The sequence below is a fragment of the Peribacillus sp. SRI_006 genome, assembly GCF_057586375.1.
The window spans coordinates 1-115343 of sequence record NZ_JBYCZT010000013.1 but is presented as its reverse complement, the minus strand read 5'-3'; the positions used below and the strand labels follow the sequence as shown (position 1 = coordinate 115343).

Below are 115343 nucleotides of genomic sequence, written 5' to 3'. Positions count from 1 at the left end.
GCAGAGACAGTTAAACCAATAAGTAGGCCTAAGTATGCATTTGCCGCCCCGAATACGATTGCAAGAATGATCCCTAGAATGATTGCAGTTGCAGTCAATTCCGGTAGAGATTTAGATGCAGAAACGTACGGGACGAATTTACTCTCTTTTGAATTGTTCGACAATTTAGCCACTTCCTATGTTAAACTTTAAAATCACAGAGAACATTATATCACTGTAATTTAAAGTCACGCAATGGGGAAATTCTGCTTATTAAAAGTTTGATTTTATCCAATAATCAGATTAGTAGTTTCGGTTATAAAATATATAAAATAATATTGATATAATAACCATGACTAATACGTTACCCGAAGTCACTGTCTATCATTCATTCAATGAAAGTATCATCAGCAACCCTTATCACCTCGATAGGCACATAACCACTGGTTAAGTGCACATTAGAATGAGATTTAACATATCCTGAAAAATCAAGTCTTAAAAAAGGAATGATAAATTCATGGTCTCCTATATGGACTATACTTCACCATCCACACAATTCTTTTTCGATGTCAATAAAAGCAATTTCATGAAAAAAGACAATCAAAACTATATTAACTCATTAGGTGTTAAACAATTAAATACCCTCGAAAATGTTTCATTATTAGATATTTACCTTAGTACAGACAATGTCGTAGAACCGCATTATCACCAAAATGCAGCGGAGCTAGTGTATTGCATTTCTGGAGCGGCAACCGTTTCCTTACTGAATCCATTTACAAAGCAAATTCAAAATTACCCCATTAAACCCGGTCAAGTAGCCAACGTCCCACAAGGTTGGTGGCATTATGAAGTGGCTAATGCTGATAAAACCCACTTGCTCGCCATCTTTAATGCACCAACACCTGAGGTGATCCTCGGTTCAGATATCTTGAAATTGACACCTGCAAATATTATGGCTCATACTTATTGCATGGATGAAAAACAATGGAAAAAAGCAATTGCACCAGTTCAGCCATCAACATTCATCGGTCCGCCAGCCAACTGCCATCGAGCGGCCGAAGAAGACATGCAGCAATATCCTCAATATATTAATCACCATGATAACCAAATGTATCCTGCCCCGAATTACAACTATCAATATCAGCCCAATCCCCCGTATTATTATTATTGAAGATAGATATTGGGAGCATGATTCCCCCTGTTCGAGGGCCTATACAACTAATAAATCGGAATCGAAAAAGCAATGGAGAACCCTATTACATAAGGGTTCTCCATTGCTTTTAATTACATGATCCGTTTTTCACGCCACATCTTATATTATGTTGGTAACCTAATGTGGTTTATGGGCATTAAAAATCCAGGGTACGCTTGGATACAATCAGTTATACTTCTCTTTATATTCTACCGAGTTTCTTCTTATAATATAAGAGGTTCTGCCCCCCATCTATAACAACAGATGATTCATTTCAATTTTGCTGTTGGCTCAGCGCTTTTCTTCTCTAAAGGTACCTACAGATATCAAAGTGTTCAATCCAATTCCATAAAATTGCAACTATAATGTTGGAGATCAGAGAAAATGCTAAAGTGGTATCAGAAAGATTAGCACATTCAAAATCAGGACTCTTCAGCAGAAAACTTTACAAAGGCTACCTTTTTACAAAGTGACAGCTTCCCTGTTTTAAGTTCAGACTTTAAGAAGGAAGCTGACTGGACTGCAGCCATTGCAGCCTACTATTGGATTAAACAAATTAAAAGTAGCTGCACAGCTAGTGAAGATTCCCGAATAGATCAAGTGATTTATAATGATGATGTTGATATTACTGAGTTAGTTAAGAACGTTAGGACTAAATTTTATTTACTATTAAAAAAAACAGCCAAGTTATGCGAACATGCTGTTATTTTAAAATAGTAAAGGCTTCTTATAACGATAATAATTTTTGTTTTTGAATCTGAAACTCTTCATCTGTTAGAAATCCTTGTTCTTTTAATTTTGCTAGTTTTTCTAACTTTTCAACAATATCAACCTCTTTTATTGAAGGAATTGAATTAAGCAGTATTAATACTTGATTTTGCCCAGTACGTTTCATTACCCTGAAACCTTGATCTGCAGCTGTAGCAATACCTTCTTTAAAAGGACGACAGTAACCGCCTGCCTTACATGTACCGTCATCGCGAACGAGAAGCTTCCCGACTAGACCTACCGCCACCCATTCAGGTTTTTCTAACCTTGAACCGCATTGGTTGGATGGATCCCACAAAGGATTTAGTTTCTTTCTTGATAGCTCGTGCTCTTCTATTAGAATGTTTCCTTCATTATCAGTTACGTCTGGAATTATGACTTCTTCGTAGACAGGCCGGTTCCATTCATCCAGTAAATATTTACTACATTCAGGGTCTTGAATATCAGCAAGTACAGCAGGATTCGAACTAGTAATTCCTACGATAAAATCATCGAATGAATTCGCCATACGAATTTTTTCAGTTTCCCCGTCAAACGTGACAAAATAACCAACATCAATCGGTTTACCGTTGGACGTTTCAAACATTTCAGCAAAGTCACAGGCCACGGGTGCAACGATGTTGGCAGATACATCTCCTTCAAAACAGGCCGATCCATCGTTTAGTATTTTGGCAACGACTCCACCCAACGCACCGTTTACTAGATACCATGAAAAAGGTAAGTCTCCTACAGCTGGTCCACCATTTTGCCCCATTACGTGAACTCCATTCAGACCACTTGCTGTAGTATTCAACCCTTCAGTATGTGAGAAGTCAGCATTTGCAATCGTTCCTAGTCCTTCCGCATGAGATGCTTGCCCACTGGCAGTTGTATCTGCCCCTTCAGAATGAGAGTAAATCCCATTAGCGGTTGTACCTATACCTTCTGCATGGGAGAAGGCCCCGCTGGCAATTGTATTTGCCCCTTCGGCATGGGCGGAAGGTCCAACGGCGTTAGTCTGAAAACCCTCAGCATGGGAAGCTGATCCACTAGCGATTGTTCGTTGCCCCTCGGCATGAGCACCAAAGTTTCCAGTTGCAATTGTATTCATTCCTTCTGCATGAGAGAAATCCCCCAAAGCTTGCGGACCAGATTGGGACGTAATATCTTGGGTTCCCCCTTCCGCATGAGCAGCAAAACCACTTGCAGTTGTACCGATGCCTTCCGCATGGGAACTATCTCCACTCGCCAAGTTAGGAGCTGGATTACCCAATGGATCTAAGCCGCCGCCTTCCACATGGGAGGCTCTTCCACTAGCTGTATTACCTTCTCCTTCAGCATGCGCGTTAACACCGCTGATCGTTGTTTGCGTACTCAATCCTTCGGTGTGCGAATTAGCTCCGGCTGCTGTTGTATTGTTCCCTTCAGCATGGGACGCATCTCCATTGGCAGTTGTAAACAAACCTTCGCTATGAGAAAATGCTCCGTTGGCAATCGAAGCGCCTTCCGCATGAGAAGTCAATCCAAAAGCTCTTGACTGGCCTTCGGCATGGGACGCAAATCCATTGGCAATTGTATTGACACCTTCCGCATGAGAAACATCTCCGCTTGCAGTTGTACTAATTCCTTCGGCATGGGAAACTATTCCGCTTGCTATTGTAGAGGATCCTTCCGCATGAGCACTATCACCTTGTGCCAAAGTTGTATTGCCTTCGGCATGGGACGCAAATCCACTGGACGTAGTCTGAAATCCTTCGGCATGGGAATCTGTTGCAGTAGCGTTTGTAAGTTGGCCTTCTGCGTGAGAATTAATCCCAATAGCGTTTGTATTGCTACCCTCAGTATGAGAAGCTTCCCCACTTGCGGTTGTACTTTGCCCTTCCGCGTGGGAACGTGGCCCACTGGAGACAGAACCCTCCCCTTCGGCATGGGAGGAATCCCCACCCGCATTTGTCCCTAACCCTTCCGCGTGGGCAGCAAATCCACTCGCATTTGTATTGACACCTTCGGCATGGGAAGCAAGTCCATTGGAGATTGTACTAATTCCTTCCGCATGGGCAGCAGGATTACCGGCAGATGTATCGAAGCCCTCGGCATGAGATGCAGGTCCACTCGCGGTTGTCCCTACGCCTTCTGCGTGAGCACCATCTCCGCTTGCTAAGGTAGGTAATGGATTACCCATTTGATCTACTCCACCCCCTTCCGCATGGGAAGCCCTGCCACTTGCTGTATTCCCTTCTCCTTCCGCATGCGCGTTAACACCGCTGATCGTTGTTTGCGTATTCATTCCTTCTGTGTGCGAATTAGCTCCGGCTGCTGTTGTGTTGTTCCCCTCTGCATGCGATTGAGCTCCAATTGCATTAGTTTCAAAACCTTCCGCATGGGAAGCCATCCCGCTTGCTGTGGTAGAAGATCCCTCTGCATGTGCTGTACCTGCTGTCGCCGCTGTCCGAAACCCTTCCGCATGGGAGGAGTTTCCCGTAGCAGTTGTTTCACTTCCTTCCGCATGGGAAGTATTTGCAATAGCGTTAGTTAGATATCCCTCCGCGTGGGAGGCAACCCCGCTTGCCATCGTAGTAGATCCCTCTGCATGTGCCGTATCAGCTGTTGTTTCGGTATCATACCCTTCCGTGTGTGTAGCGTTACCACCTGCAATGGTGGAACTTCCTTCCGCATGAGAAGCAGTCCCATTGGCAATTGTATTTATTCCTTCGGCATGGGAGGCTGTCCCATTAGCAGTAGTATTGATTCCTTCCGCTTCAGAACACGCCCCTATTGGATTTTGGTTACATCCATTAGCCATCAACATTCTCCATTCTTATTAAATTTGTTCATATAAAAAACCCTATTATTACGTTATGCATATTTTTTAAAATGGTATAGACAATCTACATTAATTAGTTAGACTATTTAGGATTCTGACTGGATAAATGCGTTGTTAAAATAAGTGGCCTATCACGGAGATCATATTTCGGCATGTTTAGGTTTGGTCTGGCATTTATGCGATTGCGATTATACATTCGTTCTTCACAATCCTTTTATCTTTCTTTACATATAATTCGGATTGGCTGATGCTTCCAAACATATTGATACGCTTTATGTGAAATTTCTGGAAGTATCTTCGATTAATTCAAAATCAAACACGATGGTTCTTACCTAATTTAAAAAGGAGATAAGGAAAGTGGTATTAATAAAAATAAAGATCTTAAAGTATCAGATTCCTTAAGCAAATCTAAAAATGAACCTTTAAGAAAGAAGAATATCCATCATTGAAATAACCGAAATGTGTTGATCGTGCCTTTCGTATTCGCATATTTCTAAGTACAACAAATACGTTAAATCCAATTCAACTACAGTTTCAAAACCAACTTATTTTGGAGATTGGAAACGCATTGCTCTTTCCAGGTACATTGCCTGTAAGTGAACAATACCGGAAACCATTTTAACAAGCATTCGCCGCTTGGTTTCAACAAGCTATGGAATATTAGCAATCAACTTTCATCGCTTCCTCGTTGAGATTGCTGATACTAAAGTAGGACAACCTCCATCATCCACTCCTTTCTTTGAAGGCTCCGTTTTTTTACAAATTGAACCCTCAATGTCTTTTCAATTTGGACTACCCATATTATTAGTAAGGGAAGCTAATACTGACACAAATACTGTAATTTGGGCAGGAGGAACTGCCCAACTCAACACATTCAAAAGCTCTAGGAATAAAGAGCAAGGACCAATAAATGTGGTCATTTAACTAAAAAAGCAATGGAGAACCCCATTACATAAGGGTTCTCCATTGCTTTTAATTACATGATCCGTTTGAACATTTTTTCCATTTCATATATGGAATATGAGATGATGATAGGTCTTCCATGAGGGCATGTGAAGGGATCTGTTGTCCGCCTCAGTTCATCCAGTAGTGCTTGGATTTCATCATTGCGCAGATGACGGTTTGCCTTTATGGAAGCTTTACAGCTCATCATGATGGCTGCTTCTTCGCGCAATTTTTTGATGTCGACCTTTTTCATCGATAGCAATTGTTCTATCATTTCCTCAAGGATTTCCTGTTCAATTCCTTTAGGGAACCATTGTGGATGCGATCGGACAATATAGGCATTATAGCCAAACTCCTCTAAAAAGACGCCGACTTTTTCCAACTCATTCCGATATTCATTTATCCGGATACATTGGTCCGTTGAAAATTCAAGGGTGATGGGGACCAGCATATCCTGTAGCTCGTTTTCAACCCGACCGACTTTTTCTTTAAAGTATTCGTATTTGATCCGTTCCTGGGCAGCATGCTGGTCTATGATATACAAGCCCTTTTCGTTTTGGGCGAAAATATATGTTCCATGCATTTGCCCAATCGGGTACATCGGAGGGATGCGGCTTTCCGGTTCATTCGCCTCGATTTCCTCCTCTTGTTCGACTGTGTAGGTTGTAAACTTTTCAGCTGACTCGAAATATGATGATTTGCTTTCATCATCTAGTAAGACCGGTACATAGACATCTTCCATTTGCTGCTGTTCAGTGCTATAGATTATTTCCTTTATTGGTTCAAGATTGAAATCTTCATTATGATCCACGTAATTCTTTTGTTCCTGCTTTTCCCGTATCAAGGTATCCTTCAAGAGGGAAGCTTCTTTCTTGGCTTCTTCCAGGACCCGCTTGCCGCTTTCCACAACATGATCCAATTCCAGAGTGGTTTGCTCACTTTTCACCTGTTCCGGCTTTGCTGCTGGTGTATATCCACTTGGTATTAGAGACATCTTTTTAAACGAAGATTTAATCGTTTCCGATACAAGACTGTACAATTCCTGTTCCTTGCTGAGCCTTACCTCCATTTTGGACGGATGTACATTGACATCGACAAGAATCGGATCCATTTCGATATTCAGCAAAGCGATTGGAAAACGTCCAATTGGAAGAAGTGTATGATACCCATCCAGGATTGCTTTCACGAGCGCATAATTTTTAATGAAGCGCCCGTTTATCATGGTTGAAATGTAATTCCTTGATGCCCGGGTGATTTCGGGCATGACGATATATCCGGATAATTTGAAATCCAAGGAGCTTGCCTGAACCGGAATCATCTTTTTGGCAATATTCGTACCATAGATTGCCGCTAGCACCTGCCTGACATCACCGTTACCATTCGTATGGAGGATACGCTTCTCATTGTGTGTTAACCGTATAGAAACATCCGGATGTGAAAGTGCGAGCCTGTTAGCGACATCCGTAATATTTCCTAGCTCGGTATGAATGGTTTTCATATATTTTAACCGTGCAGGGGTATTAAAAAACAAGTCGGAAACCAGGATATCCGTTCCTTTACGGCTGGATGAAGCCTCAAGTTCCTTAACCAAGCCTCCTTCAAGAAGTATGCGCGTTCCTACCCCTTCGCCAGTGCTGCTTTTCATTTCAAAACGGGAAACTGAAGCAATACTGGGCATGGCTTCACCGCGGAAGCCAAGTGTTCGGATTCGGAAGAGATCATTTTCGTCTTTAATTTTACTAGTGGCGTGACGTTTAAATGCCGCTTCTATGTCATCAGGTAAAATCCCATCGCCATTATCCACGATCCGAATGGAACCAAGTCCAGCCTCCACCAATTCAATCTCTATAATGGTACTGTTTGCATCTATTGCGTTTTCCACAAGTTCCTTAACGACTGAGGCTGGGCGTTCAACAACTTCGCCAGCTGCGATTTTATTAGATAAAGCCTCATCAAGCTGTATGATTTTTCCCATTTTTATCGCCTCGCTTTAATTCTCATTTAAGTTTCTTTTGTAATTTATAAAGGGTATTCATTGCCTCAAGCGGCGTCATTTCAAGGATATCCAGTGATTTTATGTCATCCAGCACCTTTTTTTCCTTTGGTGAAGAATTCACCCTTCCTTTAGGAGCTTCTTCTCCAAAGAAGGAAAGCTGTGCCTCATTGACGGATGTAACAGGGGCAGCTTCGGCAATAGATGCTTTTTCAGCAGCAGGCTGTTCAGGAATCGCCTTTGCCTGTCCATTTTCATTCTCTAGCTGGGCTAAAATAGCAGCCGCCCGATCTATTAACTGCTCCGGTAAATCAGCAAGCTTAGCCACATGAATTCCATAGCTTTTATCTGCTGGCCCTTCTTTAATTTTATGAAGGAAAACGACATTTCCATTTTGCTCAATGGCACTTACATGGATATTTTTCAATTTTGGGAGTTCCGTTGCCAATACAGTCAATTCGTGATAATGAGTCGAAAAGAGTGTCTTTGCCCCAATTTCCTCATGAATATATTCAATGATGGCCTGAGCAAGCGCCATCCCATCATAAGTTGATGTTCCCCGGCCTATTTCATCAAATAATATCAAACTGTTTTCTGTCGCATTCATCATGGCATTTCTTGCTTCAAGCATCTCGACCATGAATGTACTTTGACCGGAAATCAAATCATCTGCCGCGCCAATCCTGGTAAATACCTTATCAAAAATAGGTAATTCAGCTATACTTGCGGATACGAAGCATCCAATTTGCGCTAAAATCGATGTTAGCGCTATTTGACGCATATACGTACTTTTACCCGACATATTGGGCCCTGTGATCAAGAGTAACTCCCGATCTCTATCCATAAAGCAGTCATTGGGGACATATTCCTGTGATTGAAGGACTTTCTCGACCACTGGATGCCTGCCTTCCTTCAGTACGATTCTTCGATCATCGGAAAAGACAGGCTTCACATAATGGCGTTCTTCACTAATCGTCGCAAAGCACTGCAGGACATCCAGTTCACTGACGCCTTTCGCCAAATCCTGTAAGCGAGGGATATAGCTTTTGACCTCTTCACGAAGATTGAGGAATAAGTCATACTCCAAACTGATGCTTTTTTCTTCTGCTTGTAAAATCAAAGCTTCCTTTTCTTTCAATTCAGGTGTGATATAACGTTCGGCATTCGTTAAAGTCTGCTTCCGTTCATAACGGCCTTCTTCAAGCAGATGCAAATTTGCTCGTGTGACTTCAATGTAATAGCCAAATACACGATTATATCCGATTTTCAAGGATTTGATTCCGGTGCGTTCCCGCTCTTCGCGTTCAAGCTGTGCAATCCAAGTTTTTCCGTTTCTGCTGGCATCCCTGTATGTATCCAGCTCCTTATGGAAACCATCCTGAATGATATTCCCTTCCTTCACGGACAATGGAGGGTTTTCTACAAGCGCCGTTTCAAGTAAATCCGTCACTTCTTCACAAGGATCCAATTTTTCGGCCAGGATTGAAATATCCTGATTGGAAGCCATTGACTTCACGATTTCACGAATGACCGGCACCTGTTGCAAGGAACGTTTCAGTTGAATCAAGTCCCGAGCGTTTACATTCCCGAAGGCCACCCTTCCGGCAAGCCGCTCCAAGTCGTACACTTCCTTCAGGCGTTCACGTAAGTCTTGTCGTTCGAAGTATTGATTTTTCAGGGTTTCAACAAGGCTTTGTCTCCGCTCGATCTGTTTTTTATTAATGAGCGGTCTATCAATCCATTGCTTCAACATCCTTCCGCCCATGGCTGTTTTTGTTTCATCAAGCAGCCATAGTAATGAGCCTTTTTTACCTTTGGAACGAATGGTTTCAGTTAATTCCAAATTACGTTTGCTATAATAATCAATTTTCATATATTGTGATGTTTCATATGCAAGCACTGGCTGTAAATGATCCAGGCTGCGTTTTTGGGTACGGTATAGATAATTCAATAAACGTGAGGTCGTTGTCGCCAGTTTCTGGTCTTTTAACAAATGCAGCAATGGAGCGAATGACTCGCTCTGGACCAAATTACTCTCTAGGGATAGAGCGGCTGCGCCCCGTTCTTGAAGCATTTTTTTCCATTCTTCATTGAAATCCTCGGCAATGACCACTTCACTCGCACCAAGGATGGCAAATTCATTCAGAACTTCCTCGAAACTCTCAATCAATGTAACCTTATTTTCCCCTGTCGATAAATCATTGTATCCAAAGCCAAACTGACCATCCGTAAAATAAGTGATGGTGGCAATATAATTATTTTCCTTTTCACGAAGACCCTTACTATCCATTTTCGTTCCCGGGGTAATCAGCTGGACAACTTCCCTGCGTACCACACCTTTGGCTTGCTTCGGATCTTCGGTTTGTTCACAAATAGCTACTTTAAAACCTTTTTCTATCAATATATCAATATAATTAGCAGCCGAGTGATACGGAATGCCGCACATCGGAATTCGCTCTTCACTACCGCCTTCTCGGCTCGTTAATGTGATTTCGAGCTCTTGTGATGCCTTCAGTGCATCATCAAAAAACATTTCATAAAAATCGCCTAAACGAAAAAATAAAAAGGCATCCTGATACTCTGCCTTAATTTTTAAATATTGCTGTATCATCGGAGTATATCCAGCCATTCCTTCAAAACCTTTCCAAACTAAAATCTATTACACATTTATGTCCTTCATTATAACATACGAAAATGCAACATGGCCTGTATTCGAAATTGCATGGTAAATCAATTATCCTTTACATTGTAAGCTAGCTGTATCTGTAAAGCCATAGGGACTTGTCCCGCTTCAAATTAAATAAAACCGGATGAAGGGAATGTCATCCGGTATTAATTTCTATATTCTATTCGTCTTCGAATTCATCAAGGAAATCCGGATCTAAATCTTCGAAATCCTCATCATCGAAATCAGAGCCCCAGTCATCCTCACAGCGGCCATCTGGACTTACAGCGACACAAATTTTCGTTTCGCCGACGACTTCCACAAAGAATTCCCTTTCCACATGGACAATGATTTTTTGTCCACATGGGGAGATGCATGCTTCTAAACAATTCGGCTGTTGGACAGCTTTTGCAGCGATTTCATGGTCATCAAGATAATCGGGATCACGGTATTTCAGCGAAATAACGTCGGTATATTGCACTTTTTCAGTTACAACTTCCGTCTTCGAATTATGGTTATAAGAATACCAGACGTTGATTTCGTAGCTGCCGTGAATTTCTACCTTTTTGCCGACTTTCTTTGCATCGTATTTATGGTTGATGATCCAACAACCTAGAATGCTAGAAGGATGATGAGCCGGGCAAATGGTGTGAGAGGACTTTGTGAATTTACGTCCTTTTGCCACCACCGCTTTAGTAATTATCTCTCTATATTGTGACATGCTAGCGAACCCTCCTCATACAGTTTCCATTCATCCTATGCGTGGTAAAAGTCTATTGTGCGTAGAATTTTAATTGTTTGAAAACTGCTGTAATGTTTTAAACCTAGGTTATTTTATGCGCATGTTTTGGGATATGTGTCACGAATGGGCACTGTATAAGGATTTCCGCATATTAAAAAAGCCCTTCTGAAACCAGAAGGGCTTTTTTAATATTCATGAACAGCTTCCGCCGCCTGCTTGTACCTGTGAACCTGTCTCACCGCGAAGGACATCGCCTTCGGTCGATTCAATAATCAGGTCCGTCACCTTATTCGATACCTGTGATGAGACCATTTGTAAAAGATCATTTACATCCACTTGGGATTGTTTGAATTCTTGCACGATCGGAAGTTCATCCAATTGTTTTTCCAGTGCATCAATTTTGGCCTGCACTTGACTGTATGCTTTCTCTTTGCCGTAATGTTGGAAGTTTACAGCCTGTTTTTGCAAACTCTTGATGCTGGCGATCATTTCACGGATTTTCTGATTTTCATTGATGTGAGCTTCTGCCCGTTTAAAGAAATCGACTTCTTCCGTGCTGGCGATCATTTCAGCAAGCTCGGCCGCTTTATTCAGAATGTCATCTTTAGTATATTTAGTCATATTACTCCACCTCAATCGCCGTTGCTTCTTCAACCATATCCCCATTTAATGACCATGTTTTCGTTCCGGTGATTTTCACTTTTACGATTTTGCCAATAGCGGATTTTGGTCCTTTGAAGTTCACGAGCTTATTTTTCGTTGTATAACCTGCTAATACTTCCGCATTCTTCTTGCTTTCGCCTTCAACGAGCACTTCAACAATCTGTCCATCATACTCTTTCATTTTCAATGCGCACGTTTCATTTACAAGGGCATTCAAGCGTTGCAGACGTTCCTTTTTCACTTCCATCGGTACATTATCCTGCATTTTCGCAGCCGGTGTTCCCTCACGTGGTGAATAGATGTAAGTATATGCTGCATCGAAACCAACTTCACGGTATAATGACATCGTTTCTTCAAAGTGCTCTTCCGTTTCATTCGGATAACCTACAATGATGTCCGTAGTTAGCGATGCACTTGGGATAGCTTCCTTTATTTTTTTAACTAGCTCTAAATATTGTTCGCGTGTATACTTACGGGCCATGATTTTAAGTGTTTCCGTACTTCCCGATTGAACTGGAAGATGGATATGGTCAACGAGATTTCCGCCTTTAGCCAGTACTTCAATCAAATGATCATCAAAATCACGGGGATGGCTTGTCGTAAAACGAATACGCGGAATGTCGATTTTGCGGATTTCATCCATCAAATCGCCGAAACGATAATCGATATCCGTAAAATCTTTACCGTAAGCATTCACATTCTGTCCAAGCAGGGTTATTTCCTTGTAACCCTGTGCCGCTAAATGACGGACTTCCTGGATGATATCTCCAGGCCTTCGGCTTCTTTCTTTCCCTCTCGTATACGGTACGATGCAGTATGTACAAAACTTATCGCAGCCATACATGATATTGACCCATGCCTTGGTTTTTCCTTTACGCACTTTCGGAAGGTTCTCGATTACATCACCTTCTTTAGACCAAACCTCAATGACCATTTCCTTGGAAAGATAAGCTTCATTAAGAATTTGCGGCAGGCGGTGGATGTTATGCGTTCCGAAAATCATATCTACAAAATGGTGCTTCTCTAGAATCCGCTTTACAACTGTCTCCTCTTGTGACATACAGCCGCAAACCCCAAGCAGTAGATCCGGCTTTTCCAATTTCAATGATTTCAAATGCCCCAATTCACCGAACACTTTATTCTCTGCGCCTTCCCGAATCGCACAAGTGTTAAGTAAAATGACGTTAGCATCATCCACCGAGTCTGTCGCCTGATAACCAAGTGCCATAAAGATGCCCGCCATGACTTCTGTATCATGTTCGTTCATTTGACAGCCAAAAGTGCGAATGTAAAACTTTTTACCTTCTCCCATTCCGCGGAAACCTTCAGGAATGGCAAAGTCATCATGATATTCTACTTCTTCTTTTCCCCGCTTTTTCGCATCCTTTAAGGAAGGCGGAATATAAACGGCTTGAAAGTACTTACTGAAGTCCTTTTCGGATTTTTTGTCCGCTGGATTCTCAGCCTGTACTTGTTGTGATTCTAATCGTTGTTTCTCGTTCATAGTTAATCTCCTTTCAAAATAGTTAGTTTATTTCTTTCACCAACTATTCCAAGACCTATAAATCAAATGGATTTATACGGATTCCTTCTTAAGAATTTCCAGTAAATATTAGCTATTAAGTGTGATATATCCACATTATCATAGTATAAAGCTTTTAACAGCAAGAAACAATCATTCTGTCGTGGCTTCTTCAATTGTAAGAAATTTTTCACAAATATTGAAAATAAGAACATGAAAGAAGAGGCTATGACGAATTTAGCCTCTTCTTATCATTTTTGGATGACGCTTTCCCCTTTCATTATTTTTCAAATGCAGAGCATGCAATTTCCACCTTTTTAGGTGTTCAAGGTATAAGGAGAACCTTACCACACTGGCCTTTGATCATCAGTTCAAATCCCTTTTCAAAATCACTGAGTGAGAACCGATGGGTAATCATTGGTTTTACATCAACCTTGCCACTTTCAAGCAGACTTGAAACCTGTTGCCAGGTTGAAAACATCTTCCTTCCCGTTATCCCTTGGACAGTAAGACCCTTGAATACGATATCCTCTGTTATATTAATCGTGACGGGCTTAGAAGGCAGACTTAGAATGGATATTCTTCCACCATTGGTCGCCATCTTGAACCCTTGTTGGATAGCTGCTGGATTCCCGCTCATTTCACAAACAACATCCACCCCGTCCCCACTTGTAATGCTTTTCGTGATTTCCACTGGATCCTGATTCATTGAATGAATGAGGTGTGTGGCACCCATCTTTTTGGCTAACTGAAGTCGATAATCATTAATATCAAGAGCGATTACTTTATCAGCACCCGCGGCCTTTGCTACAGCAATCGCCATAAGCCCAATTGGACCACAACCGATTATTGCCACCGTTTTACCCAGCACCTCGCCAGCTAGCACTGAATGGACGGCATTCCCCATCGGTTCTTGGATGGTAGCTATATCGAGTGGCAAATCGCTTGGATTTTTCCATAAATTCTTGGCTGGCAGAGCTATGTACTCTGCAAAGCACCCTTGTTTATCCACACCGATAATGTTTGTTTTTTTACAGATATGGAATTGTCCGGTTAAGCATTGCCTGCATGTACCGCAAACAATATGTGTTTCGGCAGATACACAATCACCAACTGAAACATTACTGACACTTGCTCCTAACTCGATTACTTCCCCTGCAAATTCGTGCCCAAATACGTATGGCGGGCTCACCCTTCCTTGTGACCATTCATCCCAGGTGAAAATATGAATATCCGTTCCGCAGATCGAGGTCATCTTCACTCGAATCAAGACCTCGTCATCACGAATGTCCGGTATATCGACAACTTGTAATTGGGCCCCATAACCTCGGTGATGTTTGACGATCGCTTTCATTTTACCTCTCAACATGTACATTCCCCCTGAAATAGGGCTGTGCTTTTTCATCTACCTTAATATGTAAAGATATGAAAAATCAATCACAAAAATACCATAATCACTTTTGTACCGGCCTTTTCACATTAATAATGATGATTTTTAGGCATTCGTACATTTTTGTTAAATGGGTCATGTTTCTATAGCATCTTGTCCGCTCTCGAATAAGATATCTTGTACAACAAAAAACAAAAACAATGAAGGAGTGACTTATATGTCATGTGGATGCAATAATCATGATCGGGATCGAGATCGGGATCGGGACAGAGATCGGGACAGAGATAACAAGAGAATCGCAGACGATTTTTGTCGTGCTGTGAGGGGCTGCAATAGGCGCGACCGCGACCGGGATCGGGACCACGATCGAGACCGCGATCGGGACAGAGACCGGGACAGAGACCGGGACCACAACCGCAATAACAATTGTTGCAGAAGAAGGAATCGTTGCAATTTCTTCTGTGGATGCAATAACGGTTGGTGGTAAGCTAATCCAGGGAGGCTAGTGATTCTCTCTACTGAGCTTTCCAGTTAATCACAAAAAAGGTTCACCCCATCTTAAGGGGTGAACCTTTTAACTTTTACATAAATTCAGCAACAAGCTTATCAAAGTGCGCTTGATCCAGTGTCAAATCTGATTTGTTTAGCGCCTTTTCAGCATACCCTGGCACTAATTCCTGGTACGAAGGGCGTGAAGAGTCTTGATAAATGATCCCCGTCACAAGACTGTCATGCTGCATCAAAGTCTGCATCGCCTGTTCTTTATTTGAAGAATCATAGCCTTCAATTGTGCTCAATTTAGTTAAGTTTTGTTTAAACCAATCATACGTATTGATCTTATTGTATGTTACGCAAGGAGAGAAAACATTGATAAAGGAGAATCCTTTATGGTTTATCCCTGCTTCAATGATCGCCGTCAGGTCTTTCAAGTCAGTGGAAAAGCTTTGGGCCACAAACGTAGCGCCAGCTGACAATGCTAATTCCATAGGTGAAACAGCCTGTTCTATTGATCCTTCTGGAGTGGATTTCGTTTTAAATCCAGCAGCTGATCTAGGAGAAGTCTGGCCTTTAGTCAATCCATAAATTTGGTTATCCATGACAATATACGTAATGTCGATATTACGGCGGATCGCATGGATGGTGTGTCCCATCCCGATTGCAAAACCATCTCCGTCACCGCCTGAAGCTATAACGGTCAATTCACGGTTGGCCATTTTTACTCCTTGGGCAATTGGCAGTGAGCGGCCATGGATGCCGTGGAAACCATATGACTTGATGTAACCGGATATACGCCCTGAACAGCCGATACCGGAAACAACGGCCAAATTCTCCGGCTCCAATCCCACATTGGCTGCCGCACGCTGCATGGCAGCCTGAACGGAGAAATCTCCGCAGCCAGGACACCAGTTAGGTTTTACATCATTCCGAAACTCTTTAAACGTTGCCATATTCGAACATCTCCTTGCATTGTGTGTGAATTTCATGCGGGAGGAATGGGTTGCCATCATATTTTAGGATGCTTTTAATTTTATTAACATGTCCGACATTCATCTTGATAATATTAGCCAATTGTCCAGTCGCATTATTTTCAATAACTACTACTTTCTTAGCACTTTGCACCAATGAAAGGACTTCATCAGCTGGGAAAGGATGAATCAAGCGGATTTGCGCATGATTCACTTTCACTCCATCCGTTTCTAAACGGCCGATCGCTTCATCAATCGTCCCGCGTGTTGAGTTAAAACCAAGAATTAATAAATCCGCTTCTTCATGCGGTGTGTTTTTGTATACTGGTGTTTGGAATGTGTTAGTTAAATTATTCAGCTTACGCATCCGTTTATCCATTTGCAATTTGCGATTCAAGGCCGTCTCGGAAGGTCTGCCCGTTTCATCATGTTCAACACCCGTAACATGGTGAATTCCATTTTTCATACCAGGCACTACCCGCGGTGAGACTCCGTCTTCCGTTACTTCATAACGCTTGAAGTAAGATTTGTTTTCTGGCTCTTCAATATCAAAGTCAACCAATTTTCCGCGTCTTATCTCCACTTTGCCGTAATCAAGCGGCTGAACCGTCTGTTTACCTAATGATAGCTGTAAGTCGGATAAAACGATAACCGGACATTGATATTCCTCTGCAAGGTTGAATGCTTCTGCCGTATCATAAAAAGCTTCCTCAACAGTACTCGGAGCCATGACGATTTTAGGTATTTCACCATGTGTACCATAAATCATGGCCATTAAATCGGATTGCTCCTGTTTTGTAGGAAGTCCCGTAGATGGACCGCCACGTTGAGTATCGACGATGACAATTGGCGTTTCGGTAATGCCCGCTAAACCTATCGCCTCCATTTTCAAGGAAAGCCCAGGTCCAGCTGAAGCTGTGATGGCACGTACACCGCCATAATTCGCACCGATAGCCATTGTAGCTGCCGCGATTTCATCTTCAGTCTGTATGACCGTCCCGCCAAATTGAGGAAGTTTCTTAATTAAGTATTCCATGATTTCCGAAGCCGGAGTAATCGGGTAAGCTGCCATGAAGCGGCAACCTCCTGCAACTGCGCCTAAAGCGATAGCATCGTTTCCGATCATGAACATTCGTTTCTGGCCGTCTGCCTTTTCCAGCTCCATGGCGCCCAGTTTTTCTCCAAGCAACACTTCCATTGCCTTATAGCCGGCAGTAATGGCATCCATATTCTTCTTAACGATTTCTTCACCTTTACGGCCGAATATTTCATCAACCACATCGTTGAATACGGAGATTTCCATTCCGAGAACAGCACATGTTGCACCGATGGCAACCATATTTTTCATTAATGATGTTCCTAATTCGGCTGCTATTTCCGTAAAAGGAACAATATATAATTCTGCCTTTGTATCTTCTGGGCAGACAGGTTTGAATTTTGCATCTGCAATTATGATGCCACCCTCATGTAATTCTTTATAATTGACGTCAATTGTTTCTTGGTCAAAAGCAACTAAGATGTCTAAATCATCAGAGATAGCACGAGTTTCCGTAGTACTTACACGAATTTTGTTATTCGTGTGTCCACCCTTGATTCGGGATGAGAAATGACGGTAGCCATACAAGTAATAACCTAAGCGATTGAGGGCAATACAGAATATTTCTCCTGTACTTTCAATACCTTCACCTTGTTGTCCGCCAACTTTCCATGAAAGTTGATTGATCATGTCTTACACTCCTTTAGGACGTTCGTATATAAATGCATTTAACCGCACCTCTCTTAGAACATTCAACTATGTATAATATCGTTCTAATTTAGGAAAGGTGTACTAAACGCTTTCAATTCTATCGGTTAAATCATCAAATTGCAACCTTTTTGCTTTTATTTTTTATATTTTCAGAATATTTATTCATATCTATATAGTAAGAATTTAAAATCACTTAAGATATTTCCTTTTCAAGCGGAAAATTACGAGTGAAATTATCAAAAAGGAGACCTTTTACAAACTCACTGGAATAAAGCCTGTTCAATTCATTTATTAAGTTATGATAATCCTTATATGACGTTAACTTCTCTACCATATGATCGATTCCATCGAAGTCGGACCCTAATCCAATTTGTCTTTCCCCGCCCAAACTGCATATATGCTCTATATGTTTCAAGATATCCTTTATCGTAACCGGGCCATTTGCTAGAAATTGCGGGACAAAGGTTACTCCGATCATCCCATTTTTCTGTAAAAGGGCTTTTATCTGCCCGTCCTTTAAATTTCGCGGATGCGGACAAAGCTGATAAGCATTCGAATGGGAGGCGATCGGGAATTTCGCCAACTTTAGGGTGTCCCAAAATCCAGCTTCAGATAAATGGGATAAATCACACCAAATTGACTTCTCATTCAGTAGCGCGACCACTTCCGTTCCAAACCCGGTCAAGCCTCCCCCTCTTGTTTCCAATGCCCCATCCGCTACCAAGTTAGCGTGATTCCAAGTCAAACCTACGGAGGATACTCCAAGATGAATAAGGGTTTTCAGTTTCAACAAATCATTCCCAATGCAATCGCACCCCTCCAAAGTTAGCATTGCACCGATTTCCTTTTCTTTTAAAGATTCGATATCTGCCTTGGTCTTTATAAATTTCATTTCCGGCTCCGACAAAATCTTTTCATGAAAAATATCCACCATCGCCAAAGCCGCTTGAAATCTCATATCAGGGTGGACTTTTTCAGGTATATATATGGCAAAACATTGGACTTTTCCCCCTTCGTCCAATAAACCCCGCTTTGTTATATGTAATTTATCACTATTTGTAAAAGAAATATCCGGATCGATGAACATCTTCATCAGCACATCACAATGTGCATCAAAAATCTCCAATGTAATCCCCCTTCCTGTACTTTTTTATGATTATATATACCATTATAAGGCGACACGGGCCTTTCGTCATTTGGAAGTCACGACAAAAAAGTGCCTGCTCGCCATCCGACAAACAGGACACCCAAACTTGCAATTATCTTGGTTCAATGATTAGTTTTATTGCCGTTCTCTCTTCGCCATCAATAAGTATATCTGTAAAGGCAGGAATACAAATCAAGTCAACTCCACTAGGTGCGACAAACCCTCTTGCGATTGCTACTGCCTTGACGGCTTGATTTAACGCACCTGCACCGATTGCTTGAATTTCGGCTGCTCCTCTTTCCCTGAGCACTCCCGCTAGTGCGCCTGCTACAGAATTAGGATTAGATTTTGCTGAAACTTTTAATATTTCCATTCCTAGTCCTCCTTGTTTTCCCTGCCGATTCTAACTTGGCTAAATAGTTATAACACTTTCCACTGCTACTATATTCATCAAGTAAAACTTGTATGACAAAGAAAACCGGGATTGTACACCATTTATTAAAGAATGGAAAAACGGATGGCAGTTTGACTGTCCATCCGTTCGAATCAATGGTAAAAGGGATGATCTTCGTTAATCAGAATCCTTTCTATCTTCTTTGCCTTGCCAGTTTTCTCATCAATTTCAAGGAGAACCCCGCTTAATAGGGTACGTCCCTCTTTTGGGACTTCGAAACGAACTGGAAGGCTGGTCAGGAACCGATGGATGACTGCCTCTCTTTCCATACCAAGGATGGCATCATATGGTCCTGTCATGCCTACATCTGATATGTAAGCGGTGCCTGCAGGTAATATACGGTTATCTGCTGTCTGGACGTGTGTGTGTGTACCAACGACTGCTGTAACCTTACCATCCAGGAACCAACCCATGGCTTGCTTTTCACTTGTCGCTTCACCATGAAAATCGACAAAGATGATCGGTGTCTTTTTTCGAGCCTCCGCCACTAGTTCTTCCGCCTTTTTGAACGGACAATCCAAATCCGGCATGAACGTTCTCGCTTGCAAATTGATGACCGCTATTTCATGCTGGTTAAATTTTAAAAATTTCATACCTTCTCCGGGTACCCCGTCTGGAAAGTTTGCTGGACGGACAAGATATTTCGCTTCATCAATAAAGTTGAAAATATCACGATTATCCCATGTATGGTTTCCCATGGTCACTGCCTGCGCTCCCCACTCTAAAAAACTGCGGTAAATCTTTTCTGTAATCCCCCGGCCACTTGCTGCATTCTCGCCATTGATGACCGTGATATGCGGACGATACTTTTCTTTTAACTTAGGAAGGTATTCTTGGATCATGTCACGACCTGGAGATCCCACTACATCCCCTATAAATAGCAATTTCATTGTAAAACCCTTTCTGGATTCACCTGATTATATGAATTATTCAAGTATGTATTGTAACATAATTGGGGGTAATTATAAGAATTATGCTTAACGATTCATATCGGAAAAAGAAAAAACGAAGTGGTTTGCACCACTTCGTCTTTCACTAACAATTATTTGGCATATTCGACTGCTCTTGTTTCACGGATGACCGTGACTTTTATATGACCTGGGTAATCGAGCTCTTCTTCAATCCTTTTCCGGATATCACGTGCGAGTCGATGTGCCGAAAGGTCATCGATTTGTTCTGGTTTCACTAGAATCCGCACTTCTCGTCCGGCTTGAATCGCAAAAGATTTCTCCACTCCATCATAGGACTCGGAAATTTCCTCAAGTTTTTCAAGTCTTCTAATGTAATTTTCAAGCGTTTCACTTCTTGCTCCCGGTCTTGCAGCTGATAATGCATCAGCGGCAGCCACAAGCACTGAAATGATGGAAGTTGGTTCCGTATCGCCATGATGTGAAGCGATGCTGTTAATGACAGTTGGATGCTCTTTATATTTGGTGGCTAATTCAACGCCAATTTCAACGTGACTGCCTTCCACTTCATGATCTATCGCTTTCCCAATATCATGCAATAAACCTGCACGGCGGGCAAGAACTTCATCCTCACCGAGCTCAGCGGCCAGTAAACCTGAAAGCTGGGCCACTTCAATTGAATGTTTAAGTACGTTTTGCCCATAACTGGTACGGAATTTCAAACGTCCTAGTATTTTGATGAGATCTGGATGGAGACCGTGAACTCCAACTTCAAAAGTAGTCTGTTCACCAATTTCACGAATATGTTCATCTACCTCACGTCTTGCTTTGTCAACCATTTCTTCAATACGAGCCGGATGGATCCGTCCGTCCTGAACAAGTTTCTCAAGAGCCAAGCGTGCCGTTTCCCGTCTAATTGGATCGAATCCAGATAAAATGACAGCTTCAGGAGTATCATCAATAATAAGGTCAATACCTGTTAGCGTTTCTAACGTCCGGATATTTCGTCCTTCACGTCCGATTATCCGTCCTTTCATTTCATCGTTTGGAAGATTTACTACAGAAACGGTGGTCTCTGCAACATGATCAGCCGCACAACGCTGAATGGCAAGAGAAAGGACTTCTTTTGCTTTTTTATCAGCTTCTTCTTTGGCACGGGTATCACTTTCTTTAATCATAAGCGCTACATCGTGAGCAAGCTCGTTTTCCATTCGGTCTATAATGATTGCTTTAGCCTCTTCACGAGTTAAACCGGAAACACGTTCAAGCTCTGTTTGCTGCTTACGAACCATCTCTTCCACTTTGCTTTCCATCTCTTCAATATGCTGTTGTCTTTGGTTTAGAGAATCTTCTTTTTTCTCCAAAAGGCTCTCACGTTTGTCTAACGTTTCATCCTTACGGTCCAGATTCTCTTCTCTTTGCAATAACCGATTTTCTTGTTTTTGTAATTCGTTCCTTCTTTCACGGGCTTCCCGATCCGAATCGGCACGAACTTTATGAATTTCATCTTTTGCTTCCAACAAGGCTTCTTTCTTAAGTGCTTCCGCTTCACGTTTTGCATCCTCAAGGATGTGTTCTGCAGAGCCCTTTGCCCCTGCTATTCTACTCTCAAATTTTGATTTGTGAATAAAATAACCAACAACTGCACCGACGATTAGGCCAAGCAAAGTGAAGATGATTGTCATGGGTTCCATCGTTTCACCTCCCCTTGCTATGAACTTTTTACATAAAATGTTGAACTGTCGGCAAGTACATTGCACATAAATTCAATATACAGCACTTAATTTTCAAAATTTTAGTTTGAAAAATTGTAAAATATACATATTAATTGTATAGTTGAGAATTTTTATTGTCAAGCGTTTGTCCCTTATGTATCAATGTTTATTCAAGTTTTCTTAATATCAACCATCATAATGTACAGCATTCATTGTGGAAGCAGTCTGTAAATCTGATTATAATGCCATTTAATCCACTGAAAATTTCGCATTTTTCTTAAAATATACATAAAAGGCCTAAGCGAATAAGCTTAGGCCTTTTCAAATATCATTAATCAAGCAATTCAAAATGCTCTTCTGTTTCATTTTCTTCTGGTGGTAATTCATGCTCCCCATCAAGATTATAGTGATCTCTAATTTTCTGAGAAATTTCCTGAGCGATGTCCTGATTTTCTTTCAGGAAAAGCTTCGCATTTTCACGGCCTTGTCCGACACGCTCTTCATTGTATGAATACCATGAGCCGCTTTTAAGGACGATATCAAGGTCTGCACCCATATCGATGATTTCACCTTCCTGTGAAATCCCTTGACCATACATGATGTCAACTTCTGCTTGGCGGAATGGTGGAGCAACTTTGTTTTTTACAACTTTGATTTTCGTTTTATTACCCACGATTTCATTACCTTGTTTTAATTGCTCCGCACGGCGCACTTCCAGACGAACAGTTGAATAGAACTTCAATGCCCGGCCTCCCGGAGTCGTTTCTGGATTCCCAAACATAACACCGATTTTTTCACGGACTTGGTTAATGAAAATGGCAATGGTATTTGATTTATTAATGGAACCAGACAGTTTTCTAAGTGCCTGAGACATCATCCGGGCTTGGAGACCCATATGGGAATCTCCCATTTCGCCTTCGATTTCAGCTTTTGGTACAAGTGCCGCCACCGAGTCAATGACAATGATATCTACCGCTCCGCTTCGAACTAACGCTTCAGCGATCTCTAGGGCTTGTTCACCCGTATCAGGCTGTGAAAGCAGTAACTCATCGATATTCACACCAAGTTTTTCTGAATATGCTGGATCTAAAGCATGCTCGGCATCAATGAATGCAGCCGTCCCGCCAGTCTTTTGTACCTCTGCAATGGCATGTAATGCTACAGTCGTTTTACCGGAGCTTTCAGGTCCATATATCTCAATGACCCGGCCTCTTGGATATCCGCCTACTCCCAACGCTACGTCCAATGCTAAAGAACCGCTTGAGATCGTTGAAATCCTACGATCAGTCTGTTCCCCAAGTTTCATAATCGAACCTTTACCAAATTGTTTCTCAATTTGTTTTAACGCCATATCTAAAGCCGCTTGACGATCACTCACTTAATTTCCTCCTCTATATTCAACTAATCGGCTGTCCGATTAAAGGTGTACTTACGTTAGCAATTATTCGAGTTCAAGGTTTGTACCCTGTCTCAAAACCTATCTTTACTATATACTCTTTTTACTATTTTGCCAAGCAAAAAGTCGAACATTCATTCGTTTTTTTCTTTCGGGATATTCTTTGTAAAAAAGCGTTTTAGCTTAAGGAAATTTCCATTTCGCTTCACTTACTCCCTAAAAAATACATTTTTATTGAATTAACTTTTTTCTTTTTTCCCTATTTTTCAAGAAACAAACTTCTAAAACCAAATAAAAAGCAGAGCTGTATTAAAGCTCTGCTTATGGCGTTTATAAATCCCTTAATAGGTAATGACAGCCGTATTTCACACTCCGAATACGGTTTTGCGCCCTGCTACCGGAAAGATTCAACTCCTTGAAATGAGTGTTTCCATCGCGATAGGAAATGCCAATAAATACTGTACCAACAGGCTTGCCTTCTTGTTCATCCGGCCCTGCAACACCCGTAAAACTTATGCCTACATCCGCATCGAGCTTACTCCGGACATTAGAGGCCATTTCCATTGCACACTCACCGCTGACCACCCCATACTCAGATATGGTATCATCACTGACGCCGAGGACATTGGACTTCGCATCATTCGTATAGCAGACCATTCCGCCCTTAAAGACTTTACCGGCGCCCGGGATGGTTGTCAGCTGTTCTTGGAACATCCCCCCGGTCAAGCTTTCAGCTGCCGCGATTGAAAGCTTGCGGACCGTTAATTCTTTTACAAGTTCCTTTATTAGCGAAGTATTATCACTTCCATAATGGAACTTGCCGACCCTGCCAAGAATTTCTTTTTCCGTTTCTAAAATAAGTTCTTCGCATTTTTCTTTGGAAGGGCCTTTGGCGGTGATCCTTAACGTCACTTCCCCTTCGGCTGCCAGCGGAGCGATTGTCGGATTCGTTTGATTGACAAGGAGATCTTCAATCACCGTTTCCAGTTCGGCTTCACCTATACCGTAGAACCGTAAAACCTTGGAATCAATCCGTTCATGCTTTTCCAATTTATTCATGATCTTTTCATAACCATAACTTAAAAACATCGGCTCCATTTCACTTGGTGGACCAGGCAGAAGCATATATGTAATCCCGGATTTGGACAAAACCATTCCTGGGGCCATGCCATGATCGTTTGCCAACACTTCACTGCCTTCTAAGACAAGGGCCTGCTTTTTGTTGTTTTCCGTCATCGGCCGTTCCCGTTTTTGGAAGTAAGCTTCAATGGATTGCAAAGCTTCATCATTAAAAACGAGCTTTTTCCCGATATGGCGAGCAATCGTTTCTTTCGTTAAGTCATCTTTGGTAGGACCAAGCCCACCGGTAAAAACAATCAAGTTCGCCCTCGATTCAGCGACTTCTATAGCTTGATGTAATCGACGGTCGTTATCCCCGACCACAGTATGGTAAAAAACGTTGATCCCCATTTCCGCAAACTGCTGCGATAAGAATCTTCCATTAGTGTTATTGATTTGACCTAAAAGAAGCTCTGAGCCCACTGCAATGATTTCTGCATCCATCTTTTCAAAACCACCATTCGTTTTTACTTTGAATTAACAAACACTTCTTTGTTTTTTATAAAATAATCCAAACCTGACCAGATTGTAAAGATTAATGCAATCCATAATGCGATATTGGCAAATGGAAGTGAAATGAGGGCAAATGGAAGGTTATGCAGCAATAAAGCCGAAATAGAAACAATTTGTGCCCATGTTTTAATTTTACCTAGCTGGTTCGCTGCAACCACTTCCCCTGTACCCGCTAACACCAAACGCAATCCAGTGACTGCAAACTCGCGACTTATGATCACGATGGCAATCCAAGATTGACCGTACATTAAATCCAGATCAACCAAAACGATTAAGGCAGCCGAAACAAGAAGTTTATCTGCCAATGGATCTAAAAATTTCCCTAAATCAGTAATCATATTATATTTTCTGGCAAAATGGCCATCGATCCAATCCGTAGTGGAAGCGATTATAAAGAGGATGGCTCCAGCCAGGTGTGCCACTGGCAAACTGTATTCTCCCCAAGTCAGAGTCCCCCATGAAAAAGGAACGAGCATGATGATTAAAAATACTGGTATTAAACAGATTCTTGCTACTGTAATCTTATTAGGCAGATTCAAAACTTTTACCTCCAAAATTTACGCCTGCCATTCGGGCCTGCGTCTTAGATCTAAAATAATGCTTATATGTATAATTTAACTCAAAATCCAATCTTATATGCCGAGTGGACCATTCCCCGCCGCCTTACCATTAAATAGAGCAAAAATAGTCATCTATAAGATGACTATTCGGCTTTCGTAAATTGTATCGTAACCAATTGCGTATTCACTTCAGTCGGTGAAATGGAATACTCCAGCTTCTCATCATTCACATAAATCTCTGTTTCATATGCCCTGCCTATATTGATGACAGCTTCTTTTTCATTGGTGAAATCAATTTCTTGGCTTTTATCCTTTTCGATAGTGCCTTGGAAAAGTAATTTACCTTCACCATTTTTTATGCCGACCCATGGTGAGCCTTTGGAGGTCACCTTTAATTTAAAAGTATCGGTATTTTTTAATTCATACGTACTATTTTTACCGCTGGAACTTGTGACGGCAAGATTTTGCTCTTTCTCTTCATCTTTGACTGCTGTATCATCTTCATTCTTCTTTTCAGATGAATCTGATTTTTCTTCATTCTGTTTTTGGTCTGCATTCTCTTCTTCTTTGTTAAACTCTTCACTTTTATTGTAACCCACGGCATCGCTTTGTTTCGCGTCCTTTTTGTCCTCGTTATCCGGATTACTCATATAGTTCAATACCAGAACCCAAATCAATACGGCCGCACCAATGACTAAAACCGCAGCCAAGATCTTCGGTAACAATTCCACTACCTTTGAATCTCCTGCCGGAATGGTTTTCCGGGATTGGACCCGTGAAAGCTGTTCTGGCAATTCCTCACTATAGACCGATGGTATTTCACTCTTATATTGTTCGAAAATCTCTTCTGAATCCAGTCCGACCGCTTCACAATATTGCTTTATGAATGCCCGTACATAGAACTTTCCTGGCATCATACTGTAATTTCCCTCTTCAATGCCAATGAGGTAACGCTTTTGGATCTTCGTTAATTCCTGCAAATCTTCTAGGCTAAGACCTTTGGCTTCCCTAGCTTCCTTTAATCGATTACCCAACTCAGTCAAATAAAACACCTGCCATTTTAAAAGTCAAAGGAACCAAAATCGGACCCTGAAAACTGGTCTTTTTGGTCGACAACTTCATATGTTATTTCTTCTTCAGGATTGTTTCGCAATTCAATAATATAATCAAAGTCTTCGAGGGTATACTCCGTATTTTGGACGAAAACATCCGGATGTTCGATTACTTTGACAGCATCAAGCCTCATTATTTCACGAATCAACTGCCAATGACGCTCATTTGCACGGCGAGTGGAAACAATTCCATCTAAAATGAACAAATTATCATTATTATATTCATCCTCAATAAGCTGGCTGCGGATAGTCTGCTTTAAAAGGGTCGAGGACACAAACAACCATCTCTTATTAGCACAAACACTCGATGCCACGATAGATTCAGTTTTTCCGACACGGGGCATCCCTCGGATCCCGATCAATTTATGACCTTCCTGTTTAAATAGCTCGGCCAGGAAATCGACAAGCAAGCCTAGTTCATCACGAACAAACCTAAAAGTGTTTTTCTCATCGGCATCGCGCTGAATATAGCGTCCATGCCTGACTGCGAGGCGATCACGTAATTTAGGTTCCCTAAGCTTAATGACCTTTATCGTATCCATCGTACGGAGAATTGACTCGAATCTTTCTATATTACGGCTGTCTTTGGCCAACAAAAGTAACCCACGCCTTCCTTCATCGACCCCGTTAATGGTGATGATATTAATGGAAAGCATACCCAGAAGGGATGAAATATCCCCTAATAAACCAGGACGGTTGACTTGAATTTCATATTCAAAATACCATTCTTTATTATCCACGATAACACTCCTTAAGCCTAAAAGCTTTTACCCTAATCATGGGCAAAAAACTTATCCATCGTAAATTTCAAGGTCTGAACACTTTAATATTAATTGTCTAGCTTCTATAATATAGCATTTCGTGATAAGTTAAAAGGAAAAACCCTATAAAAGTATTCATTTTTATATAAGAGGACAAATAGTCATCCCCCTCGAATCCAAAAGGCCCTGTTAATTAATAACAGGGCCTTTTGGATTGATATTTTACTTCGTTCCATTGTTCTCGACTAACTTGACCATGACACTTGCCATGGCATGTTTTTCTTGATCGCTTGCCACTGACCAAAGATCAGCAAGCACTTTCTCTTGGTCATTCTGGGGCTCAACCTGATTAGCTAGGTAATCACCGATTTCGTAAGCCAAGTTGGTAACAGCGCCTTCTGACAAGCCTTGTTGTTCACCTTGATGTAATCTGTCGCCTAAGAAGTTTTTCCATTGATCCCAATTGTCCAGTACAGACATGAATGGTCACCCTTTCCTTCAAAATAGTACAAAGATATTTTGTGAAGAAATTGAGGAAATTATTCATGTCTTTTTAAAAAAATCATGTGTACCATCCGCCATTTACGCCTAAAATTTGCCCGGTTATATAGGACGACTTGTCGGAAAGCAAATAGTATACGGCCTCCGCGACTTCTTTGGAATGCCCCATCCTGCCCATCGGGATATCGCCTTTGATGATTTCCAGATCTTCTGCACTGAAAGATTCGAGCATGGAAGTGGAAATCGCACCGGGGGCAACGGCATTCACCCGGATTCCATTAAGCGATACTTCTTTGCTAAGCGCCTTGATAAAAGCATTTTGACTGCCTTTGACCATTGAATATAATACTTCACAAGATGCACCTGTCTGCCCCCAAATTGATGTGACGGCAACGATGGCAGCCTGTTCTTGGTACATAAGCTTTGGAAGCAGTTCCTTTGTTAATTGGAAAGGGCTCGTTACATGCAGCTGAACCATTTCAGTAACGATAGTCTCATCCATATCAGATATAAGCCCATAATAGCTATTGCCACTATTAAGGACGATTGCATGAAGGGCAAAAATATTTTCCGCCAATTTCTTATAGCCGTCCGGTGCAGCCAAATCCGCTTGTATCGGAATAAGTTCGACTTGATGAGGCTTCAGTTCTTCAATCAGGGCAAGTATCGCTTCTTCATTGCTGTTATAATGTAAATAAAGTGAGTAATTCTCCTCGGCGAGCTTTATAGCGATTTCCCTGCCGATTCCTCCACTGGCTCCTGTAATAAGGGCAAAACGTTTCCCCACTTTCACGCCCCCTTTTATATTATTTCGGAAGTACCTGACAGACTGTCATCCGTTCATCGGATATTAAGTCCTTGGCGACCTCCCTGATATCTTCGATAGTTAGTTTTTCCAATACCGATACAACATCGAACAAGTTCATATCATTGAATGCATATCTGGTGAATTGATTCGCTATATATTCCGGCGAATTCAAGGAACGAAGGAAAGAACCGATTTTTTTCTTGATAGTCCTTTGCAGGCTTTCTTCATTCAGGCCGGTTCCGGCTTTTGATTTTTGCAGGATACCGAATAAAGACTCCATCAACTCATCAGGTTTGGCACTGTCCCCGCCAATTAACGCAAACCCAAAACCTTGTTCCTGTGTGTAATCATATGAGAAGCTTTGATCGATCAACCCTTCCTCATACAGCTCCTCATGCAAAGGCGAACTTTTGCCAAACAGCATTTCCAAATAAATATTGGTCGCCAATTCCCTTTTCAAAAGCTGTAAACCGGATTGGTTTACATTGATGGCCTTGATGCCCAGCATCACTTTTGGTGTCTGGACATTCATCCTTAAGACTTCCTTATCCTTGGCAACGATTTCCGGCTCTTCGTCAAATTTACGTTCCACTGCTGGTTGTTCGTTGTACCCTTTATCATTTTGGTTATCCCGAATCAGTTTCATGGTACTTTCGACATCTACCGGTCCTACAACAAATAGGAGCATGTTGCTAGGATGGTAAAACGTATTATAACATTCATAAAGCATATCTTTCGTAATACCTGCAATCGATTCCACAGTACCGGCAATATCGATTTTCACTGGATGCTGATGATACATATTGGCAATCGTCCCAAAATATAACCGCCAGTCTGAATTATCATCATACATGTTGATTTCCTGCCCAATGATTCCTTTTTCCTTTTCTACCGTCTTTTCCGAAAAGTAAGGGTCCTGGACAAAGTCAATTAAGGTAGTAAGATTCCTCTCGAAATCAGACGTGCTGGAAAATAAATAAGCTGTACGGGTGAAAGAGGTAAAGGCATTTGCAGATGCTCCCTGCTTTGAAAATTGCTGAAAAACATCACCATCTTCCTTTTCAAATAGCTTATGTTCAAGAAAATGGGCAATCCCATCTGGTACTTTAGAAAATTCCGTTTCATTCAATGGTTTGAAATGGTTGTCGATTGAACCATAATTCGTCGTGAAAGTCGCAAATGATTTATTGAACCCGCTTTTCGGAAGAATATATACTTCGAGACCATTATCCATTTTTTCATGGAAAAGCTCTTCTTTCAATTGAGTGAATGCTATTTTTTCCATTACCCTTGCACCTCCGCTTCCGTTAGGAAATAAATCGTATCAAGCTGGATCTTTTGACCAACTGCAATGATTTCTTCCTTTGTCGTCCGCTCTGTTTTTGTAAACCACTCGTCGAGTGATATATCCTGCCCGGAAATCACATTATGATATAAAATTTCCACAAGCCCTCTCGAAACGTCAATGGTTTCAAGGAGCTGGTTCTTAACGACCGCCTTTGTCTGTGCAAGTTCTTCATCGGAAAAGTTACCTTGCTTCATTTCCTTCATTTGTGCATGAATGATATCCAATGCCTGCTTGTAGTTGGCATTTTCAATGCCGGCCATGACCATCAATAGTCCTTTATGACTTTCAAGCCTTGAAGCTGCATAATAAGCAAGGCTGGCTTTCTCCCTGACATTAATGAAAAGTTTTGAATGTGAAAAGCCACCAAAAATCCCATTGAAAAGCTGAAGAGCATAATAATCCGGATCACCGTATGCAACTTGGGTTCGATAACCGATATTCAATTTCCCTTGTTTCACATCCGAATTCTCGATGATTTCTTTTTCCTTCTCCACTGCCTTGCCCGTATCCCTCGGCAGTCTAACAGGCTCACGTTCTTGCAACGACACATACTTGTCAGCCAGTGCCTCCACTTCCGATCCATCGATGTCGCCGATTACATATAAATCGATTTCATCTTCCGACAGCATTTTTTTATAGTAGGCGAATAGGGACTCTGGAGTTATCGTTTCCAAGTCTTGAAGATTACCGCTCGCTTCTAAAGCATATGGTTCGTTTTTGCACATTTCCTCTACTAGACGTGTAGCTGAATATCGCATTTTGTCATCGGAAATGGATTGAATCCGCTGTTTTAAGGAACGGATTTCATTGGAAACCGTTTTAGAGTCAAAGGCTTCGCCGTTTTTCTTCGGATTGAAGATCACCTCTGATAACAACCCAAAAGCCTTTTCGAGAAGCGGGGTTGAATCACTAAGGAATTTTTCATTGACGATATCAATCGTAAAACTTATGATTTGATATTCTCCTTTTTTAGCTACATCGACATAAAACCCTGCTCCATATAAATCATCAAGATAAGATCGAAGCTCGGGTGTTGTAGGATATTTACTTGTATTGCTTTGTAACACATATGGCAGCAGTGCACGATATGTAACGTCCTCTTTTGTCAAAGCGGCCTTCATCTTCAGCACGAGAGTATTTGTTTTATATTTATCCGTCCGGACCACATGAAGCTTGTAGCCGCTTTTTTCCGTAATTGTATCGGAAGCAATAGACATGAATAATCCTCCTCATTATATAAATCACCTTTATTAGCTTATTGTTTGTAGTTTGGAACCCTTTTAAACATCTACTTAAAATATACATGTGAAAGGAAAAATCATGCAAGTTACAGCTACTTTTTTTGTTTTTTCACCAGCTCACCATCATTTATGGCTCAATCTCTAAAGAAAAAACCGGCCAGCACAGTTTGCTGACCGGTTAGACACTTATCTTTTCCCTTTGATGTATGGCTGTCCGGATGCTTTTGGAGCATCAGCACGTCCAATGAAACCAGTTAGCGCAATGATCGTCAGAACATATGGAGCGATCAAGAGGTAAACTGATGGAATATCCTTGAAGAAAGGAAGGCTCGAGCCAACGATACTTAAACTTTGAGCCAAACCAAAGAATAAAGCTGCTCCCATTGCCCCAATCGGGTGCCACTTACCAAAAATCATGGCGGCAATGGCCATGAAACCTTGACCATTAATTGTCGCATGATTGAATTCATTTGAAAAGATGGTAGCATAAATCGCTCCGCCGATCCCTCCAAAAGCACCTGATAATAAAACGGCGGCATATCGGATTTTCGTAACATTGACACCCATCGTATCAGCAGCCATGGGATGTTCTCCCACTGCACGAATCCTTAACCCGAATGGTGTTTTATAAAGAACATACCAAACGACAAAAGATATGAGAATCGCTATATATACGATGTAATAACCATTTGCGAAAAAGATGGGCCCAATAAATGGAATATCACTTAATAATGGAACATCAATCCTTGGGAATGTTTCTGTGATTCTATCAGTTTGACCTTTGTCAAAAATCAGCTTCACCAAAAACATGGTCAGACCTACTGCCAACAAGTTGATGGCAACCCCACTAACCGTTTGGTCCGCCCTGAACGTAATGCATGCCACAGCGTGCAGAATGGAAAACAGCAAGCCGGCAATCATTGCCGCTAAGACTGCGAGCCAAGGAGTCCATTCCCCAAATACATCAGCAAACATTAAGTTAAAAACAATCCCTGTAAAGGCACCAATGACCATCAAACCTTCTAAACCGATGTTTATGACACCAGCCCGTTCAGAAAACACTCCTCCGAGTGAAGTAAAAATAAGTGGAGCAGCTAGAGCTATCATAGATGGAATAATAATTTGTAATACTTGGAAGAAATCCACTTATTTCACCCCTTTCTTAAATCGAGCGGCAATCCAACGAATAAAATAACTGGATGCTACGAAGAAAATGATCAATGCTATGACAATATCCACAATTTCACTAGGTATTCCGGTTTCTAGCGGCATATTTAAGGCCCCGGCTTTCAGTCCCCCAAACAATAAGGCTGCAAGCACAACACCAATAGCCGTATTCGCCCCTAATAAGGCTACTGCAATCCCATCAAAGCCCATACCTGTGAACCCGCCCTTGACCGCGGCATAACCGAAAGTTCCAAGGCCTTCCATCGCACCCGCAAGTCCTGCAAAAGCACCTGAAATAACCATGGAAAGTATGATGTTCTTATTGACACTCATCCCTGCATACTCGGACGCGTGCTGATTGAAACCTACCGCTTTCAGTTCAAAGCCGGTTTTGGTCCTTTCAAGCAGGAACCACATGATGATTACGCAAATAATCGCTACGACTATTCCCCAATGCATCCGGGAAAAATCCGTAATGCTTTCAAAAAAAGGAGACCGCAGTGATGCTGTATCAGCAATTCTTTCTGTTTTATCCAGCTTGTCAGTCATTACATTCCTAATTAAATAATTCGTCACATATAAAGCTGTATAATTCAACATGATGGAAACGATTACTTCATGTACACGGAACTTAGCTTTTAAATAACCAGGGATAAAAGCCCATAATGCCCCAGCAGCTGCACCAGCTAATATGGCCAATGGCAAATGGATGATCCTTGGAAGATCAAAAGCGATTCCGACCCAAACTGCAGCCAGCCAGCCTACAATTAATTGCCCTTCTACACCGATATTGAAAAGGCCCGTGCGAAAAGCAAAAGCCACTGCCAAACCGGCAAGGATATAAGGGATGATTGTCCTGACGGATTCCCCTACATAATAAGAATCCCCAATAATTCCATTTACCATGGAGCCATAGCCGGCAACTGGGTCATAGCCGCTTACCAACATGATTATGGCCCCAACGACTAAGCCGAGGATAACTGCTATTAACGGACTCGTTAATTTAGATAAATACTTAGACATTTTGTTTTCCACCTGCTTCCGTCCGTTTACTGCCGGCCATTAGAAGGCCAAGCTCCTGTTCAGTCGTTTCTTTCGGATCGACAATTGCGACGATTTCCCCTTCGTATATAACGGCAATCCTATCGCTCACATTCATGATTTCTTCCAATTCAAATGAAATGAGAAGTACTGCTTTTCCTGCATCACGCTGTTCAATGAGCCGTTTATGGATAAACTCGATCGCTCCTACATCAAGCCCGCGTGTTGGCTGTGCGGCAATCAATAAATCCGGGTTCCTATCAACTTCCCGGCCGATGATCGCTTTTTGTTGATTCCCGCCAGAAAGAGCCCTTGCCGGGGTATATTCACTCGGAGTCCGAACATCATAGCTTTTGATCAATGAACGGGCTTTTTCAAATATTTTCTTTGAGTTCAAGATACCGGCTTTTGAAAAAGGCCTTTGATAGTAGGTTTGCAAGACAATATTTTCCCCAATGCTGTAATCGAGAACCAATCCATGCTTATGCCTGTCTTCTGGAATATGGCCGACACCTGCTTCAGTGATTTTACGCGGCTTCAGATTCCTGATTTCTTTTCCATTTAGCATGATCGAACCAGCTGTTGTCTTCCTTAGGCCAGCCAATGCCTCAATCAGTTCGGATTGACCGTTTCCATCTACACCGGCAATACCGACAATTTCTCCTGCACGGACTGTTAAATCCAAGTTCCGAACAGCTGAAACGCCCCGGGAATCCTTGACTTCCAGTTCCTGAACCTCGAGAACTACATCCGAAGGAGTAGCGGCCGTTTTTTCCGTCTTGAATAGAACTTCCCTACCGACCATCAAGCTCGCCAATTCGTTAGGATTCGTTTCGTTGACGTTCACTGTACCAATTCCTTGCCCTTTGCGGATAACCGTTACCCGGTCACAAACCTCCATGATTTCCTTAAGTTTGTGTGTGATTAAAATGATAGATTTACCCTCTTTGATAAGGGCTTTCATAATATAAATCAATTCCTTGATTTCTTGAGGAGTCAATACAGCGGTCGGTTCATCAAAAATCAATATTTCCGCACCACGGTAAAGCGTCTTAAGAATCTCGACACGCTGCTGCATCCCTATTGAAATATCGGCAATTTTTGCATAGGGGTCAACACGAAGCTGATATTGTTCTGATAGTTTCCTAACTTCCTCGCTCGCTTCTTTTAAATCGATCTTACCCGCTTTGGATGGTTCTTTTCCTAAAATGATATTTTCCGTTACTGTAAAAGGGTCAACGAGCATAAAATGCTGATGGACCATCCCAATTCCTAAATCATTGGCAATGTTGGGACTGGTAATCTTGACTGGCTTGCCATTCACACGGATTTCTCCCTGCTCAGGCTGGTATAAGCCGAATAAAACATTCATCAAAGTGGATTTACCCGCGCCATTTTCACCTAATAATGCGTGAATCTCCCCTTTTTTAACCTGAAGTGTAACGTTATCATTTGCGACGATGCCGGGGAATTCCTTACGGATATTAAGCATCTCAATTACATATTCCACGTATTATCAACTCCTAAAATGAGTGTAAATATTCTTAAATCATTTAATTGCTTTTACTAGCTTATTGATTTTTTTAAAAAAACCAAATGAAAAACTACGATTCTTTCATAGTTTTTCATTCGATATTTTTTCAGTTTCAAAGCGTGATTGGGAAAAGAAAGAATAGAGGGCAATTCTGCCTCCCTATTCTTTCTGGCATTACAGCTTATAAATCAAGTTTTTCGAATTCTTCATCCGTACCCGGAACGACGAATTCACCTGATTTAATTTTTTCTGTCCATTCTTCGACCGCTTTTAAAGATTCTTCTGTTACGTTATCTTTTGTTTCGGAAATGCCTACACCATTTTCTTCGATACCGTACTCAATTACTTTTCCGCCTGGGAAGTTTCCTTCTTTCGCTTTCTCGGAAAGGTCTTTAACTGCCACGTCAACTCGTTTTAGCATGGAAGTCAGAGTGATGTTGTCGTCTGTTCCAGGAACTGCTCCCAATTTAGCTTGGTCGCTATCTACACCGATAACATAGATTTCTCTCTTAGGATCTTTTTGCTTTTGCTCTACTGCTTCAGTGAATACACCTTTTCCAGTTCCGCCAGCAGCATGATAAATGATATCGATACCTGAAGAATACATGGAGCCTGCAGTTGATTTACCGATGTCAGCTTTATTGAAATCCCCGGCATATTTAACTTCAACTTTTGCATCCGGATTTACTGATAAAACCCCAGCCTTAAAGCCAACTTCGAATTTCTTGATTAACTCAGATTCAACTCCGCCGATAAAACCGACTTTGTTTGTTTTCGTTTGCATTCCGGCAATTACACCTACTAGGAAAGAACCTTGCTGCTCTTTAAAATTAATGCTGGCTACATTCTTTTTGTCTACAACTGTATCCACGATGGCAAAGTGTGAATCCGGACGTTGGTCAGCCACTTCACCAACAGCTTCCGCTAAAAGAAAACCGATACCATAGATTAGTTGGTAATCTTCACGTACAAGCGTATTCAGGTTCTTAGCGTAATCGGCATCAGATTTAGATTGCAGGTAGTTGTAGCCATCTTTACCTTTTTCCAGACCATTATCCTTACCGAATTCCTGAATGCCCTTCCAAGCGGATTGGTTGAACGACTCGTCATCCACGCCGCCAGTATCAGTTACCATCGCAACAGTGAAGTTATCTTTGTTTTTCCCATTTGAAGATTCTTTATCATCATTCTCTGAATTACCACATGCTCCCAGTAGCGTACCGGCTGCAAGAACAAGTGAAAGAGCTAGTCCTAATTTGCGCTTTTTCAATTTTTATCCCCCTAATTTACATAGTTTTTTGAGCAGGAATGTTCTGAAAAGTCATTCATGTTTGCGTTTTCACTTCTCGTTAATTTTTTTTGCATACGTTTTGATCGACTTTTTTTGGAATCGAAACAATCGCTTGCATTCATCCGTTTGCAGAGTCAAGGCCTACACACGTTTACGAAGAACATGAAAGCTGAACATATTGGCTTTAAAGTAGTTAACAGAATACAGGATAGGCTGGTCCCAATCATCCAGATGCATCTGCTTTAAAACGAGTAGCGCGGCTTCTGGCGAGCATTTAAGGATAGGAGAAACTTTCTCATGATATCCAATGGGCTCAATCTCCGCTACGGCATGCGTAATTTTCCGATGCGCATCTCTTTCCAAAATATCAAAAAGAGACTCATCATTACGGTCAAAATTTTCTGAAAGTATAGATTCAGGAATTTTGTCAATACAGTAGACGACTGGCTCCCCATTCGCTGTCCTTACTCGTTCGATGCTGACGATGCGTTCGTCTGTTGAACAAGAAAACCTGCGTATATCCTCTTCTGTAGGTTCTTGGGCCGTCGAGCTTAAGAAAATCGTACCCGGCTTCATCCCTGCCTCTTCAATCATGTTCGTGACACTTTTTAATTGCTCGATACCTGAAGTGAACCGAGGTTTCGGATTGACGAAAGTCCCAACTCCATGGCGGCGAATGATAATGTTTTCTTCTTCCAAAATTCGCAGCGCTTCTCGAAGTGTCGCCCTACTAACTCCCAATTTTTTCGCAAGATCGAATTCTGAAGGGAATTTTTCATTTTCCTGATAGACTCCAGCTTCAATATCCTGCTTCAGGTAATCAATGACCTGCAAATATAAATGTCGACTATCTGATTTTATTGACATACAGTTTCCCCCAGCTAATTTCTTAAGACATCAGACCTCTGATGTTGAATCATTCCTACTAATCGAAAATAATATAACATTTTTTTTAATATAAATAAATAGTGTTTTACTATTTACTTTAAAAGAATTTAGGAGAAATTACCCTTCCCTGTGTCTTTCAATCTAGATGTGGCCACGGAATTTGTACGATTATTCTCCTAAATCAGATAAATTTATAAAAAAATGCAAGATGCATGCAGCTATGTTCAAGATGCTTTTTTCCTGTATAATAGGATTTATCTTCTTTGAAGGGATGTACACAAGATGTTAAAGATTACAGAATACACAATCGAAAAATTGAATGATCCATTTGGTATTTTGTCCGGGGAACGTTACGAGTTGTTCTTGGATATTGAAGTGCCTGAAGAGGATGAGCTCTTTTCAGAAAATGGTTTATATATCCGGGTGCTTTTTGCTGTAGAAGAACAAAAAGGCAAATTGATTAAATATGATATTTTTGAAAAAGGGAACGAAGGCGCACTCGAATTCGATTTAGAAGAAGATGAAGAAGCGATGATTACCGACTTCTGCCTTCAACATTTAGACGAGGCGATGAATATTTAAAAAACCGGGCAGCTGCCCGGTTTTTTCTTTACCTATGATGAATGCGCTTCATCTTGTTCATCTTTTGTAACCAATACATTTCGTGGTTTACTGCCTTCATATGGACCGACAATTCCCCTAGCCTCCATTTCATCAATCAATCTGGCTGCCCGGGTATAGCCAATCCGGAAACGGCGCTGCAACATGGAAACGGATGCAGTCTGCATTTCTACGATCAAGGATACCGCATCCCCATATAAATCATCTTCGACTTCACCATTTGAGGTTTCTGCAATTTCATCGGGTATCATTTCTTCGTTGTATTGTGCTTTTTGCTGTGAGATGACATATGTGACAACTTCCTCGACTTCATTGTCGGATAAAAAGGCCCCTTGGACGCGGACCGGTTTTGAAGCTCCTGAAGGCAGGAAGAGCATGTCACCCCGGCCTAACAGTTTTTCGGCCCCGCCCATGTCGAGGATCGTTCTCGAATCGGTCATTGATGAGACACTAAAGGCAATCCTAGATGGGATGTTCGCTTTAATGACCCCTGTAATTACATCTACGGATGGCCGCTGAGTGGCAATTATCAAGTGGATGCCAGCAGCACGTGCCATTTGTGCAAGCCTTGTGATGGCATCCTCTACATCGTTAGAAGCGACCATCATCAAATCTGCCAGCTCATCGACAATGACCACGATATAAGGCAAGAGCGGTTGTTTGGCGTCTTCTTCAATGTTATACCGGTTAATGTAATCATTGTAGCCTTCAATATTTCGCGTACCGGAATGAGAAAATAGCTCATAGCGCCTTTCCATTTCACTGACCACTTTTTGCAGAGCCTGTGCAGCTTTCTTCGGATTGGTCACTACAGGTGCGAGTAAGTGGGGAATTCCATTATAGACATTCAACTCGACCATTTTTGGATCGATCATCATCATTTTCACTTCATGCGGTTTTGCCCGCATCAGAATACTCGTAATAATCCCATTGATACAAACGGATTTCCCGCTGCCCGTAGCACCAGCCACTAGTAAATGCGGCATTTTATTGAGCTCCGCCTTAACCGCTTCACCGGAAATATTCCGCCCTAAGCCTATTTGCAGTTTTGCGTCAGGCTTGTCAACTTCTTTGGCCTCCAAAACTTCCCTTAATGACACCATCGCCACTTCGGAGTTAGGCACTTCTATTCCGATTGCCGATTTTCCGGGAATCGGCGCTTCGATCCTAATATCCTTTGCGGCAAGTGCAAGGGCCAAGTCATCGGATAGGCTGACAATTTTACTTACCTTCACCCCTACATCCGGATGTACTTCGTATTTGGTTACGGCAGGACCTAAATGAACTTGAGTGACCCTCGCTTTCACTCCAAAGCTATGAAAGGTGCGCTCAAGTTTTGCCGCATTTTCATGAATCAATTGGTACTCTCCGCTTTGGTCGGTTTTTTTAGGCTGCAATAACAAAGAAAGAGGCGGTAAAAGATATTCTTTATTCTCCACCTCCGTAAAATTCATAGGCGGAACGGCATCATCCTGGTCCCCTGCATTTTCAGCTGCAGTTTCCGGAACAGCGGGAATTATTTCGTTTTCGTCATTATAGGCTTTATCAGCAAAGCTGGAAATGATCCGTTCCGTCGCCATTTCCTGTGTTTCCTCTTCTAGAGGGGCCTGATCCGTATCTTCCACCGGTTCGTTTTGCCGTTTCTTCTTTTTCACGGGATTCTTTTTCTTTTCTTTTTTGTCTTCATTCCACGTTTTCACATCATCTCTGAATGCGGACCATTGCTTTATGAAAAAGCCTCCAAGACCCCTGAAAAACTTCCCGAGGGTTTCACCTAACGTTTTCCCGGTCAATAGGACGGCACCTACAATGATAAAGAGGAATGAAACGATTTTCGATCCAGCTTCGTCGAATAAAAAGTATGAAGCGGCAAATAATATCGCTCCAATCATACCGCCCCCAAGGTCCTTTGAGCTGGCCTTGCCGGTCACTTCCATCCAGAATAGTTCCCATGTATTCGAAATGACGCTGGGCTTCGTAAATGGTCCCCCATCTGCAAGCATGTTAAACAGGGTAACATGACTTAGCAGGAGCATGCTCGCAACAAGGAAGTACATCCCGACCAATTGCCGTTTCAACAGGTACGGGACCTCTCTCTTTATCATCAAATAGAAACCAGCTGCAATTGCTCCCAACAAAAAGAGGATATACCATTCCCCCATGAAGAAGCGGATTAAAAAGACCGTCCCGTTTCCCACTGCTCCAAGCTTGGCAATGGCAATGATGGCCAAACCTATTATGGTGAGGCCAATCAATTCATATTTAAGCGTTAGTTTTAACTTCTCTGTACTATTCTTTTTTCTGCGTTTCTTCTTTGCCATAATATCACCTGATTCTTCATGAAACTATTCTAACTTTCCTATTCAACATCACTACTTGATTTCCCTTCACGAAACAAACGTTCGCTACTGATTATACCAAATAAATATGACCCTGTCCTTGATATATATACCATTCATTCTTTAGGCGGACATTTTTCCCATATAATGAATAAAGCAGCCAAGCGGCTGCTGATTTTCATTCCAGTATATCATAATTTACCTCAGTTAGTCGTATTTACTAATGGTTCATATGTTCGAACACATTTATGACAGCTCCCGGCTGAATGTGTACATTCATATAATCTTCAGGATCGGTGCTGACGATTCGATCAATGCGAAACGTACGGCCACCGTCATGTTCAACCATCACATGTACACCATTGTAGATCATTTCTATTAAATTTGCCGTCTTCTCATGGTGATGAGGGAAAATTATATCTTCAGGAACGATCGTATAAAGCGTCATTGCAGAAGCCCCTCCTCTTCCCCGGCAATTTTTGGCCTTCTTTCTTCCATGAAGCTATTTAGTTTTCTCATGGCCTGGCCCACTCCTCCTACATCATCGATCATACCGATTTCAACTGCCTCGGCCCCGATAACATTCGTACCGATATCACGTGTCAAGTTTCCTTTGGCAAACATTAAATCCTTAAAACTTTCTTCCGTAACGTTGGAGTGGCGCGTAACAAATTTAATCACTCTTTCCTGCATTTTATCCAAGTATTCAAAGGTTTGAGGCACGCCAATGACTAGCCCCGTCAAACGAATGGGATGAATCGTCATCGTTGCTGTTTCTGCTATAAAGCTATGGTCACACGAAACCGCAATCGGCACACCGATCGAGTGCCCTCCCCCAAGTACAATCGAGACGGATGGCTTTGATAGGGAAGCCAGCATTTCTGCGATTGCCAGTCCCGCTTCGACATCTCCTCCGACTGTATTTAATATGACAAGCAGCCCCTCTATATTGGGATTTTGTTCAATTGCCACAATTTGCGGAATAACATGTTCATATTTGGTCGTTTTATTTTGAGGCGGCAGCTGCATATGTCCTTCAATTTGTCCAATGATCGTCAAACAATGGATTTTTGAGTCTTGAGATAGTTGCGGAACATTAGTAGCCCCCAGCTGCTGGATCTTTTCGATTAAAGTTGAATTCTTACCTTCCTGCTTGCCTTCATTTTCATTTGGTAATGGTGCATTATCCACTATGCCAACCCCTTTCTCTTTTAGCCTATAGCTTTATTATGTCTCGAGCCTCGGACTTCATTCTTCAAGATATAAGAGTCAGAAAAAAGAACCCCTGACTGTTCAAATCAGGGGTTCCTTACTTAATATTCCATTATGATCGGTAAAATCATTGGGCGGCGTTTCGTTTTTTCATAGAAGAATTGGTTTAACGCATCACGCATTTCCTGCTTTAGCGTGGACCAATCAAAAGGCTGGCGCGACCCATTTTTCTTTACGATTTCACTTACTATTTCAGTTGCTTCCGCAATCATTTTTTCTGATTCGCGAACATATACGAAGCCCCTTGAAATGATTTCAGGGCCTGCTGCAATGCTTTTATCCTGACGGTTCAACGTGACAACTACAATCAAAATGCCATCTTGTGATAACAAGCGCCGATCACGAAGAACGATATTACCCACATCTCCAACACCGCTGCCATCTATCAAGATATTTCCTGCAGAGACTTTGCCGGAAAGCCCCATTTTATTGCCCTTAAGTTCGATGACATCCCCTTTTTCGGCAATTATGATGTTTTCACGCTTAATTCCCGCAGCAACCCCAACTTTTTGATGGGCATATAAATGGCGATATTCCCCATGTACAGGGATTAAGAATTTAGGATTCATCAAATTGATCATCATTTTTAGCTCTTCCTGGCTGCCATGCCCTGTTACATGCACTTTATATTTATTGGCAGATACCACTTCAGCACCTACCCTGTATAGCAAATCGACGGTTTTGGATAAAATAAGTTCACCGCCCTGCAGGGGTGATGCACTGATCAAAACGGTGTCTCCCTTTTTGATCGTTACCTGCTTGTGGGTCTGCTTTGCCATTTTTTGAAGTGCTGCAATGGGTTCGCCCTGATGACCTGTCGATAACACGACGATTTCACGGTCGTCATACTGGCCAATTTCATTAATCGGGATTATCAGCTCTTCTTCGACCTTTAAGTAGCCAAGATTCAAGGCTGTTTCATAAACGCGTTGAAGGCTTTTTCCTACAACTGCCACTTTTCTGCGACTTGCTGCCGCTGCATTGAAAACATGTTGAATCCGGTTGATGTTCGAAGCGAAGCACGCAACGATGATCCTTCCGGAGGCAGCATGGAAAGCCTCTGTAATATCTTTGGCCACAACTGCTTCTGAAGTCGTATAACCTGGCCTCTCGGCACCGGTGCTATCCGAAAGCAGGCATAGGACACCTTCTTCACCGATACTGGCCATCTTACCGATTTCCGGTTTATATAGATCGGTTGCTGCCTGGTCGAATTTGAAATCCCCTGTATAAACGATTGCACCTTCACGAGTGTGGATCACGACTCCGACAGAATCGGGAATGCTATGGTTAGTCCGGAAAAAGGACACGGCTGCTTGAGGGAAACTTAAAAGGGAATCCGAATCGATTTCAGTGAAAGTTGCCCTGCCGTTAAAGCCATCTTCCTTTAATTTCGTTTTGATTAAAGCAAGTGTAAGCTTAGTTCCATAAACAGGAGCCGGTAAATATTTCAAGACATAAGCAAGCGCTCCCATATGGTCTTCATGACCATGGGTAATGAATATCCCCTGCACCCGTTCCTTATTATCCATCAAATAAGAAATATCTGGGATGACCGCATCGATTCCGAGCATTTCGTCTTCCGGCAGCATTAATCCTGCATCAAGAAGATAGATGTCCTCGTTCACCTCAACGACGTACATATTTTTACCAAGCTCCCCTTGTCCTCCAAGAGAAATCACTTTTATTCCATTATTTTTATCTTTACCCAATCGAATATCCTCCTTAAAAAATCCCGTTCATAATTTCCCAATGATTTCATTATAACCGATGTTCAAAAAACATGACAACACTTACCATTTTCAGAGGTACTTTTTCATATAATTCAAAAAAACAACCTATTATGTAAGAGATGTTTCAATTGATCATAAAAAATTCCAATACTATCATCCCGAAATCGGAAAGTATATCCCGTTCATATACATCATTATGTAAAAACAAGCCAATCTTCAACGATCAGCTTGTTCCGTGTCTTTTTATTTTTTTAATACCTTGGTTAATGCCAGGCGTTCCTGCTCCGTCAATGGTACGATTGGGAGTCTCACCGATCCAACGTCAATTCCATATAACTGAAGAGCTGTTTTGACAGGTGCAGGGCTTGGCGCTGCAAACAAACCTTTTATAAGCGGTAACAGTTCCTGATGCAGCCGGGCTGCCTCTTTCAAGTTCCCACTGATGAAGGCCTCCACTATTTTCTGCAGCTCCTTGCCAGCAATATGTGAAGCAACAGATACTACACCCACACCACCAATCGCCAACACCGGTAGTGTTAAAGCATCGTCCCCGCTATATAATGCAAAATCTTCATCCGTGCCGGCTATGATTTGGGTCATAGCGTTTAAATCCCCGCTCGCTTCCTTAACGGCTACGATATTAGGAATTTCCGAAAGGCGGATGATCGTTTCCGGTTCAATGTTAACTGAAGCCCTCCCAGGGATATTATATACCATAACAGGGAGCTTCGTACTGGCTGCAATAGCCTTAAAATGCTGGTACAGCCCTTCTTGATTCGTTTTACTATAATATGGGGCAACCAGCATTATCGCATCGGCGCCATTTTGTTCCGCCTTTTTTGTCAACTCGATGGAAGCATACGTATTGTTGCTTCCTGTACCCATGATGATGGGCACACGTTTTTCAACAACCTTAGAAACATGACGCAATAACGCGATTTTCTCCTCCGAAGATAAAGTTGGAGATTCCCCTGTCGTTCCCGACAGCACAAGCGAATCGGTTCCATTCGTTAATAAGTAATTAACCAATGAAGTCGTCTTTTGAAAATCAATATTTCCCTTGCTATCGAAAGGGGTGACCATCGCGGTTGATACTCTACCAAATATCATCATCTAACACCTCTTTAATTTTTAAAACATTACTTAATAAAAAACCTGATTATTGGACTTCCCCTTCATGCAATTGAAATGCATAGTGCAGGGAATTAACGGCTTCTATTAAATCTTCTTCTTTTACGAGTACCCAAATTGTCGTATGGCTGTCCGCTGACTGGAGAATGGCAATTTCCTTTTCGGAAAGCGCTGTGACAATCTTCGCTGCCACGCCAGGTACTCCATTGATGCCTGCACCGACTACCGATACCTTGGCACAATTCCTTTCAATGACCGGTTCATGACCAAGCTCGGCCAAAATCGAGAGGGCAAGTTCTGTCATCTCTTCCGATACGGTATAAACTACACCACTTGGATATATATTTATAAAGTCAACTGAAATGGAGGCATTTGCCATCGCTTTGAAAACTTCAGCCTGTAGATTATATTGATCTTTTTTCGCACGGACCTTGATTTGAGTGATCTTTGGTACATGGGCAATCCCGGTCACAAGCCTTTCACGTATGTCACTGCCCTGGCTTCCCTTGTTCACGCCTGTAACAAGGGTTCCCAAACCTTCGCTGTATGTTGACCTTATCCGAATCGGGACTTTCGCCTGCATCGCAATTTCAACAGCTCTCGGATGAATGACCTTCGCCCCTTGATATGCCATGTTGCAAACTTCCGTATATGAAACGATTGATAATGGACGAGCTTGATCGGCAATCCGCGGATCTGCTGTCATGATTCCTTCCACATCCGTAAAAATATCGACCCGTTCAGCTTGCAATGCGGCACCTAATGCAGCTGCTGAAGTATCACTTCCACCACGGCCGATGGTCGTGATGTCACCATTTTTAGCAGCTCCCTGGAAACCTGCTACAACGACAACATCCTTCACCTCAAGTTCTTTCATGAGGCGATCGCATTTCATTTCGATTATTTTCGCACTGGAATAGTCGGTATTCGTCATGAATCCTGCTTGAGCTCCAGTATAAGCAACCGCATCAATACCATGTTCCAAGAGCATGTTAGTAAATACTACAGATGATATCGTTTCTCCGACAGACATAAGTAAATCCTGTTCTCGCTTTGAAAGGCTGGCTTTGGCTCCATTTACAAGGGAAAGTAAGGTATCCGTTGCATAAGGATCCCCTTTTCTTCCCATTGCTGATACCACAACCACTACTTTATATCCTTCTTTAATCGCTTTTTCGATATGCCCCTTGGCAAATGAACGGCTTTCCTCATCACGAACGGATGTCCCACCGTATTTCTGGACGATAATTTTCATAATATGCACCCCAAATATAAGCCAGCTCCCCGATCCGGGAAGCTGACAAAAACTCTCTATCCTATTGGAATTTATTTTTCTGTCGAGTTCATTAAGAATAAATTATTACTTAACCGTAACCAAACCTAATTTCAAAAGGCTTTCAGCAATTTGAACGGAATTCCAAGCTGCACCTTTTAATAGATTATCGGAAACCACCCATAAATGGAAGCCTTTATCTTCATCCAAATCTTTGCGAATTCGACCGACGAATACATCATTCTTGCCGACGGATGAAGCAGGTGTTGGGTAAACTTGTTGTTCCGGTTCGTCTTCCAACACTATTCCAGGTGCCGTTCTCATTAAATCCTTGATTTGAGAAGCCGCTATGCCTTCTTTTTCAACTTCAATGTATACAGATTCCGAATGACCTGTTACAACAGGAAGCCTCACGCAAGTTGCAGCCACTGGCAGGTCTTGCATATGCATGATTTTCTTTGTTTCATTAATCATTTTCATCTCTTCGAATGTGTACCCATTATCTTGGAATTTATCGATTTGGGGAATGACGTTAAATGCGATTTGATAATGCTTTTCGTCCCCTTTTACCGGTAATATTTTCGGATCGATCTCTTTTTCATCAAGCAAGTCGCGAGCCTGTTCCTTTAATTCATTTATCGCTGCTGCACCTGCACCAGAAACAGCCTGGTAGGTAGAAACGACAATTTTTGATAAGCCATATGTCTGGCGGATAGGCTCTAATGCCACAACCATTTGGATAGTTGAACAATTCGGGTTTGCAATGATCCCATTATGCTGCTTCAAGTCTTCTTCATTTACTTCAGGAACGACTAGCGGCACATTTTCATCCATGCGGAAAGCGCTCGTATTATCCACCACTATCGCACCGCGTTTCACTGCTTCTGGAGCCAATTCCTTAGACACGCTTCCTCCAGCACTGAATAAAGCGATATCGATGCCTTCAAAGCTTTCAGGTTTTGCTTCCTGCACTTCGATTTCTTCGCCCTTAAACGTAAGTTTGATGCCTGCGGAACGAGCCGATGATAAAAAGATGATTTTCTTAATCGGTAAGTCCCTTTGTTCGAGTGTTGAAATCATTTGTTGTCCTACTGCTCCAGTTGCTCCCACAACTGCAATACGCAATCCCTGTGTCTCAGTCATTTATACATACTCCTTTTCTATCTCTTAAATTAGTTATTTGTTGGATTCATTACTTCTTGTTCAGAATATCATTTATTTTATCACATTAACATTCCAAAGGGTCGGACTTTAACAAAATATTCTGGTAGTGGAGTGGTTTTTTATAACTTCAACCCACAAATTTATGCATATATGTCAGTCGTTGAAAGCAGATCCGTGGCAAAAACTTGTTCAGGCTAAATCATCCTTGAACCTTTCGACTATGACAGGTTGAATCTGTTCCCTCTCCAGTGCCGATATGATCGTATCCCTTATCATGCTCATCCTTGCAACCATGGAACTTGGTTTGCCTGTGGGATTATCCTGGCCATATGGAACAAAATAAATATCTTTTGCTGCCATCAGCCTCATTAGATTGACACCATTTAACCCAAGTGCATCATTTGTTGATATCGCGACCACGACTGGACGGTGATTCCTCATCGTCGCTTTTGCAGCCATAAGTACAGGCGAATCGGTAAGTGCATTTGCCATTTTACTCATTGAGTTACCCGTTAAAGGAGCGATCACCATACAATCGAGTGGCAATTTAGGTCCTAAAGGCTCCGCTTTGACGATTGTATCAACGACGTGATTCCCCGTCAATTTTTCTATTCTTTCGACCCAGTCTTCGCCCTTTCCAAAACGGGTTTCCGTGTTTTGAACAGTCGATGTTACGATTGGGATGACTTCCGCCCCTTCATTTACAAGTTTTTCTATTTCCGGAAACACTTCATCATATGTGCAATGTGATCCTGTTAATCCGAAACCAATCCGTTTACCTTTGAGACTCATATCATTTTCCCCTTCCTTTTCAAGAACTCGCCTTGAATCAATAGTCCCAGTGCATTCGCTAATATCTGACCAGCTGTTTTCGGAGCGACTATCCCCGGCAGGCTCGGTGCCAACAGCGCCTTAATTCCCCTTTTTTCAGCGTAACGAAAATCCGTTCCCCCCGGTTTTGAAGCAAGGTCGATGATTAATGTATGAACGGGCATATTAGCGATGACTTTTGCGGTAATTATAGGAAAAGGGATCGTATTGATACATATATCAACATTTTTCATTTCTGCAGCAAGATCATTTAAATGAAAAGGGGCTAATGCCATTTCACTGATCCTTGCTATATCTTCGCTTTTTCTTGCCCCCACCTTTACTTTTGCTCCAAGTGCCTGGAATGACCGGGCTACACTCATACCGACCCTTCCCAGTCCTAGAACGGCTACATTTGATCCATGGATAGTAAAATCCGTATGTTGAATGGCCATCATGATCGCACCCTCGACAGTGGGAATCGAATTATAAATAGCGACATCATCACGTTCGAACAATAGAACAAGTTTGCGATCCACCTTCTTGAATATCTCATCGAGGTAATCGTTACTGATTCCTGCATAAAAAGTGCAATGTTCCGGGGTATTTTTTATCATTTCTTCAGTCAAAACAACCTCTTCACTGGAAAAGATCGTTTCTACTTTCCCATCTGAATCCGTACCCCGGACAGGTAAAATAACTGAATCTAATTCCTTGAAGTTTATATCTTCCATTTTTTCCTTAACAGCTCCGGTAAAAGCATGGTCGAGCTGTTCAAAACCTACCAATAATAGCTTTGCATCAAGCTCTGTCAGTTTACGGACAACTTCAAGCTGACGCGCATCTCCACCAATTACAGCGATTTGCATGCCTGTAAGCATTAAAACCGTCACCTTCTTTATATAAAAGATCCTAAACATTCCTTGCCCCATGATACAATTCCTTCAGGAAGCAATTCGGTTTTTGCTACATTCTCTAGTTACCCTGCCATCTTATGTTTTTACTTAAAAAACGGTGATAAGAAAAGAAAAAACGCCATAGCTATTGCCAGCTAAGGCGTTTTCGAGAGTGCATTTCGAAAAGTTCCAAGGAGTATGAAGCGAGCGTCATTATCCGTCCATATGCTCTCCGTCTTTAAGCGAAAGTCCTTCCTGAAAATCAATGATGACCATATCCGCACCGATTTTTTTTATATGTTCCCATGGCACTCTTATTTCACTGCCATTCCTTAAAAGGCCGAACCATTTGACAGATGGAATGATCAACGAGGTAATTTGTCCAGTTTCATCTATTTCCAAATCCGTCTGACCAAGGATTCCTAATCTTTCCGCCCTATTCACATCGACTATTTCCTTACCGCTCAGTTCGCTTAACCTCAATTTTGGTTCCCCCTTTTTCGTCTTCTATTCAATCTATATCCGAAAAAGGTAAACTTAGAAGGCATTTAACCAAATATTGTCCATAACACTGGACACTCCCGCATTCAAAGAAAAAAAGCCTGACCTCCCATTAAAGAAGGTTCAGACTTGTTCGATATTATTTGTCCCAATTTTCCAGCGGGCTCACTAATGACAAGGAATGTTCCGTAAAGATTTGATTTGCCAATTCATTGACAGTATCCTCAGTCACTTCGTCAATCTTGATGATGATATCATCAAGGGAACGGTGCTCACCCAACATAAGCTCATTTTTTCCGTTCCGGCTCATGCGGCTATTCGTGCTTTCAAGGCTGAGCATCAAGCTTCCTTTAAGTTGCTCTTTGCTATTCCGTAATTCCTTTTCCGTAATGCCATCCCTTTTTAAAGTATCCAATGTTTCCTGAATGGTTTCATACAGGCTGTCAAGCTGATTTGTGCCTGTCCCCCCATATACTGTCACCATACCGCTATCTTGATAGCTGGAATGATAAGAGTAAACGGAATAGGCAAGGCCGCGCTGCTCCCTGACGTCCTGGAATAGACGGCTGCTCATGCTTCCCCCAAGGATATTATTCAAGGTAATCAGGCTGTATGTTTTATCATTGCCGATTTCCAATCCGTTGTAACCAAGGCATAAGTGGGCTTGTTCCGTATCTTTTTTACGGGTGATCCTATTTTCGTGGAAGGAAGGTTTGACCAATTCAAGACGGTCATCCCCTCCTTGATAAGAGCCAAAGTAGCTTTCGACTTCCTTGATCAATTTTTCATCCACATTCCCAGCAATGGACACGACTACCTTATCGGGTGTATACATGTCATGGACGTATTTTTTTAATGTATCACTATTGAAGGTTTCAAGCGTATTTTCCGTCCCTAGTATTGGATAACCAAGGGGGTGATTTTCATATACAGCCTTGCTTAAGAGGTCATGGACAATATCATCTGGTGTGTCTTCGTACATTTTTATTTCTTCATAGACGACATTTTTTTCTTTTTTCAATTCTTCCCCATCAAATGTTGAGTTGAAGAACATATCAGCCAGGATTTCAAGCGCATAGCTTGCATGGTTATCCATTACTTTAGCATAATAGCATGTATATTCTTTTGAAGTGAATGCATTCACCTGTCCACCGATACTGTCGAACGATTCGGCAATTTCACGCGCATTTCTCTTAGTTGTCCCTTTAAAGAACATATGCTCCAGAAAATGTGAAACCCCATTCAATTCTGGCGTTTCATTTCTTGAACCTGTTTTGATCCATACTCCAATTGCCGCTGAACGTACAGTTGGAATATTTTCCAATACAATCCTAACTCCATTTTGACACGTGTATTTCTTAATCAACTAACATTCCTCCCAATCATTCTATGCTGATATCGTTACCAATACATTATGGATTCGATCGCTCTTCATCTACTGCTTCCGAAACGGTAACAACATCTAAATCTTTCTTTTTTATTTCAATTATTAACGTTTCCAATGATTTTGCAGTAGATTCAGTCGGATGCATCAATATAAATGCTCCAGGGTGTACCTTAGAAAGCACTCTTTGTTGAAGGACTTCAGGGCTTGGCTTTTGCCAGTCGATCGTATCCACACTCCACATGGCGGTCTCCATACCGAAAGAATCCGCGATTTTCACCGTTTCATCCCGGTAGCTTCCACTTGGCGGTGCGAACCATTTCATTTTCAAACCTGTCACAGCTTCAATGACTTCATTCGTTTTTCGAATTTCCTCACGTGTAGCTTGTGCGGATATGTTTTTCATATCTGGATGTGAATAAGAATGATTTCCAATTTCGTGCCCGCCACCCTTAATCATCTTGGCCAATTCTGGATTTTTCTTGGTCCAATTACCTTCAAGGAAAAACGTGGCCTTAACATTATTCTTTTTTAACACGGCCAACATATCTTGTAGGTATTCATTCCCCCAGGCCACATTGATTAAAAATGATACCACTGGCTTTTCGGGATGGGCCCGGTAAATGGGCGCCGGCTCCAGATCCTCCATATGTATCTTTGCAGGGACCTGCTGAAATACCAGCTTATTCTTATCGAACACGCCCTCCTTCTTCATGGCTTTATACGAATCATCAATATTTACCTTCAGGCCGTTATATGCAGGAACGGTTTTCCAAACAGAATCTATTCGTGCATCCTGTGGTGCAATCTCATATTTTTTTGTTGATTCTTTTATTTGTAAAAGAAGCTCGTCTTCTTGCTTCATAGAAGCAACTGAATCATCGGTTAATTGGGTCAAATAAATTTGTGTATATGGATTTTGCACTAATAACCATGATATACCTGCAATGGCACTTATCGCAACTATCTGCTTCCATTTATTATTCATTTTTTACGCCCCCTTCATACCAAAATGTATGAAGAAAACGGACAAGGTAGAACATGACATCCTTTTGACGCCATTCTCCCAATGGATATTCCAATACCTTTAAACAAAAAAAGCATGCAGATTCACAAGGAATCGCATGCCGGATTTCTATTTTTCATTACGATTGAGAAGGGTTGGCTGCCTCTTTTTGCTCTTTCAAGACTGCTTTACGGGAAAGGTTAACCCTTCCTTGCTTATCGATCTCAGTGACTTTGACCAATAATTCATCGCCAAGTGAAACGACATCTTCCACTTTTCCGACTCTTTCTTCAGCCAGTTCAGAAATATGTACCAAACCGTCTTTACCATTGAAGATTTCAACGAAGGCACCGAACTTTTCGATACGTTTAACTTTACCTAAGTATAGTTCGCCCACTACGACTTCACGTACGATATCTTCAATGATTTTCTTCGCTTTTTGAATCATTGGTTCATCAGTGGAAGATATGAATACCGTTCCATCTTGTTCGATGTCGATTTTCACGCCAGTTTCTTCAATGATTTTGTTGATATGTTTTCCGCTCGGTCCAATGACATCACGGATCTTATCCGGATTTATGGACATTGTAACGATTTTTGGAGCATATTTAGATAACTGCTCACGCGGTTGATTGATCGTTGACATCATTGATTCCAAAATGTGCATCCGGCCATGTTTGGCTTGAAGTAAAGCTTCTTCAAGAATCTCTCTTGAAAGTCCTTCAATCTTAATATCCATTTGTAGGGCAGTAACACCTTTTGAAGTCCCTGCGACTTTAAAGTCCATGTCTCCCAGATGATCTTCCATACCTTGAATATCCGTTAAGATTGTATAGTGCTCACCTGATTTGACTAGGCCCATGGCAATACCGGCAACTGGAGCTTTCAATGGAACTCCGGCATCCATCATTGCCAAAGTGCTTGCACAGATACTTGCTTGTGATGTTGATCCGTTCGATTCAAGGACTTCAGATACAAGTCTGATTGTATATGGGAAGTCTTTATCGTTTGGAATGACAGGCTCCAATGCTCTTTCACCAAGTGCACCGTGACCGATTTCACGGCGTCCTGCCCCACGGATAGGACCAGTTTCACCTACACTGAAATGCGGGAAATTATAGTGATGCATAAAACGTTTTGACTCTTCGGTCCCAAGTCCGTCCAGAATCTGCACATCACCAAGTGCACCTAATGTACAGATGGATAGTGCTTGGGTTTGTCCGCGTGTGAACAATCCGGAACCATGTGTACGGGGCAGAATGGTGACTTCAGATGATAATGGTCTGATTTCGTCAGGATTACGGCCATCCGGGCGCACTTTTTCTTCCGTGATCAAACGGCGGACTTCGGATTTAACCAATTTATTAAGGATTTCTTTAATTTGCTTTAATTTTTCTTCATCAGTTTCTTCTTCATAATGAACCAATACACGATCTTTTACTGCTTTGATCGCGTCTTCACGAGCATGTTTTTCCTGAACTTGTACAGCTTTGTTCAAGTCTGCTTCACATAGGCCTTTCACTTCTACTTCCAGTTCAGCATCCACTTGGTATAAAGTGACCTGCATTTTTTCCTTGCCGATTTCAGCAACGATTTTCTCTTGGAATGCAATGATCTTCTTGATTTCATCATGTCCGAACATGATTGCTTCAAGCATTGTTTCCTCTGGTACTTCATTCGCTCCGGCTTCAACCATGTTGATGGCATCTTTAGTGCCGGCAACCGTCAGATTGATGTCACTTTTAGCTAATTGGTCAACAGTAGGGTTAATAATGAATTCATTATTGATTCTCCCCACTACAACTCCAGCAATCGGACCTTCGAACGGAATATCGGAAACTGAAAGTGCAAGGGAAGAACCTAGCATGGCTGCCATTTCCGTAGAGCAATCTTGATCGACACTCATGACCATGCTGATGATCTGAACATCGTTCCTGAAGCCATCGGCGAAAAGCGGACGGATCGGACGATCGATTAAACGGCTTGCAAGAATTGCCCTTTCACTCGGTCGTCCTTCACGTTTGATGAAGCCTCCCGGAATTTTACCGACTGCATAAAGTCTTTCTTCGTAGTTGACTGTCAAAGGGAAGAAGTCAACATTTCTAGGTTCCTTCGAAGCTGTCGCAGTACTTAATACAGCAGTTTCTCCATAACGGACTAAAACTGCCCCGTTCGCTTGTTTGGCTAATTGCCCTATCTCTACCGTTACATTACGGCCGGCCCAGTCAAATGAATACGTATGTTTTTCCTGTCCCATTTATTAAACCCCTCTCTGAATCTTCACTTAGAGGCTTAGTTTACCTAAACCTGTATTGGATTAAATCATTTATATGTGAAAGTAACTAAACTCGAGTTAAAACCAAACTATTCCTATTATGCACGAAAAAAACAAGCATTAACAGTAAAATGAATAAAAATTTCATTCATTTGATTATGTATATCCTGATCATTTATAAATGGAAAAGGACCCGGCTCCTGCCGAGTCCCAAGGACGAAGGCCCAGCCTTAAGTAGAACACGTCCAAATCATTTGATTAACACCAAAAAAGCGGGAAATTTCCCGCCTTCCTGAAAAAATTATCTACGTAGACCTAATTTGTTAATTAGTGTACGGTAACGAGTAACGTCTTTGTTACGTAGGTAAGTTAAAAGATTACGACGTTTACCTACCATTTTTAGAAGACCGCGACGTGAATGGTGGTCTTTTTTGTGTGTGCGTAAGTGATCGTTCAAGTTGTTGATTTCTTCTGTTAATACTGCGATTTGAACTTCTGGAGATCCAGTGTCAGTATCGTGAGTTCTGAATTCTGCGATAAGTTCGTTTTTGCGTACTTGTGTAATTGCCATGTTATTATTCCTCCTAAAATTCTGTAAAATCACCAATTACCGAGCCAGCGTCGGAGTCTCGACTAGCCAAGCAATGGTTATTCTCATACATACAATAGAATACATGTTTTTCGTCAAAATTGCAAGTCTTGTCTTTTATGCTTCAAGCTTTGCAAAATAGGCTATTGCATTTTGCTTATCCGTTTCGATCTGTGCGACCAATGCTTCAAGTCCGGAAAATTTCTGCTCACTACGAAGTCTTGTATGCCATTCAACCGAAACCTGGTTGCCATAAATATCTCCCGAGAACTCCAAGGCATGGACCTCTACAGTGGGATATTTAGGTTTTTCCTCGTGGAACGTAGGTTTGTATCCGACATTGCAAACCCCGTTATACCATTTACCGCTTATTTTGATCCTGACGGCATACACGCCTGCAGCAGGGAAGATATAATCGTCACTTACTTCAATATTAGCGGTGGGGAAACCCAACTTCCTGCCCCGCTTTTCACCGTGAACGACATGACCTTTCGTTAAATAGCGTCGTCCAGCCAAATGATAAAAGTCGGAGAAGTTGCCATTACCGAGAGTTTCCCTGATTCTCGTCGAGCTGACCTTTTCATCTTCAAGTGTCTGTTTTGCAACGACTGTCTGCGAAAATCTGCCCTGTGCGTAAACAGGCAAATCTTCCATCGACCCTTGACCATAGCGACCGTATGAATAATCAAAGCCTGCAACTACATGACGGACATTCAGCCCGGCAATGTATTCGTCAACGAACCGTTCCGGCAGTACCGAAGCAAATTCCTTGCTGAAATGGACAATGAATAAATAATCGATCCCCATCGACTCTATGATATCCACCTTATCTTCAAGTGGAGTGATATAGCGGATATTTTCCGTTTTCCTACCCAGTACTGCAGAAGGATGCGGGTCAAATGTCATGACTGCTGACTTAAGATTCATTTCATCGGCTTTTTGCTTGGCGGTTTGAATGACAATTTGATGGCCTTTATGTATGCCATCAAAAAATCCAAGCGCCATTACAAGCTCGGGAAAATCATCCGTATTAAATTGATGAGGATGCTCTATTGCGATCACTTTCACCTTTCAATCTCCTCTTTCCGGCGGTAAAACGGTCTATATTTCTTGTGCCAATACTTTTACAGGTTTAATTAATCCCTCTTTTGTCGGATGTATTTGATAAATGGCAATGGCCTTATCTGCTGGATCGACCATCACAAATGGCATTCCTTTTTCAACAACAACATCCTTTGTTTGTTCCAATACCGCGCCGTTAAGTACTTTCTTTGCTACTTTATCACTAATCTGAAATTTGGGCAAATGAAATAATCCCCGCTCCAAAGGCAACAGAAATTCATCCGTTTGACCATTTTCCATGAACTCTTCCACTTCAGAAAATGTGAAACAGTCCTCCTGCTTAAAACCTGCTGATTCAATACGCGTCAAGTCTGACATATGAGCAGGAAAACCCAGTTCTTCCCCCATCATGACTGCAAGTGTCCGAATATACGTTCCTTTGCTGCAATTTACGCGAAAACGAAAAGATATGGTTTCCCCTTTAAATTCAGAACGATCATCGAGAAGGGTAATATCATAGATGGTGACCTCCCTTGTCGGCCTCTCCACATCTATCCCTGCACGGGCATATTCATATAATTTCTTCCCGTTCACCTTTACCGCTGAAAACATCGGCGGCGTCTGTTCAATTTTTCCAGTCAATGATTCAAGCACTTCCAGAATCCGTTTACGCTGAATCACTTGATCAATCTTTTTCTCTTCGACTTTTTCTCCGCTTGCGTCTTCAGTTGTCGTTGAAAAACCAAGGGTCACTTCTCCTTCATAAGCTTTACCGGCTTCTGTCAGATATTCGGCTATTTTTGTTGCCCTGCCAATACAAATAGGTAAAACCCCTGTTACATCAGGATCTAAAGTACCTGTGTGACCAACCTTTTTTGTCTTTAAAATCTTTCTTAATTTAAAAACACAATCATGGGATGTCAATCCCTTGGGTTTCCATAATGGAAGAATACCGTTCACGCTTTCACCTCATCTTTTATAAAACACCTTAAACGATTATGAACCCCGTCCCGAAAGGTGTCTTTCCTTTTTTCATATTCGGTTTCAAAAAAAAGAGACCGACTTCAAGAAGTGCAAAGCACTTATTGAGTCGGCCTCCTTTTACTGCTTGCTTATTCCTCGTCTTTTTCAGCCGGTTTATCCTCTGAATTGATTTGGGAAATCAACGACTCGATACGATTACCATAATCGACCGATTCATCAAATTCAAAAAACAGCTCAGGGGTTTTGCGCAGGCGGATTCGCTGCCCAATTTCTGAACGCATGAATCCTTTTGCCTTAGCTAGACCTTGCAGGGTTTTCTCCCTTTGTTCCTGGTCACCCAAAACGGAAATATAAACTGTTGCCTGTTGTAAATCGCCTGTAACCGCGACATCCGTCACTGTAACAAATCCGATTCTTGGATCTTTAATTTTTCGGCCGATAATTTCACTCAGCTCTTTTTTCATTTGTTCGCCAACACGATTTGAACGAAGGCTCATAATATCACCTCGATAGCCTAAAGCCAGTCTATATCTGTTATTGTTCGCTCTAGTTCCGGAAAAGAATCTAGAAATTTAAGGGCATTTTGAAGTTCCCGTTCAGTAGCCTTCCTTGAGGATGTTACGGTTACGATTGAAATCTTTGTCCGCTGCCATAAATCCTGAAAATCGGTCTCTGCTACAGAAATATTGAACTTCTGCTTAAGCCGTGTCATGACACGCTGAAGCACGGCCCTTTTTTCTTTTAAAGAATGGGTGTCATGGATGATGCATTCACATTGGACGGAGCCAACGATCATTTACGTTCGATCTCTTCCATTACATACGCTTCAATTACATCGCCTTCTTTAAGGTCGTTGTAATTTTTAATCGTAATACCGCACTCATAGTTCGTTGCCACTTCTTTAACATCATCTTTAAAACGTTTCAATGCATCAATTTCACCTTCGTAAATGACGACACCTTCACGAATTAAGCGAATTCCGCTATCACGTGTAATTTTTCCTTCTGTAACGTAAGAACCGGCAATCGTACCAACCTTAGATACTTTGAAAGTCGTACGAACCTCAGCCTGACCGATAATTTTTTCTTCGAATTCAGGGTCAAGCATCCCTTTCATAGCCGACTCGATCTCTTCGATCGCTTTATAGATGATGCGGTGTAGACGGACATCAACATTTTCTGATTCAGCTGCACGCTTCGCATTCACGTCAGGACGGACGTTAAATCCGATGACGATCGCATTCGAAGCTGTAGCAAGGATGATGTCAGACTCTGTAATGGCACCAACGCCTATGTGAATGATTTTAACTTTAGCGCCTTCCACTTCTATTTTATTCAGGGAAGCGGCTACTGCTTCTGCAGAACCTTGAACATCAGCTTTTAGAATGATGTTCAATTCTTTTATTTCCCCTTCTTTCATTTGTTCGAACAAAGTATCCAGGGTTACACGGGATTTCTCATTACGTTGTGAAGCAAGTTGTCTCTGTGCACGCACTTCCCCAACTTGACGGGCCGTTTTCTCATCTTCAAAGACGATGAAACGATCGCCGGCTTGCGGCACTTCGTTCAATCCAGTGATTTCAACCGGTGTTGAAGGACCTGCATCCTTAACACGGCGTCCAAGATCGTTGACCATCGCACGAACACGTCCGAATGTATTACCGATAACAATCGGATCCCCAATTTTCAACGTTCCGTTTTGAACAAGCAATGTGGCAACCGATCCGCGCCCTTTATCCAAACGTGCTTCGATAACCGTTCCATTTGCTTTACGAGATGGATTCGCTTTATACTCCTCCACTTCACTGACAAGAAGAATCATTTCAAGCAAGCTATCGATACCCTCACCGTTCTTAGCTGAAATTGGTACGAAAATTGTGTCTCCGCCCCATGCTTCAGAAACTAAACCATGTTCTGTCAATTCTTGCATGACACGGTCCGGATTGGCAGCTTCTTTATCCATCTTATTTACAGCGACGATAATTGGAACTTCTGCCGCTTTAGCATGGTTGATCGCTTCAATCGTTTGAGGCATGACGCCATCATCCGCAGCGACGACAAGAATGGTGATATCGGTAACTTGTGCACCGCGGGCACGCATTGTTGTAAACGCAGCATGACCTGGTGTATCAAGGAATGTTATTTTCTTATCGTTAACTTTAACTTGATAAGCACCGATATGCTGAGTAATTCCGCCCGCTTCGCCTTCAGTGACTTTTGTATGGCGTATAGAATCAAGCAATGTCGTTTTACCATGGTCAACGTGACCCATGATCGTCACGACAGCCGGACGTTCAATCAAATCTTCAGAAGCATCCTCAGTGACAAGTGATTCAAGGTCTGTTAGATCGACACGAATCTCTTCTTCGGCCACTACACCGTATTCCGCACAAATCAATTCAATTGCATCTTTATCCAAAGTTTGGTTGATAGTTGCCATAACACCAAGCATAAAGAGCTTTTTAATGATTTCAGAAGGTTCACGGTGAAGTTTTTTTCCAAGTTCCATAACCGTCAAAGACTCATAAAACGTAATTTTCTCTGGAAGTTCTCTTTCTTTACGTTTTGTAACAGGTGCCTGAGGCGCTTGTTGTCTTTGTTTATTATTTTTATTCTTGTTATTGCGACCTTTGTTGAACTGGCCGCCAGTTGGTTTTTTCGTCCCTACAGGTTTAACTGGTGGTTTCTTCTTCAGTTTTTCTTTATTGACAGTGCTCTTTTCATCCGCTTCGGCTTCGTACTTCGCAACCGTAGCGTTAGCTTTTGGCTCTTGGCTTTTATCTTCGTTTTTAGGTTTGATTGAATCGTTTAATTTATTTACAGTTGAATCGTCTAATGCTGTCATATGGTTTGTTACCTCTATATTCATTTCTTTAAGTTTATTTATTACATCCTTGCTTGAAACGTTCTTTTGTTTTGCATATTCATATACACGCAATTTTGTCATACGTTCACCCCCGTAAAATTTAATCGAGCAGCGTTCGGAGTTTTTGTGCAAAACCTTCATCCAGAACTGCGACGGCAACTCTAGCATCCTTACCTATCGCATGGCCGAGCAATGACCTGCTTTCGACTCTTTTTAAAGGAACCTGATAAAATGCGCACTTATCAGATATTTTTTTTTCAGTGTTTTTTGAAGCGTCCGCGGATAAAATAACAACTTTGGCATTACCGCTTCTAATCTCTTTAACCACTAATTCTTCACCCGAAATTAGCTTGCGTGCTCGATTGGCCAAACCTAATAGAGACATCCATTGTTGTTGTTGGGTCATGGTGTTAGTTTTTCTCCTTATTCACTAATTCGAGCAATTGTTCATAAAGGGAAGAATCGATTTGGGTACTAAGGTGATTAGCCAGCACATTTTTCTTTTTGGCCAGCTCGATAACATCCCGATCAAGAGTCAAATAAGCTCCCCTTCCAGATTTCTTACCGGTCGGATCCAGGCTGACTTCCCCTTCTTTAGATCGAACGATGCGAATGAGTTCTTTCTTCGGCTTCATTTCGCCTGTCGCCACACATTTACGCATCGGGATTTTTTTTCGGTTATTCATCTTTTTTCACCTCGAATTACTCGTTATCCTCTTCGAAATCTGTTTCCTCTTCAGTAACATAACTATCTCTGCTCAAAAGGAATTCCTGTTCTTCCACAGGATATATACCAGCTTCGCGGGCTTCCGTTTCACTCTTGATATCAATTTTCCAGCCTGTAAGCTTGGCAGCTAAACGGGCATTTTGTCCACGCTTACCAATTGCCAGGGAGAGTTGATAATCCGGTACGATTACAGTCGTCGCCTTTTCCTCTTCTTTAACAATGACCTCAAGTACTTTTGAAGGGCTTAAAGCATTCGCAACGAAAATGACCGGATTCTCCGACCATTTGACGATATCGATCTTTTCACCTTTCAATTCGTTGACGATGGCCTGAACACGCTGGCCTTTTTGGCCTACACAGGAACCGACAGGATCGACTTCTTCGTTATCGGAGTGCACGGAGATTTTTGAACGGTCGCCTGCTTCGCGGGCAACTGACTTGATCTCGACTGTTCCATCGAAAATTTCAGGCACTTCGATTTCGAATAAACGTTTTAAAAGGCCAGGATGTGAACGGGATACAAAAATTTGCGGACCCTTGGAAGTCTTTTCAACTTTAGTGATGAAAACTTTAATGCGGTCATGCGGTTTATATTGTTCATTCGGCATTTGCTCATTCACCGGGAGCAAAGCCTCGATTTTACCTAAGCTCACATAAATGAATCGGGAATCCTGGCGTTGAACGATACCAGTCATGATATCCTCTTCACGATCGATGAATTCGGCATAAATGATGCCCCGTTCCGCTTCACGCACCCTTTGAGTGACGACTTGTTTTGCTGTTTGTGCAGCAATACGGCCGAAATCCTTAGGTGTTACTTCCATTTCGACAACATCATCTAACTGATAGTTGGGATCAATTGCTCTTGCTTCTTCAACAGAAATTTCCAGACGCGAATCGAACACTTCGTCAACAACGTCTTTTCTGGCAAATACACGCATTGTTCCTTTACCAAGATTCAAGTCGATACGTACATTTTGTGCTTGGTTAAAGTTACGGCGATATGCCGATATTAGGGCAGATTCAATCGCGTCGATCAAAACCTCCCTGGAAATTCCTTTTTCGTTTTCTAAAATATAGAGAGCATCCAATAACTCATTGCCCATGGTGATCCCCCTTACGGATATTTAAATTAATGATTTGCTTGACTTAAGCGAAGGTAATCGCCAATCTTGCTTTGGCTACCTTTTCGAATGGTATGACGATCGTTTTCTTTCTTGTCTTGATTCTGACTTCGATTGTCACTTCTTCACCATCGAAACTGGTTAAGATTCCTTCGAATTCTTTTTCATCTAAAATGGGCTCGTATGTTTTTATGTAAACATTTTTACCGATAGCATTAAGGAAATCCTTCTCTTTTTTCAGAGGCCTTTCAGCTCCGGGTGATGAAACTTCGAGAAAATAATTTTGTGGAATCGGATCAACCTCATCAAGCTTTTCACTGAGTTTTTCACTCACATTTCCGCAATCATCAATATCTACGCCTGTTTCTTTATCAATGTACACTCGAAGGAACCAGCTTTTACCTTCCTTCACATACTCCACTTCGACTAATTCAAGCTGCAATTCTTCAAGAATTGGTAATGCTAATTCCTCTACGACTTCCGTTACCTTTTTACTCATTTGTTTCCTCCATACGTGCGTTGTATGCGCTTGGTTTCGGATTCAAAATAAATGGTCATTACAACACGAAAGAGTGGGTTTCCCCACTCTTGCCATTGGTTCCTCTTAGTATTTCCAATAAAAATATACCATAATCAAGATATTTATGCAAATATCATGTCTGTTTCTTCCTTTTTGAAATCCGTTTCCTCTTTTAAAATAAAGATAACTGATTTTGTTCAGGCAATGACTCCAGACAGCCTTGTTTATCAAGGTATTCAAGGATGGTCTTCGAAACCTTACCCCGCTGTTGAAGGTCTTCTTTAGAGAGGAATTCACCATTTCCCCGTGCGTTGACAATATTGATCGCCGCATTCGTTCCAAGACCAGGTATCGAATTGAAAGGCGGAATCAAAGTATTTCCTTCAATTAGGAATTGATCTGCACTGGATTTGTACAAGTCCACTTTAGCGAATGAATATCCTCGTTCACACATTTCCAAAGCTAGTTCAAGAACCGTCAATGTATTCTTTTCCTTTGTGGATGCATCCAATCCCTTTACCATGATTTCTTCCATTTTTGCTTTGATCGCTTGCGATCCCCGTGTCATGGCGTCGATTTCAAAATCATCGGCACGTACTGTGAAATAGGCCGCATAGTATAATAAGGGCAGATGCACTTTAAAATAGGCAATCCGGACAGCCATTAAGACGTAAGCTGCAGCATGGGCTTTCGGGAACATGTATTTAATCTTCTTACATGAATCGATATACCATTCCGGCACCTCATTTTTCCTCATTTCCTCTTCGAATTCCTCTGAGAGCCCTTTCCCTTTACGTACAGATTCCATGATTTTAAACGCCAGGGAAGGATCGAGACCTTGATAGATCAGATAGACCATAATATCATCCCGGCAGCCTATAACCTCACTTAGTGTGCAGATCCGGTTGTGGATCAGTTCCTGTGCATTGCTCAGCCATACATCCGTACCGTGGGAAAGGCCTGAAATCTGAACAAGCTCGGAAAAAGTCGTAGGTTTCGTATCTTCAAGCATCTGCCGGACAAAACGCGTACCAAATTCCGGGATGCCAAGCGTACCCGTTTTACACATGATCTGTTCTTCGGTAACTCCTAAAGATTCAGTACTGCTGAATATTTTCATTACTTCCGGATCATCGGTTGGAACGGTCTTTGGATCGATGCCACTTAAATCTTGAAGCATCCGGATTACTGTCGGATCATCGTGTCCAAGTATATCAAGTTTCAAAATATTATCGTGAATGGAATGGAAATCAAAGTGAGTTGTTTTCCACTCTGAATTCCGGTCATCGGCAGGGAACTGAATTGGTGTGAAATCATAGATATCCATATAATCCGGAACGACGATGATTCCGCCCGGGTGCTGTCCAGTCGTCCTTTTCACACCAGTGCAACCGGCTACAAGGCGATCGGTCTCGGCTCCGCGCATATGGATGTTATTATCAGAGGAATACCCTTTAACATATCCATAAGCCGTTTTTTCAGCGACCGTACCAATCGTTCCGGCACGATATACATATTCTTCACCGAATAAGACCTTCGTATAGTTATGGGCCTTCGGCTGATATTCACCGGAGAAGTTCAAGTCGATATCCGGAACCTTATCCCCTTTAAATCCAAGGAAAGTTTCAAACGGGATATCATGCCCGTCTTTTGTATAAGCGATGCCACAATCGGGACAGTCTTTATCGGGCAAGTCAAACCCTGAACCTACAGAACCGTCATTGAAGAATTCGGATTTCTTGCACTCAGGACATACATAATGCGGCGGAAGAGGGTTCACCTCTGTAATTTCAGTCATGGTGGCAACGAAAGATGATCCAACCGATCCCCTTGAGCCAACTAGATAACCATCATTCAATGATTTTTTAACAAGCTTGTGGGAAATTAAATAAATAACGGCAAAACCGTGTCCGATGATGCTTTTCAATTCTTTCTCAAGACGGGCCTCCACGATTTCCGGCAGGTTTTCCCCATAAATCTTCCTTGCCATGCCATAACTCATTTCACGCATCTCTTCATCTGCACCTTCAATTTTAGGTGTGTATAACTCATCCTTGATTGGCTTGATTTCTTCAATCATATCAGCGATTTTATTCGTGTTGGTTACCACGACCTCTTTGGCTTTCTCGGAACCGAGGAAGGAGAATTCCCGCAGCATTTCATCTGTTGTCCGAAAATGTACGTCAGGAAGCTTATGACGATTCAGCGGGTTCGCGCCGCCTTGTGAATTCACAAGGATTTTACGGTAAATTTTATCATTCGGATCCAAATAATGCACATTTCCCGTGGCTACGACTGGCTTGTCCAGCTTTTCACCAAGCTTGACGATATTGGAGATGATCGTTTCTAATGATTTATCATCCCGTACATATTCAAGCTCAATCAAATGCTGATACACTTCCTTCGGATGGATTTCAAGATAATCGTAGAATTCGGCGATATCGACGACTTCCTCAAAACCCTTCTGCATCATCCCTTCAAAAACTTCCCCTTTATCACATCCCGATCCGACCAGGATTCCTTCACGATACTTTTTAAGTTGTGAGCGCGGTAATCGGGGCACACGATAGAAATAATCGATGTGTGATATTGAAATTAATTTAAAAAGGTTTTTTAACCCCGCCTGTGTTTGCGCGATCAACGTACAATGGGACGGCCGGGAACGCTGGTAAGCATTTCCTTTACCCATATTGTCATTAAGTTGATCATGATGGGTAATCTCCTTTTCCATTGCATCCTTCAGCATCTTCAGCATAAGGTAACCTGTAGCTTCGGCGTCATAAATGGCCCTATGATGCTGGGTCAAATCAATATCGAACTTTTTACATAGTGTATTTAACCGGTGATTTTTAAACTCCGGATATAAGAAACGGGCAAGTTCCAAAGTATCAAGCACAGGATTGGAAGCTTTAGGATAACCCAAGTTTTTATAACCTATATTCAAAAACCCCATATCGAAGGCTGCGTTGTGGGCAACCAGGATCGCATCGCCCGCCCATTCCTTGAACTTTTCCAGCACTTCCGAGACTTCTGGAGCATTTTCTACAAGATCATCAGTGATTCCAGTCAATTCTATCGTCGTATTGGATAGTGGGTGATGCGGATTAGCAAATGACTCGAAGCGATCAATGATGTCCCCGTCACGGATTTTGACTGCAGCAAATTCAATGATCGTATCATAAACAGCTGACAGACCCGTCGTCTCTACGTCAAACACAACATAGGTTGCATCTGCCAAAGCGATATGCGCCTCATTATAAACGATGGGTACACCATCATTTACAAGATTCACTTCGACGCCATAAAGGATTTTGATACCATTCTTTTTCCCGGCACTATAAGCTTCAGGGAATGATTGTGCTCCCGCATGATCTGTAATGGCAACGGCCTTATGCCCCCACTTTGCAGCTTGGGCAACAAGCGCTGAAGTAGGTGTCACTGCATCCATCGAGCTCATTGGGGTATGCATATGCAGTTCTACACGCTTTTCTCCTTCAGGGGCCTTATCCTGCCGTCCTTGTTTAGAAATTTCATTTATATCATTTGCGATCATTACAAGGTCACGTACGAATGTATCATTTTGGATGCTGCCTTGGGCACGTACCCACATCCCTTTTTTCACTCGGGCAAGTATGGCAGCATCTTCTTTATCACGCGAAAACATTTTGACCAATATCGAGCTCGTATAATCCGTGACTTTAAATGTCAACAGGCTTCGTCCGCTTCGCAACTCACGCACTTCTGCATCAAATACGAATCCTTCGATAGCAATCCTGCGCTCTTCATCGATAATTTGTTCGATTCTGCGGAAATCCGCATCTTCTTTAATCGTGTAGCCAATTTTAACCGGTCCTTCGTATACGCCATCGTCGCCGCCTTTTTCCGATTCTTTCTTCTGCATTTCCACTAGTGCAGCAAGTCCCTTTTCCGCGTCTTCCTTTTGTTTCTCTTCCAAAAACTTTTGGTAATCAGGATTCGACACCGTTTCCTTCACTTCCGCTTCAAGTGTCAACGGAGGAAAACCGAATGTTTGGTAGATATTCGAAATGATGCCGGAGTATTTTCGTTTCAGCTGACCAGCTTCCGTATCATTTCGGGCGCTTACGATAAGCTTATATCCATTTACCGTTGGCACTTGTTCATTCAGGAGCGATAACAGTGCTGGAGACATGCCTTCAAGCTCCCCAATGCAGTTTTTCCAATACTCTTTTACCAATTGTTCGGTCACTTGCGGATTGGCCACATTCAAGTTGAATGTGACCTTTGCAATATGGGAAAACGTACTTGCTAGATGAGTAGCAAGTCTTGTATGAACACTGCAAGGAATCAATGCAGGTATATTAAAGGCAAAATGCCATGTTTTGGACTCCCTCTCGATTGAGAGTTTATCAATTTCGGCACCTATGAAATAATTCACAAAGGCATCCTCGGTCAAGTCCATTTGCTGGAGCAAGAGTTGAAATCTCTCTCTACCGCTATTTGGATTTTGATCCATTCCCTCTCTCCCCTATCTACTATCTCTTTAGATATTATTCACTAGCATTTTCGTTTTGATATCAGAGGCTATTATAACATATCATGAATGTTTCACTAGTATCCAAATCCATGAAAAGGAAAGGCATCATCCAATTGAATGATGCCTAGTTCCCCCATTTTTAAATTATCCCAGTATTTCGTGAAGCTTTTGAGTTAGTTCAGCTCTTTCAAGTTCAAGAACCTCACCCGTTTTGCGAATTTTCACTTCGACAATTCCGTCGGATGCCTTTTTACCAACAGTCACCCTGACAGGGAGACCGATCAAGTCGGAGTCTGCGAATTTTACGCCTGCACGTTCTTGACGATCATCCATTAGAACTTCCATGCCTTGTGCCTTTAAATCTTTATATAAATCTTCTGCCAGGGCAGCCTGAGCCTCATCCTTCATATTGATTGGAATCAAATGGACTTGGTATGGCGCTAAATTCTTTGGCCAGACCAATCCCTTTTCATCGTTGAATTGTTCAGCGACAGCTGCAAGTGTACGGGAAACCCCAATACCATAACATCCCATGATCATTGGCTGCGTCCGTCCATTCTCATCCAGGAATGTCGCATTCATAGCTTCGGAATATTTTGTTCCCAGCTTGAATACGTGGCCTACCTCAATTCCTTTGGCAAATTTAATTTTTCCGTTTCCGTCGGGCGATGGGTCGCCCTCTTGGATGAAACGAAGATCTATATAATTGGCCACGTTAAAATCACGAGCGGGATTGACGTTCACATAATGGTGGTCTTCCTCATTTGCACCACAAACTCCATTAACCATGGCTTCGACGGCAAGATCCGCAACCACTTCCACATCAGAAGTGACATTTATAGGTCCAAGAGATCCAATTGCACATCCCAAGACTTCCTTCGTCTCATTTGGATCGACCAAATCAACGATTGAAGCGTTATAGAAGTTCTTCAGCTTGATATCATTGACTTCATGATCTCCTCGTACCAAAACTAGCACATACTTTTCATCCACTTTAAACAATAATGATTTTATTAGTTTCGCTGCATCGGTATTCAGGAATGCAGCAACTTCTTCTATCGATTTTTGACCCGGTGTATGAATTTTTTCAAGTGCAATTTGTTCTTCGCTGCTTTTTTCATATTTTACATTCACAGGTGCCATTTCAATATTGGCTGCATAATCGGAAGTATCCGAATATGCGATGGTATCCTCCCCTATTTCAGACAGGACCATGAATTCATGTGTATCCTTACCACCCATTGCCCCAGAATCGGCAATGACCGCACGGAAGTTCAACCCACAACGGCTAAATATATTCGAATATGCCGCAAATAAATTTTTATATACAGCATCCAGGCTTTCTTGATTAGCATGGAAAGAATAAGCATCCTTCATGATGAACTCACGTCCACGCAACAATCCGAAACGCGGTCTTTTTTCATCACGGAATTTGGTTTGGATTTGGTAAACCGTCAATGGAAGACGCTTATAGGATTTCACCTCATCGCGAACTAAACTGGTTATCACTTCTTCATGCGTGGCACCAAGCGCAAATTCACGGTTGTTGCGATCCTTAAGCCGCATCAACTCTGGACCATAAGTATACCAGCGTCCAGATTCCTGCCAGAATTCAGCTTGTTGTAAAGCCGGCATCAACAGTTCCACTGCGCCTGCATTTTCCAGTTCTTCCCTAACGATCGCCTCAACCTTTTGAAGCACCTTTTTTCCAAGCGGCATAAAACTATAAACCCCGCTGGAATTTTGTCTCATAAATCCTGCACGCAATAGCAGCTGATGACTTTTGATTTCAGCATCTGCAGGCACTTCCCTCAATGTAGGGATCAACGTCATACTTTGTTTCATATTTGCACCTCTTCAATATTTCCTTTAAATTACTTGCAGCTTCGGTAAATTTGATACCGCAACATTTTAATACGGTCATTTCATACAAAAAAGACTTTCCGGTCATTCAGAAAAGCTAATTTAATATACTCATTCTCGATTATACTTACGATTTCCCTAGAAAACAAACAATTTCCCCAAAACGATTAAAAAACTAGGAAATGCCTTCAGATAAGAAAACGGCCAACAGATAATTCTGCTGGCCAGTTTTTGCATTATCCAAACATGTCTTACAGGAAGAATCGCTGGATGTCATTCCAGGTAACGACAATCATCAATAACATCAGCAAAGCAAAGCCGATGAAGTGGACCATCCCTTCTTTTTGACGGTCAATTGGTTTCCCTCTTAAGAATTCGACCACAAAGAACAACAGCCTTCCTCCATCCAATGCCGGCAGCGGAAGCAGGTTCATGATTCCCAGGTTAATGCTGAGCAGCCCTGCCCATTTCATTAACGTGAATAAACCTTGTTTCGCCACTTCCTCAGTTGATTTATATATGCCTACAGGACCAGATAAACTGTCGATCGTAAATCCTCCCGTTACAAGATCACCAAGGATAATGAAGATTTGTTTTGTCCAAAAATACGTTTCTGTAAAACCATATTGTATAGCTTTAATCGGTGCTTTTTCAACCGGAGGGTAAACACCGATAATCCCGATTTTCTTCCCTTCCCTTTCCACTTCTTGTGGAACAACCGGCACTTCTAGTGTTTTCCCGTCCCTGTCAACGACAAACTCGATCTCTTGCCCAGGGTTCTTTTGAATGCTTTCCTGAACATCTCCCCAAGTGGAGACTTCCGTACCTTCTATGGATTGAATGACATCTCCCGATTTTAAACCGGCATTTACAGCCGAACCATCCGGAGTCAACTCACCTAGTTTTGCTTCATCCACCACAACACCTTGAAACAGGCCGATCAGCACAAAAATGACAAAAGCCAAAACGAAGTTCATTGCCGGACCAGCTACAATCGTCAGAAAACGATGCCCAAGCGACTTTGAGGCAAATTGCCGGTCAAAAGGAGCAATCTGGTTCTCTACACCATTTTCAACGATCACAGCCTCTTTATGGATGGCAAACGTTTTTAGTGTATCTTCCTCTCCCTCTTCATAACCAGTAAGGATCAGTTTATGATCAAGGTCGATCACTTCAACTTCCACAAGTCGAATATCAGGATATTTATCTTTATTGTTCAAAATGATCTTTGTAACATTCTCATCATTATCGAACATTAACCCAACCCGATAGCCGGGTTTCAATTCTATATTTTCTGCGTCTTCACCGGCCATACGCACGTAACCGCCAAGAGGAAGCAATCGGATGGTATAAACGGTTTCCTTCTTTTTATATGTGAATACTTTTGGCCCGAAACCGATTGCGAACTCACGGCATAAGATTCCTGCTCGCTTTGCAAACACTAAGTGCCCAAGCTCATGGAAAAAAACTAGAGCTCCAAAAATGATGATGAACGCTATAATCGTTTCTAAAGTCTGCATGTTCCGGTCACCTATCTTTCACTAAAGATTCTATATACTGCCTTGTCATATTATCGACTTCCTGAATCGTTTCTAAATCTGGAAGGGCTATGACGGAATGCTGATTCAGCGCTTTTTCAATTAACTTCTCAATTTCAAGGAAGGTTACCTTTCCAGATAAGAATGCAGAGACTGCGGCTTCATTGGCGGCATTCAACACAGTAGTCATCGTTCCGCCCATTTTACCTGCTTTATAAGCGAATTGCAAACAAGGATATCTGGTGAAATCCATATCCCTGAAATGCAGTTTGCCTGCTTCAGCAAGGTTCAATCGTTTGCGGCCTGCCAGCGGAATACGGTCTGGATAAGTAAGTGCATATTGTATCGGCACCCGCATATCCGGTGTCCCCAGTTGTGCTATCACGCTGGAGTCATGAAACTCAACCATGGAATGGATGATGCTCTCCTTATGTAGCAATACATCAATTTTATCGTAGGGAAGATCGAATAGCCAATGGGCCTCGATCACTTCCAACCCTTTATTCATCATTGATGCTGAATCGATCGTGATTTTAGCTCCCATTGACCAGTTCGGATGGTTCAGTGCCTCTTCCACCGTTACATCCTTCAATTCTTCCCTGGTCCGATCTCGAAAACTGCCTCCTGAAGCAGTAATGACAAGACGTTCTATATTTTTTTCCTTTTCACCTTGCAGTGCCTGAAAAATAGCTGAATGCTCACTGTCAACCGGCAGCAATCTGACCCCCGCTTTTTTTGCTTCACTCATGACCAAATGACCCGCCGTCACCAACGTCTCCTTGTTGGCGATAGCAATATCCTTTTTTGCCTTTATTGCTTGAAGTGTCGGATAAAGACCCACGCTTCCGATGACGGCATTGACCAATATCGTCGCCTGATCATAAACAGCAACAGCAGTCAATCCCTCATCCCCATACATGAACTCGATATCTTTGCGGTTGGAGAATTCACTTTTCAAAACATGATAATCTTCTTCCGTCTGGACTGAAACCAGTTTCGGTTCAAACTCTTGTATATAAGTCCTGACCAATTCTATATTCTTTCCAGCAGAAAGCGCCACGATCTTGAATTGATCCGGATGGGACCTGACTACATCCGCCGTTTGTTGACCAATCGATCCTGTCGCGCCCAAAAGGCTGATATTTTTCAAATTGTTCATCTCCTAATTCATATAACGCTTGCCTATATTTATATTATAAAACATGCAATAAATGCAAAATCGGTAAAATGAAGATCACACTATCTAGCCTGTCCAAAATTCCACCATGTCCCGGGAGGAGATTCCCTGAATCCTTAACGCCATAATGACGTTTATACGCGGATTGGACGAGATCACCCAATTGGCCGAATACCCCAATGATTAATGAAATCAATAATAATTGTAATAACGTGTAATCAAGGCTGGAGAAGGCGTAAAATAAAACACCCACCACCATCGCGGATATTAACCCGCCGATAAATCCTTCCACCGTCTTGTTTGGACTTATTTCTGGCCATAGCTTTCTTTTACCAAGCGATTTACCAATGAAGTAGGCTCCGGAATCAGTTGCCCAGATCGTAAATAGGGTAAGCAGGATATAGATCAGCCCCAACCCCAAAGAGTCACGTGTTTCAAATAGGAAGTAGAAACCTATCCCCAAGTATAGGATTGAAATCACTAGAAAGCCTGCGTCATCAAAGGTAAAACGGTTTTTTGAAACGACTGTATAAAGTAACAGCAGCAAAACCCCGATCAAGAATACTTGAACTTTATCATAATTAATTTCTGCCAAAAAAGCGGTATGCTCATTAGGCAATAAAAGCACCCACAATAATATGTGAGAAAGAAATGCTTCAAAAGAAAGTACACGTAACTTTTTCATTTTCATCAGTTCGTACAAACCAATCGAGCCTAACAGATAAACCGTCAGTAAAAAGGGAGTGCCCCCTAAAATGACTAGTGGAATGAAGATAGCGGCAACTACGACCGCCGTAATAATTCGTTGTTTCATTATTCCATTTTCCTCGCCTTCTACATTAAACGCCACCGAATCTTCGTGAACGCTTTTGATACTCCTCAACTGCCTGCAATAAATGCTCTTCACTAAAATCCGGCCACAGCACTTCAGTAAACCAAAGCTCCGTATAAGCAGACTGCCAAAGCATGAAATTACTTAAACGGATTTCACCGCTAGTACGGATCAGTAAATCGGGATCCGACAAATGTTTGGTCATCAGGTAACTGGATACCATTTCCTCCGTTACATTTTCCTTTATTATACCATTCTTAGCATCTTGAATGATGCTATTCACTGCAGATACAATCTCCCCACGGCTTCCATAGTTCAGGGCAAAATTCAGAATCATCCCATCATTGTCTTTCGTGTCTTCCATTGCCCGTTTAACGGCACTTTGAGTATGTGACGGAATGAGCGACAAGTCCCCAATCGTTTCAACTCTAACATTTTCCGAAATGAGCTCGGGCAAAAAAGTCCCAAGAAATTCCTGGGGCAGCTTCATCAAAAAGTCGACTTCACTTTTCGGGCGTTTCCAATTTTCAGTGGAAAACGCATAGACCGTCAAAGTTTTGACCCCTAATTTATTGGCAACTTTCGTAATTCTACGAACGGTTTTCATTCCTTCATGATGACCCGCCACACGTGGCAATGCACGCTTTTTGGCCCAACGGCCGTTCCCATCCATAATGATGGCGATATGCTGAGGAACATCAAACTGTTTAATATGCTGAATCCTATTTGTTACATCGGAAGAAGCATCTTTTTTAACGAAACGCTTCCAAAGTGAATACATATGTTAGTCCCCCATCAGGTTGTACTTATCTCTCTACAAAGGCAAAGTTTTTCGTGCACTATGTATATCAAGCTTTCTGCCGCTTAAAAAGAATCTATATTATAATATCAAAAAAAAACTGGTTCTCATATTATTATTATGAAAATTATTTCTTCATTAGAAGCTTGAAAGGGAGAAATCATTCCTTCTTTTTTCTGAAACCGATTATGACTGACATGAAAAATGCAAAAAAAAGGCCACCTCCAACGTTTGCATGCAACATACTAACTCAAGGAGTAATCATTATCGGAGAAACCTTATTATAACAGTTTTCTCCTTTAAGCACACCTATATGTTAGCACCAAGACATGACCCAGTATGGATTCGGCCCTCTTTATTTAATCAATTCTTCAATGGAAATTATACTTCCAAAATTTCTTTTTCTTTATCTTTTGTAATTTCATCGATTTTCGTGATATTGCCATCTGTCATCTTTTGGATGTCATCAGCATAGCCACGCAAATCATCTTCAGTGATTTCACCACTTTTTTCAAGCTTTTTCAAATCATCATTAGCATCGCGACGCACATTACGGACAGCTATTTTTGCCTCTTCCGCTTCTTTTTTCACAACTTTCACAAGCTCTTTTCTGCGCTCTTCAGTTAACGCCGGGATGGCTATCCTGATGATCGATCCGTCATTAGAAGGATTTAAGCCTAAGTCTGATTTCAAAATCGCCTTTTCGATTTCACCCAATACCGTTTTATCATATGGTTGAATGACTAATAGTCTAGCTTCCGGGACAGAAATACCAGCCACCTGATTAACAGGTGTCGGCGAACCATAATAATCAATCGAGATTCTATCAAGCAATGAGGCATTTGCCCTTCCGGCACGGATGCTTGCTAATTCACGTGTGTACGCTCCAATGGCTTTTTCCATTTTCGTTTTCGCATTCGAAATAACTTGTTTCGGCATCTTTTATTTCCCCCTTACAATAGTTCCAAGCGTTTCGCCTAAAACGGCCCGTTTAATATTACCTTTTTCCATGATCGAGAAGACGATCAATGGAATATCATTGTCCATGCATAGTGAGGACGCAGTTGAATCCATTACTTCTAACCCTTCTTTAATCACATCAAGATAGGAAAGTTCATCATACTTCACTGCATTTTTGTCTTTAACCGGATCTGCATTGTATACGCCATCCACATTATTCTTCGCCATCAAGATGACATCAGCTTCAATTTCTGCAGCACGCAGGGCGGCAGTGGTATCCGTTGAGAAGTATGGATTACCTGTACCAGCTGCAAAAATCACCACTCTCTTTTTCTCTAGATGCCTGATTGCACGGCGTCTAATGTATGGTTCTGCTACTTGTCTCATCTCAATGGAAGTTTGCACGCGTGTTTCAATTCCAAGCTGATCAAGGCTGTCTTGTAATGCCAATGAGTTCATGACTGTAGCCAACATCCCCATATAATCGGCATTAGCACGATCCATGCCCATTTCACTGCCTATTTTCCCGCGCCAGATGTTTCCGCCACCGACAACAACAGCCACTTCCACATCAAGCTCAGCCACTTCCTTGACTTGTTCAGCAATGGATTTAATTACTGCAGGGTTAATTCCAAATCCTTCTTCACCGGCTAATGCTTCACCACTTAGTTTTAGAACGACACGTTTATATTTAGCGTTACTCATGAGAACCTCCAACTATGTAATCTTTTCATTCGTTCATCATGCTTTCTTGCAATACTGCCAAAAAATCATGACATTTCAAAAAATAGGGAACACAAGAGTGTTCCCCATTATTAATTATCTGACAATTAGTCTTTTTTAACTTGATTCATTACTTCTTCAGCAAAGTTTTCTTGACGTTTTTCAAGACCTTCCCCTACTTCATAACGAACGAATGATTGGATTTTTCCGCCTTTTGATTCAACGAATTGTCCCACTTTTTGATCAGGGTTCTTAACGAAAGCTTGTTCGTTAACACAGATTTCTTCGTAGAATTTATTGATACGTCCTTCAACCATTTTCGCAACGATTTTTTCAGGTTTTCCTTCATTAAGAGCTTGCTGCGTAAGAACTTCGCGTTCGCGTTCTAATTCGCTAGCATCCACTTGGTCGCGAGAGATATATTTAGGGTTAATTGCAGCAATATGCATTGAAACGCTTTTAGCTGCCTCTTCGTCAGTTGTACCTTCAAGAACTGATAGTACGCTGATGCGTCCACCCATGTGAAGGTATGCACCAAATGCGTCGTTATCTGTTTTAGAAACGACTTGGAAACGGCGAAGAGTTAATTTTTCCCCAATTTTAGCAACAGCAGCATTGATATGATCTGCAACTTTTGCTCCATTTTCCATTGTTTGCTCAAGAGCAGCTTCAACGCTTTCAGGTTTGTTCGCAAGAAGGAACCCAGCCAATTCCTTAACAAGAATTTGGAAGCCTTCGTTTTTAGCAACGAAATCAGTTTCAGAGTTCACTTCAAGAATAACCGCTTGGTTTCCTTCAACAACGATTGAAGTTAAACCTTCAGCAGCGATACGGTCGCCTTTATTAGCAGCTTTTGCAATTCCTTTTTCACGTAGGAAATCGATTGCCTTTTCCATATCGCCTTCTGTTTGTACAAGTGCCTTTTTACAGTCCATCATACCGGCACCAGTTTTTTCACGCAATTCTTTAACTAATTGTGCAGTGATTGCCATAATATATATCCTCCTCAAATTAAATGCAGTTTATTCAATCTTTACCCATTATTGCCAAAAAATACTTGTTATCATCAAAGAAAATAACGAGCTTTGACAATATTTCGAAAAACATCCACTTTTTCAGTCAATATGACGGAACTAAACCAGCTGATGATTTTCATCCCTTAAAAATCGCCCATACCTTTAAGAAAAGACATTCCGTACAGTGATTTTATGTATGTTTATTTAGTGCAAAAAAAAGGGATAAAAGGCATTATCCTCTTATCACCTTTTTTCTTACTGAATAAGCAACCTTTTTTACTTATTAAGCAGTAGTTGTTTCAGTTGCTGTTTCTTCGCCTTGTTTAGCTTCTAAGATAGCATCTGCCATTTTACCTGTTAATAATTTAACAGCACGGATTGCATCGTCATTCGCAGGAATAACTACATCGATTTCATCCGGATCACAGTTTGTATCAACGATACCAACAAGTGGAATGTGTAATTTGTGTGCTTCCGCAACAGCAATACGCTCTTTGCGAGGGTCGATAACGAAGATCGCATCTGGAAGAGTCTTCATATCTTTAATACCGCCTAAGAATTTTTCTAAGCGATCCCATTCTTTTTTAAGTTGGATAACTTCTTTTTTAGGAAGAACTTCGAAAGTTCCGTTTTCTTCCATTTTTTCGATATTTTTAAGACGAGTGATACGTTTTTGGATTGTTTCAAAGTTTGTTAAAGTTCCACCTAACCAACGTTGGTTTACATAGTACATACCAGAACGGATAGCTTCTTCTTTAACAGATTCTTGAGCTTGTTTTTTAGTTCCGACGAAAAGAACAGTACCACCGTTAGCAGCTAGTTCTTTCACGAAGTTATAAGCTTCTTCAACCTTTTTAACTGTTTTTTGAAGGTCGATGATGTAGATGCCGTTACGCTCAGTGAAGATATATTTCTTCATTTTCGGGTTCCAGCGACGTGTTTGGTGTCCGAAATGCACACCAGCTTCAAGCAATTGTTTCATAGAAATGACTGACATTTTAGTTCCTCCTAAATGGTTTTGTTTTTCCTCCGCACCGATCATTTTCATACAGAAACTGTCGTAACAGCACCATCTGCAAGAATCACGGGGCGTGTGTATTAACACCATTTCATAATATATCATAATGGCTCTGTATAATCAAGAGATAACTTTATCTATTCTTGCGAAACTTTAGTAATAGCTCAATCTCCGTTTGACCGCGACCTAACTTTTTGGCGATTCCCTCTACTGAATTCCCTTGATCCGCTTAACATATCCACTTTTTCATTCAATGACCTTTCATTTAACGAAGCCTGCAGCATGTCCGAAAATTCCATGCCAGCCGGCTTCCACTCGTTTTGAGGGGAAGTGGCTGCCGATGAAAGCTCCAATTTGTCCTCGACTTTTACGGGTAAAGCATTTGGCTACATTTTTTTCAGGCACTATTTTATAAGCGTTAATTGCCTGCATTTTAGCTGCGGCACGACTTCCCTCTTCATACTCTAGCAGAATGTTTTGTTCTTGTTTTTCTTTCTTTGTTTCTTTGATTGAACTATGTTCTTGTCCTTTTTGTCCATGCTCAGGATTCATTGCCACCGAATTGTTGATTGCCTTTACCAGTGTCTCGTTATCCTCTTTCATCTCCATTAAATAACCAGACAAAAGTTGTTCCATTTCTCCAATGACGGCTTTTTGGTCTTTTTCCAACATGCTTAAACGATTTTGGCGAAGATATAAAACGATGATGGCAAAAATGGTGAATATGTTCAATACAAACAACAGAAATATAAAAAATGCTGACATACTGCCTCCTAATTAACCGGAATAGTCAATCCTGTTACCATTAAACGGATGGGGATCTTTTTTCACTGTTGTTTTTTCTTGATTACTTTCCCTATTCTCTTCTTGACAAAGTACAGTTCGAACATTCTGTGATTTCGAAACATTTATTGATGCAAGTATCCGTAAAAATTCTATCAATTTGATTTACAGGGCTTTCTTCGTTCAATAGGAATCCCTTATGCCTTCCAGACTCCATAGCCCTCTTCAATGAAAGTATCTTCATTAAATCTTTTGATCTTGCATCGTGTTTCTTAATTTATAAATCGCTTTTGAGTGAATTTGGGATATCCGGGACGTAGATAGGCCCATCACTTGTCCGATTTCGGTTAATGTTAGTTCTTCCTTATAAAAAAGCTGTAAAACCAACTGTTCTTTTTCATTAAGCGTTTCTATGAATTTGGTTAATTCCACATACAGTTCGTCCCTTAACACATGTTCCTCAGGTAAATCCGCCTTTTCATCTTTAATATGAAAATTCGCGCTTTCTTTATCGTCCTCTTGGGGATTCTCATCAATAGATAGTACATTGGCAAAGAAATTCTCATTTAATGCAGCATATACTTCATCTTCCGGGATATTCAATTCAGCGGCAATCTCATCTGGCGAAAGGTTCCTCAAGTATTGCTGCTCCAGCTTTTCTATTGCAGATTCAATTTTCTTGGCTTTATCTCTTGCATTCCGTGGAAGCCAATCCTCTTTCCTTAATCCATCTAAAATAGCACCACGGATTCTAAAAGATGCATATGTGTCAAACTTCAGGTCACGCTTCGTATCAAAGCGTTCCAGGGCATCGAATAACCCCATCATCCCTAAACTCCATATATCATCCCGGCTCACATTTTTAGGAAGACTTACTGAAATACGTTGAACATGATACGATACGAGAGGTATGTATTTCTTTACCAAAATGTCCCCGGCTAGCGAATCTCTGCAATCCACCCAATTTTTCCAACATAACTGCTCTTCTTCGATGGTCAGATGAGACATTCGACATCCTCCTAACATTGTTATATACGATTTGTGATCAAAACGGCCCCTAAAGCCATACATGCAATAATAATTCAGTAGCAAGTGTACCTGTCATATTTTTGGCTTTTCAAAAGCCAAATCCGATCCTATATGTTTTTGGTCCCTTTTGTAACGGTCCGTATATTTAGCAGACAATCATTTAAATTGAATTCAATCGTTCTTCCGCTATTCCCGCCAACATCTTCGGCAACGATTCTAATCCGCAAGTCAGATAACTCTTTCCGGACAGCTTCCACATTCCGGGGTCCGATTCTCATTAAATCCCCTCCGGAGGCAAATTGAAACATTTGTGCTCCTCCAGCCAGCTTCGCTTTGAGGAATGGCATTCTTGTGCCTTCTTTGACTAATACCTGCACTAATTCCTTTATCGCCGTATCTGCAAATTTGGCAACGTTGATCTGTCCCGATTTAGCGAGTGAAGAGTCTGGAAGCATGATATGGGCCAAACCTGCAATTTCTTTTTTTTCATCATAAATCACAACACCGACACACGACAGTTGTTACCATAGTTATCATAAATTGCTGATCGAATTGCTCTCCTTCCAAAAGTTCGACGGGTGGGCGTAGCTTGATTACTTCACCTAACTTTTCAAGCACTTCGAAAACCATAAACACCCTGGCCGCTTTTAAAAGACAGTCCTCACGCAATCCTATCGAAATTTCGAAGCTGTTGAAACCTTGATCTTTGGACTGTTGAATTACTGTTCATTCAAATTCATCGTACTCTCCCGCAATCATTTCCTTCTTTTCTAGGACGGCAGAAGCTGCTGCAATCTCTGCAATGGTGGAAGAATAGGGCGACTCCCTTTTTTCAATCATTTCCAGCTGATGGACAACATCCTTCACATTTCTTTTTCCATCTCCACCTTCAGCAATGGACATGACCATTGCTTCTAAATCATCAACCGCTAAAAATATCACATCAAACAATTCAGGAGAAAGGGCGATATGACTGTTTCGGATCGCATCCAGCACATTCTCCATTTTATGAGTTAAATTGGCTAGATCCTCATATCCCATAGTTGCTGACATCCCTTTTAAGGTATGGGCGGAACGAAAGATTTCGTTTACGATCGAGAGGTCTTCCGGGTGCTTTTCGAGTACCAGCAACTGTTCGCTGCACGTTTGAAGATGTTCTTTACTTCCTTCTATAAATACCTCTAAATATTGATTCATTTCATACAATCTCACACCTCCACGTGTTAACAATAGCGTATTATCGCTTTAGCTATTTTTTCTACATCCTCTACGCTATCTATTAACTCGGTATTGATTGCCGCCTAAGGCATACCAAAAACGATTGATGTCTCCTGTGATTCGGCTATCGCTTTTAAAGGACCCTTTTGTTTAAGATTGGTAAGTCCACTCGACCGTCCATCCCCATCCCGGTCATGATAACGGCTATTTTCGCAGAATCATTCATTTCACTTACCCGATTCAAATAGCACATCAACCGACGGGCGATGTCCATGACGCACTTCGGATTAATCCAAAAGGATTGCCCAACTCATCCCGACCTTCCTCATCTTCAAGTGAAAACCTCCAGGTGCGATGTAAGCGAAACTTTTTGAATCAGTTCTCCCACTTCAGCTTCCTTCACTTTAATCTTGCATAATGAATTCAGGCGTGTTGCCAAAGATTTCGTGAAACCGGGGGCATATGCTGGACAATGTATGGGAGCATCAATTTCTGAGAGTCCTGTCAAGACAGTCTGCAGAGCTCTCGGGCCTCCTATTGATGTACCGATGACTAATAACCTCTTGTATCTATAGGACCATTTTCTTTGGTTTTTTTCACTTTTTGACAATTCAGTTGAATCTATTTTACTACATTTTCCCCAAACGGATGGGCTTTTTTCAATATTTTTCGCATTTTTTTCTAGTTTGTGAACATTTGCCTTCTGGCAGCCATAACTTTTTCATGGAGTTCTTTCTTGATTTTAAGTAAATCCAATGAAACGGCTCCCGAAGGTTTAGTTACAAAGTCAAAGGCTCCGCTGTTCATGTGCTTGATAACATGACTACAGCGGTTGGACATTCATTCATTATCCGGTTTAATGCTTCCAATACGTCCATAATTGGCATTTCCACATCCAAAGTCACGACATCGGGTTTTAAAGCCTTTATTTTGTTAATGACATCTCTTCCATTCCTGGCAGTCCCGCTGACTTCCCCCCTGCTATCTTCTACTAAAAACACTGAAATTAACTTTCTCATAAATGCAGAAACGTCCACTATCAGCACTTTTACTTTACCCATAAAAAGGAGGCCTACTTTCCCAAAAAATATCTCTTCATATTTTGGAGGAAATGGCTTTTTTGCAAAGTCAATTCTACCCCAAATGAATGATTTGCATATCTCGAAGTAATGTCCACAATGGCTTTGGATACATCGGCTTCAGAATCGAAAAGGAGAAAGGGCATTTGGCATTTTCTAGTGATTGAAAAGTATTCGAAAATAATTCCACATCGATCACCTCTTTCTATAATTAACAGATAATCACTTTACCAATAAATTAACCCAGCGGATTTACGTTTTAATTTTAAAGAAGCATTATAACTATGTCCATAAATAATACATAGACTTTAGACCTATTATCGTCGAAAATTGTCACAAATTGCTCAAATTTGTCTTTTTTCTTAGTATTATTATAGGATTATATTACGTAATCTTACATTATAATATGATATTCTACATTTTAACCAAATTTTACTTCTGTTAACTTTTATATCATATCGAAAAATCAACCTATATACCTGATACTTTAGAACTAATTTTCGCATTTACTTGCAAATAATTATTTTATTTTAGTTGATTTCACCCTTTTAAATAAAGGATTTATAAGAAAGAAACAGATTACAGCATTTTTTCTTTTTTGAAAAAAATTCTTTTTATCAAGGTGTTGAACCATTCGACAAATTTCCCTAATGACTGAAAACCGTTATCGATAGTCTTTTAAGAATCAAAAAGTTATCCCATCGTTCATTTACACCATTTCGACAGTTATAATAATATAATTACCCTTTATAAGAAATACTTAACTATATTTTGCTTCTAATAGAAAACATGCCCATATTCACATTTCCATTTTACCTGAATTACCTCTTTTCCCTTCCTCCCCCTGCCCTTCACCGCATTTGCCTGTTTATCCGGGACAGTAACACATCCGAATACAAAAAAAGGCAGCCCTTTTTCAAGGACTGCCTTTCTATATGTTAATTATTTTTAAGCTTCTCTAATTCAAGAAGGAATTTATCGTTCAATACCTTGATATAAGTACCTTTCATTCCAAGAGAGCGTGATTCAATGACCCCTGCACTTTCCAGTTTCCTTAGGGCATTTACGATAACGGAACGGGTGATGCCGACACGGTCCGCAATTTTTGATGCTACAAGCAGACCTTCATTACCTTTAAGTTCCTCAAAGATGTGCTCTATTGCTTCCAATTCACTGTAAGATAACGAGGAAATCGCCATTTGAACGACAGCTTTACTACGAGCTTCCTCTTCTATCTCTTCTGATTTTTCACGAAGGATTTCCATGCCGACTACAGTCGCACCATATTCAGCTAAAATTAAATCATCATCGTGAAATTTTTCTTGTAAACGGGCAAGAACCAATGTTCCTAAACGTTCTCCACCACCCATAATCGGTACGATCGTTGTTAATCCAGTTGCGAAAAGTTCCTTGTTTTCGACTGGGAAAGCAGTATATTCGCTTTCGATATCAAGGTTCGAAGAGGTTTCAGGAATATTGAACAGGTTTTTTGTGTACTCTTCAGGGAATTGTTTATCTTCCAACATTTTGTACATGCGTTCGTTTTCAATTTGCTGACTTACCGCGATGCCAAGTAATTTCCCGCGGCGGCTGACGACGAATACATTTGCTTCGATAACTTCACTTAAACTCTCAGCCATTTCCTTGAAGTTAACTGCTTTACCTGCTGCTTTTTGGAGCATTGCATTGATTTTTCTTGTTTTTGCTAATAAATTCATTTGATTTGTTCCTCCTAAAAATACCATGGTTCACAATAACTATGAAGTTGTATTTCCGTAATTTTATGTTCATTGCGTAGGCAAATCATTGCCAAAATTGTTTCTAATTAAAGGATAAACTGGCTTAAATCTTTGTTCCGGGCGATAGAACCAAGCTTACCTTCGACATATTGGGGTGTAATTGTAATCTTCTCCATCGTTATTTCCGGAGCTTCAAACGATAAGTCTTCAAGCAACCGTTCCAAAATGGTATGAAGTCTTCTTGCACCAATATTGTCTGTGTTTTGATTTACTTCGAAGGCCACTTCTGCTATCTTACGAACAGCATCGTCAGAAAATTCAATTTCTATACCTTCAGTTTCCAATAAAGCAACATATTGTTTTAACAAGGCATTATCCGGTTCATGCAGAATCCGTACAAAGTCGTCTACAGTCAGTTTGTTCAATTCTACACGAATTGGGAATCTACCTTGTAATTCCGGGATTAGGTCGGATGGCTTAGCCATATGAAAGGCCCCTGCAGCAATGAATAGGACATGATCCGTTTTAACGGAACCATATTTAGTCACTACTGTTGAACCTTCAACTATTGGCAGGATATCCCTTTGGACACCCTCTCTTGATACATCCGCTGATGAACTTCCAGATTGCTTACTCGCAATTTTGTCTATTTCATCTATGAAGATGATCCCATTTTGCTCAGCCCCGTATACTGCATCTGAAGTGACTTCATCCATATCAATCAATTTTGCCGCTTCTTCATTCGTTAAAACGGTTCTCGCTTCACTTACTTTCAATTTGCGCTTCTTGCTTTTTTTCGGCATCAAGCTTCCTAAAGCATCCTGCATGTTCATCCCCATTTGTTCCATTCCCGAACCTTGGAGCATATCAAACATCGAAGCAGCCTGTTCTTCCACTTCGACCGTTATCATTTCACTTTCCAGCTCACCATTAGCCAGCTTTTCAGCGACGATTTTTCTTTTTTCCTGCAAACTTAAATCTTCGGAATTTTCTTCCGGATCCTGTTCGTCTTGATTGTTATTGCCTCCAAAAAAGACTTCAAGAGGATTCTTGAAATTACTCTGTTTTTTTGTTGATGGCACTAATAACTCTATTAGGCGGCGATTTGCATTTTCTTCTGCCCGTTCCTTTACGCTGGCCATCTTTTCTTCCTTCACGAGGCGGACGGAAGTCTCAACCAAATCACGAACCATGGACTCTACATCACGGCCGACATACCCGACTTCCGTAAATTTTGTTGCTTCAACTTTTACAAAAGGAGCACCTACCAATTTAGCCATTCTCCGAGCTATTTCTGTTTTCCCAACACCTGTCGGTCCAATCATTAATATATTCTTCGGAACGACTTCATCACGAAGTTGATCCGAGAGAAGGGAACGTCGGTAGCGATTCCGAAGAGCCACTGCCACTGCCCGTTTTGCCTCACGCTGCCCAACGATATACTGATCCAGTTTTTCAACGATTTGCCTCGGTGTTAAATTAGCTTTTTTTGACATTTGCGCTCCTCCTTACAACTCTTCCACGATTATATTCGTATTCGTAAATACACAAATTTCCGCTGCAATTTGTAAAGATGATTGAGCGATTTCCTTTGCCGATAAGTGGTCGCTGGAAAACCGCATCAATGCCCTGCCGGCAGCCAATGCATAATTCCCTCCCGATCCTATAGCGAGAATCCCGTCATCCGGTTCAATTACTTCCCCGGTGCCAGAAACGAGCAGTAAATGGTTCTTATCCATCACGACTAGCATGGCTTCAAGCTTCCTCAATACATTGTCACTTCTCCATTGCTTTGCCATTTCAACGGCAGCGCGCTGAAGATTGCCATTATACTCTTCAAGTTTGGCTTCGAACATCTCAAATAAAGTGAAAGCATCTGCAACGGATCCTGCAAAACCTGCAAGGACATTACCATTAAAGATTTTTCTTACTTTCCTCGCTGTATGCTTCATCACTACTGAATTTCCTAAAGTAACCTGCCCATCACCGGACATGGCACATTCACCTTTATGATGCACTGCAAATATCGTTGTCATAAAGTGTCCCCTTTCAACATTTAAGGCCGCGGATGTGATGCATTATAGACTTTTTTCAATTGGTCTTTTGTAACATGCGTATACACTTGCGTTGATGAAATTTTAGAATGACCAAGCAATTCCTGAACCGTGCGAATGTCCGCCCCATTATTCAATAGGTGTGTAGCAAACGAATGCCTTAGCATGTGGGGATGAAGACTTCCATCTGCGGCTGACTTTTTAATCAATTCATTCAATATATAGCGAACTCCCCTAGGTGTCAGAGGGTCTCCACGAAAATTAACAAATAAATAAACATGCGCCTTGGCGTCAGACGAAGTCAATTCCATCCTGGCTGTACGTATGTATAAATCTATCGCTTCCTGTGCATATCTACCAACCGGAACGTAGCGATCCTTTTTTCCTTTTCCATGGATCAGTACCGTCCCCAAGGAAAGATCGATATCCTGCAGTTTAATATCACAACATTCACTTACGCGAATGCCTGTAGCATACAATAATTCCAGTAAGGCATTGTTCCTTATTCCTATCGGTGAATCTTTCTTTAAAGAAGAAAACAACTGATCCATTTCCTTCTCATAAAGAAACCGTGGCAGTCTTTGATCCTTTTTAGGTAAAGAAGCAAGGGAAAAAGGGTTATCTTTCACATCACCTTCACGCAGTAAAAATTTATAAAGGCTCCGCAAGCAAGAAGTTTTTCTTGCAACAGTGCGCTTAGAAAGTTTTTTCTCATATAAATTCGTTAAATATAACCGGACATCAAGATATTCAACGGACGTGATGTCCTCAATCCCCTGTTCATTAAGGAACAGAAAAAATTCCTGAATATCACGTTTGTAATTTTCAATGGTGTAATGTGAACTGTTCTTTTCAATTTGTAAATATTCGATGAAGGATGATAATGCCTTTTTTTGATTAATCATGGAAACACCTCGCAAAGGCTAATAAATAGTATCATACTTTAAAACAGCAGGCAAATATTTTACAAATTTTTCACAAAGTTCTGAATTGTGTCCAAAGCGCGTTTAGCATGTGTTTCGTTCCGCTCTTTTTTGGATTTGATTCTCACTTCAAGGTCTGGAAGCAATCCAAAGTTGGCATTCATCGGCTGGAAGCTCTTACCATTAGTCGACGTTATGTACCTTGCCATGCTGCCCATCGTCGTCTCCGCAGGGAAAATGATAGGCTCCAAACCTTCGACGATCCTTGCAGCATTGATACCCGCTACAAGTCCCGACGCAGCCGATTCAACATACCCTTCAACTCCAGTCATCTGACCGGCAAAGAATAAATCATCGCGATTCTTGAATTGGTACGTTGGCTTCAAAACATTAGGTGAGTTTATGAAAGTGTTTCTATGCATGACCCCATAACGTACAATTTCCGCATTTTCCAATCCAGGTATGAGCTGCAATACTTCTTTTTGCGGCCCCCATTTCAAATGTGTCTGAAAACCAACAATATTGTAAAGTGTTCCTGCCGCATCATCCTGACGCAATTGAACTACAGCAAAAGGGCGTTTTCCCGTTTTTGGATCTTCTAAGCCAACAGGCTTCAATGGACCAAATAACATCGTTTTCTTCCCACGTGATGCCATCACTTCAATCGGCATGCAGCCTTCAAAAAAGATTTCTTTTTCGAATTCTTTAAGCGGGACTGTTTCAGCAGCAATCAATGCATCATAAAAGCGGTCAAACTCTTCTTCCGTCATCGGACAGTTCAAATAAGCCGCTTCCCCTTTATCATAACGGGATTTCAAATATACTTTATCCATATTGATGCTGTCTTTTTCAAGAATTGGTGCGGCTGCATCATAAAAGTACAAGTATTCTTCATCCATGATTTGCTTTAAGCTATCAGATAGTGACTGACTTGTAAGCGGACCGGTTGCAATGACGGTAGGACCTTCCGGAATTTCCGTCACTTCTTCATTAATGACCGTCACATTTGGATGATTTTTGACCCTTTCCGTAACAAGACCGGCAAATTCATGACGATCAACAGCTAATGCACCGCCAGCCGGTACAGCACAAGCATCCGCTGCGGACATGATGACCGAATCCAGTATACGCATTTCTTCTTTTAATACACCAACTGCATTTGTTAACGTATTTGCCCGAAGTGAATTGGAACAAACAAGTTCAGCGAATTTATCGGTATGATGGGCTGGCGTTTGTTTTACAGGGCGCATTTCGTATAGATCGACTTTAATTCCTCTTTTAGCTAACTGCCACGCCGCTTCACTTCCAGCAAGCCCAGCACCGATTACACTTACTTTTGTTTCTTTCATTTTTCGAACCTCCATGTATAGATATGATAAGACAGGATCATTTATCATTAAAACTGCTTTCCAGAAGTTTCATTTTTAACGATATCTATGTATTTATACCCGAAATACTCATTCCTGCTAACGATTATTTTAAAGATATGCCATCCTTATTCACTAAAAGGGTAACGGACGCAAATAGGAATTATATCTTTAAAAGAATGTACTTGTCCACTGAATTTTACATCACATGGCCTAAATAAAAAAGTTTCAAGTGTTATCCATTTTCTTCTTGGAAGTAAATCCACATATCACCATGATATCATACTTCCCTGAACATAAAGAAACCCGGCAAATGCCGAGTCCATTTATATTTAGGGTTTTTCGATAGTTCACAAGGAAAGTAAACGATTTCACGGCCTTTTCTATGCTTGGGGCATTTCTTTAAAATCACAATCCATGCACTGGACCTGGACTCCTTTTTTGAGTTTTTTCTCAACAAGTGTGCCTTCACATTTTGGACAACTCCGCGGCAGCGGTTTATCCCAAGATATGAAGTCACATCCAGGGTAGGTATCACACCCGTAAAATATGCGTCGTTTTTTACTCTTCCTTTCAATGATATTTCCTTCTTTACATTTTGGGCATTTGACCCCGATTTCCTTGACGATTGGTTTGGTGTTACGGCAATCCGGGAAATTACTGCATGCCATGAACTTTCCATAACGTCCCATCTTAAAGACCATCCCATGTCCGCACTCCACGCAATCTTCACCTGCAGGTTCATCTTTGATTTCAATTTTCTCCATCTCGACTTCGGCCTTGGCCAAATGAACGGCAAATTCTTTATAAAATTCATCGATGACCTTAATCCATTCAATATTGCCTTCCTCAACGCTGTCAAATTCCTGTTCCATCTTGGCAGTGAACTCTGCATCGAGAATATCCGGGAAGAATTCGCGTATCAATTCGAGAACAATCTCACCAAGCTCTGTCGGGATGAACCGTTTATTATCCAAGGTAACATAGCCCCGTTTTTGGATCGTATCCAAGGTAGGCGCATATGTAGAAGGACGGCCTATTCCCAGTTCCTCTAGGGTCTTGACCAGACGGGCTTCAGTATATCGGGGCGGTGGCTGTGTAAAATGCTGCTTCGGCTCGATATCTTTTGAAAAGAATTGATCTCCTTTTTTCACATCCGGAAGTGCATTTTCCTTTTCTTCCACCGAGTCATCGGATCCTTCAACATATACCTTCATGAAACCCGGAAATTTAATTTTTGAACCATTTGCCCTGAAGATGACATCCCCGTTATGCAGGTCGATGCTCATCGTATCCATGACCGCCGAAGACATTTGACTGGAAACGAATCGTTCCCAAATCAATTTATAAAGACGGAATTGATCTCTGGATAAGAACTCCTTGACTACACCCGGTTCACGTAATGTACTTGTTGGCCTGACCGCTTCATGCGCGTCCTGGGCATTAGTTTGTTTTTTCTCCTTGCGCTGCTCGACCTGAACATATTCTTTACCATAATTATTTTGAATGAACGTATGGACTTCCTCTTTGGCACTATCTGAAATACGGGTCGAATCGGTTCTCATATAAGTGATTAACCCGACTGTACCTTCCTTGCCAAGCTCGATTCCTTCATAAAGCTGCTGAGCAAGCATCATGGTTTTCTTCGCACGGAAATTCAATTTACGTGCCGCTTCCTGTTGCAGGGAAGAAGTTGTAAAAGGTGCTGCTGGATTGCGCCTTCTTTCCTTTTTAGCCACGGCTCCTATCGTAAATTCGCCGCCATTTAAAGAAGCGAGCACTTTTTTGACGTCCTCTTCGGTATTTAATTCCTTCTTCTCGCCGCCAAGGCTGAAGAAAGAACCTTCAAACTGTTCTTTCCCTTTTACAAAATCAGCCTTGATTGTCCAATACTCTTCCGGAATAAAATCTTTGATCTCCTTCTCCCGGTCAATGATCATCCGTACAGCAACCGATTGGACCCGTCCAGCGCTTAAGCCTTTTTTCACCTTTTTCCACAATAACGGGCTTATATTGTATCCGACCAAACGGTCCAAGACCCTTCTTGCCTGCTGAGCATCAACCAATTTCATATTTATTGGCCTAGGCGATTTAAATGATTCCTTGATAGCCTCTTTCGTGATCTCGTTGAATACCACGCGGCAATCCGAGTTAACGTCAACATCAAGACTGTGAGCCAAATGCCAGGCAATCGCTTCCCCTTCCCTGTCGGGGTCAGCCGCGAGATAGATTTTTTTCGCTTTTTTTGCAGCGGTTTTCAATTCTTTTAAAACCGGGCCTTTGCCGCGGATAGTTATATATTTAGGTTCATATTCATGTTCAACATCGACACCCATTTGACTTTTAGGCAAATCGCGTACATGCCCCATGGAAGCCTTTACTTTATATTTTTTTCCCAAGTAACGTTCTATTGTTTTCGCCTTTGCGGGCGATTCCACAATCACTAAGTATTCTGACATCCAATAAATCCTCCTCAAAGAGGTAATATAAATCTTCACTATTATTAATCATTCAAAAATCATTTGTCAACACCTCTTTATTTTTCAAAGCATGCTGATTCATTTATTTCTAGTTTTTTGACAAGAGGTGCCATTTGCAAAACTTATAACAGTTTTACAATATTTTCAACCTTTTTGTCTAATAATTCAACCCACCCTTCAAAAAAAGCACCTATTTTTTCAATTTTCCCGTTTGATTCTCCGTCTATCTTCTATATTATATTGTTCAAAACTCTTCCTCGATCTGCCTGGAGCTAAAAACAAGTTTGGCACCATCATAAATTAATTGATTGGTACCCAGTGATTCAGGGCTCGTAACATTACCAGGAAGCGCAAATACTTCCCTGCCGTGTTCCAAAGCAGCTTGTGCCGTAATAAGGGAACCGCTTCTTTCTTTTGCTTCCACCACGAATACGCCCTGTGATAATCCGCTGATGATTCGATTCCTAAGTGGAAACATCCATGGTTCCGCCTTCACTTCCGGCGGAGTCTCAGATATAAGCAGGCCTTTATTCATGATTTCTTCAGCAAGGGTAATATTGGATTTCGGATATATTTGCTTAAGCCCTCCGCCTAAAACCCCGATCGTATCTCCGCCTTCCCTTAATGTGATCTAATGTGACTCTGCATCGATTCCAGCAGCCATTCCGCTTATGATCACGAACTTTTTCTTTACAAGCGGTAATAGAATCGTTTTTAAGGCCTCCAGCCCATACGAGGTTGGCTTGCGTGTTCCAACAACACCTAGGGTATTCTTCTTCGTTAAAAGCTTCTTATCACCTTTAAAATAAAGAACCCACGGAGGATCGAATATTTGCTTTAGCAAAAAAGGATACTCATCATCGAAGATCGTCAAACAATGGATTTGGCTATCTTCGTATTTTTTAAGTTTTTCAATGGAATGGAGTGAATGTAAATCTTTGAGAAAGAGGTTAAGCTTATTTGAAGGGATAGGGAGCATTTTTGCCCATTCAACGTAATTCGTCGTGAACAGGGAAGATAATGATGGGTCTTTGGACATGATTGCTTGGATTGTTTTCCATCCTGCTCCGCGGCAATGATGGAGATGGATTAACTTTTCTTTTTTATTCAATCGGAAACGCCCCTAATCGGATATTTTTAAAGGTAGGTTGATAGTGATGTACTTGGTCTCTCCCGAGGAAATTCGAGGAAATAAAGACCGACCCACAAAAAGGTCGGCCCAGCTTAAATCAATGTGTTTTACAAGGTTCGTAAATATCTTTTTCTTTTAAAACGGAAATCAATGTTTCTCCCATTACGGATGGAGTTTCGGCAACTTTAATTCCACATTCGTTCATGACGCGGATTTTCTCGTCAGCCGTCCCTTTTCCTCCTGAGATAATGGCACCAGCATGTCCCATGCGTTTACCGGCAGGAGCCGTACGGCCACCAATGAAACCAACAACTGGCTTAGTCATGTTTTCCTTCACCCAGATTGCCGCTTCTTCTTCTGCCGTTCCGCCGATTTCCCCGATCATGATCACCGCATGTGTTTCCGGATCTTCATTGAACGCTTTTAAAACATCAATGAAATCCGTTCCGTTAACGGGATCTCCACCGATACCGACAGCCGAAGATTGCCCGATGCCTGCTTGCGATAATTGGTGAACAGCTTCATATGTCAAAGTTCCAGAACGGGAAACTACGCCTACATGGCCTTTTTTGTGGATATACCCTGGCATGATACCAATCTTACACTCTTCAGGAGTAATGACACCCGGGCAGTTCGGTCCGATCAAGCGAGTTTTTTTGCCTTCCATGTAGCGCTTCACCTTGACCATATCCAGTACAGGAATATGTTCCGTTATACAAATGGCAAGATCAAGTTCCGCGTCTACGGCTTCAAGAATTGCATCGGCAGCAAATGGTGCCGGTACATAGATAACAGATGCACTAGCGCCGGTTTCAGTGACAGCTTCGGAAACTGTATTGTATACAGGTACCCCTTCCACTTCTGTTCCACCTTTACCCGGAGTGACTCCCCCTACGATTTTCGTGCCGTATTCCAACATTTGTTTTGTATGAAATAATGCTGTTGAACCAGTGATTCCCTGAACGATCACTTTCGTATCTTTATTAATATAAACGCTCATTATGTTCCCCCCTGCCTATTATCCTACAAGTGATACTATTTTTTGTGCTCCATCTGCCATTGATTCAGCAGCCGTAATATTTAAACCTGACTCTTTTAGAATCTTTTTGCCAAGGTCCACATTCGTTCCTTCAAGACGAACAACAAGAGGGACATCCAGTCCAAGCTCTTTGGCAGCAGCCACGACGCCTGTAGCGATGATGTCACATTTCATGATTCCTCCGAAGATATTAACGAAGATGCCTTTAACATTTTGATCGGAAAGGATGATTTTGAAAGCCTCTTTTACTTTTTCCTCAGTGGCGCCGCCACCAACATCAAGGAAGTTAGCCGGATCTCCCATATAATGTTTAATGATGTCCATCGTCGCCATAGCAAGCCCGGCACCATTAACCATGCATCCGATATTTCCGTCAAGCGATATGTAACTTAGGCCATGTTTTGATGCTTCAATTTCTTTCGCATCCTCTTCATCCAAATCACGGTACTCCGCGATGTCCTTATGGCGGTAAATCGCATTATCATCGAAATTCAATTTAGCATCAAGCGCCATTACATCGCCGTCGCCCGTTACCACTAATGGGTTGATTTCTGCGATTGAGCAATCCTTATCAACGAAAGCTGTATATAGGTTAATCATCAGTTTAGAAGCTTTATTTATAAGTGAAGCCGGAATATTGATATTGAATGCAATCCTCCGTGCTTGGAAACCAGTCAGGCCGACAACCGGATCGATTACTTCTTTGAATATTTTCTCTGGTGTCTTTTCGGCCACTTCCTCAATTTCCGTACCGCCTTCTTCAGAAGCCATCAATACGACACTGTCTGTAGCACGGTCAAGGACAAGCCCGATATAATACTCTTTAGTAATGTCGCAGCCTTCTTCAATAAGTAAACGCTTAACTTCCTTGCCTTCAGGTCCCGTTTGATGGGTCACCAGTGTCTTGCCAAGAATCTCTTCTGCATATGTACGTGCTTCATCAAGATTCTTCGCTACCTTGACTCCGCCGGCTTTACCGCGGCCGCCCGCATGAATTTGAGCTTTGACGACAACAACTTCCGTACCTAACTCCTTCGCTGCTTCAACTGCTTCATCAACAGTAAAGGCAACCCGGCCATTTGGAACGGATACCCCGTATTGTCGCAATATCTCTTTCCCCTGATACTCATGGATATTCATTTCCCATCCTCCTTATCTACTAAAAAACAACTTTGAAATTTAATGCGTGTTTTCTCTATCATATTACAACAAAATTCTCCCTCGTGCATAATATTCTTTCACATAATTTTTGAAATATTATTATAATATACTTCCTTACCCTTTAATGAAATAGAAAAAACCTTCTGCGCCGTTGTGTTTTTTTCTTATTAATACCATTTATTTCGGATCTGCAATTCTAGTACAAATAGAGTCATATTTCTATCAAAAAACACTTCCATGAAAGCCTTTTCAATCTTTTGATCCAAAGATATCCTCTTGAAAAACTACTGTTAAAACCTGGTCTTGATTCAAAGGAAAAGCAAAAGGACAAAGCCATGGCCTTGTCCTTTAACAAATAGTTTAGTATTTTTTTAATATAATGAAAAATCGTCAGTGATTTCCCTAATATTCTACATAAACCAACAGAAACCCATTGGTGAAACCAAATGGTTGTCTCCTACCGATTCATGCCCTTGTCAACTTTATAAATGAATGCAAATACCTCTGCAACAGCTCCATACAATTCTTCCGGAATCGTTTGATTTATATCCAATTGACCTAAAAGTGCAGCAAGCGATTCGTCCCTTTGGACCGGTATATCGTGTTTCATGGCCTTTTCCATAATAGTTTCAGCCGTTTTCCCCTTCCCCTTGGCCAATATGACGGGCGCTTTGGATGTCTTTTGATCATATTTTAAAGCAATGGCTTCTTTTCGTTTATCTTTTATCATATTCGAATATCCACTCCACTATATGAACCCGCTTCTGAAAAAGGAATCGGTTTCCCCCTAAGGTCCCGCTCTTTTTCATATACGGGATTTACAAACGAAACTCCTGATAATCTGTAATCCATTTTCCCAAGATTCTCTCTCAGGATGCCAAGATATTGACCGGCCGCCTCTTCAAGGGTTGCACCATACCCATTGATGACCGTCACCTTTATGATTCGGTTTTGAACCTGCATGTCGATGACCGTCTCTTCAAGGCCCTCCAATTCTAAATAAAATATGACTCGGCAGTAATCCGGGTCTATTTTGCCTTCTTTTGTCTTCCTTCCGCTCCATTGTAACGTCAGATCCGTTTGAGTAGACCCCAGATTGAGTGGAAGTGTAAGGAGTAAATTCTGAATCGGCCCGTTTTCCTGTGAAAGGATCTGTTGCGCTGTAATCCGATTCAGGATTTGTTCTGCCATCTCCTTGATAGCTGCCGGAATTTGCTCATTCAGCAATTTAAGCAGCAGCGGTTTAAGTGTCTCTAAATCATTGGGGAAATCCGCCATATCATCTCCTGGAAGATTAATGAGTGCATGTTCCAGCTGGAGTCCAAGGATCTTGGTCATTTCTTTCAGTTGGTGTGCGACAGAAGGTCCATTGGTAAAATCGATTGATTGAAAGTCAGCTGCCAATACATGTGAAAGGACCAGCTTCTCATAAATCCTAGCATATTGGGCCTCAGGAGGCTCATTAAGCGACTTAAACAGTAACTCAGCCACTTTACCCTTCGACTCAGCTACTTGCTCTGTGTCCATATTCAAGTAGCCTATAAGGTCATTCACTTCTATTTTTCCGCCTACTGCCTTTGTTGCTATCGCTTCGGCAAAAGCATGCTGGAGTAAATGAAAGGCAAGAGGGGTGAGTTTTTCTTCAGAAATGTTTTTTCTCTGCATCGAGTGGATATCGATCGGCAGTTTTGCCTTCTCGTGATCATGACTATTCAATATGCGGTTAATAGCCATTTCGATTTCTTCAACATGTGCAAATGCTCCGCCTTTAGCCTCGGAAAGCAGCTGCAATCCTTGGTGTAATTTATCAATCGCTGAATTTTTAGGAATACCGGACCTAACCTCAGCTCCATCCACTAAACTTTCCAGAAAGACGGATTCAGTCATTCCCTTTGGAACGAAACCCGTCTTTTGAAGCAGGGAAAATGCCCCGGATTTCATTACTGGCGTTGAATCGGAATTCAGCCAAGTGGTCACAAGTTTTTGTAAACCGATTTGTTGAAGCTGGTTCTGTTTGGCAACATGTAAAGAGTCCAATACCTCCTTTAGTTTGGAGGCAGTCCCCGTTACTGCCCCACCATCCTGCAGCTGCTGCCTGAAGCCACTGAGGAGTTTGTGAAAAGGTTCACCTTTGGACTGCGTAAATAATGCATCAAATACACTTTTACAAAAGGCAGTTGCTGAATGAACATTGTTTTTATTACAGGCAGACCAACTTCTGCAGCATCAGCAGCTTTTAACCATTGCAAAGCGGATCGAAAAGTCTCCTTGGTTATCGGAAGGCGGTTTGCCAGCAGGTATTCGGCAAGCTTGGTAGCGGCCGGTTCAGGTTTTATGCCGAGGTGAGCGATCAATTGTGCAACTGTTCCCTTTAAGTCAGAAACGTTCAAATTGGGGGCATCTAAAGCTTTTAACACGACAGACCCCTCAATTGGTTGCTGTACTTGAAACCAATCCTGTACGAAGCGGGATATCAAGAGTGGCAACCATTTTTTGATGGCCAAACTGTACCTCGGCCGTTTGGTTAAGAAAAACCTTATTTACCTTCCCGAAAAGGATTTGCCCGTTTTTCAAACTCGCAGTTCCTTTTATTTCAATGGCTGAAGCTACAGGTTGACTGCTTGCTATGGATTGCACCACTCATCCCCCCCCCTTATTCCTTCGTTCGTGCAGCGATTTCCTTAACTGGCGCAAAACTTCTTCTATGCCAAGGTGTAAGCCCGTGTATGTCGAGCGCTTCTAAATGTTGGCTTGTCCCGTAACCCATGTGCTTTTCAAAACCATATTCCGGATATTTTTCACCATATTCCTTCATCATCCTATCACGAGTCACCTTGGCTATTATGGATGCCGCAGAGATGCTAATGCTTCTTGCGTCACCCTTGATGAGCGAAAGCTGGGGAATCGGCACATCCAGTTCCATCGCATCGATCAACAAATGATCCGGAAATTCTGACAGATCGTTCACTGCAGCCACCATTGCCTTTTTCGTAGCTTGATATATATTGATTTCATCAATCACTTCGCTATGTACAACACCTACACCTACGGATATCGCTTCCTTAAAAATCATCTCATAAAACTGTTCCCTTTTTGACTCCGGAATCTTTTTAGAATCATTAAGCCCTGGCAAATAAAAAGAATCAGGCAAGATGACTGCACTTGTCACAACCGGTCCTGCCAGAGGTCCTCTTCCCACTTCATCGATGCCAGCGAGAATGGAAAACCCCTGTTTCCTCAATTGCCTTTCAAACTCTGTCATTTCCGTGAAAGCATCCCTTACCTGTTGTTCTTTTTCATAAGTTCTATGCCATTTGTTTACTAAGTCGGTTACTCCCTTCCGACCGTCCTCCCGGCATTTCTGTAAAAATAAATCTTCAGGCTCTCTTATCGTCTTTAACTTTAAGGAGATTTCCTTAATGCTCATTGCAGTTATCATCTTTTATCACCCATCATTTTAATTATCGGCAGTCTTGCTTCCTTTCTACAGTTCAAACAAAAATACGGAGCGGAAAAGAGACATCAAAAAGAAAAAATCTTTTCGACATCCAACTCCAGCTCCGTATTACAACACTCAAGTCAATGTTAATCTTATTCGGGGATATCATCCTTTTCATAATCCGAAGGAACCTCGAACGTAAGCGGGCCCATCTTTTCTGAACGGATTTCACGTACGACCAACTCTGCGGTTTTGTCATAATCGATGAAGCCCCCAGATGCTAAACAGCCCCTGAACTTTCCGACAGCATCAAACAATTCGAGCGTTTCCTGTGGAATTACATCCAGGTTATAACGGGATTTCAGTCTTTCCGGGTATTCTTTTTCCAAAAAGCGAAGGCCGTATAATGAGACTTCGTGCAAGTTTAAAATCGTATCCTTGATCGCACCTGTCAACGCAAGCTTCAAACCTACTTCTTGATCCTCGAATTTCGGCCAGAGAATCCCCGGCGTGTCGAGCAATTCCAATTCCTTACCCACTTTTATCCATTGCTGCGCTTTAGTGACTCCAGGTGTATTTCCTGTTTTGGCAATGTTCTTTTTGGCAAGTCGATTGATTAAAGTCGATTTCCCCACGTTCGGAATGCCGACTATCATGGCACGGATCGCTCTCGGCTTTATTCCTCTTGATTCCATCCGCTCATACTTTTCTTTTAAAAGATTTTTGGATGCAGCTGTAATCTGGTTTAAACCGTTTCCTGCCTGTGAGTTAATGGCAATCGCCGTTTTCCCCTGCGATTTGTAATGTTCCAGCCACATATTCGTTTTTGCCGGATCGGCCATATCAGCTTTATTCAAAAGGATGACCCTCGGTTTATGCTGAATGATTTCGTCGATCATCGGATTTCGTGAAGATGCCGGAATCCGGGCATCCACAAGTTCAAAGATAATGTCGATCAGTTTTAATTTCTCTGTTACTTCCCGTCTTGCTTTGGCCATATGGCCAGGGAACCACTGTATTGTCAATGGAATCCACCTTCCTACTATTCCGCCAATCGAAAGTCCTCGATCGGCCAATAAACTAATTTAGTTTTTCCTAACACTTTATCGTAAGGAACGACACCTACACCAATATGGCGGCTATCCTTGCTGAAACGGCGATTATCCCCCAGGACAAATAGGTGATCTTCAGGCACCGTTCCTTGTTCTATGACATCACTTAATGTAAAAGGTTCCGTCAAAGCCCCGCCATCAATCAATTGTTCTTTATATTCATCCAAGTATGGCTCATCATAAGCTTTTCCATTCACGTAAAGAGTATCATTTCTATATTCAACTTTTTCCCCTGGCAATCCGATGACCCGCTTTATGTAATCTTTGCCTTCTGGAGCTTCGAAAACGATAATGTCGAATCTTTTGGGTTCGCCAATCGAATAGGAGATTTTATTAACGAGCATGCGGTCCGCATCCTTTAATGTCGGCATCATGGAATTGCCGTCCACAACAATAGGAGCCAGGAGGAAATAACGAATCAGCGTCGCCGCTATAACCGCGATTATGACCGCCTTTGTCCATTCCCACAATTCATTTTTCTTTTTCGCCATCCTTATCCACCCTTTTTGAAGCATATCAACAATTATTTTAACATGTTGCAGACGCTATAGCGAGCAGGATTCTATATAGCTTTCACCCTATGTGCATTCATCGTTTCTTAAAGTGCAAAAAGGGAGCCTGATAAACAAGCTCCCTTTTTTTGCATGATACTGTTTGGTTATTCACCTTATGTGGATCATGGTAAACCCGCATGAAGATATTCGAAGAATTAACGACGAATTTCTTTAATACGTGCTTTTTTACCACGAAGTTCGCGTAGGTAATAAAGTTTCGCACGACGTACTTTACCGTGACGGATAACTTCTAGTTTCGCAATTTTTGGTGTGTGAACAGGGAAAGCACGTTCAACTCCAACGCCGTAAGAGATCTTACGTACTGTGAAAGTTTCACTAACTCCGCCGCCACGACGTTTGATTACAACGCCTTCAAACAACTGGATACGTTCGCGAGTTCCTTCAATAACCTTTACGTGTACACGTACTGTGTCACCAGGTCTGAATGATGGAAGATCTGAGCGAAGTTGTTCTTTTGTGATTTCGTTAATAAGATTTTGCATCGATTTCAACTCCTCCTGGACGCTCTTGCAAATACTTATTGTTTGCAGCGGAACATCGTTATAAGACTGAGCATTTTGCCCAAGTCACAAGGTATATCCTATCATACTCTAAACGTCGATGCAATAGACATCAGTCTTCTTTTTTAATCTCAGACAATAATTTTTTTTCAACTTCCGATAGTTCATAACTATCGAGTAAATCCGGACGTCGAATCCAAGTTCTGCGCAGAGATTCCTTCATCCGCCATTCATCGATTTTTTTATGATTCCCGGATATTAGCGGATCGGGAACTTTCATCCCCCGGAAATCTGCAGGTCTAGTATAATGGGGATGCTCTAACAAACCAGAAGAATAGGAATCAAGGATCGGGGAGTCAACATTCCCCAAAACGCCCGGCAGCAAGCGAACAACGCTGTCAATAATGACCATTGCGCCCAATTCCCCGCCTGTAAGCACAAAGTCACCTATAGATATTTCATCCGTTACGACATGCTCCCGGATGCGCTCATCATACCCTTCATAATGCCCGCAAATGAAAATGAGATGTTCTTCTTCAGCAAGCTCTTCGGCTTTTTTCTGCGTATAACGCTCTCCCTGGGGACAAAGGAGGACTACCCTTGGGGTTAGCTCAGCTTGCCCTTTAAGAGCTTCCACAGCATCAAAGATCGGCTGTGCCTTTAATACCATTCCGGCACCGCCTCCATAAGGATAATCGTCTACCGTCGAATGCTTATTATCTGCATAATCTCGAAAATTGGTCACCTTATAGCTAACAGCCTGCTTTTCCGCAGCCTTTTTTAAGATTGACGAACCAAATACCCCTTCGAACATTTCTGGAAAAAGCGAAAGCACATCGATTTTCATCAGTCTAAAAGTCCTTCCATCGGCGTAATGATGACCTTTTTAGCGGAAATATCCACTTCTTTAACAATTTGTTCAATATACGGGATCAGGATGTCCTTACTGCCAGCTTTCTTAATGACCCAAACATCATTGGCACCAGGCGTAAGAACCTCAACGATTTCCCCAACTTCCATTCCTTCATCCGTAAATACCGAACAGCCGATGATTTCATGGAAGTAGAACTCACCTTCGTCCAATTTACCAAGCTGTGCTTCCTTCACTTTCAGGACCCCGTTTTTAAATGCCTCGACCTGTCCGACGTTATAATAGTTCTCGAACGTCAATAGGTTAAAGTTTTTATGGGTGCGATGCGACCTGATGATGAGGGGCAAGGGTTTTTTCTCCGTGTCCCTAAACAGATACAGAGTATTTCCCACTTTGTATCGTTTTTCTGGAAAGTCTGTTGAAGAAATTACACGGACTTCTCCTAAAAGACCATGTGTGTTGACAATTTTACCTACATTAAACCATTTTTCCATTCTTTCACCTCTAACGAATTTCCGAGACGATCCCATCTTTTATGACAATGGTCTTCGTTGCCATGATTTCGTCCCAATCTGCCCCAATTTCCACATCAATGATACTTTGAACTTCCCGTTCCTTCAATTCACTACCTGCGGGAAGGATCTCCAACTGCTCCATTTGAAATTCAAGCAGTTTAATTTTTTCTTGCCTCTGGTTTATTTCTTTTTCAAAATGAGCACGGAGACTAGCAGGTTGGAGAGTTCTTGTTTTTTCAAGTTTTTTCAGTTCAAAGCGAAGCTGTTCACTCTCTTTTTGAAGCTGAAGGCGTTTTGACTTGTATTTCTCGAGGAGCTGATTCTTGCTGGATTCCGTTAATACTTGGTTAACGATTACATTTTGGAGAATTTTCATTCCAGCACCTCCTATTATCTATGATTTCTTATTTCCTTCAAAAAATATGTATGATGGGGTAATCTTTTTGAAATGGGGGTCATTCTCTTAAGTATAACGTAAATCGATAAAAGATGCGTCTTAAAAAGGCGTAAAGTTTAAAGTCCGGGTCTATTCAATTAGGATCCAAGTCGAAATTTCACTATCTTGAAGTACAAAAAAAGGAGGGGTATTAACCCTCCTTATTCGGAAATCTCCAAATAGATTTTCTTCTGCTGTGAAGATCCTGCTGCATATACCACAGTCCGAATCGCCTTAGCAACACGCCCTTGTTTACCGATAACCTTGCCCATATCCTCTTTATGAACGGAGAGGATATAAACAATCCGGTCGGATTCTTCCTTGGAGGTCACAATGACCTCTTCCGGATAATCCACAAGTGCTGAAACAATCGTTTCAATAAGTGCTTTCATCAACTACCGTCGATTACTTGCTGTTTTTTGCAACATGGAATTTTTCCATGATGCCTTGTGTAGAGAATAAGTTACGAACTGTATCAGATGGTTTAGCTCCATCTTGTAACCATTTAAGAGCAAGCTCTTCGTTGATTTCAACTTTAGCTGGTTGAGTAACCGGGTTATAAGTTCCTACCACTTCAATGTAACGTCCGTCACGTGGTGAACGAGAATCTGCAACTACAATACGATAGAAAGGAGATTTTTTAGCTCCCATACGTTTTAAGCGAATTTTTACTGCCATTTTAAATAAGCACCTCCGAATAGTTTCACACAAGATAGTATAATATCAAATGTCTTGCATGTTTGTAAAGGTTTTTTTCTTAACAGGTAAAAAAAGTGTTGAAATACATGGCTTCGACCCGTATTCGCCTCAGTTTTAACCTGAAATAAACCTTACATGAACGGGAATTTGAATCCCTTTTTCTTTCCTTTTTGCATGTTCGTAACCTGTTTCATCATCTTTTTCATTTCTTCGAATTGCTTCAGTAGACGGTTCACTTCTTGAATCGATCTGCCGCTTCCTTTTGCAATCCGTTTCTTGCGGGATGCATTCATGGTTTCCGGATGTTCCTTTTCATGCGTTGTCATTGAACGGATGATAGCTTCAACATGACCGATCTGTTTCTCATCGATCTGAAGGTTGTCCATCCCTTTCATTTTATTCGCACCGGGAATCATTTTCAGAATATCATCAAGCGGTCCCATATTCCGCACCTGACCAAGCTGATCAAGGAAATCATCAAAGGTAAAAGTGGCGGTACGCATCTTTTTCTCTAATTCTTTCGCTTTTTCTTCATCTACATTGGCCTGTGCTTTTTCGATAAGGGTCAATACATCACCCATGCCGAGGATCCTTGACGCCATCCGTTCTGGATGGAACGCTTCAAGTGCATCCAATTTTTCACCCATACCGACGAATTTGATCGGCGTGTCGGTGACTGAACGAATTGAAAGTGCCGCACCACCACGTGTATCCCCATCAAGTTTCGTTAAAACGACTCCTGTCAGGCCTAGCTGTTCATTGAAGCTTTGGGCTACATTGACCGCATCCTGACCTGTCATCGCATCGACAACCAGGAAGATTTCATCAGGTTTTGTCAACTCTTTGATATCCTTCAGTTCGCCCATCAAGTTTTCATCAACATGAAGACGGCCTGCGGTATCAATCAACACATAGTCATGATGTTCTTCCTTAGCTTTTTCAATTGCCTGTTTGGCAATTTCGACAGGGCTGACCTGGTCCCCAAGGGAGAAAACAGGCATGCTTAATTGTTTGCCAAGTGTTTCGAGCTGCTTAATCGCCGCCGGACGGTAAATATCAGCCGCAACGAGCAATGGCTTGCGGTTGTATTTTTTTCTAAGAAGATTGGCAAGCTTTCCGGTGGTCGTCGTTTTACCAGCACCCTGAAGACCTACCATCATAATGACAGTCGGTGGTTTCGAGGCAACGGCAATCTTGCTCTGTTCGCCGCCCATCAGCTCAGTCAATTCTTCCTTAACTACTTTAATTACCTGTTGACCGGGGGTTAAGCTTTTCAGCACTTCCTGACCTACCGAACGTTCACTGACACGTTTTACAAAATCCTTCACGACTTTAAAGTTAACATCCGCTTCAAGCAGGGCCAATCGAACTTCACGCATCATTTCTTTAACGTCCGCTTCGTTGACCTTCCCTTTTCCACGGATCTTTTGCATCGTGCTCTGCAGTCGGTCGGCCAATCCTTCAAATGCCATATTGCCGCCTCCTAATCCAACTTCTCAAGCGTTGTGATTGCGTCTAGCAGCTTCTCTTTTGAAAAGGATTCCTTTTCTATGAGTCCCTTCATATTCGCAATCCACTGGTTACGCTCTTGAAATTTTTGAAATAACAATAGCTTTGCTTCATATTCCTCAAGCATCGCTTCTGTTCTTTTTATATTATCATAGACTGCCTGCCTACTGACTTCGTATTCATCGGCAATCTCGCCAAGAGAGTAATCATCCAGATAGTAGAGGGACATGTAGCTCTGCTGCTTCTCTGTTAACAACGATTGGTAAAAGTCATACAAATAATTAATCCGCGTTGTCTTTTCAAGCATCTTAGCAAGCCTCCCTGCTGTTAAGTGAAAACCCTTTACAAGTTTATATTGTAAAGCCTTGTTTATTTGATGTCAAGTTAAACTCCTTACCACGTGTTTGCAAAGCATTATTTTTTTCATTTTCCGCTTCTTTTTTGGACCTTTCTTCAATAGGTCCTCCAATTATCATGGTAAAAAAACCAGAAGAGAATGAACTCTTCCGGCTTACAATTTTCCCTTAAACCTCTTCTTTATCGATGATATCAGCAAAAAGGCCATAAACATATTTCTCGGCATCGAATTCCTGTAAATCATCCATTTTTTCACCTAGCCCGACAAATTTAACAGGAATGGCCAATTCATTGCGAATCGCCAAAACAATTCCACCTTTTGCAGTGCCATCAAGCTTTGTTAAAACAATACCGGAAACATTCGTCGCTTCCTTGAATGTCTTGGCCTGGATAAGGGCATTTTGTCCAGTTGTAGCATCAAGGGCAAGCAGCACCTCGTGTGGTGCACCTGGTACTTCACGTTCAATTACACGTTTCACCTTTTCCAATTCCTTCATTAAATTCACTTTATTCTGCAAGCGACCGGCAGTGTCACAGATAAGGATATCCGCTTTTCGTGCCTTGGCGGCCTGAATGGCATCGAACATGACAGCTGCTGGGTCAGAGCCTTCACCCTGTTTGATTACACTGACACCGACACGCTCACCCCAAACCTCAAGCTGTTCAATCGCACCGGCACGGAAGGTATCCCCTGCAGCCAATACGACAGATTTTCCTTCTGTTTTGAATTTATGGGCAAGTTTACCAATGGTCGTCGTTTTACCTACCCCATTAACCCCTACAAACAAAATGACCGTCAAACCTTCTTCTTGTATATTCAGGCTAGACGTCGCTTCATCATCACCTTGGTAGATTTCAACAAGCTTTTCGGAAATAACGGACTGCACTTCCCTCGTATCAGAGATATTGCGAAGCTTGACTTCCATTTTTAATTGATCAATCAGTTCCATCACAGTATCAAAGCCTACATCAGCCTGAATCAGGATTTCTTCAAGTTCTTCAAAGAAGTCCTCATCCACTTTCCGATAACGGGCAACAAGTTCATTAACCCTTCCAGTAAAGGAATTCCTCGTCTTTGTCAAACCTTGTTTGAATTTTTCCCCAATGGATACTTCTGCTTCAACTGATTTTTCTTTTTCTTCCTGAGTCGTAAATTTCTCTTTTAACTTTTTGAAAAAACTCATTGTCCCACTTCCTCTAATTCATGAATTTTAAACTTCCATAAAGTTTTCTGATTCTTCCATCCGGACGGAAACAAGTTTGGAGACACCTGACTCCTGCATCGTAATGCCATATAGGACATCTGCCTCTTCCATCGTGCCTTTGCGGTGAGTAATCACGATGAACTGCGTTTCCCTGCTGAACTTTCTTAAAAATTGGCTGAACCGGACGACATTCGCCTCATCTAGCGCTGCCTCGACTTCGTCAAGGATACAGAAAGGAACAGGACGCACTTTTAGAATGGAGAATAAAAGGGCTATGGCTGTCAATGCTCGTTCTCCGCCGGATAAGAGGCTCAAGTTTTGCAGTTTTTTTCCGGGAGGCTGCGCAATGATATCCACCCCTGTATTTAGCAAATCATCAGGATTCGTCAGTTTCAGCTCCGCCCTGCCTCCGCCAAATAAAGCTTTGAAGACTTGTTCGAATTCTTTACGGATCGAATAGAAAGTATCCGCAAAGCGGCGTTTCATTTCATCATCCATTTCATCGATGACTTGGAATAATGTATCTTTCGCCTGTTGAAGGTCTTCCTTTTGACTAAGAAGGAATTCATAGCGTTCAGCTACACGTGCGTATTCATCAATTGCACCTAAATTCACCGTCCCCAGTTCCTCGATAGCAAGCTTGATGAGCTTCACCCTTTTTTGAGCTTCGTCGGCAGGCATCATCAATGGATACTGTTCTTTAGCACCTTCAAAGGAAAGGGTATATTCTTCTCGCAAGTGGTCGAGGCGATTTTCCAGTTCGACATCCAGACGAGTTAATTTCACTTCTTCATCCTTCATCACTTCGACAATGCCTCTATAAAGTCGATTTTCTTCTTTCAAGGACAGTTCGAGCGTTTCAACTTCCATTAGAAGCTCGTTTTTTTCCTGTTTTTTTATGGTGATTCCTTCAATTGCTCCATTTTTATCGAGCAATTTCTGCTGAGCCATATCTTCCAGGGACTCTTCCCCGCTTGAACTGTCTGTCATTTCATTGGTCAGGAGCCCTAAATCATCTTTGTTTTCAGCAAGCCTGCTTGATTCCTTAGAAAGGTCCGATTCAATGCGTTCCATCTTCTCTTTTTGGTTTTGCAGCTGGCCACGCTTGGAAGCCAGCATTACCCTCAGTTCATTCGTTTCTTCAGCAAGGCTCTCTTTTGAAGATTGTTGTGATTGCTTTTGTTCGGTCATTTCGGAAATCAACCGATCCAGACCATCAATTTCCGATTTACATGATTCCAAAAGTTCTTCCAGCTCTTCAAGTCTTGCTTTTTTTTGCTGTTGTTCTTCTAAATATGAATTTTTATCCAAATCATAAAGATGCAGCCGTTCATTCACATTTCTTTCCTGAAGCTCCACTTCACGGAGTTCCCCTTTAAGGGTTTGTTCTTGTAATCGAAGTCTCTCTCCCGTTTTTCTGGTTTGTTCAAGCGTTTGCTCTTGAACACCCACATCCACTTTGAGCTGTTTGACTTGCTTTTCAAGCTGATTCGTTTTGACTTCCATGGCAGCAAGTTTTTGTTGGAGCTCCTCCAATTCCGTTTTCCTTGACAGCAGGGAGGTCGTTTTTTGCTTTAAGGCTCCACCAGTCATTGAACCACCTGGATTGACGATATCCCCTTCAAGTGTTACGAAGCGGAAACGGTGCTGCATCATTTTCGCCAGGTCATTTGCCCCTTTTAAATCTGTGGTGATAATCACTGTTCCTAATAGGTTTTCAGCAATCGCTGCATGCCTATCATCATATTGGATCAATGAGGAACCAGTCCCTACAAAAGCTGAATGGCTCTTCAGCATCGATAATTGGTTAGCTGATATCTCTCTTGCCTTTATGACTGATAAAGGCAAGAAAGTCGCACGCCCGTACCTATTTTTCTTCAAGAAGGAAATGGCTTCACGTGCATGCTCTTCGCGTTCCACGACAACATGCTGCATCGCTCCGCCCAAAGCCGTTTCAATGGCCGTTTCATACTCCTTTGGAACCTTTATCAATTCCGCAACTGCCCCTTCAATGCCTCGAAGGGTCTCTTTCGCTTTCAAAACCTCTTTTACACCCTGAAAGAAGCCTGCATAATCATCTTCCATTTCTTCAAGCAGTTCCTTACGCGATTTAGCCTGTTGAAGGAATTGATAGGCCTTATAAAGGGTGGTTTCTTGTTTTTGATACGTATCTTTTGCCGCATTCAATTTATTCTGCTGATTTCGGAAATAAGTGACATGCTCTTCAAGCTGCTTGGTCATATTGTCCATCAGCTGTGAATATTCCATTTTTTTAGCAGTGATATCCATTCTTTCAGTTAAGAACTTTTCATTTTCCATATCAAGTTTTGCATTTTTATGTTCCTGCTGCGCAAGCTGCTGAAGCAGGTATTGTTTTTCGTTTTTGGCCGAGGCCTGCTTGTTCAGCCACTCGATATAGTCACTCTTTTTCGCTTCGATCACCGCTTCGATATCACTATTGAATAGGCCGAGGCTTTTTTGTTTTTCATGTAAGGTTTCAGATATCCCTTTCACTTCCAAGTTCAGTGCATGCAGGATTTCCGTTTCCCTTTCCTTTTGCAAAGACAAACGCTCGACAGCAGCCTCACCTTCCACAATCGCTTTTTCCAGCTGTGACTTGTTTTGGGCGGCATTTTTTTTCCGTTCTTTCAAAACTTCTTTACGGCCTTCAAGCTTTTCAAGTTCTTCGCTGGCATTCAGGAGAATCTCCTGAAGGCCATTGATCGATGTCTCAAGCGTCGCAAGACTATCCCTTAGCTTTTTGAGATGCGCTTCCCTGTCCTGAAGCTTTCCTGCCATTTGCTGTTCCATTTCATTATGTTTTTCAAGCTCCTGTGATAGTTTTTCCCATTTTTCATAAAGCTCTTCAATTTCATAAACGGTTAAAGCCACTTCTATTTGCTCTAGTTCGTCTTTCTTCGCCAAAAATTCCTTGGCGAGGGAAGACTGAATTTTTAACGGCTCCACCTGCCCCTCCAATTCATGGAGGATATCATGGACACGGTTTAAATTATCCTGTGTTTCCGTCAGCTTCGATTCCGCTTTTCGCTTTCTCGTTTTATACTTCAGGACACCGGCCGCTTCTTCAAAAATCACTCGTCTTTCTTCAGCCTTACTGCTAAGGATTTCTTCTACTTTCCCTTGGCTGATGATGGAAAACGCTTCTCTCCCAAGACCGGAATCCATGAAAAGGTCTATGATGTCTTTCAGACGGCAACCTTGATTATTAATGAAAAATTCACTTTCTCCCGATCGATATACACGTCTTGTCACACTGACTTCATGAAAGTCGATCGGCAGGGAATTGGTCTCGTTATCAAGGGTCAATGATACTTCCGCAAAATTCAACGCTTTCCTCGTGTCACTTCCCGAAAAGATGATATCTTCCATTTTTGCTCCACGCAGTGATTTCGCAGACTGCTCTCCAAGGACCCACCGGACTGCGTCGGTCACATTACTTTTACCGCTTCCGTTTGGTCCAACCACTGCCGTGACACCAGGTACAAAATCTATCGAAATTTTCTCTGCGAAAGATTTAAATCCTACAACGTCCAAACGTTTGAGGAACATGACCTTTCCCCCTCTACTGTTCAACTATCTTGTTGATTTTTTTCTTTTAAAACGATCAATGCATGCTCGGCTGCATGCTGCTCCGCTTCTTTTTTGGACTTTCCTATTCCAGAGCCAAGTTCTTCCCCATTCAGTGAGACCGTCGAAACAAACTCCCGATTATGGGCCGGTCCTTTTTCCTGCAAGATCTTATATTGCAGGACACCGATGGCATCGCGCTGGATCAGCTCCTGAAGCTGGCTCTTATAATCCATCACATGAGAAAAAGCACCCTCGTCTATCTTCGGAAACACGACATTCGTCAAAAACTGCACAACTGGCTCTAATCCTTGATCAAGGTACAAAGCACCAATATAGGCTTCGAATACATCCGCAAGCATGGCAGGGCGTTCCCTTCCACCTGTCATTTCTTCCCCTTTTCCGAGTAATACATATTCCCCGTAAGAAAGGCTATTGGCAAAAGCAACAAGTGAAGGCTCACACACAATGGCTGCCCTTAGTTTGGTAAGTTCACCTTCGCTCATCATCGGATATTTTTGATATAAGTATTTAGAGATGGTCAGTTCAAGTACAGCGTCCCCCAAGAATTCAAGCCTTTCATTATCTTCATAAGGCTTACGGCGATGCTCATTCACATAAGATGAATGTGTAAAAGCTTGTTTCAATAAATTTTCATCTTTAAAATGAAAACCCAGATTTTCTTGCAACTGTTTGAATTTATTTTCCTTGATTGATGGTTTACGATTATTTCCGTTCCTACGCATCACACAAAACCCTCCACGGTTCAAAAAGCATATTTTTCCAATATATAAAAAGAAACCTGGCAGGAATTCCTGTCAAGCTTTCCTATGTAACATCATACATGATTATCCGCTTAAAGAAAACTAAAGGCAAAAGACACTGCATGCAGGCGGAGCATACCCGTGAACATGCTCATTCCGTTATCTGCCGCTGAATCAAACTTCTTTAAGCAATAAGAGAAAGCCCCGTTAAAAAACGGAGCTTTTAGTCAAATGACAATTCATTACATAGTGCTTTGTATGTAATTCACAGCATCACCTACTGTGGCGATTTTTTCAGCGTCATCGTCCGAAATTTCCATATCAAACTCGTCTTCGAATTCCATGACTAGTTCAACTACATCAAGGGAATCGGCACCAAGATCTTCTTTGAAAGAAGCTTCAAGTTTTACCTCTGATTCTTCTACGTTCAAACGATCTACAACGATTTTAGTTACTCTTTCTAATACATCTGCCAATGTGTTCACCTCCCCTCAAGACATTATAAATTAATTTCGAAAAAAATCAAAGAAAACTTACATGACCATGCCGCCATCTACATGAAGAGTTTGCCCAGTCATATATTTGCTTGCATCGGAAGCAAGGAAAGACGCCACTGCAGCAATATCTTTAGGGTCACCGAAACGTGCAAGCGGAATTTGGTCCAGCATGGCTTTTTGGACGTCTTCAGGCAATTCCCCAGTCATATCCGTTGAGATGAAACCTGGGGCAATCGCATTGACCGTAATGCCTCTTGATGCAAGTTCCTTTGCCGTCGTTTTAGTCAAACCGATGACACCTGCTTTAGCCGCTACATAATTAGCCTGCCCTGCATTTCCGCTGACGCCGACGATCGATGCCATATTGATGATCCTGCCGCTGCGCTGCTTCATCATTTGCCTTGTGACAGCTTTGGTGCATAGGAACACGCCTTTAAGATTCGTATTGATCACAGAATCCCATTCATCTTCTTTCATGCGCATCAATAGGTTATCACGTGTGATGCCGGCATTATTAACCAGGATATCCACTCTTTCAAATTGTTCGACGACCTCTTTGATCATGCTTGTCACCGATTCACTATTTGCAACATCGCATTGGATGGCGAATGCTTTTCGGCCCAATGCCTTGATTTCATCAACCACTTCATTCGCTTTAGCTTCACTGCCGGAATAGTTAATGGCAACGTCTGCTCCCTGTCGGGCAAGTTCCAATGCAACTTCCCTGCCAATACCTCGTGATGCTCCCGTTACAAGCGCTTTTTTACCTTCGAGGATCATGCTTGTACCCCCTTCAATGTTTCAATTGTTTTAGTTAGAGTGTCTATATCGGATACCGAATGAATTTGAACGGAACGATCAATTTTCTTTATCAATCCGCCCAACACTTTCCCTGGGCCAACCTCGATGAACGTATCCACGCCCAATTCAAGTAGATTTTTCACACTGTCCTCCCAAAGGACCGGTGAATACAGCTGTTCGATTAATTTTTCTTTTATTTCGGAAGGTGCTGTAATGGGCTTAGCCGTTACGTTTGAAATGACAGGAATTTCTGCCTGTTTGAAGCTTACTTCATCAAGGACACCCTGTAACTTTTCTGCTGCCGGTTTCATTAATTCAGAATGGAACGGTCCACTCACTTCAAGAGGAAGAGCCCGTTTAGCCCCATTTTCCTTGGCTTTTGCACTTGCAAGTTTAACCCCTTCGGAGGTGCCTGAAATGACGATTTGCCCTGGACAATTAATATTGGCCAATTGAACGGATTCACCTGTGGCCGTAATTTCAGTAGTGACTTCAGATAGAGCTTCACGGTCCATTCCCAAAATCGCAGCCATTGAGCCTTGTCCATTCGGTACCGCAGCTTCCATGAATTCACCGCGTTTACGCACTGTATATACGGCATCTTCGAAAGAAATTGCACCAGATGCCACTAATGCCGTATATTCACCTAAACTGTGCCCGGCAGTATAATCGGGTTTGATTCCCGCTTCTACCAACTCCTTGACAAAAGCATAACTCGTAGTCAATAAGGCTGGCTGTGCATTATAAGTCACCGTTAATTCTTGTTGTGTGCCATTAAAGATCAATTCCGTAAGCGGAAAATCAAGTTTTTCATCTGCTGATCGAAAAATTTGCTGAGCACGCTCTTTTTCCTGAAATAAGCCATGCCCCATTCCTATTGATTGTGATCCTTGTCCTGGAAAGACAAAAGCAATTTTACCCATCTGTTACTCCCCTGCCTCTATGATTTATTATTGTTTTTCTATTGTCTCCGTAATTGTCGATATGACGTCATTTCCAACCATATCGCGAGTCTGGCGTATAGCATTATAGACCGCATTCGCATCTGAAGAACCATGCGCCTTAATGACAGGGGCCTTCAAACCGAAGAGGCCAGCACCGCCATACTCCGAGTAATCCATTTTATTTTTTATGACTTTTAGTTCTGGCTTTACCATTGCTGCAGCCAACTTACTTTTGAGGTTGCTCATCAAGGCAGCTTTCACCATTTTGAATACGCCCATAGCAGTACCTTCAAGAGTCTTTAACACCATATTTCCCGTGAAGCCATCCGTCACGACAACGTCCGCCGGCCCGTTTAGGAGGTCCCTTGCCTCTACGTTACCTATAAAGGATATCTCCGATGATTGCTGCAGTAATGTAAAGGCATGCTTAGTCAGTTCATTCCCTTTTTTTTCTTCTGTTCCGATATTAAGTAATCCGACACGGGGCTTTTCGATTCCCCGCACTTTTTGGGCATAAACAGACCCCATTATGGCGAATTGAAGGAGATGCTCCGGTTTCGCATCGGAGTTCGCGCCTACATCCAGTAATACAAAACCCTTGCCATCGATCGTCGGAAGGGTGGGAGCCAATGCCGGACGTTCAATGCCTTCTATCCTTCCGACCACAAACAAACCTGCAGCCATCAGCGCCCCCGTATTGCCTGAAGAAATGCATGCGTCCGCTTCTCCGTCAGCCACTTGCTGTGCAGCCAATACCATCGAAGCGCTTTTCTTGCGGCGAACCGCACGAACAGGTTCATCGGTACTTAATATTTTTTCATCAGTATGTATAACCCTTATTCGGCCATGCTTCGCTAAGTATTGGTTAATCTCGGATTCATTGCCTATCAAGGTAATTTCCACATCGGAAAAAGCCTCGACAGCTTTCATCGCTCCCAAAACCTGTGCCTTGGGAGCATTATCGCCACCCATTGCATCTATCGTTATCTTCATTTTTTTCATCCTTTACTAGCAAGTTAAGAGCGATACATTTCGAACTCGCCTTTAAAAACCAGTTCATTACCTACGTAGCTTCTAACCTCCACCACGGAACGATCGTTGGTGTGGTCCACGTTTTTAACCCTCGCTTTAGCTACCACTCTTTCATTTTCCTTTACAGAACGAGTGAATAAAATGGATGCTTTCGCAGTTAATGCCAATTCATCATTTATGACTGCCACAGCCAATGAGTTTGCTTGGGCAAAAAGGTGATGTCCCCTTGCGATTCCATTCCGCTTAAAGACATGCTCTTTATTTATATCCAAAATCGAAATTGCATTATCATCTAAATTAAGATCAATTACTTCCCCGATGATTTCATCCAAAGGCAATGCCCTGATTTCGTCACTGAATTTTTTCTCGGCCACGCTTTTAATCCGTTCACGCAGTTCCGGTATCGATAATTCAAGACGGTCAAGCCTAATGGTCTGGACGCTCACCGAATATTTTTCAGCCAGCTCCTCATCCGTTACAAAAGGATTCTGTTTAATCGTTTCGATTAATAATTGCTGGCGTTCCTTCTTATTTCTTCGCATTTGAAGGTCACCATCCGTAGTATTATGACTAGGTACTAATAGTAGTATATATATTTTAAAAACAGATTGCAAGATATTGCGTAAAATCTCACAATCTGCTATTGGTTTTTTATTCAGTTCAGTCCAGCTTTTCTCCTGTAAATACTCCCGTTCCCTCTAAATAGTCCCGCAAAGGTGCATACTCCGGGGAATGCCAAAAGCTTTGGGAGGCAATCAATTTTGCTGCATCCATCCTTGCCACTTCAAGGGTCCTGTAATCATGGACCATGTCGGCTACCTTGAATTCGGGAAGGCCGCTTTGTTTTTTACCGAAGAAGTCCCCAGGTCCACGGAGTTCCAAATCTTTTTCGGAAAGGGCAAAACCATCGTTTGTCTCAGTCATGATTTTCATCCGCTCTTTGCCGACTTCCGTTTTCGGATCAGCCAGCAGGATGCAAAAGGACTGATCGCTCCCCCGCCCAACCCTTCCGCGCAGCTGGTGCAACTGTGAAAGTCCAAAGCGCTCCGCATCATAAATGACCATTACCGTTGCATTTGGAACATTCACCCCAACCTCGACGACCGTCGTGGAAACAAGGATTTGCGCTTCATTGGCACTGAACTGCTGCATCACTTCTTCCTTTTCATCCGCAGGCAGCCGTCCATGCATAAGACCAACTTTGTACCTGTTCGCAAAGTATTGTGACAGCATTGCATGAACATCAAGAACATTCTGTAAAGAATCGAGTTTCTCCGACTCCTCAATCAATGGACAGATGACGTAAGCCTGTCTCCCTTTCTTTAGTTCCTTTTCGACAAAGGATAAGATCCGATCAAGCATTTGGTGTTTCGCCCAATAGGTCTCTATCGCTTTACGCCCGGCAGGCATTTCATCGATCGTCGAGACGTCCATTTCCCCAAACACTGTAATTGCGAGAGTTCGCGGAATAGGTGTAGCCGTCATGAAAAGTACATCTGGATTGGTACCTTTTTCACGAAGGATGCGGCGCTGCTCCACTCCGAAACGATGTTGTTCATCCGTTATGACAAGACCTAAGTTCCGGAAATTCACTTCATCTTGAATCAATGCATGAGTTCCTATCAAAAGATCCAGCTCCCCGGATTCCAGCATTTGCAATAGTTCCTTGCGCTTTTTGCCTTTTACCGAACTTGTCAACAATGCGACCTTTACTCCACTCGGTTCCAACATGGCTTTCAGCGATTGTGTATGCTGCTCTGCCAAGATTTCCGTCGGGACCATAAGTGCACCTTGGAAACCTGCTGTAATCGTCGCCTTCAGGCATATGGCGGCAACCACCGTTTTCCCAGACCCGACATCCCCTTGAAGCAGACGGTTCATCCTGTAGGGAGACTTCATGTCATTCATTATTTCCTCGACGACCCTATTCTGAGCGTTCGTCAAAGGAAAAGGGAGGGTTTCAACAAAGGCTTCCAGCCGCTCCATGTCAAACTCCTGGCCTATTCCTTTTGACTGCTCCCGCTGTACTTTACGAAGTGCCTGCATTTTAAGTTGAAACAATAAAAATTCTTCATACACAAAACGGCGTCGGGCCTTCTTCACCTCATTGGCCGATTGAGGGAAATGCATGGTACGAAGAGCATCATTACGCGGCATCAGCTTGTATGCCGCCAATAATTGCGGGGGCAGATTTTCTTCTATCATTGTCCCATATTCAGAAAATGCATTGGAGATGAAGCGGCGGAGCCCTTTGACGGTAATGCTGCCCTTCACTGAGTACACCGGTTCGAACTCTTTCTCCCGGCTCCGGTCACCAACATGGCATTCCGAGCCTGTAATGGTTTGACGATGACGATCCCACTTTCCCGTTACCGTTACGGTTTCGCCTATCGCAAGCTTCGGCTTCAGATAAGGCTGGTTAAAAAAAATGACATTTATTAAATATCTCCCAGTCAAAACTTTAATCGTGAGCCTGGATTTTTTCTTTCCGAAGTACCCTAACGTGGGTACCGTATGAACTTTGCCTTCTACAGTAACCCGTTCATCATGCTCGACCGTTTCTAAATCCCTCAACCGGTAATCTTCATAGCGATATGGGAGGTGCTCAAGGAGATCCGCGACGGTATGGATCTCCATTTCCCCCAAAGCTGCTGCCGTTTCGGCCCCAATGCCTTTTACTGCGGTAATGGGTTCGCGTAAAGTCGAGTTCACTTCTTATTTAGCGGTAAGCCAAAGATTTTCGCTTCCAACTCCCGCCCAGTCGGTGTAGCCGCTAAACCTCCTTGTGCAGTTTCCCTAAGAGCAGATGGCATCGTTTGCCCGATTTTATACATCGCATCAATTACTTCATCACACGGTATGCGGCTTGTGATACCCGCTAAAGCCATATCTGCTGCAACCATGGCATTGGCTGCACCCATGGCATTACGCTTCACACAAGGCACCTCCACAAGCCCAGCAACAGGATCACACACAAGACCAAGCATGTTCTTTAATGTGATTGCCATCGCTTCTGCACTTTGTGCCGGTGTCCCTCCTGCCATTTCAACGATGGCTGCCGCTGCCATACCCGAAGCAGAACCGACCTCCGCCTGACAGCCCCCTGCGGCTCCAGAGATCGAAGCATTATTCGCTACTACAAAACCAAACGCCCCTGCTGTAAATAGGAACTCAATTTTCTGTTCCCGATTCGGTTTTAATTTATTTTGCAAAGCGAAAAGCGCACCAGGCACAACACCAGCAGATCCGGCAGTCGGTGTCGCACAAATCGTCCCCATGGCTGCGTTCACTTCGTTTGTTGCCACGGCTTTGCTTACCGCATCCAACAGCAGTTCACCGGATAAGGAGTTTCCGGATTTAATGTAATTCTGAAGAAGGACTGCATCCCCTCCCGTCAGGCCGGAAACGGACCGTACACCTTGAAGTCCTTTTTCAACTGCCTGTTCCATTACATCCAGGTTGACTCCCATCTGGCGGATGATTTCTTCACGGCTTTTTCCCGTTACTTCCATTTCCTGCTCTATCATCAGCGTTGAAATTTTTTTCTGCTTTGATTCAGCTAATTCTATTAATTCCGCTACATTTCGAAACATGATTTCTTCTCCTTCCTAAGTGGAAACGATTGCTCTATCAATCCACAATCCTTGCTACTTGAGTGATATTGGGGAGTGCTGTAATTTCAGCTATGACGTGATCCTCCAGGTTTTGGTCCACTTCAATCGTCATCAAGGCCATCTGCCCTTTCTCTTTTCGGGAGACTTCCATTTGGCCAATATTGATTTGATGCTTGGCTAATATGTTTGAAACATTGGCAATGGCACCAAATCGATCATCATGAACGACGAGTATGGCAGGGTTGTGCCCGGACAGCCTCAATTTAAATCCGTTCAATTCGACGATTTCGATCTTTCCCCCGCCTATCGATATTCCGACAAGTTCCAGTTCACCATCATCATCACCAACTGTTATTTTTGCTGTATTGGGATGTTCCGGTACTGCCTCTTCTTCTCGAAATGTAATTTTCATTTTCTTTTTGCGTGCTATTTCCAGCGATTCTTTGATTCTCTCATCAAATGTATCAAAATCAAGCAAGCCTCCTACAATGGCTACATCTGTTCCATGGCCTTTATAGGTTTTGGCAAACGATCCGTAAAAAGAAATATGGGCCCATTTTGGTTCCCGGTCGAATAAATTCCTGGCAACCCTACCGATCCTTGCAGCTCCTGCTGTATGGGAACTGGAGGGGCCGATCATAACAGGACCAATTATATCGAATACACTTCTAAATTTCATGATTAGCTCCTCCTTCTATTCACTTGGAGTCAGTTTAATAATAAAGCCTGATATATTGTAATTACAATTATGCTGTCCGTAATCCTTCTTTTCATAAAAATAAAT

99 protein-coding genes and 4 pseudogenes (1 of these 103 running past the window's edge) are annotated in these 115343 nt (G+C 42.0%); 2 read left to right on the top strand and 101 right to left on the bottom strand.

Going from position 1 to position 115343, the window contains the following annotated elements; translation table 11 throughout:
• On the bottom strand, nt 1–164 hold the 5' end (the start) of the coding sequence (locus AC2YHV_RS19505) for an OPT family oligopeptide transporter (RefSeq protein WP_063576869.1). The gene continues 1729 nt to the left of window position 1, outside the view; the window shows 164 of its 1893 coding nt (coding positions 1–164); it begins with the start codon at nt 162–164; its stop codon lies beyond the left edge, outside the window.
• Between the two features lie 332 nt (nt 165–496).
• Between AC2YHV_RS19505 and AC2YHV_RS19500 the strand changes: the two genes are divergently transcribed.
• Complete coding sequence (locus AC2YHV_RS19500; RefSeq protein WP_440438635.1) at nt 497–1150, top strand: cupin domain-containing protein; 654 nt, start codon at nt 497–499, stop codon at nt 1148–1150.
• A gap of 748 nt (nt 1151–1898) precedes the next feature.
• Here AC2YHV_RS19500 and AC2YHV_RS19495 read toward each other — a convergent pair.
• From AC2YHV_RS19495 to AC2YHV_RS19365, 27 genes are all read right to left on the bottom strand, one after another.
• The gene (locus AC2YHV_RS19495; RefSeq protein WP_487373872.1) at nt 1899–4721 is read right to left on the bottom strand and encodes a peptidase G2 autoproteolytic cleavage domain-containing protein; all 2823 of its coding nucleotides are present in this window, start codon (nt 4719–4721) and stop codon (nt 1899–1901) included.
• Between the two features lie 997 nt (nt 4722–5718).
• Nucleotides 5719–7662 (bottom strand): DNA mismatch repair endonuclease MutL, encoded by a 1944-nt coding sequence (mutL, locus tag AC2YHV_RS19490; protein WP_487373871.1) that lies wholly within the window; start codon nt 7660–7662, stop codon nt 5719–5721.
• Between the two features lie 22 nt (nt 7663–7684).
• Nucleotides 7685–10309 (bottom strand): DNA mismatch repair protein MutS, encoded by a 2625-nt coding sequence (gene mutS / locus AC2YHV_RS19485; RefSeq protein WP_487373870.1) that lies wholly within the window; start codon nt 10307–10309, stop codon nt 7685–7687.
• A gap of 217 nt (nt 10310–10526) precedes the next feature.
• On the bottom strand, nt 10527–11066 hold the full coding sequence (locus AC2YHV_RS19480) for an outer spore coat protein CotE (protein WP_057278378.1): 540 nt from the start codon (nt 11064–11066) through the stop codon (nt 10527–10529).
• 213 nt (nt 11067–11279) lie between these two features.
• A complete protein-coding gene (locus AC2YHV_RS19475) occupies nt 11280–11708 on the bottom strand; it encodes a YlbF/YmcA family competence regulator (protein ID WP_034313499.1) in 429 nt (142 codons plus the stop codon).
• A 1-nt stretch (nt 11709) separates the two neighbouring features.
• Nucleotides 11710–13254, bottom strand: coding sequence for a tRNA (N6-isopentenyl adenosine(37)-C2)-methylthiotransferase MiaB (gene miaB / locus AC2YHV_RS19470; protein ID WP_048684706.1), 1545 nt, complete (start codon nt 13252–13254; stop codon nt 11710–11712).
• 343 nt (nt 13255–13597) lie between these two features.
• Nucleotides 13598–14638 carry an L-threonine 3-dehydrogenase gene (gene tdh, locus AC2YHV_RS19465; RefSeq protein WP_487373895.1) on the bottom strand — a complete coding sequence of 347 codons (1041 nt, stop codon included), beginning with the start codon at nt 14636–14638 and terminating at the stop codon, nt 13598–13600.
• A gap of 605 nt (nt 14639–15243) precedes the next feature.
• Nucleotides 15244–16110, bottom strand: a complete 867-nt coding sequence (locus AC2YHV_RS19460; RefSeq protein ID WP_342604881.1) for a 2-oxoacid:ferredoxin oxidoreductase subunit beta — start codon at nt 16108–16110, stop codon at nt 15244–15246.
• On the bottom strand, nt 16097–17854 hold the full coding sequence (locus AC2YHV_RS19455; RefSeq protein WP_487373869.1) for a 2-oxoacid:acceptor oxidoreductase subunit alpha: 1758 nt from the start codon (nt 17852–17854) through the stop codon (nt 16097–16099). The genes AC2YHV_RS19460 and AC2YHV_RS19455 overlap by 14 nt, the downstream gene beginning before the upstream one ends.
• A 214-nt stretch (nt 17855–18068) precedes the next feature.
• Nucleotides 18069–19001, bottom strand: coding sequence for a dipeptidase (locus AC2YHV_RS19450; protein WP_411739775.1), 933 nt, complete (start codon nt 18999–19001; stop codon nt 18069–18071).
• A 133-nt stretch (nt 19002–19134) separates the two neighbouring features.
• Complete coding sequence (gene spoVS, locus AC2YHV_RS19445; RefSeq protein WP_029281188.1) at nt 19135–19395, bottom strand: stage V sporulation protein SpoVS; 261 nt, start codon at nt 19393–19395, stop codon at nt 19135–19137.
• Between the two features lie 173 nt (nt 19396–19568).
• Nucleotides 19569–20366: a TIGR00282 family metallophosphoesterase gene (locus AC2YHV_RS19440; RefSeq protein ID WP_098865166.1), complete on the bottom strand. Its 798-nt coding sequence runs from the start codon at nt 20364–20366 to the stop codon at nt 19569–19571.
• A 152-nt stretch (nt 20367–20518) separates the two neighbouring features.
• Nucleotides 20519–22078, bottom strand: coding sequence for a ribonuclease Y (rny, locus tag AC2YHV_RS19435; protein ID WP_057278383.1), 1560 nt, complete (start codon nt 22076–22078; stop codon nt 20519–20521).
• Nucleotides 22079–22430: 352 nt separating this feature from the next.
• Complete coding sequence (gene recA, locus AC2YHV_RS19430; RefSeq protein ID WP_034313522.1) at nt 22431–23477, bottom strand: recombinase RecA; 1047 nt, start codon at nt 23475–23477, stop codon at nt 22431–22433.
• Nucleotides 23478–23825: 348 nt separating this feature from the next.
• Nucleotides 23826–25058 carry a competence/damage-inducible protein A gene (locus tag AC2YHV_RS19425; protein ID WP_487373868.1) on the bottom strand — a complete coding sequence of 411 codons (1233 nt, stop codon included), beginning with the start codon at nt 25056–25058 and terminating at the stop codon, nt 23826–23828.
• A gap of 23 nt (nt 25059–25081) precedes the next feature.
• A complete protein-coding gene (gene pgsA / locus AC2YHV_RS19420; protein ID WP_034313524.1) occupies nt 25082–25666 on the bottom strand; it encodes a CDP-diacylglycerol--glycerol-3-phosphate 3-phosphatidyltransferase in 585 nt (194 codons plus the stop codon).
• A gap of 164 nt (nt 25667–25830) precedes the next feature.
• Entirely contained in the window at nt 25831–26730 is a 900-nt protein-coding gene (locus AC2YHV_RS19415; RefSeq protein ID WP_057278385.1) for a helix-turn-helix domain-containing protein, read from the bottom strand.
• A 17-nt stretch (nt 26731–26747) separates the two neighbouring features.
• The gene (locus tag AC2YHV_RS19410; protein ID WP_034313530.1) at nt 26748–27539 is read right to left on the bottom strand and encodes a DUF3388 domain-containing protein; all 792 of its coding nucleotides are present in this window, start codon (nt 27537–27539) and stop codon (nt 26748–26750) included.
• A gap of 243 nt (nt 27540–27782) precedes the next feature.
• Nucleotides 27783–28040: a DUF3243 domain-containing protein gene (locus AC2YHV_RS19405; protein WP_057278386.1), complete on the bottom strand. Its 258-nt coding sequence runs from the start codon at nt 28038–28040 to the stop codon at nt 27783–27785.
• Nucleotides 28041–28122: 82 nt separating this feature from the next.
• Nucleotides 28123–28848, bottom strand: a complete 726-nt coding sequence (gene ymfI / locus AC2YHV_RS19400; protein WP_048684725.1) for an elongation factor P 5-aminopentanone reductase — start codon at nt 28846–28848, stop codon at nt 28123–28125.
• A 19-nt stretch (nt 28849–28867) separates the two neighbouring features.
• The gene (gene yfmH, locus AC2YHV_RS19395) at nt 28868–30154 is read right to left on the bottom strand and encodes an EF-P 5-aminopentanol modification-associated protein YfmH (RefSeq protein WP_057278387.1); all 1287 of its coding nucleotides are present in this window, start codon (nt 30152–30154) and stop codon (nt 28868–28870) included.
• Nucleotides 30154–31434, bottom strand: coding sequence for an EF-P 5-aminopentanol modification-associated protein YfmF (gene yfmF, locus AC2YHV_RS19390; RefSeq protein WP_057278388.1), 1281 nt, complete (start codon nt 31432–31434; stop codon nt 30154–30156). Before yfmF ends, yfmH begins: the two co-directional genes overlap by 1 nt.
• A 210-nt stretch (nt 31435–31644) precedes the next feature.
• Nucleotides 31645–32565: an ABC transporter permease gene (locus AC2YHV_RS19385; RefSeq protein ID WP_048684941.1), complete on the bottom strand. Its 921-nt coding sequence runs from the start codon at nt 32563–32565 to the stop codon at nt 31645–31647.
• Between the two features lie 39 nt (nt 32566–32604).
• A complete protein-coding gene (locus tag AC2YHV_RS19380; protein ID WP_034313547.1) occupies nt 32605–33648 on the bottom strand; it encodes an ABC transporter permease in 1044 nt (347 codons plus the stop codon).
• Complete coding sequence (locus tag AC2YHV_RS19375) at nt 33641–35176, bottom strand: ABC transporter ATP-binding protein (protein WP_034313549.1); 1536 nt, start codon at nt 35174–35176, stop codon at nt 33641–33643. Before AC2YHV_RS19375 ends, AC2YHV_RS19380 begins: the two co-directional genes overlap by 8 nt.
• Before the next feature lie 205 nt (nt 35177–35381).
• Complete coding sequence (locus AC2YHV_RS19370; RefSeq protein WP_048684735.1) at nt 35382–36470, bottom strand: BMP family lipoprotein; 1089 nt, start codon at nt 36468–36470, stop codon at nt 35382–35384.
• 162 nt (nt 36471–36632) lie between these two features.
• Nucleotides 36633–37358 carry a GntR family transcriptional regulator gene (locus AC2YHV_RS19365; protein WP_034313556.1) on the bottom strand — a complete coding sequence of 242 codons (726 nt, stop codon included), beginning with the start codon at nt 37356–37358 and terminating at the stop codon, nt 36633–36635.
• A 303-nt stretch (nt 37359–37661) separates the two neighbouring features.
• Here AC2YHV_RS19365 and AC2YHV_RS19360 point away from each other — a divergent pair, with 303 nt between their 5' ends.
• Nucleotides 37662–37961: a DUF6509 family protein gene (locus AC2YHV_RS19360; protein WP_057278391.1), complete on the top strand. Its 300-nt coding sequence runs from the start codon at nt 37662–37664 to the stop codon at nt 37959–37961.
• A gap of 32 nt (nt 37962–37993) precedes the next feature.
• Here AC2YHV_RS19360 and AC2YHV_RS19355 read toward each other — a convergent pair whose 3' ends face one another.
• The 73 genes and pseudogenes from AC2YHV_RS19355 to sdaAB form a co-directional block, all read right to left on the bottom strand.
• Nucleotides 37994–40321: a DNA translocase FtsK gene (locus tag AC2YHV_RS19355; protein WP_057278392.1), complete on the bottom strand. Its 2328-nt coding sequence runs from the start codon at nt 40319–40321 to the stop codon at nt 37994–37996.
• A 238-nt stretch (nt 40322–40559) separates the two neighbouring features.
• Nucleotides 40560–40787, bottom strand: coding sequence for a YlzJ-like family protein (locus AC2YHV_RS19350; RefSeq protein ID WP_063576876.1), 228 nt, complete (start codon nt 40785–40787; stop codon nt 40560–40562).
• On the bottom strand, nt 40784–41530 hold the full coding sequence (locus AC2YHV_RS19345) for a ClpP family protease (RefSeq protein WP_094246577.1): 747 nt from the start codon (nt 41528–41530) through the stop codon (nt 40784–40786). Before AC2YHV_RS19345 ends, AC2YHV_RS19350 begins: the two co-directional genes overlap by 4 nt.
• A 122-nt stretch (nt 41531–41652) precedes the next feature.
• A complete protein-coding gene (locus AC2YHV_RS19340) occupies nt 41653–43323 on the bottom strand; it encodes a ribonuclease J (protein WP_054396876.1) in 1671 nt (556 codons plus the stop codon).
• A gap of 264 nt (nt 43324–43587) precedes the next feature.
• On the bottom strand, nt 43588–44457 hold the full coding sequence (gene dapA, locus AC2YHV_RS19335) for a 4-hydroxy-tetrahydrodipicolinate synthase (RefSeq protein WP_057278393.1): 870 nt from the start codon (nt 44455–44457) through the stop codon (nt 43588–43590).
• 46 nt (nt 44458–44503) lie between these two features.
• Nucleotides 44504–45730: an aspartate kinase gene (dapG, locus tag AC2YHV_RS19330; RefSeq protein WP_034313576.1), complete on the bottom strand. Its 1227-nt coding sequence runs from the start codon at nt 45728–45730 to the stop codon at nt 44504–44506.
• Nucleotides 45731–45835: 105 nt separating this feature from the next.
• A complete protein-coding gene (gene asd / locus AC2YHV_RS19325; RefSeq protein WP_053534389.1) occupies nt 45836–46891 on the bottom strand; it encodes an aspartate-semialdehyde dehydrogenase in 1056 nt (351 codons plus the stop codon).
• A 210-nt stretch (nt 46892–47101) separates the two neighbouring features.
• Nucleotides 47102–47704: a dipicolinate synthase subunit B gene (locus AC2YHV_RS19320; protein WP_034313581.1), complete on the bottom strand. Its 603-nt coding sequence runs from the start codon at nt 47702–47704 to the stop codon at nt 47102–47104.
• Nucleotides 47701–48603, bottom strand: coding sequence for a dipicolinic acid synthetase subunit A (dpaA, locus tag AC2YHV_RS19315; RefSeq protein WP_048684752.1), 903 nt, complete (start codon nt 48601–48603; stop codon nt 47701–47703). The genes AC2YHV_RS19320 and dpaA overlap by 4 nt, the downstream gene beginning before the upstream one ends.
• Before the next feature lie 228 nt (nt 48604–48831).
• The gene (locus AC2YHV_RS19310) at nt 48832–49101 is read right to left on the bottom strand and encodes a YlmC/YmxH family sporulation protein (RefSeq protein WP_048684753.1); all 270 of its coding nucleotides are present in this window, start codon (nt 49099–49101) and stop codon (nt 48832–48834) included.
• A 157-nt stretch (nt 49102–49258) separates the two neighbouring features.
• A complete protein-coding gene (locus tag AC2YHV_RS19305) occupies nt 49259–50485 on the bottom strand; it encodes a M16 family metallopeptidase (protein ID WP_057278395.1) in 1227 nt (408 codons plus the stop codon).
• A gap of 46 nt (nt 50486–50531) precedes the next feature.
• Nucleotides 50532–51491, bottom strand: a complete 960-nt coding sequence (locus AC2YHV_RS19300; RefSeq protein ID WP_034313591.1) for a polysaccharide deacetylase family protein — start codon at nt 51489–51491, stop codon at nt 50532–50534.
• A gap of 157 nt (nt 51492–51648) precedes the next feature.
• Complete coding sequence (pnp, locus tag AC2YHV_RS19295; protein WP_487373867.1) at nt 51649–53766, bottom strand: polyribonucleotide nucleotidyltransferase; 2118 nt, start codon at nt 53764–53766, stop codon at nt 51649–51651.
• Nucleotides 53767–54085: 319 nt separating this feature from the next.
• The gene (rpsO, locus tag AC2YHV_RS19290; RefSeq protein ID WP_034313598.1) at nt 54086–54355 is read right to left on the bottom strand and encodes a 30S ribosomal protein S15; all 270 of its coding nucleotides are present in this window, start codon (nt 54353–54355) and stop codon (nt 54086–54088) included.
• A 135-nt stretch (nt 54356–54490) separates the two neighbouring features.
• Complete coding sequence (ribF, locus tag AC2YHV_RS19285; protein ID WP_057278396.1) at nt 54491–55441, bottom strand: bifunctional riboflavin kinase/FAD synthetase; 951 nt, start codon at nt 55439–55441, stop codon at nt 54491–54493.
• A 33-nt stretch (nt 55442–55474) separates the two neighbouring features.
• Nucleotides 55475–56395 (bottom strand): tRNA pseudouridine(55) synthase TruB, encoded by a 921-nt coding sequence (gene truB, locus AC2YHV_RS19280; protein WP_095678838.1) that lies wholly within the window; start codon nt 56393–56395, stop codon nt 55475–55477.
• Between the two features lie 152 nt (nt 56396–56547).
• Complete coding sequence (gene rbfA, locus AC2YHV_RS19275; protein WP_034313607.1) at nt 56548–56916, bottom strand: 30S ribosome-binding factor RbfA; 369 nt, start codon at nt 56914–56916, stop codon at nt 56548–56550.
• Between the two features lie 17 nt (nt 56917–56933).
• Entirely contained in the window at nt 56934–57215 is a 282-nt protein-coding gene (locus AC2YHV_RS19270; RefSeq protein ID WP_034313609.1) for a DUF503 domain-containing protein, read from the bottom strand.
• Nucleotides 57212–59365 carry a translation initiation factor IF-2 gene (gene infB, locus AC2YHV_RS19265; RefSeq protein ID WP_053534384.1) on the bottom strand — a complete coding sequence of 718 codons (2154 nt, stop codon included), beginning with the start codon at nt 59363–59365 and terminating at the stop codon, nt 57212–57214. The genes AC2YHV_RS19270 and infB overlap by 4 nt, the downstream gene beginning before the upstream one ends.
• Before the next feature lie 19 nt (nt 59366–59384).
• Entirely contained in the window at nt 59385–59690 is a 306-nt protein-coding gene (locus AC2YHV_RS19260) for a YlxQ family RNA-binding protein (protein ID WP_034313614.1), read from the bottom strand.
• 4 nt (nt 59691–59694) lie between these two features.
• Nucleotides 59695–59970, bottom strand: coding sequence for an RNase P modulator RnpM (rnpM, locus tag AC2YHV_RS19255; protein ID WP_034313617.1), 276 nt, complete (start codon nt 59968–59970; stop codon nt 59695–59697).
• Nucleotides 59971–59986: 16 nt separating this feature from the next.
• Entirely contained in the window at nt 59987–61117 is a 1131-nt protein-coding gene (gene nusA / locus AC2YHV_RS19250) for a transcription termination factor NusA (RefSeq protein ID WP_057278398.1), read from the bottom strand.
• A 43-nt stretch (nt 61118–61160) separates the two neighbouring features.
• Nucleotides 61161–61634 (bottom strand): ribosome maturation factor RimP, encoded by a 474-nt coding sequence (gene rimP, locus AC2YHV_RS19245; RefSeq protein WP_057278399.1) that lies wholly within the window; start codon nt 61632–61634, stop codon nt 61161–61163.
• Between the two features lie 193 nt (nt 61635–61827).
• A complete protein-coding gene (locus AC2YHV_RS19240; protein WP_057278400.1) occupies nt 61828–66150 on the bottom strand; it encodes a PolC-type DNA polymerase III in 4323 nt (1440 codons plus the stop codon).
• Nucleotides 66151–66315: 165 nt separating this feature from the next.
• Nucleotides 66316–68016: a proline--tRNA ligase gene (locus tag AC2YHV_RS19235; RefSeq protein WP_187050733.1), complete on the bottom strand. Its 1701-nt coding sequence runs from the start codon at nt 68014–68016 to the stop codon at nt 66316–66318.
• Between the two features lie 269 nt (nt 68017–68285).
• Nucleotides 68286–69554, bottom strand: coding sequence for an RIP metalloprotease RseP (gene rseP, locus AC2YHV_RS19230; RefSeq protein WP_034313629.1), 1269 nt, complete (start codon nt 69552–69554; stop codon nt 68286–68288).
• Nucleotides 69555–69561: 7 nt separating this feature from the next.
• The gene (dxr, locus tag AC2YHV_RS19225) at nt 69562–70722 is read right to left on the bottom strand and encodes a 1-deoxy-D-xylulose-5-phosphate reductoisomerase (protein WP_487373866.1); all 1161 of its coding nucleotides are present in this window, start codon (nt 70720–70722) and stop codon (nt 69562–69564) included.
• A 43-nt stretch (nt 70723–70765) separates the two neighbouring features.
• Entirely contained in the window at nt 70766–71563 is a 798-nt protein-coding gene (locus AC2YHV_RS19220) for a phosphatidate cytidylyltransferase (protein WP_034315397.1), read from the bottom strand.
• Nucleotides 71564–71588: 25 nt separating this feature from the next.
• The gene (uppS, locus tag AC2YHV_RS19215; RefSeq protein ID WP_034313634.1) at nt 71589–72362 is read right to left on the bottom strand and encodes an undecaprenyl pyrophosphate synthase; all 774 of its coding nucleotides are present in this window, start codon (nt 72360–72362) and stop codon (nt 71589–71591) included.
• 399 nt (nt 72363–72761) lie between these two features.
• The gene (gene frr / locus AC2YHV_RS19210) at nt 72762–73319 is read right to left on the bottom strand and encodes a ribosome recycling factor (RefSeq protein WP_034313637.1); all 558 of its coding nucleotides are present in this window, start codon (nt 73317–73319) and stop codon (nt 72762–72764) included.
• Between the two features lie 3 nt (nt 73320–73322).
• A complete protein-coding gene (gene pyrH / locus AC2YHV_RS19205; protein WP_057913387.1) occupies nt 73323–74045 on the bottom strand; it encodes a UMP kinase in 723 nt (240 codons plus the stop codon).
• 125 nt (nt 74046–74170) lie between these two features.
• Nucleotides 74171–75055 carry a translation elongation factor Ts gene (gene tsf, locus AC2YHV_RS19200; RefSeq protein WP_034313641.1) on the bottom strand — a complete coding sequence of 295 codons (885 nt, stop codon included), beginning with the start codon at nt 75053–75055 and terminating at the stop codon, nt 74171–74173.
• Between the two features lie 307 nt (nt 75056–75362).
• Nucleotides 75363–76076 carry a 30S ribosomal protein S2 gene (gene rpsB, locus AC2YHV_RS19195; protein WP_095678842.1) on the bottom strand — a complete coding sequence of 238 codons (714 nt, stop codon included), beginning with the start codon at nt 76074–76076 and terminating at the stop codon, nt 75363–75365.
• 282 nt (nt 76077–76358) lie between these two features.
• Entirely contained in the window at nt 76359–76862 is a 504-nt protein-coding gene (locus AC2YHV_RS19190) for a hypothetical protein (RefSeq protein WP_487373865.1), read from the bottom strand.
• A gap of 261 nt (nt 76863–77123) precedes the next feature.
• Entirely contained in the window at nt 77124–77888 is a 765-nt protein-coding gene (locus AC2YHV_RS19185) for a FliA/WhiG family RNA polymerase sigma factor (RefSeq protein ID WP_487373864.1), read from the bottom strand.
• 128 nt (nt 77889–78016) lie between these two features.
• Nucleotides 78017–78424 (bottom strand): annotated as a pseudogene (locus AC2YHV_RS19180) (chemotaxis protein CheD); the annotation flags it as partial.
• 4 nt (nt 78425–78428) lie between these two features.
• A pseudogene (locus tag AC2YHV_RS19175) lies at nt 78429–79106 on the bottom strand (Hpt domain-containing protein); the annotation flags it as partial.
• Nucleotides 79107–79132: 26 nt separating this feature from the next.
• Nucleotides 79133–80188: pseudogene (locus AC2YHV_RS19170) on the bottom strand (protein-glutamate methylesterase/protein-glutamine glutaminase).
• 956 nt (nt 80189–81144) lie between these two features.
• Complete coding sequence (gene codY / locus AC2YHV_RS19165; protein ID WP_057278408.1) at nt 81145–81924, bottom strand: GTP-sensing pleiotropic transcriptional regulator CodY; 780 nt, start codon at nt 81922–81924, stop codon at nt 81145–81147.
• A 107-nt stretch (nt 81925–82031) separates the two neighbouring features.
• Nucleotides 82032–83441, bottom strand: coding sequence for an ATP-dependent protease ATPase subunit HslU (hslU, locus tag AC2YHV_RS19160; RefSeq protein WP_048684871.1), 1410 nt, complete (start codon nt 83439–83441; stop codon nt 82032–82034).
• Between the two features lie 12 nt (nt 83442–83453).
• On the bottom strand, nt 83454–83981 hold the full coding sequence (gene hslV / locus AC2YHV_RS19155) for an HslVU peptidase proteolytic subunit (protein ID WP_048684874.1): 528 nt from the start codon (nt 83979–83981) through the stop codon (nt 83454–83456).
• A gap of 20 nt (nt 83982–84001) precedes the next feature.
• Complete coding sequence (gene xerC, locus AC2YHV_RS19150) at nt 84002–84904, bottom strand: tyrosine recombinase XerC (RefSeq protein WP_187050728.1); 903 nt, start codon at nt 84902–84904, stop codon at nt 84002–84004.
• 59 nt (nt 84905–84963) lie between these two features.
• On the bottom strand, nt 84964–86271 hold the full coding sequence (gene trmFO, locus AC2YHV_RS19145; RefSeq protein WP_048684880.1) for an FADH(2)-oxidizing methylenetetrahydrofolate--tRNA-(uracil(54)-C(5))-methyltransferase TrmFO: 1308 nt from the start codon (nt 86269–86271) through the stop codon (nt 84964–84966).
• 401 nt (nt 86272–86672) lie between these two features.
• Entirely contained in the window at nt 86673–88748 is a 2076-nt protein-coding gene (gene topA, locus AC2YHV_RS19140) for a type I DNA topoisomerase (RefSeq protein WP_057278410.1), read from the bottom strand.
• Nucleotides 88749–89013: 265 nt separating this feature from the next.
• A pseudogene (gene dprA, locus AC2YHV_RS19135) lies at nt 89014–89748 on the bottom strand (DNA-processing protein DprA).
• A 250-nt stretch (nt 89749–89998) separates the two neighbouring features.
• Nucleotides 89999–90901, bottom strand: a complete 903-nt coding sequence (gene sucD / locus AC2YHV_RS19130; RefSeq protein WP_057278412.1) for a succinate--CoA ligase subunit alpha — start codon at nt 90899–90901, stop codon at nt 89999–90001.
• Between the two features lie 18 nt (nt 90902–90919).
• The gene (gene sucC, locus AC2YHV_RS19125) at nt 90920–92080 is read right to left on the bottom strand and encodes an ADP-forming succinate--CoA ligase subunit beta (RefSeq protein WP_034313681.1); all 1161 of its coding nucleotides are present in this window, start codon (nt 92078–92080) and stop codon (nt 90920–90922) included.
• A gap of 478 nt (nt 92081–92558) precedes the next feature.
• Entirely contained in the window at nt 92559–92831 is a 273-nt protein-coding gene (locus tag AC2YHV_RS19120) for an EscU/YscU/HrcU family type III secretion system export apparatus switch protein (RefSeq protein ID WP_057278413.1), read from the bottom strand.
• A complete protein-coding gene (locus AC2YHV_RS19115; protein ID WP_487373863.1) occupies nt 92828–94138 on the bottom strand; it encodes a hypothetical protein in 1311 nt (436 codons plus the stop codon). Before AC2YHV_RS19115 ends, AC2YHV_RS19120 begins: the two co-directional genes overlap by 4 nt.
• Nucleotides 94139–94167: 29 nt before the next feature.
• The gene (locus tag AC2YHV_RS19110) at nt 94168–94518 is read right to left on the bottom strand and encodes a hypothetical protein (RefSeq protein ID WP_487373862.1); all 351 of its coding nucleotides are present in this window, start codon (nt 94516–94518) and stop codon (nt 94168–94170) included.
• A gap of 10 nt (nt 94519–94528) precedes the next feature.
• On the bottom strand, nt 94529–94741 hold the full coding sequence (locus AC2YHV_RS19105) for a hypothetical protein (protein ID WP_487373861.1): 213 nt from the start codon (nt 94739–94741) through the stop codon (nt 94529–94531).
• Nucleotides 94742–94754: 13 nt separating this feature from the next.
• Complete coding sequence (gene rnhB, locus AC2YHV_RS19100) at nt 94755–95537, bottom strand: ribonuclease HII (protein ID WP_412991991.1); 783 nt, start codon at nt 95535–95537, stop codon at nt 94755–94757.
• Between the two features lie 155 nt (nt 95538–95692).
• Nucleotides 95693–96565 carry a ribosome biogenesis GTPase YlqF gene (ylqF, locus tag AC2YHV_RS19095; RefSeq protein WP_048684908.1) on the bottom strand — a complete coding sequence of 291 codons (873 nt, stop codon included), beginning with the start codon at nt 96563–96565 and terminating at the stop codon, nt 95693–95695.
• A 17-nt stretch (nt 96566–96582) separates the two neighbouring features.
• The gene (lepB, locus tag AC2YHV_RS19090; protein ID WP_487373860.1) at nt 96583–97143 is read right to left on the bottom strand and encodes a signal peptidase I; all 561 of its coding nucleotides are present in this window, start codon (nt 97141–97143) and stop codon (nt 96583–96585) included.
• A gap of 218 nt (nt 97144–97361) precedes the next feature.
• On the bottom strand, nt 97362–97709 hold the full coding sequence (gene rplS / locus AC2YHV_RS19085; protein WP_034313702.1) for a 50S ribosomal protein L19: 348 nt from the start codon (nt 97707–97709) through the stop codon (nt 97362–97364).
• Between the two features lie 130 nt (nt 97710–97839).
• A complete protein-coding gene (gene trmD / locus AC2YHV_RS19080) occupies nt 97840–98574 on the bottom strand; it encodes a tRNA (guanosine(37)-N1)-methyltransferase TrmD (protein WP_098865182.1) in 735 nt (244 codons plus the stop codon).
• On the bottom strand, nt 98574–99092 hold the full coding sequence (rimM, locus tag AC2YHV_RS19075; protein WP_034313708.1) for a ribosome maturation factor RimM: 519 nt from the start codon (nt 99090–99092) through the stop codon (nt 98574–98576). Before rimM ends, trmD begins: the two co-directional genes overlap by 1 nt.
• Nucleotides 99093–99102: 10 nt before the next feature.
• The gene (locus tag AC2YHV_RS19070; RefSeq protein WP_034313711.1) at nt 99103–99489 is read right to left on the bottom strand and encodes a YlqD family protein; all 387 of its coding nucleotides are present in this window, start codon (nt 99487–99489) and stop codon (nt 99103–99105) included.
• Nucleotides 99490–99710: 221 nt separating this feature from the next.
• A complete protein-coding gene (locus tag AC2YHV_RS19065) occupies nt 99711–99941 on the bottom strand; it encodes a KH domain-containing protein (RefSeq protein WP_048684915.1) in 231 nt (76 codons plus the stop codon).
• A 13-nt stretch (nt 99942–99954) separates the two neighbouring features.
• A complete protein-coding gene (gene rpsP / locus AC2YHV_RS19060) occupies nt 99955–100227 on the bottom strand; it encodes a 30S ribosomal protein S16 (RefSeq protein WP_034313715.1) in 273 nt (90 codons plus the stop codon).
• A 152-nt stretch (nt 100228–100379) separates the two neighbouring features.
• The gene (gene ffh / locus AC2YHV_RS19055; protein WP_034313716.1) at nt 100380–101720 is read right to left on the bottom strand and encodes a signal recognition particle protein; all 1341 of its coding nucleotides are present in this window, start codon (nt 101718–101720) and stop codon (nt 100380–100382) included.
• Nucleotides 101721–101731: 11 nt separating this feature from the next.
• Nucleotides 101732–102064, bottom strand: a complete 333-nt coding sequence (locus tag AC2YHV_RS19050; protein WP_034313718.1) for a putative DNA-binding protein — start codon at nt 102062–102064, stop codon at nt 101732–101734.
• A 217-nt stretch (nt 102065–102281) separates the two neighbouring features.
• A complete protein-coding gene (gene ftsY / locus AC2YHV_RS19045; RefSeq protein WP_034313721.1) occupies nt 102282–103298 on the bottom strand; it encodes a signal recognition particle-docking protein FtsY in 1017 nt (338 codons plus the stop codon).
• A 27-nt stretch (nt 103299–103325) separates the two neighbouring features.
• A complete protein-coding gene (smc, locus tag AC2YHV_RS19040) occupies nt 103326–106889 on the bottom strand; it encodes a chromosome segregation protein SMC (protein WP_487373859.1) in 3564 nt (1187 codons plus the stop codon).
• 20 nt (nt 106890–106909) lie between these two features.
• Nucleotides 106910–107653 carry a ribonuclease III gene (rnc, locus tag AC2YHV_RS19035; protein WP_034313726.1) on the bottom strand — a complete coding sequence of 248 codons (744 nt, stop codon included), beginning with the start codon at nt 107651–107653 and terminating at the stop codon, nt 106910–106912.
• Between the two features lie 260 nt (nt 107654–107913).
• Nucleotides 107914–108147, bottom strand: a complete 234-nt coding sequence (locus AC2YHV_RS19030; RefSeq protein WP_034313729.1) for an acyl carrier protein — start codon at nt 108145–108147, stop codon at nt 107914–107916.
• A 57-nt stretch (nt 108148–108204) separates the two neighbouring features.
• Nucleotides 108205–108948, bottom strand: coding sequence for a 3-oxoacyl-[acyl-carrier-protein] reductase (fabG, locus tag AC2YHV_RS19025; protein ID WP_034313733.1), 744 nt, complete (start codon nt 108946–108948; stop codon nt 108205–108207).
• Complete coding sequence (gene fabD, locus AC2YHV_RS19020; protein WP_487373858.1) at nt 108945–109892, bottom strand: ACP S-malonyltransferase; 948 nt, start codon at nt 109890–109892, stop codon at nt 108945–108947. Before fabD ends, fabG begins: the two co-directional genes overlap by 4 nt.
• Before the next feature lie 27 nt (nt 109893–109919).
• Complete coding sequence (plsX, locus tag AC2YHV_RS19015; protein WP_268563913.1) at nt 109920–110906, bottom strand: phosphate acyltransferase PlsX; 987 nt, start codon at nt 110904–110906, stop codon at nt 109920–109922.
• A 23-nt stretch (nt 110907–110929) separates the two neighbouring features.
• Complete coding sequence (gene fapR, locus AC2YHV_RS19010; RefSeq protein WP_034313744.1) at nt 110930–111487, bottom strand: transcription factor FapR; 558 nt, start codon at nt 111485–111487, stop codon at nt 110930–110932.
• A gap of 118 nt (nt 111488–111605) precedes the next feature.
• Nucleotides 111606–113657, bottom strand: a complete 2052-nt coding sequence (gene recG, locus AC2YHV_RS19005) for an ATP-dependent DNA helicase RecG (protein WP_487373857.1) — start codon at nt 113655–113657, stop codon at nt 111606–111608.
• The gene (gene sdaAA / locus AC2YHV_RS19000) at nt 113654–114538 is read right to left on the bottom strand and encodes an L-serine ammonia-lyase, iron-sulfur-dependent, subunit alpha (protein ID WP_487373856.1); all 885 of its coding nucleotides are present in this window, start codon (nt 114536–114538) and stop codon (nt 113654–113656) included. The genes recG and sdaAA overlap by 4 nt, the downstream gene beginning before the upstream one ends.
• Nucleotides 114539–114575: 37 nt before the next feature.
• Nucleotides 114576–115238, bottom strand: a complete 663-nt coding sequence (sdaAB, locus tag AC2YHV_RS18995; protein WP_034313754.1) for an L-serine ammonia-lyase, iron-sulfur-dependent subunit beta — start codon at nt 115236–115238, stop codon at nt 114576–114578.
• Nucleotides 115239–115343: the final 105 nt, after the last annotated feature.

What these genes read in the sequence shown, in the direction of transcription:
- AC2YHV_RS19500 (WP_440438635.1), top strand. Translation starts at nt 497, where the DNA reads ATGGTCTCCTATATGGACTATACTTCACCATCCACACAATTCTTTTTC.
- AC2YHV_RS19495 (WP_487373872.1), bottom strand. Translation starts at nt 4,721, where the DNA reads ATGGCTAATGGATGTAACCAAAATCCAATAGGGGCGTGTTCTGAAGCG.
- mutL (WP_487373871.1), bottom strand. Translation starts at nt 7,662, where the DNA reads ATGGGAAAAATCATACAGCTTGATGAGGCTTTATCTAATAAAATCGCA.
- mutS (WP_487373870.1), bottom strand. Translation starts at nt 10,309, where the DNA reads ATGGCTGGATATACTCCGATGATACAGCAATATTTAAAAATTAAGGCA.
- AC2YHV_RS19480 (WP_057278378.1), bottom strand. Translation starts at nt 11,066, where the DNA reads ATGTCACAATATAGAGAGATAATTACTAAAGCGGTGGTGGCAAAAGGA.
- AC2YHV_RS19475 (WP_034313499.1), bottom strand. Translation starts at nt 11,708, where the DNA reads ATGACTAAATATACTAAAGATGACATTCTGAATAAAGCGGCCGAGCTT.
- miaB (WP_048684706.1), bottom strand. Translation starts at nt 13,254, where the DNA reads ATGAACGAGAAACAACGATTAGAATCACAACAAGTACAGGCTGAGAAT.
- AC2YHV_RS19460 (WP_342604881.1), bottom strand. Translation starts at nt 16,110, where the DNA reads ATGGCAACGTTTAAAGAGTTTCGGAATGATGTAAAACCTAACTGGTGT.
- AC2YHV_RS19455 (WP_487373869.1), bottom strand. Translation starts at nt 17,854, where the DNA reads ATGATCAATCAACTTTCATGGAAAGTTGGCGGACAACAAGGTGAAGGT.
- spoVS (WP_029281188.1), bottom strand. Translation starts at nt 19,395, where the DNA reads ATGGAAATATTAAAAGTTTCAGCAAAATCTAATCCTAATTCTGTAGCA.
- AC2YHV_RS19440 (WP_098865166.1), bottom strand. Translation starts at nt 20,366, where the DNA reads ATGAAATTGCTATTTATAGGGGATGTAGTGGGATCTCCAGGTCGTGAC.
- rny (WP_057278383.1), bottom strand. Translation starts at nt 22,078, where the DNA reads ATGGAACCCATGACAATCATCTTCACTTTGCTTGGCCTAATCGTCGGT.
- AC2YHV_RS19425 (WP_487373868.1), bottom strand. Translation starts at nt 25,058, where the DNA reads ATGGATGCAGAAATCATTGCAGTGGGCTCAGAGCTTCTTTTAGGTCAA.
- AC2YHV_RS19405 (WP_057278386.1), bottom strand. Translation starts at nt 28,040, where the DNA reads ATGTCTGTACTGGACAATTGGGATCAATGGAAAAACTTCTTAGGCGAC.
- yfmH (WP_057278387.1), bottom strand. Translation starts at nt 30,154, where the DNA reads ATGGAAAAAATAGCATTCACTCAATTGAAAGAAGAGCTTTTCCATGAA.
- yfmF (WP_057278388.1), bottom strand. Translation starts at nt 31,434, where the DNA reads ATGTCTATTGCTTCCGATACAATTACGGAAAAAAGCGGCTACAAGCTT.
- AC2YHV_RS19385 (WP_048684941.1), bottom strand. Translation starts at nt 32,565, where the DNA reads ATGATAGCTCTAGCTGCTCCACTTATTTTTACTTCACTCGGAGGAGTG.
- AC2YHV_RS19380 (WP_034313547.1), bottom strand. Translation starts at nt 33,648, where the DNA reads ATGTCTAAGTATTTATCTAAATTAACGAGTCCGTTAATAGCAGTTATC.
- AC2YHV_RS19365 (WP_034313556.1), bottom strand. Translation starts at nt 37,358, where the DNA reads ATGTCAATAAAATCAGATAGTCGACATTTATATTTGCAGGTCATTGAT.
- AC2YHV_RS19360 (WP_057278391.1), top strand. Translation starts at nt 37,662, where the DNA reads ATGTTAAAGATTACAGAATACACAATCGAAAAATTGAATGATCCATTT.
- AC2YHV_RS19355 (WP_057278392.1), bottom strand. Translation starts at nt 40,321, where the DNA reads ATGGCAAAGAAGAAACGCAGAAAAAAGAATAGTACAGAGAAGTTAAAA.
- AC2YHV_RS19350 (WP_063576876.1), bottom strand. Translation starts at nt 40,787, where the DNA reads ATGACGCTTTATACGATCGTTCCTGAAGATATAATTTTCCCTCATCAC.
- dapA (WP_057278393.1), bottom strand. Translation starts at nt 44,457, where the DNA reads ATGATGATATTTGGTAGAGTATCAACCGCGATGGTCACCCCTTTCGAT.
- dapG (WP_034313576.1), bottom strand. Translation starts at nt 45,730, where the DNA reads ATGAAAATTATCGTCCAGAAATACGGTGGGACATCCGTTCGTGATGAG.
- asd (WP_053534389.1), bottom strand. Translation starts at nt 46,891, where the DNA reads ATGACTGAGACACAGGGATTGCGTATTGCAGTTGTGGGAGCAACTGGA.
- AC2YHV_RS19320 (WP_034313581.1), bottom strand. Translation starts at nt 47,704, where the DNA reads ATGAGTCTCAAAGGTAAACGGATTGGTTTCGGATTAACAGGATCACAT.
- dpaA (WP_048684752.1), bottom strand. Translation starts at nt 48,603, where the DNA reads ATGCTTACAGGCATGCAAATCGCTGTAATTGGTGGAGATGCGCGTCAG.
- AC2YHV_RS19300 (WP_034313591.1), bottom strand. Translation starts at nt 51,491, where the DNA reads ATGAATAATAAATGGAAGCAGATAGTTGCGATAAGTGCCATTGCAGGT.
- pnp (WP_487373867.1), bottom strand. Translation starts at nt 53,766, where the DNA reads ATGGGACAGGAAAAACATACGTATTCATTTGACTGGGCCGGCCGTAAT.
- rpsO (WP_034313598.1), bottom strand. Translation starts at nt 54,355, where the DNA reads ATGGCAATTACACAAGTACGCAAAAACGAACTTATCGCAGAATTCAGA.
- rbfA (WP_034313607.1), bottom strand. Translation starts at nt 56,916, where the DNA reads ATGAGCCTTCGTTCAAATCGTGTTGGCGAACAAATGAAAAAAGAGCTG.
- AC2YHV_RS19270 (WP_034313609.1), bottom strand. Translation starts at nt 57,215, where the DNA reads ATGATCGTTGGCTCCGTCCAATGTGAATGCATCATCCATGACACCCAT.
- infB (WP_053534384.1), bottom strand. Translation starts at nt 59,365, where the DNA reads ATGACAAAATTGCGTGTATATGAATATGCAAAACAAAAGAACGTTTCA.
- AC2YHV_RS19260 (WP_034313614.1), bottom strand. Translation starts at nt 59,690, where the DNA reads ATGACCCAACAACAACAATGGATGTCTCTATTAGGTTTGGCCAATCGA.
- rnpM (WP_034313617.1), bottom strand. Translation starts at nt 59,970, where the DNA reads ATGAATAACCGAAAAAAAATCCCGATGCGTAAATGTGTGGCGACAGGC.
- nusA (WP_057278398.1), bottom strand. Translation starts at nt 61,117, where the DNA reads ATGGGCAATGAGTTATTGGATGCTCTCTATATTTTAGAAAACGAAAAA.
- rimP (WP_057278399.1), bottom strand. Translation starts at nt 61,634, where the DNA reads ATGAGTAAAAAGGTAACGGAAGTCGTAGAGGAATTAGCATTACCAATT.
- AC2YHV_RS19240 (WP_057278400.1), bottom strand. Translation starts at nt 66,150, where the DNA reads ATGGATCAAAATCCAAATAGCGGTAGAGAGAGATTTCAACTCTTGCTC.
- AC2YHV_RS19235 (WP_187050733.1), bottom strand. Translation starts at nt 68,016, where the DNA reads ATGAAACAAAGTATGACGTTGATCCCTACATTGAGGGAAGTGCCTGCA.
- rseP (WP_034313629.1), bottom strand. Translation starts at nt 69,554, where the DNA reads ATGCAGACTTTAGAAACGATTATAGCGTTCATCATCATTTTTGGAGCT.
- AC2YHV_RS19220 (WP_034315397.1), bottom strand. Translation starts at nt 71,563, where the DNA reads ATGAAACAACGAATTATTACGGCGGTCGTAGTTGCCGCTATCTTCATT.
- uppS (WP_034313634.1), bottom strand. Translation starts at nt 72,362, where the DNA reads ATGTATTCACTTTGGAAGCGTTTCGTTAAAAAAGATGCTTCTTCCGAT.
- frr (WP_034313637.1), bottom strand. Translation starts at nt 73,319, where the DNA reads ATGCCGAAACAAGTTATTTCGAATGCGAAAACGAAAATGGAAAAAGCC.
- pyrH (WP_057913387.1), bottom strand. Translation starts at nt 74,045, where the DNA reads ATGAGTAACGCTAAATATAAACGTGTCGTTCTAAAACTAAGTGGTGAA.
- tsf (WP_034313641.1), bottom strand. Translation starts at nt 75,055, where the DNA reads ATGGCAATCACTGCACAATTAGTTAAAGAATTGCGTGAAAAAACTGGT.
- rpsB (WP_095678842.1), bottom strand. Translation starts at nt 76,076, where the DNA reads ATGTCAGTCATTTCTATGAAACAATTGCTTGAAGCTGGTGTGCATTTC.
- AC2YHV_RS19190 (WP_487373865.1), bottom strand. Translation starts at nt 76,862, where the DNA reads ATGTCAGCATTTTTTATATTTCTGTTGTTTGTATTGAACATATTCACC.
- AC2YHV_RS19185 (WP_487373864.1), bottom strand. Translation starts at nt 77,888, where the DNA reads ATGTCTCATCTGACCATCGAAGAAGAGCAGTTATGTTGGAAAAATTGG.
- codY (WP_057278408.1), bottom strand. Translation starts at nt 81,924, where the DNA reads ATGAATTTATTAGCAAAAACAAGAAAAATCAATGCAATGCTCCAAAAA.
- hslU (WP_048684871.1), bottom strand. Translation starts at nt 83,441, where the DNA reads ATGTCAAAAAAAGCTAATTTAACACCGAGGCAAATCGTTGAAAAACTG.
- hslV (WP_048684874.1), bottom strand. Translation starts at nt 83,981, where the DNA reads ATGACAACGATATTTGCAGTGCATCATAAAGGTGAATGTGCCATGTCC.
- xerC (WP_187050728.1), bottom strand. Translation starts at nt 84,904, where the DNA reads ATGATTAATCAAAAAAAGGCATTATCATCCTTCATCGAATATTTACAA.
- trmFO (WP_048684880.1), bottom strand. Translation starts at nt 86,271, where the DNA reads ATGAAAGAAACAAAAGTAAGTGTAATCGGTGCTGGGCTTGCTGGAAGT.
- topA (WP_057278410.1), bottom strand. Translation starts at nt 88,748, where the DNA reads ATGTCAGAATACTTAGTGATTGTGGAATCGCCCGCAAAGGCGAAAACA.
- sucD (WP_057278412.1), bottom strand. Translation starts at nt 90,901, where the DNA reads ATGAGCGTTTATATTAATAAAGATACGAAAGTGATCGTTCAGGGAATC.
- sucC (WP_034313681.1), bottom strand. Translation starts at nt 92,080, where the DNA reads ATGAATATCCATGAGTATCAGGGGAAAGAGATATTGCGACAATACGGG.
- AC2YHV_RS19120 (WP_057278413.1), bottom strand. Translation starts at nt 92,831, where the DNA reads ATGATAAAAGATAAACGAAAAGAAGCCATTGCTTTAAAATATGATCAA.
- lepB (WP_487373860.1), bottom strand. Translation starts at nt 97,143, where the DNA reads ATGGCGAAAAAGAAAAATGAATTGTGGGAATGGACAAAGGCGGTCATA.
- rplS (WP_034313702.1), bottom strand. Translation starts at nt 97,709, where the DNA reads ATGCAAAATCTTATTAACGAAATCACAAAAGAACAACTTCGCTCAGAT.
- trmD (WP_098865182.1), bottom strand. Translation starts at nt 98,574, where the DNA reads ATGAAAATCGATGTGCTTTCGCTTTTTCCAGAAATGTTCGAAGGGGTA.
- rimM (WP_034313708.1), bottom strand. Translation starts at nt 99,092, where the DNA reads ATGGAAAAATGGTTTAATGTAGGTAAAATTGTCAACACACATGGTCTT.
- AC2YHV_RS19070 (WP_034313711.1), bottom strand. Translation starts at nt 99,489, where the DNA reads ATGAAAATTCTCCAAAATGTAATCGTTAACCAAGTATTAACGGAATCC.
- AC2YHV_RS19065 (WP_048684915.1), bottom strand. Translation starts at nt 99,941, where the DNA reads ATGAAAGCACTTATTGAAACGATTGTTTCAGCACTTGTGGATTATCCG.
- rpsP (WP_034313715.1), bottom strand. Translation starts at nt 100,227, where the DNA reads ATGGCAGTAAAAATTCGCTTAAAACGTATGGGAGCTAAAAAATCTCCT.
- ffh (WP_034313716.1), bottom strand. Translation starts at nt 101,720, where the DNA reads ATGGCATTTGAAGGATTGGCCGACCGACTGCAGAGCACGATGCAAAAG.
- AC2YHV_RS19050 (WP_034313718.1), bottom strand. Translation starts at nt 102,064, where the DNA reads ATGCTTGAAAAGACAACGCGGATTAATTATTTGTATGACTTTTACCAA.
- ftsY (WP_034313721.1), bottom strand. Translation starts at nt 103,298, where the DNA reads ATGAGTTTTTTCAAAAAGTTAAAAGAGAAATTTACGACTCAGGAAGAA.
- smc (WP_487373859.1), bottom strand. Translation starts at nt 106,889, where the DNA reads ATGTTCCTCAAACGTTTGGACGTTGTAGGATTTAAATCTTTCGCAGAG.
- rnc (WP_034313726.1), bottom strand. Translation starts at nt 107,653, where the DNA reads ATGCGTAGGAACGGAAATAATCGTAAACCATCAATCAAGGAAAATAAA.
- fabG (WP_034313733.1), bottom strand. Translation starts at nt 108,948, where the DNA reads ATGATCCTCGAAGGTAAAAAAGCGCTTGTAACGGGAGCATCACGAGGT.
- fabD (WP_487373858.1), bottom strand. Translation starts at nt 109,892, where the DNA reads ATGGGTAAAATTGCTTTTGTCTTTCCAGGACAAGGATCACAATCAATA.
- plsX (WP_268563913.1), bottom strand. Translation starts at nt 110,906, where the DNA reads ATGAAGATAACGATAGATGCAATGGGTGGCGATAATGCTCCCAAGGCA.
- fapR (WP_034313744.1), bottom strand. Translation starts at nt 111,487, where the DNA reads ATGCGAAGAAATAAGAAGGAACGCCAGCAATTATTAATCGAAACGATT.
- sdaAA (WP_487373856.1), bottom strand. Translation starts at nt 114,538, where the DNA reads ATGTTTCGAAATGTAGCGGAATTAATAGAATTAGCTGAATCAAAGCAG.
- sdaAB (WP_034313754.1), bottom strand. Translation starts at nt 115,238, where the DNA reads ATGAAATTTAGAAGTGTATTCGATATAATTGGTCCTGTTATGATCGGC.